At 74.7% G+C, this 115343-nt stretch carries 95 protein-coding genes and 3 pseudogenes (1 of these 98 running past the window's edge); 52 read left to right on the top strand and 46 right to left on the bottom strand.

Annotated elements, in window-relative coordinates; genetic code table 11:
* Nucleotides 1-1415: the 3' portion of a glycosyl hydrolase family 65 protein gene (locus ABZ719_RS16435; protein ID WP_366725856.1), read on the top strand. 928 nt of this gene lie to the left of the window's left edge; only the last 1415 of its 2343 coding nucleotides appear in the window; its start codon lies beyond the left edge, outside the window; its stop codon occupies nt 1413-1415.
* 24 nt (nt 1416-1439) lie between these two features.
* On the opposite strand, the gene ABZ719_RS16430 is transcribed toward ABZ719_RS16435, so the two are convergent.
* A complete protein-coding gene (locus tag ABZ719_RS16430; RefSeq protein ID WP_366725855.1) occupies nt 1440-2351 on the bottom strand; it encodes a M48 family metalloprotease in 912 nt (303 codons plus the stop codon).
* Nucleotides 2348-2731 carry a BlaI/MecI/CopY family transcriptional regulator gene (locus tag ABZ719_RS16425; protein ID WP_037851039.1) on the bottom strand — a complete coding sequence of 128 codons (384 nt, stop codon included), beginning with the start codon at nt 2729-2731 and terminating at the stop codon, nt 2348-2350. Before ABZ719_RS16425 ends, ABZ719_RS16430 begins: the two co-directional genes overlap by 4 nt.
* Before the next feature lie 274 nt (nt 2732-3005).
* Between ABZ719_RS16425 and ABZ719_RS16420 the strand changes: the two genes are divergently transcribed.
* Entirely contained in the window at nt 3006-4502 is a 1497-nt protein-coding gene (locus tag ABZ719_RS16420) for a hypothetical protein (protein ID WP_366725854.1), read from the top strand.
* A complete protein-coding gene (locus ABZ719_RS16415; RefSeq protein WP_366725853.1) occupies nt 4499-5446 on the top strand; it encodes a lysylphosphatidylglycerol synthase domain-containing protein in 948 nt (315 codons plus the stop codon). The genes ABZ719_RS16420 and ABZ719_RS16415 overlap by 4 nt, the downstream gene beginning before the upstream one ends.
* A gap of 124 nt (nt 5447-5570) precedes the next feature.
* Here the strand turns inward: ABZ719_RS16415 and ABZ719_RS16410 are convergent, their stop codons facing one another.
* From ABZ719_RS16410 to ABZ719_RS16400, 3 genes are read right to left on the bottom strand one after another with little or no spacing between them, the layout of a single operon-like run.
* Nucleotides 5571-6335, bottom strand: a complete 765-nt coding sequence (locus tag ABZ719_RS16410; protein WP_366725852.1) for a phosphatase PAP2 family protein — start codon at nt 6333-6335, stop codon at nt 5571-5573.
* The gene (locus ABZ719_RS16405) at nt 6332-6934 is read right to left on the bottom strand and encodes a phosphatase PAP2 family protein (protein ID WP_366725851.1); all 603 of its coding nucleotides are present in this window, start codon (nt 6932-6934) and stop codon (nt 6332-6334) included. Before ABZ719_RS16405 ends, ABZ719_RS16410 begins: the two co-directional genes overlap by 4 nt.
* Entirely contained in the window at nt 6931-7599 is a 669-nt protein-coding gene (locus tag ABZ719_RS16400; protein WP_366725850.1) for a DedA family protein, read from the bottom strand. Before ABZ719_RS16400 ends, ABZ719_RS16405 begins: the two co-directional genes overlap by 4 nt.
* A gap of 349 nt (nt 7600-7948) precedes the next feature.
* Here ABZ719_RS16400 and efeU point away from each other — a divergent pair, with 349 nt between their 5' ends.
* From efeU to ABZ719_RS16380, 4 genes are all read left to right on the top strand, one after another.
* Complete coding sequence (gene efeU, locus ABZ719_RS16395; RefSeq protein WP_366725849.1) at nt 7949-10453, top strand: iron uptake transporter permease EfeU; 2505 nt, start codon at nt 7949-7951, stop codon at nt 10451-10453.
* 77 nt (nt 10454-10530) lie between these two features.
* Complete coding sequence (gene efeB / locus ABZ719_RS16390; protein ID WP_366725895.1) at nt 10531-11811, top strand: iron uptake transporter deferrochelatase/peroxidase subunit; 1281 nt, start codon at nt 10531-10533, stop codon at nt 11809-11811.
* 260 nt (nt 11812-12071) lie between these two features.
* Complete coding sequence (locus ABZ719_RS16385) at nt 12072-13232, top strand: HoxN/HupN/NixA family nickel/cobalt transporter (RefSeq protein ID WP_366725848.1); 1161 nt, start codon at nt 12072-12074, stop codon at nt 13230-13232.
* A 120-nt stretch (nt 13233-13352) separates the two neighbouring features.
* Complete coding sequence (locus ABZ719_RS16380; RefSeq protein ID WP_366725847.1) at nt 13353-13841, top strand: DUF5709 domain-containing protein; 489 nt, start codon at nt 13353-13355, stop codon at nt 13839-13841.
* 256 nt (nt 13842-14097) lie between these two features.
* Here ABZ719_RS16380 and ABZ719_RS16375 read toward each other — a convergent pair whose 3' ends face one another.
* Nucleotides 14098-14322 (bottom strand): hypothetical protein, encoded by a 225-nt coding sequence (locus ABZ719_RS16375; RefSeq protein ID WP_366725846.1) that lies wholly within the window; start codon nt 14320-14322, stop codon nt 14098-14100.
* A gap of 298 nt (nt 14323-14620) precedes the next feature.
* On the opposite strand from ABZ719_RS16375, the gene ABZ719_RS16370 reads away from it, so the two are divergent.
* A complete protein-coding gene (locus ABZ719_RS16370) occupies nt 14621-16453 on the top strand; it encodes a glycoside hydrolase family 15 protein (RefSeq protein ID WP_366725845.1) in 1833 nt (610 codons plus the stop codon).
* Between the two features lie 35 nt (nt 16454-16488).
* On the opposite strand, the gene ABZ719_RS16365 is transcribed toward ABZ719_RS16370, so the two are convergent.
* The 9 genes from ABZ719_RS16365 to ABZ719_RS16325 form a co-directional block, all read right to left on the bottom strand.
* On the bottom strand, nt 16489-17334 hold the full coding sequence (locus ABZ719_RS16365; protein ID WP_366725844.1) for a chitosanase: 846 nt from the start codon (nt 17332-17334) through the stop codon (nt 16489-16491).
* A 184-nt stretch (nt 17335-17518) separates the two neighbouring features.
* The gene (locus tag ABZ719_RS16360) at nt 17519-20290 is read right to left on the bottom strand and encodes a SpoIIE family protein phosphatase (RefSeq protein ID WP_366725843.1); all 2772 of its coding nucleotides are present in this window, start codon (nt 20288-20290) and stop codon (nt 17519-17521) included.
* A 621-nt stretch (nt 20291-20911) separates the two neighbouring features.
* The gene (locus ABZ719_RS16355; RefSeq protein WP_366725842.1) at nt 20912-21604 is read right to left on the bottom strand and encodes a GAF and ANTAR domain-containing protein; all 693 of its coding nucleotides are present in this window, start codon (nt 21602-21604) and stop codon (nt 20912-20914) included.
* A gap of 187 nt (nt 21605-21791) precedes the next feature.
* Nucleotides 21792-22265, bottom strand: coding sequence for a hypothetical protein (locus tag ABZ719_RS16350; RefSeq protein ID WP_366725841.1), 474 nt, complete (start codon nt 22263-22265; stop codon nt 21792-21794).
* A gap of 689 nt (nt 22266-22954) precedes the next feature.
* Entirely contained in the window at nt 22955-24463 is a 1509-nt protein-coding gene (gene proP / locus ABZ719_RS16345; RefSeq protein ID WP_366725840.1) for a glycine betaine/L-proline transporter ProP, read from the bottom strand.
* Between the two features lie 212 nt (nt 24464-24675).
* Entirely contained in the window at nt 24676-25152 is a 477-nt protein-coding gene (locus ABZ719_RS16340) for a low molecular weight protein-tyrosine-phosphatase (protein WP_366725839.1), read from the bottom strand.
* Nucleotides 25153-25260: 108 nt separating this feature from the next.
* The gene (locus ABZ719_RS16335) at nt 25261-26019 is read right to left on the bottom strand and encodes a metallophosphoesterase (RefSeq protein WP_366725838.1); all 759 of its coding nucleotides are present in this window, start codon (nt 26017-26019) and stop codon (nt 25261-25263) included.
* Entirely contained in the window at nt 26016-26306 is a 291-nt protein-coding gene (locus ABZ719_RS16330) for a hypothetical protein (RefSeq protein ID WP_366725837.1), read from the bottom strand. Before ABZ719_RS16330 ends, ABZ719_RS16335 begins: the two co-directional genes overlap by 4 nt.
* Complete coding sequence (locus ABZ719_RS16325) at nt 26303-27088, bottom strand: hypothetical protein (protein ID WP_366725835.1); 786 nt, start codon at nt 27086-27088, stop codon at nt 26303-26305. The genes ABZ719_RS16330 and ABZ719_RS16325 overlap by 4 nt, the downstream gene beginning before the upstream one ends.
* Nucleotides 27089-27627: 539 nt before the next feature.
* Here ABZ719_RS16325 and ABZ719_RS16320 point away from each other — a divergent pair.
* Both ABZ719_RS16320 and ABZ719_RS16315 read left to right on the top strand, forming a co-directional pair.
* Nucleotides 27628-29907, top strand: a complete 2280-nt coding sequence (locus ABZ719_RS16320; RefSeq protein WP_366725834.1) for a catalase — start codon at nt 27628-27630, stop codon at nt 29905-29907.
* A gap of 170 nt (nt 29908-30077) precedes the next feature.
* The gene (locus tag ABZ719_RS16315) at nt 30078-30620 is read left to right on the top strand and encodes a hypothetical protein (protein WP_366725833.1); all 543 of its coding nucleotides are present in this window, start codon (nt 30078-30080) and stop codon (nt 30618-30620) included.
* A 133-nt stretch (nt 30621-30753) separates the two neighbouring features.
* Here the strand turns inward: ABZ719_RS16315 and ABZ719_RS16310 are convergent, their stop codons facing one another.
* Nucleotides 30754-32370, bottom strand: a complete 1617-nt coding sequence (locus ABZ719_RS16310; RefSeq protein WP_366725832.1) for a glycerol-3-phosphate dehydrogenase/oxidase — start codon at nt 32368-32370, stop codon at nt 30754-30756.
* Entirely contained in the window at nt 32367-32927 is a 561-nt protein-coding gene (locus tag ABZ719_RS16305) for a TetR/AcrR family transcriptional regulator (protein ID WP_366725894.1), read from the bottom strand. Before ABZ719_RS16305 ends, ABZ719_RS16310 begins: the two co-directional genes overlap by 4 nt.
* A 272-nt stretch (nt 32928-33199) precedes the next feature.
* Between ABZ719_RS16305 and ABZ719_RS16300 the strand changes: the two genes are divergently transcribed.
* Both ABZ719_RS16300 and ABZ719_RS16295 read left to right on the top strand, forming a co-directional pair.
* The gene (locus ABZ719_RS16300) at nt 33200-34819 is read left to right on the top strand and encodes an FAD-binding oxidoreductase (protein WP_366725831.1); all 1620 of its coding nucleotides are present in this window, start codon (nt 33200-33202) and stop codon (nt 34817-34819) included.
* A 307-nt stretch (nt 34820-35126) separates the two neighbouring features.
* Nucleotides 35127-36008 carry a YegS/Rv2252/BmrU family lipid kinase gene (locus ABZ719_RS16295; RefSeq protein ID WP_366725830.1) on the top strand — a complete coding sequence of 294 codons (882 nt, stop codon included), beginning with the start codon at nt 35127-35129 and terminating at the stop codon, nt 36006-36008.
* Between the two features lie 180 nt (nt 36009-36188).
* On the opposite strand, the gene ABZ719_RS16290 is transcribed toward ABZ719_RS16295, so the two are convergent.
* The gene (locus ABZ719_RS16290; RefSeq protein WP_366725829.1) at nt 36189-36575 is read right to left on the bottom strand and encodes a transglycosylase family protein; all 387 of its coding nucleotides are present in this window, start codon (nt 36573-36575) and stop codon (nt 36189-36191) included.
* 259 nt (nt 36576-36834) lie between these two features.
* Between ABZ719_RS16290 and ABZ719_RS16285 the strand changes: the two genes are divergently transcribed.
* The 7 genes from ABZ719_RS16285 to hypE are packed head-to-tail and all read left to right on the top strand — an operon-like array spanning nt 36835 to nt 44927.
* Nucleotides 36835-38544 carry a hydrogenase maturation protein gene (locus tag ABZ719_RS16285; protein ID WP_366725828.1) on the top strand — a complete coding sequence of 570 codons (1710 nt, stop codon included), beginning with the start codon at nt 36835-36837 and terminating at the stop codon, nt 38542-38544.
* Complete coding sequence (locus tag ABZ719_RS16280; RefSeq protein WP_366725827.1) at nt 38541-39188, top strand: hydrogenase maturation protease; 648 nt, start codon at nt 38541-38543, stop codon at nt 39186-39188. The genes ABZ719_RS16285 and ABZ719_RS16280 overlap by 4 nt, the downstream gene beginning before the upstream one ends.
* 22 nt (nt 39189-39210) lie before the next feature.
* Nucleotides 39211-40008 (top strand): hydrogenase nickel incorporation protein HypB, encoded by a 798-nt coding sequence (gene hypB, locus ABZ719_RS16275; protein WP_366725826.1) that lies wholly within the window; start codon nt 39211-39213, stop codon nt 40006-40008.
* Entirely contained in the window at nt 40005-42359 is a 2355-nt protein-coding gene (hypF, locus tag ABZ719_RS16270) for a carbamoyltransferase HypF (RefSeq protein WP_366725825.1), read from the top strand. The genes hypB and hypF overlap by 4 nt, the downstream gene beginning before the upstream one ends.
* Before the next feature lie 3 nt (nt 42360-42362).
* The gene (locus tag ABZ719_RS16265; protein WP_366725824.1) at nt 42363-42701 is read left to right on the top strand and encodes a HypC/HybG/HupF family hydrogenase formation chaperone; all 339 of its coding nucleotides are present in this window, start codon (nt 42363-42365) and stop codon (nt 42699-42701) included.
* The gene (gene hypD / locus ABZ719_RS16260) at nt 42698-43858 is read left to right on the top strand and encodes a hydrogenase formation protein HypD (RefSeq protein WP_366725823.1); all 1161 of its coding nucleotides are present in this window, start codon (nt 42698-42700) and stop codon (nt 43856-43858) included. The genes ABZ719_RS16265 and hypD overlap by 4 nt, the downstream gene beginning before the upstream one ends.
* Complete coding sequence (gene hypE, locus ABZ719_RS16255) at nt 43851-44927, top strand: hydrogenase expression/formation protein HypE (RefSeq protein ID WP_366725822.1); 1077 nt, start codon at nt 43851-43853, stop codon at nt 44925-44927. Before hypD ends, hypE begins: the two co-directional genes overlap by 8 nt.
* Before the next feature lie 78 nt (nt 44928-45005).
* On the opposite strand, the gene hypA is transcribed toward hypE, so the two are convergent.
* The 4 genes from hypA to ABZ719_RS16235 are packed head-to-tail and all read right to left on the bottom strand — an operon-like array spanning nt 45006 to nt 49303.
* Nucleotides 45006-45365, bottom strand: a complete 360-nt coding sequence (hypA, locus tag ABZ719_RS16250) for a hydrogenase maturation nickel metallochaperone HypA (protein WP_366725893.1) — start codon at nt 45363-45365, stop codon at nt 45006-45008.
* Between the two features lie 2 nt (nt 45366-45367).
* Nucleotides 45368-45955, bottom strand: coding sequence for a NifU family protein (locus ABZ719_RS16245; protein ID WP_366725821.1), 588 nt, complete (start codon nt 45953-45955; stop codon nt 45368-45370).
* Entirely contained in the window at nt 45948-47741 is a 1794-nt protein-coding gene (locus ABZ719_RS16240; protein WP_366725820.1) for a nickel-dependent hydrogenase large subunit, read from the bottom strand. The genes ABZ719_RS16245 and ABZ719_RS16240 overlap by 8 nt, the downstream gene beginning before the upstream one ends.
* Nucleotides 47738-49303 (bottom strand): hypothetical protein, encoded by a 1566-nt coding sequence (locus ABZ719_RS16235; protein WP_366725819.1) that lies wholly within the window; start codon nt 49301-49303, stop codon nt 47738-47740. Before ABZ719_RS16235 ends, ABZ719_RS16240 begins: the two co-directional genes overlap by 4 nt.
* A gap of 183 nt (nt 49304-49486) precedes the next feature.
* Here ABZ719_RS16235 and ABZ719_RS16230 point away from each other — a divergent pair, with 183 nt between their 5' ends.
* Both ABZ719_RS16230 and ABZ719_RS16225 read left to right on the top strand, forming a co-directional pair.
* Nucleotides 49487-49960, top strand: a complete 474-nt coding sequence (locus ABZ719_RS16230; RefSeq protein ID WP_366725817.1) for an MSMEG_6728 family protein — start codon at nt 49487-49489, stop codon at nt 49958-49960.
* A gap of 88 nt (nt 49961-50048) precedes the next feature.
* Nucleotides 50049-51086 carry a YhjD/YihY/BrkB family envelope integrity protein gene (locus ABZ719_RS16225; protein ID WP_366725816.1) on the top strand — a complete coding sequence of 346 codons (1038 nt, stop codon included), beginning with the start codon at nt 50049-50051 and terminating at the stop codon, nt 51084-51086.
* Here the strand turns inward: ABZ719_RS16225 and ABZ719_RS16220 are convergent.
* Nucleotides 51062-52459, bottom strand: a complete 1398-nt coding sequence (locus ABZ719_RS16220) for a GAF domain-containing SpoIIE family protein phosphatase (protein ID WP_366725815.1) — start codon at nt 52457-52459, stop codon at nt 51062-51064. The two genes, ABZ719_RS16225 and ABZ719_RS16220, sit on opposite strands and share 25 nt — an antisense overlap.
* A 254-nt stretch (nt 52460-52713) precedes the next feature.
* Here ABZ719_RS16220 and ABZ719_RS16215 point away from each other — a divergent pair.
* From ABZ719_RS16215 to ABZ719_RS16195, 5 genes and pseudogenes are all read left to right on the top strand, one after another.
* Nucleotides 52714-56377, top strand: a pseudogene (locus ABZ719_RS16215) (nitrate reductase subunit alpha).
* Entirely contained in the window at nt 56374-58011 is a 1638-nt protein-coding gene (gene narH / locus ABZ719_RS16210) for a nitrate reductase subunit beta (protein WP_366725814.1), read from the top strand. Before ABZ719_RS16215 ends, narH begins: the two are co-directional and overlap by 4 nt.
* Nucleotides 58008-58727, top strand: coding sequence for a nitrate reductase molybdenum cofactor assembly chaperone (narJ, locus tag ABZ719_RS16205; RefSeq protein WP_366725813.1), 720 nt, complete (start codon nt 58008-58010; stop codon nt 58725-58727). Before narH ends, narJ begins: the two co-directional genes overlap by 4 nt.
* Nucleotides 58724-59467 (top strand): respiratory nitrate reductase subunit gamma, encoded by a 744-nt coding sequence (gene narI, locus ABZ719_RS16200; RefSeq protein ID WP_366725812.1) that lies wholly within the window; start codon nt 58724-58726, stop codon nt 59465-59467. Before narJ ends, narI begins: the two co-directional genes overlap by 4 nt.
* Before the next feature lie 75 nt (nt 59468-59542).
* Nucleotides 59543-59875, top strand: a complete 333-nt coding sequence (locus ABZ719_RS16195) for a LuxR family transcriptional regulator (RefSeq protein WP_366725811.1) — start codon at nt 59543-59545, stop codon at nt 59873-59875.
* A 70-nt stretch (nt 59876-59945) separates the two neighbouring features.
* On the opposite strand, the gene ABZ719_RS16190 is transcribed toward ABZ719_RS16195, so the two are convergent.
* A complete protein-coding gene (locus tag ABZ719_RS16190) occupies nt 59946-61148 on the bottom strand; it encodes a chitinase (RefSeq protein WP_366725810.1) in 1203 nt (400 codons plus the stop codon).
* 172 nt (nt 61149-61320) lie between these two features.
* On the opposite strand from ABZ719_RS16190, the gene ABZ719_RS16185 reads away from it, so the two are divergent.
* The 3 genes from ABZ719_RS16185 to ABZ719_RS16175 all read left to right on the top strand — a co-directional run bounded on the left by ABZ719_RS16185 (nt 61321) and on the right by ABZ719_RS16175 (nt 64745).
* Complete coding sequence (locus tag ABZ719_RS16185; protein ID WP_366725809.1) at nt 61321-62457, top strand: NAD(+)/NADH kinase; 1137 nt, start codon at nt 61321-61323, stop codon at nt 62455-62457.
* Nucleotides 62458-62614: 157 nt separating this feature from the next.
* Nucleotides 62615-63118, top strand: a complete 504-nt coding sequence (locus ABZ719_RS16180) for an SRPBCC family protein (protein ID WP_366725808.1) — start codon at nt 62615-62617, stop codon at nt 63116-63118.
* Nucleotides 63111-64745 carry an NAD(P)/FAD-dependent oxidoreductase gene (locus tag ABZ719_RS16175; protein ID WP_366725807.1) on the top strand — a complete coding sequence of 545 codons (1635 nt, stop codon included), beginning with the start codon at nt 63111-63113 and terminating at the stop codon, nt 64743-64745. Before ABZ719_RS16180 ends, ABZ719_RS16175 begins: the two co-directional genes overlap by 8 nt.
* A 221-nt stretch (nt 64746-64966) precedes the next feature.
* Here ABZ719_RS16175 and ABZ719_RS16170 read toward each other — a convergent pair whose 3' ends face one another.
* The 3 genes from ABZ719_RS16170 to ABZ719_RS16160 form a co-directional block, all read right to left on the bottom strand.
* Complete coding sequence (locus ABZ719_RS16170) at nt 64967-66136, bottom strand: PP2C family protein-serine/threonine phosphatase (RefSeq protein WP_366725806.1); 1170 nt, start codon at nt 66134-66136, stop codon at nt 64967-64969.
* Between the two features lie 379 nt (nt 66137-66515).
* Nucleotides 66516-67430, bottom strand: coding sequence for a LysR family transcriptional regulator (locus tag ABZ719_RS16165; RefSeq protein WP_366725805.1), 915 nt, complete (start codon nt 67428-67430; stop codon nt 66516-66518).
* Nucleotides 67427-69226 (bottom strand): FUSC family protein, encoded by a 1800-nt coding sequence (locus ABZ719_RS16160; RefSeq protein WP_366725804.1) that lies wholly within the window; start codon nt 69224-69226, stop codon nt 67427-67429. The genes ABZ719_RS16165 and ABZ719_RS16160 overlap by 4 nt, the downstream gene beginning before the upstream one ends.
* Before the next feature lie 222 nt (nt 69227-69448).
* On the opposite strand from ABZ719_RS16160, the gene ABZ719_RS16155 reads away from it, so the two are divergent.
* The 7 genes from ABZ719_RS16155 to ABZ719_RS16125 all read left to right on the top strand — a co-directional run bounded on the left by ABZ719_RS16155 (nt 69449) and on the right by ABZ719_RS16125 (nt 75118).
* Complete coding sequence (locus tag ABZ719_RS16155; protein ID WP_366725803.1) at nt 69449-70009, top strand: quercetin 2,3-dioxygenase; 561 nt, start codon at nt 69449-69451, stop codon at nt 70007-70009.
* A gap of 5 nt (nt 70010-70014) precedes the next feature.
* Nucleotides 70015-70296, top strand: coding sequence for a DUF1427 family protein (locus ABZ719_RS16150; protein WP_366725802.1), 282 nt, complete (start codon nt 70015-70017; stop codon nt 70294-70296).
* A gap of 98 nt (nt 70297-70394) precedes the next feature.
* On the top strand, nt 70395-71375 hold the full coding sequence (locus ABZ719_RS16145; protein WP_366725892.1) for an amidohydrolase family protein: 981 nt from the start codon (nt 70395-70397) through the stop codon (nt 71373-71375).
* Nucleotides 71376-71394: 19 nt separating this feature from the next.
* Complete coding sequence (locus ABZ719_RS16140; RefSeq protein ID WP_366725801.1) at nt 71395-72381, top strand: alpha/beta hydrolase; 987 nt, start codon at nt 71395-71397, stop codon at nt 72379-72381.
* A 4-nt stretch (nt 72382-72385) separates the two neighbouring features.
* A complete protein-coding gene (locus ABZ719_RS16135; protein ID WP_366725800.1) occupies nt 72386-72829 on the top strand; it encodes a MarR family transcriptional regulator in 444 nt (147 codons plus the stop codon).
* Between the two features lie 167 nt (nt 72830-72996).
* Nucleotides 72997-74574 (top strand): hypothetical protein, encoded by a 1578-nt coding sequence (locus ABZ719_RS16130; protein WP_366725799.1) that lies wholly within the window; start codon nt 72997-72999, stop codon nt 74572-74574.
* A gap of 280 nt (nt 74575-74854) precedes the next feature.
* On the top strand, nt 74855-75118 hold the full coding sequence (locus ABZ719_RS16125) for a hypothetical protein (RefSeq protein WP_366725798.1): 264 nt from the start codon (nt 74855-74857) through the stop codon (nt 75116-75118).
* Here the strand turns inward: ABZ719_RS16125 and ABZ719_RS16120 are convergent.
* Nucleotides 75102-76115, bottom strand: coding sequence for a zinc-binding dehydrogenase (locus ABZ719_RS16120; protein WP_366725797.1), 1014 nt, complete (start codon nt 76113-76115; stop codon nt 75102-75104). The two genes, ABZ719_RS16125 and ABZ719_RS16120, sit on opposite strands and share 17 nt — an antisense overlap.
* Before the next feature lie 56 nt (nt 76116-76171).
* On the opposite strand from ABZ719_RS16120, the gene ABZ719_RS16115 reads away from it, so the two are divergent.
* A complete protein-coding gene (locus tag ABZ719_RS16115) occupies nt 76172-76432 on the top strand; it encodes a TetR-like C-terminal domain-containing protein (protein ID WP_366725796.1) in 261 nt (86 codons plus the stop codon).
* Nucleotides 76433-76669: 237 nt separating this feature from the next.
* Here the strand turns inward: ABZ719_RS16115 and mgrA are convergent, their stop codons facing one another.
* From mgrA to ABZ719_RS16075, 8 genes and pseudogenes are all read right to left on the bottom strand, one after another.
* On the bottom strand, nt 76670-77713 hold the full coding sequence (gene mgrA, locus ABZ719_RS16110) for an L-glyceraldehyde 3-phosphate reductase (protein ID WP_366725795.1): 1044 nt from the start codon (nt 77711-77713) through the stop codon (nt 76670-76672).
* 63 nt (nt 77714-77776) lie between these two features.
* Nucleotides 77777-79021, bottom strand: a complete 1245-nt coding sequence (locus ABZ719_RS16105; protein ID WP_366725794.1) for a cytochrome P450 — start codon at nt 79019-79021, stop codon at nt 77777-77779.
* Nucleotides 79018-80244 (bottom strand): annotated as a pseudogene (locus ABZ719_RS16100) (cytochrome P450). The gene ABZ719_RS16105 and the pseudogene ABZ719_RS16100 overlap by 4 nt, the downstream one beginning before the upstream one ends.
* On the bottom strand, nt 80241-80870 hold the full coding sequence (locus tag ABZ719_RS16095) for an ATP/GTP-binding protein (protein WP_366725793.1): 630 nt from the start codon (nt 80868-80870) through the stop codon (nt 80241-80243). Before ABZ719_RS16095 ends, ABZ719_RS16100 begins: the two are co-directional and overlap by 4 nt.
* Nucleotides 80851-81198 carry a DUF742 domain-containing protein gene (locus ABZ719_RS16090; protein WP_037855135.1) on the bottom strand — a complete coding sequence of 116 codons (348 nt, stop codon included), beginning with the start codon at nt 81196-81198 and terminating at the stop codon, nt 80851-80853. Before ABZ719_RS16090 ends, ABZ719_RS16095 begins: the two co-directional genes overlap by 20 nt.
* A complete protein-coding gene (locus ABZ719_RS16085; RefSeq protein ID WP_366725792.1) occupies nt 81195-81602 on the bottom strand; it encodes a roadblock/LC7 domain-containing protein in 408 nt (135 codons plus the stop codon). The genes ABZ719_RS16090 and ABZ719_RS16085 overlap by 4 nt, the downstream gene beginning before the upstream one ends.
* A complete protein-coding gene (locus ABZ719_RS16080; RefSeq protein WP_366725791.1) occupies nt 81599-83230 on the bottom strand; it encodes an ATP-binding protein in 1632 nt (543 codons plus the stop codon). Before ABZ719_RS16080 ends, ABZ719_RS16085 begins: the two co-directional genes overlap by 4 nt.
* A 460-nt stretch (nt 83231-83690) precedes the next feature.
* Nucleotides 83691-84875 (bottom strand): PP2C family protein-serine/threonine phosphatase, encoded by a 1185-nt coding sequence (locus tag ABZ719_RS16075; protein ID WP_366725790.1) that lies wholly within the window; start codon nt 84873-84875, stop codon nt 83691-83693.
* Between the two features lie 151 nt (nt 84876-85026).
* Between ABZ719_RS16075 and ABZ719_RS16070 the strand changes: the two genes are divergently transcribed.
* From ABZ719_RS16070 to ABZ719_RS16060, 3 genes are all read left to right on the top strand, one after another.
* The gene (locus ABZ719_RS16070) at nt 85027-86235 is read left to right on the top strand and encodes an EfeM/EfeO family lipoprotein (RefSeq protein WP_366725789.1); all 1209 of its coding nucleotides are present in this window, start codon (nt 85027-85029) and stop codon (nt 86233-86235) included.
* 206 nt (nt 86236-86441) lie between these two features.
* Nucleotides 86442-87665 carry an iron uptake transporter deferrochelatase/peroxidase subunit gene (gene efeB / locus ABZ719_RS16065; protein ID WP_366725891.1) on the top strand — a complete coding sequence of 408 codons (1224 nt, stop codon included), beginning with the start codon at nt 86442-86444 and terminating at the stop codon, nt 87663-87665.
* 174 nt (nt 87666-87839) lie between these two features.
* Nucleotides 87840-89687: an alkaline phosphatase family protein gene (locus ABZ719_RS16060; protein WP_366725788.1), complete on the top strand. Its 1848-nt coding sequence runs from the start codon at nt 87840-87842 to the stop codon at nt 89685-89687.
* 80 nt (nt 89688-89767) lie between these two features.
* Here ABZ719_RS16060 and ABZ719_RS16055 read toward each other — a convergent pair whose 3' ends face one another.
* Nucleotides 89768-91093, bottom strand: a complete 1326-nt coding sequence (locus ABZ719_RS16055) for a lipase family protein (protein WP_366725787.1) — start codon at nt 91091-91093, stop codon at nt 89768-89770.
* 199 nt (nt 91094-91292) lie between these two features.
* Nucleotides 91293-94073 (bottom strand): SpoIIE family protein phosphatase, encoded by a 2781-nt coding sequence (locus ABZ719_RS16050; protein ID WP_366725786.1) that lies wholly within the window; start codon nt 94071-94073, stop codon nt 91293-91295.
* 170 nt (nt 94074-94243) lie between these two features.
* Here ABZ719_RS16050 and rpmG point away from each other — a divergent pair, with 170 nt between their 5' ends.
* Nucleotides 94244-94408 carry a 50S ribosomal protein L33 gene (rpmG, locus tag ABZ719_RS16045; RefSeq protein WP_037855128.1) on the top strand — a complete coding sequence of 55 codons (165 nt, stop codon included), beginning with the start codon at nt 94244-94246 and terminating at the stop codon, nt 94406-94408.
* A gap of 70 nt (nt 94409-94478) precedes the next feature.
* Here the strand turns inward: rpmG and ABZ719_RS16040 are convergent, their stop codons facing one another.
* From ABZ719_RS16040 to ABZ719_RS16030, 3 genes are all read right to left on the bottom strand, one after another.
* Complete coding sequence (locus ABZ719_RS16040; protein ID WP_366725785.1) at nt 94479-97313, bottom strand: SpoIIE family protein phosphatase; 2835 nt, start codon at nt 97311-97313, stop codon at nt 94479-94481.
* A 94-nt stretch (nt 97314-97407) separates the two neighbouring features.
* Entirely contained in the window at nt 97408-97884 is a 477-nt protein-coding gene (locus ABZ719_RS16035) for a GNAT family N-acetyltransferase (RefSeq protein ID WP_366725784.1), read from the bottom strand.
* 129 nt (nt 97885-98013) lie between these two features.
* On the bottom strand, nt 98014-99459 hold the full coding sequence (locus tag ABZ719_RS16030; protein ID WP_366725783.1) for a glyceraldehyde-3-phosphate dehydrogenase: 1446 nt from the start codon (nt 99457-99459) through the stop codon (nt 98014-98016).
* Between the two features lie 248 nt (nt 99460-99707).
* Between ABZ719_RS16030 and ABZ719_RS16025 the strand changes: the two genes are divergently transcribed.
* Nucleotides 99708-100769: a helix-turn-helix domain-containing protein gene (locus ABZ719_RS16025; protein WP_366725782.1), complete on the top strand. Its 1062-nt coding sequence runs from the start codon at nt 99708-99710 to the stop codon at nt 100767-100769.
* Nucleotides 100770-101061: 292 nt separating this feature from the next.
* Here the strand turns inward: ABZ719_RS16025 and ABZ719_RS16020 are convergent, their stop codons facing one another.
* Entirely contained in the window at nt 101062-101547 is a 486-nt protein-coding gene (locus ABZ719_RS16020; RefSeq protein WP_366725781.1) for a phage holin family protein, read from the bottom strand.
* Between the two features lie 315 nt (nt 101548-101862).
* On the opposite strand from ABZ719_RS16020, the gene ABZ719_RS16015 reads away from it, so the two are divergent.
* From ABZ719_RS16015 to ABZ719_RS15975, 9 genes and pseudogenes are all read left to right on the top strand, one after another.
* Nucleotides 101863-102408, top strand: coding sequence for a hemerythrin domain-containing protein (locus ABZ719_RS16015; protein ID WP_366725780.1), 546 nt, complete (start codon nt 101863-101865; stop codon nt 102406-102408).
* A complete protein-coding gene (locus tag ABZ719_RS16010; protein ID WP_366725779.1) occupies nt 102405-103493 on the top strand; it encodes a hydrogenase expression protein HypE in 1089 nt (362 codons plus the stop codon). Before ABZ719_RS16015 ends, ABZ719_RS16010 begins: the two co-directional genes overlap by 4 nt.
* A 22-nt stretch (nt 103494-103515) precedes the next feature.
* Nucleotides 103516-104112: a DUF5947 family protein gene (locus ABZ719_RS16005; protein WP_366725890.1), complete on the top strand. Its 597-nt coding sequence runs from the start codon at nt 103516-103518 to the stop codon at nt 104110-104112.
* Between the two features lie 10 nt (nt 104113-104122).
* Nucleotides 104123-104329, top strand: a complete 207-nt coding sequence (locus tag ABZ719_RS16000) for a hypothetical protein (protein WP_366725778.1) — start codon at nt 104123-104125, stop codon at nt 104327-104329.
* Between the two features lie 79 nt (nt 104330-104408).
* Nucleotides 104409-104558 carry a hypothetical protein gene (locus tag ABZ719_RS15995; protein WP_366725777.1) on the top strand — a complete coding sequence of 50 codons (150 nt, stop codon included), beginning with the start codon at nt 104409-104411 and terminating at the stop codon, nt 104556-104558.
* 786 nt (nt 104559-105344) lie between these two features.
* Nucleotides 105345-106013: a DUF3566 domain-containing protein gene (locus ABZ719_RS15990; protein ID WP_366725776.1), complete on the top strand. Its 669-nt coding sequence runs from the start codon at nt 105345-105347 to the stop codon at nt 106011-106013.
* A 98-nt stretch (nt 106014-106111) separates the two neighbouring features.
* On the top strand, nt 106112-108163 hold the full coding sequence (locus tag ABZ719_RS15985) for an FAD-dependent oxidoreductase (RefSeq protein WP_366725775.1): 2052 nt from the start codon (nt 106112-106114) through the stop codon (nt 108161-108163).
* Nucleotides 108164-108439: 276 nt separating this feature from the next.
* Nucleotides 108440-109531 (top strand): hypothetical protein, encoded by a 1092-nt coding sequence (locus ABZ719_RS15980; protein WP_366725774.1) that lies wholly within the window; start codon nt 108440-108442, stop codon nt 109529-109531.
* A gap of 12 nt (nt 109532-109543) precedes the next feature.
* Nucleotides 109544-109843, top strand: a pseudogene (locus ABZ719_RS15975) (TlpA disulfide reductase family protein); the annotation flags it as partial.
* Between the two features lie 240 nt (nt 109844-110083).
* Here ABZ719_RS15975 and ABZ719_RS15970 read toward each other — a convergent pair.
* The 4 genes from ABZ719_RS15970 to ABZ719_RS15955 form a co-directional block, all read right to left on the bottom strand.
* Nucleotides 110084-111010, bottom strand: a complete 927-nt coding sequence (locus tag ABZ719_RS15970; RefSeq protein ID WP_366725773.1) for a DMT family transporter — start codon at nt 111008-111010, stop codon at nt 110084-110086.
* A gap of 279 nt (nt 111011-111289) precedes the next feature.
* Entirely contained in the window at nt 111290-112078 is a 789-nt protein-coding gene (locus ABZ719_RS15965; protein ID WP_366725889.1) for a ribonuclease BN, read from the bottom strand.
* A 93-nt stretch (nt 112079-112171) separates the two neighbouring features.
* Nucleotides 112172-112426, bottom strand: a complete 255-nt coding sequence (locus ABZ719_RS15960) for a DUF3040 domain-containing protein (RefSeq protein ID WP_366725772.1) — start codon at nt 112424-112426, stop codon at nt 112172-112174.
* A gap of 370 nt (nt 112427-112796) precedes the next feature.
* Nucleotides 112797-113357 (bottom strand): hemerythrin domain-containing protein, encoded by a 561-nt coding sequence (locus tag ABZ719_RS15955; RefSeq protein ID WP_366725771.1) that lies wholly within the window; start codon nt 113355-113357, stop codon nt 112797-112799.
* Nucleotides 113358-113610: 253 nt separating this feature from the next.
* On the opposite strand from ABZ719_RS15955, the gene ABZ719_RS15950 reads away from it, so the two are divergent.
* Nucleotides 113611-115254, top strand: coding sequence for a ubiquinol-cytochrome c reductase cytochrome b subunit (locus ABZ719_RS15950; protein WP_366725888.1), 1644 nt, complete (start codon nt 113611-113613; stop codon nt 115252-115254).
* Nucleotides 115255-115343 lie beyond the last annotated feature (89 nt).

Here is a 115343-nt window from a genome sequence, read left to right as displayed (position 1 = left end):
CCCGCGCCGACGTGGAGGTGGACGGCGACGAGGAGATCCAGCAGGCCGTCCGCTTCGCGCTGTTCCACGTGCTGCAGGCCGGGGCCCGCGCCGAGGAGCGGGCCATCCCGGCCAAGGGGCTGACCGGCTCGGGCTACGACGGGCACGCCTTCTGGGACACCGAGATGTTCGTGCTGCCCGTGCTGACCTACACCTCGCCGGACGCGGTCGCCGAGGCGCTGCGCTGGCGGCAGAACACCCTGCCCGCGGCCCGCGAGCGGGCGGCCCAGCTGGGACTCCGCGGTGCCGCGTTCCCCTGGCGGACCATCGAGGGCCAGGAGGGTTCGGCGTACTGGCCCGCCGGTACGGCCGCCTTCCACGTCAACGCCGACATCGCGCACGCGGTGGTGCGGTACGTGGCGGCCACCGGCGACGAGGACTTCGAACGCGACACCGGGATGGAACTGCTGGTGGAGACCGCCCGGCTGTGGCGTTCGCTCGGCCACCACGACCACCGCGGCACCTTCCACATCGACGGCGTCACCGGCCCCGACGAGTACAGCGCCGTCGCGGACGACAACACGTACACCAACCTGATGGCCCGTGCGAACCTGCTGGCCGCCGCCGACGCCGTCGAACGCCACCCCAAGGAGGCGGAACTGCTCGGCGCCGACGACGAGGAGAGCGCCGCCTGGCGGGACGCCGCCGAGGCCATGAACATCCCGTACAACGGCGAACTGCGCGTGCACGAGCAGCACGCGGGCTTCACCCGCTACCAGCGCTGGGACTTCGCCGGCACCCGGGCCGACCAGTACCCGCTGCTGCTGCACTTCCCCTACTTCGACCTGTACCGCAAGCAGGTGGTCAAACAGGCCGACCTGGTGCTGGCCATGTACACCTGCGGCGCCGAGTTCGACGAGGAGCACATCGCCCGCAACTTCGCCTACTACGAACCGCTGACCGTGCGGGACTCCTCGCTCTCGGCGTGCGTCCAGGCGGTCATCGCCGCGCAGGCGGGCCATCTGCGGCTGGCCTACGACTACGCGGCCGAGGCGGCCCTGATGGACCTGGAGGACCTGGAGCACAACACCCGCGACGGACTGCACATCGCCTCGCTGGCCGGTACCTGGATGGCGCTGGTGGCAGGCTTCGGCGGCACCCGCAGGTCCGGCGACACCCTGGCGTTCGCGCCGCGCATGCCGGAGAAGTTCAGCCGCCTGGCCTTCACCCTGCAGTTCCGCGGTCGGCGGCTGCGCGTGGAGATCACCCAGGAGAGCGCCACGTACACCCTGGCGTCCGGGCCCGCCCTGACGGTCGGTCACCACGGCGAGGAGGTCCGGCTGCGGCCCGGCACGCCCGAGGTCCGCCAGGTGCCGCCGCCGCGGCACCTGCCGGCCCCGGAGCAGCCCCCGCACCGCAGGCCGGGCGTGCGCTGATTCGGTCCGCTGCTCCCGCGGGGCTCAGGGGACCCGCAGGACGGCGACCGACAGGAGGCGGAGCAGGTCGCCGGTGGCGTCGGCGGCGCCCAGCACCGGGAGGACGCCGAGGGCGAGCACCGCGGCGGCCACCGGCCGCAGGGGCGGCGGCGGCGCCGACCGCAGGGCCGCGACCCGGCGGGTGACGGCACGGTCGGTGAGGGGCAGCGTGCCGGCCGGTCCGGGAGCGGGCCCGGTGGTGAGAGCCGCCCGGGCCAGCGCCCGCGCGGCCGCCGTGCGGTCGCCGACCGCCGCCGCGGCCCGCTCGTCCGCCCAGCGTTCGACGAGGAAGGCGACGGTGGGACGCACCCCGAACAGCAGCGGGTCGGCCGCTGCGGCCAGCGTCGCGGCGGTCACCACGAGCGCGTGCCGGTGGGTGAGGTGGGCGCGTTCGTGGGCGAGCAGCACCCGGCGCTCCTGCGGCCCCAGGGCGCCGAGCAGCGCGGCCGTGACCAGGATCCGCCCGGGGGAGCCGGGAACGGCGAACGCGCGCGGCACCGGCGAGGCGGCGACGATCAGTTCGGTGTCGCCCGGATGCGCCGCGCACAGCCGGCGCAGCGCCCGCCGGGTGCCGCGGACGGCGCGCACGGCCCGCCACAGCCGGTGGGCGACGGCCGCGAGGGCCACGGCGGCCGGCACCGCGACCGCCGCCGGCACCGGCACCGGCACCGGGAGCCGCCGGCCGCCTGCCGGGGCCGCGAGGAGGGCGGCGGGCGCGTCGCCGGCGAGGGTGAGGGCGAGCAGGGAGAGCGACCACACGGTGGCACAGGCCGTCACCACGGCGGCGGCCGTCAGCACGCGCGCGGCGAGCGCGGGCGCCACCCGGCGGCCGACGGCGGGACTGACCGCGGAGAGCAGCAGGGACAGCACGAGCGGGGTGTAGACGTCGATCCTCACGCAGCCCCTCCCGCGAGCAGCTCGCGCAGGGCCCGTTCCTCCTCGGCGCTCAGCCCGGTCACGAACTGCTGCAGCGCGGCGATCGGATCGGGGCCGCGGTCCAGCGCCTCGTGCATGGCCTGTGCGGTCAGCTCGGCGGCGTTCTTCGCGGGCCGGTAGGCGCCCCGCCGGCCGTCGACCTCACGCAGCACCAGGCCCTTGTCGTAGAGCCGCTTGAGGATGGTGTGCACGGTGTTGTAGGCCAGGTCGCCACCGAGTTCGAGCTGGATCTCGGCCGGTGTCAGCGGGCGCTCCGTGGACCACAGCGCGGCGAGGACCTCGCTCTCCAACTCGCCCGGACTGCGCCGTTCCGTCCTGCCGTGAGGCCCTCTGCCAGCCATGCCCTCAACCTTACAGCGCGTAGGGATGCCCCGTGTCCGGCGGTGTCCCGCCCGGCGGAACGCCCCGAGGCGGGGTAACTTGTCGGTGATCCGCCGCTCGTGCCCGCTCTCCCGTACCGGCCGCCGGCGCGTCCCTGCCGGTGGCGTCCCGTGTGTTCGCCGGATTTTCCGCGACGTTTTCCCCGCGGTTCCCCGGCGCCCTGCCCGAGTCCCGCACCGCTCCCGCACACTGTGAAGCCAGAAACCCTACAGTGCGTAGGGACGAGGGGTGGAGATGGCCGACCACACGCACGCCGTACCCGCCGGCATCCGGCGGCCCGCACCGGCGACCGGCCCCGGCGGGGCGGGCCGCCGCACCGGCGCCCTGCCGGTCGCGGCCGTGGCCGCCGCGTTCACCCTGGCACAAGTGCTCCTCGTCCACCCCGGCATGGGCCTCGGCTGGGACGAGACCGTCTACGTCAGCCAGGTCAGCCCGCACGCCCCCGCCGCCTTCTTCAGCGCCCCCCGCGCCCGCGGCGTCCCGCTCCTGGTCGCCCCCGTCGCCTCCTGGTCGTCCTCCACCGCGCTGCTGCGGATCTGCCTCGCCCTGCTGTCGGGCCTCGCGCTGTACCTGGCCCTGCGGGTGTGGCGCGGACTCTTCCCCGCCCGCGTCCTCGCCCTCGCGGGCGCCCTGTTCGCCTCCTTGTGGGTGACCCTCTTCTACGGGCCGCAGGCCATGCCCAACTACTGGGTGGCCGTCGGCGCGCTCGCCTGCGCGGGCTGCTTCGTGCGCGCCCGCGCGGACCCGCACGACCGCGCCGCCCACGCCGGACTGGCGGGCACCGCCGCCCTGATGGCTCTGATGCGCCCGATGGACGCGGTCTGGATCGCGCTGCCGCTGCTCGTCCTCGCCGTCCCCGGACGCCGCTGGAGACCGTGCGCCGCACTCGTGGGTGGTCTGGCCGCCGGCTGCGGCGAATGGGCCGCCGAGGCCTACGCCGGCCACGGCGGCCCGCTGCGGCGGCTCGCCGACGCCTCCGCCATCCAGGACGGCCTCGGCCTGCACTTCGCCGTCACCGACCAACTGCGCAGCCTGGGCGGGCGGACCCTGTGCCGCCCGTGCACCGGGGCGCTGCCCAGCCCCCTGGTCACCGCCTGGTGGTACGTCCTGCCCGCGCTCGCCCTGCTGGGTCTGCTCCTCGCCCGGCGCGCCCGGCGCTCCGGGCCCACCCGGACCGCGCTCGCCTGCGCCGCCGCGGCGGCCTTCCCGTACCTGTTCCTGATCGGCTACGCCGCCCCCCGCTTCCTCCTGCCCGCCTACGCCCTGCTCGCCCTCCCCGCCGCCGACGCCGCCCTCCACCTCGTCACCACGCCCCGGGGCACCTGGCGGCCGGCCGCCCTGGGCCTCGCCGTCCTCGCGCTCGCCGCGCACCTAGCGGTCCAGTACGCCGTCCTCGCCCACACCGTCGCCCGCACCACCGCCGACCGCCGCGCCTGGCACCGCACCGCCGGAGCGCTGCACGCCCTCGGGGTGCGCCCGCCCTGCCTGCTGACCGGTCAGGACGCCATCCCCGTCGCCTTCTACGCCGGCTGCGGCTCCGCCGCGACCGACGGCCACAACGCCAACTCCACCCGCGCCGCCATCGAGGAGACCGCACGACGGATCCCGGTCGCCACACTCACCCCGGCGGGCGGCGCCCCGCCCGCGTACGCCCGCGGCTGGCCGGCCCACCGACTCGGCGGCCTCCTCCTGTACGTCGCGCCGACGGCGCAGAAGGGCCCCGCCACATGACCTCACCGCTGCTCACCCGCCCCGCCGTCCTGCGCCGCCGTACCTGGTGGCACACCGGCGTCATGCTCGCGGTGCTGCTGTGCGCCGTGTACCTCGGGCAGCGGCACTGGCCCGTCCTCGAGTCCGGTGCCGACCGGCTCGCCGTCGCCGACCAGGGATGGCTGCTGGTGGGTGCGAGCGCCGCCCTGGCCACCTGGGGGTGCGCGGCTCTGGCACAGCAGGGGGCCGTGGCCGAACGGCTGCCCCGGGGCCGGCTGCTGGCCGCGCAGTTCGCCGCCTCGGCCGCCAACCACGTGCTGCCCGCGGGACTGGGCGCGGGGGCGGTCAACCTGCGGTTCCTGATGCGCTGCGGGCTGCCCGCCTCGCGCTCGGCGAGCGCCCTCGCGGTCAAGGCCGCGGCCGGTGCGCTGGCCCGCGCCGCGCTGATCACCGTGCTCGCCGCGGTCTGCCCCGGCGTCCTGCGGCTGCCGCACGTCCCGGTCACCGCGGTCGCCGGGGCCCTGGCCGCCGTCGTCCTGGTGACGGTGCTGCTGCGCGGCCCGCTCAGGTCCCGGTGCGCACGCGCCGTCACGACGCTGGGGACGGACATCCGGGCCGTGCACCGCCGGCCGCAGCGGGCCGCCGCCCTGTGGGGCGGCTCGCTCGCCTTCGCGGCGGCGCACTGCCTGGTCCTCGTCTCCGTCGTCCAGGCCGTCGGACTGCCCCTGCCGCCGGTGCGGGTGGCGCTCCTCTATCTCGCCGCCAGCAGTGCCGCCGCCCTGCTGCCCACGCCCGGCGGGCTCGGCTCCCTGGACGCGGCGCTCGCCTTCGCCCTGACCACCTCCGGCGCACCGGCCGCCACCGCGGCCTCCGCCGTCCTCGGCTACCGCCTGCTGACGGTCTGGCTGCCGCTGGTGCCGGGCCTGCTGGTGCTGGGCGTCCTGATCCGCCGCAGGGCGGTGTGAGACAGGGGGTGTGCACCACCGCCGGGCCCGCGCGGGGGCGGGCCGCAGCGGACGGGACGGGCCCGAGCGGGGCGGCCCGGAGCGGACGGGGGCGTTCCCGGGCAAAGGGGCGCTGTCCGGGGCGTCAGGCCGAGCGGGACCGTTCCGGCCGGCCGGGAGGGTCCTGGCCCGGCCCCGCGGGAGGGTCCTGGTCCGGCGACAGGGCGGTGTCCGCCGGGTCCGGGGCGTGCGTCGTCAGCGCGGTGACGAACCACGGGGGCAGCCACTTGACGGCCGCGCACAGGCACGCCCCGAACCAGCCCCCGGCGAACAGCCAGCCGCCGGCGACGTCGGTGAACCAGTGCACCCCGAGGTACACCCGGGTCAGTCCCACCAGCGCGCCCCAGCAGCCCGTCACCAGGCACAGCGCCGCCCGGCCGCGCGGAGCGCGCAGGACGACGGCGAGGATCACCACCGCGGCGGTCACCGCCGACGTGGTCGTGTGACCGGACGGGAACGACCAGCCCGTGGCGTGCGTCGCCCAGTCCTGCCGCGGCGGACGCGGGCGGGCGATCAGCTCCATCACCCCCTGGCGCGCCGCCTGCCCCAGGGCCAGGCAGGCCACGCACACGGCCGCCGCGGCCGTACGCTGCCGTGCCGTGCGGCCGAGGGCCGCCCCGGCCAGCGCGACCAGCAGGTACGGGACGGCACCCGTTCCCGTGGCGGTCAGCGCCCGGGCCGCGGCCACCGCCACCTCGGGTCGGTGGCCGGCCGACCAGGACAGCAGTGACCGGTCCACCCGCAGCGGAGCGCCGTGCCCGCCCACGACGACCAGGGCCACCACGGTGAAGGCGGCCCAGGCGCCCAGCGCCGTACTGCCCGCCAGGTCGGCCGTGTCCCGGCGCCTCATGAGACGAGCAGCGGGCGCAGCCGGGTCGCCGCGATCCGCCGGGCCAGGCCTTCGGGACTGCGCAGCACCACCCGCATCACCGCGAAGGACACCAGCGCGCCGGCGACGAGCCCCACCGCCACGTCGTGCGGGTAGTGCGCGCCGACCCAGACCCGGGAGGCCGCCATCGCCGCCGCGGCGACGACGGCGATCGCCCCGAGGCGCCGCGACACGAGGAAGAGGGCCACCGCCGCGGCGGCCGCGATCGCCGCGTGGTTGCTCGGGAAGGACCAGTCGGTGCGCGCCGGGCAGGCCTCCAGGGTCACCGCGTGCAGGGTCCGGCACGGCCGCACCTCGTGCACGGCCGCCTTCACCAGCGAGTTCACGAGGTAGGCGAGGACCACGGCCACCGGCACCGCCAGCGCGGTCACGGCCGCCGCCGCGTCCACCCGCCGCGCCCGCCACCAGCCCGCGAGCATCAGCGCGGCGAACACGGCCAGACCGTACGCCGACCACACCGACACCGTGTCGTCGAACCAGGCCGGGGAGCGGCGGGCCAGGTCCACCACGTCCGTGTAGAGGGACCCGTCGACCGACGCGCCCGACAGGGCGAGCATCATCCGCGTGCCTCCTTCGCCTTCGCGGCGCGCCGGGAGCGCAGCACCTCGGCGGCGAGCGGGATCAGCGACACGACCACGATGAGCGCGATCACCGGCAGCAGGTACTTGTCGACGTCCGGCACCGAGGAGCCGAGCGCGTACCCCGCCAGGGTCAGGCCCATGCTCCACACGAGGCCGCCCGCCACCTGCCAGAGGGTGAACGTCCGCACCGGCACGCCCAGCGCGCCCGCCATCGGATTGAGCACGGTCCGCACCACCGGCACGAAGCGGGCCAGCACGATCGCCTTGGCGAACCCGTACCGCTCCAGGAGTTCCTCGGCGCGCCGCGCGCCCTCGTGCAGGCGCTGCGAGCGGCTGCGGGCCAGCAGGGCGCCCCCGGCCTTGCGGCCCAGCAGGTATCCGCACTGGGACCCGGCGAGCGCGCCCACGGCGGCGGCGAGCAGCAGCGGCGCCAGCGACAGCCGCACCCCCCGGTCGGCCGAGCCCGTGCACAGCAGTCCCGCCGTGAACAGCAGTGAGTCGCCCGGCAGGAAGAAGCCGACGAGCAGTCCCGTCTCGGCGAACAGCACCACGCCGACGCCCAGCACGCCGAAGGCGGCCAGCAGCGACTGGGCGTCCAGCACATTGACCGCCAGCGGTGAGGACAGGAGCGAGGGTGTGATCATCGGCGCGGGTTCTTTCCGTCGGGGGAGGGCGGGGGACGCGCGAGACGACGGCCCGGAGTGACTACACCCCTGTAGACCGTCTACTGCACTGTAGACGAAAACGACTCGTGCGGTGTTCCCGTGATCGGCCCAACGGGTGAACCGAGGGGCGAATCGGTGCGGGCGGCGGCGCGGGCGGTGCCATCGGGACCGGCCCGTGCGCCGGACCGCTGTGGGTTTTGCCCGCGCATTGCCGCTTCGTGACCGATCGACTACACGCGTGTAGTCATGATGGGTGCCGAAGTAAGGCATGCCTTCTCTAAGTCGGTCCCAGTGAGGCCGGGGCGGTGTGCCGGGAGGGCCGCACGGCATGTGGGACGACGCGTTTCCGAGTTTCCTGATCGGACTGCGGGAAGGACTCGAAGGCGGGCTGATCGTCTCCATCCTGGTCGCGACCCTGGTCAGGGCGGGGGCCAGGTCCCGGCTGCCGCAGGTGTGGACCGGTGTCCTGGCGGCCGTCGCGCTGGCGCTCAGCTTCGGCGCGGTCCTCACCTTCACGGCGGCCTCCCTCTCGGCGACCGCGCAGGAGGCGTTCGGCGGGGCGCTCAGCGTGGTCGCCGTGGCGTTCGTCACCGCCATGGTCTTCTGGATGCGCCGCTCGGCCCGCAGTTTCTCCGGCGAGATCAAGCAGAAGGTGACCGGCGCGCTCGCCATGGGCGCGGGCATGCTGATCCTGACCTCCTTCCTCGCCGTGGGCCGCGAGGGACTGGAGACCGCCCTGTTCCTGTGGACCACCGCCCGCGCGGCCGGGGAGTCCGCGGGGCCGCTGGCCGGCGCCGGGACCGGGCTGGTCCTGGCGGCCGGGCTGTGCTGGGGCCTGTACCGGCGGGTCCTGAAGATCAACCTCACCAAGTTCTTCACCGCCACCGGAGCCGTGCTCATCGTGATCGCGGCGGGTGTGCTCGGCTACGGCCTGCGCGACCTCCAGGAAGGAGGCGTCCTGCCCGGGGGCACGTCCTACGCCGTCGACCTCGGCGGCAGCGTCGACGCCGGCTCCTGGTACAGCACCCTGGTCCAGGGTGTCCTCAACCTGACCCCGACGATGACGTGGGTCCAGGTCGTCGCCTACGCCGGCTACCTCGCCGTGGTGATGACCCTGTTCGTGCGCGGCGTCCGGGCAGGTGGCGGGAGCGCGGGTGCGGGCAACGCCGCGCCGGCCCCGCAGCCTGCCGCTGCGGCGGCCGCGGCAGGCGCGGCCGAGCCCGCTGCCCGGCCCGGCTCCGGAGCCCCGTCCGTGGCCGGTGCCCGGTCTGGGTCCGGAACCCCCTCCGAGGCCGGGACCCCGTCCGTGGCCGGGACCCCGTCCGGGTCCCCTGCCGCGCCGCCCGGCGGGTCCGGGTCCCGCCCGGAGCCGTCCGCCGATCCGGATCCGCGCCCGGAGCGGCCCGCCGAGCCGCTGACCTCGTCTGCCCGCTGCGCCGGCCCCAGCCTCGAGCCGGCGCCGCTGCCGGAGCCCGCCGCCGAGGCCGTGCCTCCGTCCGAGGCCGGCTCCGCACCTGCCCCCGGCTCCGCACCTGCCCCCGGCTCCGCACCTGCCCCCGGCTCCGCGCCTGCCCCCGCCCCGGTCCCCGAGCCCACGGCGGCCCCCGAGCCCACCCCCGGCGCCGACTCCACCCCCGGCGCCGACGCGCCCGGGGCGGGCGGTCGGCCCCGTCGCCGGCGTCCCGCCTGGGTCGTTCCCGTCGCCGTCGTGGCCGTGCCCGCCGTGGTGGCCGGGCTCGTCGTCGCCCTCGGCCGGTCCAAGCCCGCCGGTACGCAGACCGTCGCCGTCTCCGAGAAGGACTGCGGCAGGGGTTTCACCGCGCCCCGGACGGGCCGGCAGACCTTCCGGATGCACAACACCGGCTCGAAGACCTCCGAGGTCTACCTGATCGACCCGGCGAGCAACGCCGTCTACGGCGAGATCGAGGGCCTGGCCCCCGGGACCACCCGCGACCTGGTCGCCACCGTCGCGGGCGGCGACTACGCCTGGCGCTGTGTGCCCACCGGCGGCAAGGCGGTCACCTCCGAAACCGTGCGGGTGAGCGGCGGCGCCGGGGCCAAGGCGGTCGTCCCCGTCTCCGAGCAGGACCTGGCCGGACCGCTCGCGCGGTACCGGCAGTACGTCGGCAAAGGCCTGGCCGCCCTGGTCGCCCAGACCGCCAGGCTCGACGACGACATCCAGGGCGGTCACCTCGGCGCGGCCCGCGCCGACTGGCTCACCGCCCACCGCACCTACTCCTCCCTGGGCGCCGCCTACGGCACCTTCGAGGACTTCGACCAGAAGATCGACGGAAGGCCGGACGGACTCCCGGACGGCGTCGAGGACAAGGACTTCACCGGCTTCCACCGCATCGAGTACGGCCTGTGGCACGGGCAGGACGCGGGCCGGCTCGAGGCGCCGGCCCGGCAGCTCGCCGCCGACGCGGCCGGTCTGCGCAAGGCCTTCCCAGGCCAGCGGTTCGACCCGGGGGACCTGCCGCTGCGCGCCCACGAGATCCTGGAGAACACCCTCCAGTTCGAGCTGACCGGCGACGCCGACCAGGGCAGCGGCACCGAGCTGGCCACGGCCGAGGCCGACCTCGACGGCACCCGCGAGCTGCTCACCGTACTGAAACCGCTGCTGACCAGCCGCGCCCCGCACCTGCTGCCCGCCGTGGACGGCGACATCGCCCGGCTGCGCGCCCTGCTGGACGCGGGCCGCCACGGCACCGCCTGGACGCCGGTCGACCGGCTCGACGCGCGCACCCGGGCCCGCCTGGACGGCGCCACCGGACAGCTCCTGGAAGACCTCGCCCCCGTGCCGGATCTGCTGGAGATCAGGAAGTCCGCCTGATGTCCGCACCCCGCGCGGACCGCGCGGCGGCCCCCGTCCGCCCCGCCACCCCCGCCGACCCCGAAGGGAACCCCTCCATGCCGTCCGCCGCCACGCCCGCCCCCTCGGGCGGCTGCCCCGCCGGTCACGGCCGCCGGACCTTCGTCCGTACGGCCCTCGGGGCCGGGGCCGCGGGCGCGGTCCTGGCCGGCGGAGGACTCGCACTGAGCCGGGCCGGCACCGCCGAGGCGCACGCCGCCGACTCCTCGGAGCCGACGGAGATCCCCTTCCACGGTGTCCACCAGGCGGGCGTCGTCACCCCCGCCCAGGCCGCCGCGGCGTTCGTCTCCTTCGACGTCATCGCCGACGGCCGCCGGGAACTGGCCGACCTGCTGAGGACCCTCACCGAGCGGGCCCGTCTGCTCACCACCGGCGGCACCCCCGCCGACCTGGGTGTCGGCGCCCCGCCCTCCGACAGCGGCATCCTCGGTCCGGAGGTCCCCGCCGACGCCCTCACCGTCACCGTGGGTGTCGGCGCCTCCCTCTTCGACGACCGCTACGGCCTCGCCGGAGCCAGGCCGCGCCGGCTCACCCCGATGCGCACCTTCCCCAACGACCACCTCCGGGCCGCCGAGTGCCACGGGGACCTGTCCCTGCAGATCTGCGCGAACCGCCGGGACACCGTGCTGCACGCCCTGCGCGACATCGCCCGGCACACCCGCGGCGCCCTGCAGATCAAATGGCGCGTCGACGGTTTCCAGAACACCCCGCGCCCCACCGGCGCACAGCGCAACCTGCTCGGCTTCAAGGACGGTATCGCCAACCCGGACGTCACCTCCGCGCGGGAGACCGACCGCCTGATCTGGGTGGGCGCGGGCCAGGGCGAGCCCGCCTGGGCGACCGGGGGCAGCTACCAGGTCATCCGGATCATCCGCATGCTGGTGGAGTTCTGGGACCGGGTCTCCCTGACCGAGCAGGAGAAGATGTTCGGCCGCCGCAAGGACACCGGCGCCCCGCTGGACGGCGCCCGGGAGACCGACGTCCCCCAGTACGCCAAGGACCCGCACGGCACCGCGATCCCGCTGGACTCCCACATCCGGCTCGCCAACCCGCGCACCCCCGCCACCGACGCCTCCCGTCTGCTGCGCCGCGGCTACAACTACGACCGGGGCGTCGACAACGTCGGCAACCTCGACATGGGGCTCGTCTTCTGCTGCTACCAGCAGGACGTCGTCCGCCAGTTCGAGGCGACCCAGACCCGGCTGATCGACGAGCCGCTCGTCGACTACATCTCGCCGACCGGCGGCGGTTACTTCTTCGTCCTGCCCGGAGTGCGGGACTCCGCCGACTGGCTCGGCCGCGGCCTGCTGGCGGCCTGACCGGCCGGCCACGGCGCCTGTCCGCCCCGGCCGGCGGCCGCCCCGACCCGGCCGGCGGGCCTGACCGGCCCGCGCCCGGCCAGGGCGCCCGACCGGCCCGATCCTGCCGTGGCGCACCGCGGGCGGGGGTGCGGGGGACTTTCCCCTCCCATGGTCAAGACCCGTCACGGCCTTTACTGCACATGATTCGCAGATGGGTGAAGATGGCAAGAGGCCGCCGGGCGCGGCCTCGCGCACCCCCCACCGAAGGAAAGTCCCCCATGACGGCCGCCCCTGGTCCCACTCCTCTCCTCCCCGCCCCGGCCGAGGCCCGGCGCTCGGCCTGGCACCGCGTCCGCACCTCCATGACGCGGCAGGAGTGGACCAGGGTCGGCGCGATGGCCGCGTTCGTGCTCGCCCTGCACGTGATCGGCTGGTTCACCCTCGCCTGGATCGTGGCACCGGAGCACTACAGCATCGGCACCAGGTCCTTCGGCGTCGGCATCGGAGTGACCGCCTACACCCTGGGCATGCGGCACGCCTTCGACGCCGACCACATCGCGGCCATCGACAACACCACCCGCAAGCTGATGAACGAGGGGCAGCGGCCCCTGTCGGTCGGCTTCTGGTTCTCCCTCGGCCACTCCAGCATCGTCTTCGGCCTGGCGTTCCTGCTCTCCCTCGGCGTGAAGGCGCTGGCCGGTCCGGTCCGCGACGACAACTCGCAGCTGCACGACGTCACCGGCCTGATCGGCACGACCGTCTCCGGCACCTTCCTCTACGTCATCGCCGCCATCAACCTCGTCATCCTGGCCGGCATCTGGAAGGTGTTCCGGCAGATGCGCTCGGGCCGCTTCGACGAGGCCGCCCTGGAGGAGCAGCTGAACAACCGCGGCTTCATGAACCGCGTCCTGGGCCGGGTCATGAAGTCGGTCACCAAGCCCTGGCAGATGTACCCGCTGGGCCTGCTCTTCGGCCTCGGCTTCGACACGGCCACCGAGATCGCCCTGCTGGTCCTGGCCGGCTCCGGCGCCGCCTCCGGGCTGCCCTGGTACGCGATCCTGTGCCTGCCCGTGCTGTTCGCGGCCGGCATGTCGCTGCTGGACACGATCGACGGCTCGTTCATGAACTTCGCCTACGGCTGGGCGTTCTCCAAGCCCGTCCGCAAGGTCTACTACAACCTCACCGTCACCGGCCTGTCCGTGGCGGTCGCCCTGATCATCGGCACCGTCGAACTCCTCGGCCTGCTCGCCGGGAAGCTCGGTCTGCACGGCTTCTTCTGGGACTGGGTGGCGGGCCTCGACCTGAACGTCCTCGGGTTCGTGATCGTGGGCCTGTTCTTCGTCACCTGGGTGCTCGCCCTGGCGGTGTGGAAGCTCGGCCGGATCGAGGAGAAGTGGACGGCGGGTCTGGCCGCCTCCGCCGAAGCCGGGCGCGAGTGAGCACGGGCCGCCCGGCGCGCCCGTGACCGGGTGAATCCGCGGCCGGGGGGATTGGAGCGCCCGCGGCGGGAAACGCGGAGCACGACACCGCGACCGCAAGCCGCCGCGAGGGAGGCACCCGTGAGCACCGATCCGATGGCCGACGACGCCTACCAGCCCACCGGGAACAACGAGGAGCAGGAGGACGCCGCGCCGCTGGACATGCAGGACGCGATCGGCGAGCGAACCTACGACGACACCCTCGACGAGGGCTACTCACCGCCCGAGAAGCCGCTCGGCGTCGACAAGTACGGCACCACGGCCGCCGAACAGCACGAGGGCGAGAGCCTCGACCAGCGGCTGGCCCAGGAGCGGCCCGACACGGGCGAGCGGGAGGGCGACGGCACGGGCGACCTGCCCGGCGGCGAGGGCGAGCCGGTCGACCCCGAGGCGGGGGACGAGCGCGCCGGGCGCCTGGTCGCCCCGGACGAGGGCGCGCACGCCGACACCACCAAGGAGGAGGTCGCCTTCGACGCCGGCATCGACGGGGGAGCCGCGGGCGCCGAGGAGGCCGCCGTCCACGTCGTCGAGGACGACAGCACCCTGCCCGGCGAGGACACCGGGCGCTGACGGCACCGCCGCGCACGGCTTCAGTACCGCCGCGTACGGCTCCAGTACCGCTGTGGCAGACGGGTCCGCCCCGCCCTGCCGGGGTCCGTGCGGCTCCGCACCGGTTCTCCCCGGCTTCCCCCGGGCCCGCGGCCCTGCAATGGTCATCCCGGCCGGGCGGGCCCACGGACGCGCGGAAGGCCCGCAGCACGGACGGGGACCGCAGCCCACGGCTCCGGTCCCCGTCACGCCGACGGACCCCACGGTCCGCCCTCGGCTAGGGCAGCAGTTTGTCCAGGGCGGCAGGCCCCTCCGTCTCGATCTTGCGCTTGGCCCACTCCAGGTTGCGCGGGGTGATGTCACGGCCCGCGGCCAGCACGACGTCCTCGGGCGAGACGTCGGTGCCGGTACGGGCGTGGAGCACGCTGTCCGGCGTGCAACGGTTGCCTGGCGAACGGGATGCTTCGGGCGAACGGGATACGTCGGGCTCTGACGTCGACATGTGTCCTCCTCGGGTCCGGCCGGGTACCCGCCCGGGTCCGGACTGCGCCGCCCGTGCCGCGGGACCGGGACCTCCTCCTACGATTGCCCGCCGCGCCGCACCCTGCATCCGGAAGGGCCGCCGCACCGAGCGGGCCGGCCCCGGCCCGCTCCAGGAGTACCGGACCGTCCCGCCCGGAAACCTCCGTTCCACCGCCCCGCTCCGTAAGCTGGAAGGACCCGGGCGAGCCGCCGGGGCGGCAGACGCGGGGACCGCGCGGCACGCGGGGACCGCGCGACCCGACAGGGAGGCCGCAGCGATGACCGACAGCTCAGGCCCGCCGCCGGCGGGCGCACGCCGGTACGTGCCGATCGCCGACCACGGCCTGATCGGCGACCTGCGCACGGTCGCCCTGGTCGGCACCGACGGCACCATCGACTGGTACTGCTGCCCCGCCTTCGACGCCCCCAGCGTCTTCGCCGCCGTGCTGGACGCCGAGCGGGGCGGCTGCTTCGAACTCGCCGCGGCCCAGGGAGCCCGCACCAAGCAGTTCTACTTCCCCGACACCAATGTGCTGATCACCCGGTTCTTCACCGAGGACGGCGTCGGGGAGGTGCAGGACTTCATGCCGGTCTCGGGCGACCTGGGCGAGGCCGAACGGCACCGGCTGATCCGGCGCGTGGTGTGCGTGCGGGGCACCGTCCCGTTCCGCGTGCGCGTGGCCCCGCGCTTCGGCTACGGCGCCGACCCGCACACGGTGCGCACGCAGGGCTGTATGACCCTGTTCGAGTCCGCTCGCCTGGCCCTCGCCCTCACGGCCACCGTGCCGCTGGAGACCGACGGGCCCGACGTCCGGGCCGACTTCAAGCTCACCGAGGGCGAGTCCGCCGTCTTCGCCCTCGACCAGGTCGGCGGCGAGGTGGCCCCGCGCCGGTGCGCGCGGACCGAGGCGGAGGAGCAGTTCGCGGCCACCGTGGCGTACTGGCGGCGCTGGATCGCGCAGTCCCGCTACCGGGGCCGCTGGCGGGAGATGGTGCACCGCTCCGCCCTCACCCTCAAACTCCTCACCTACGCCCCCACCGGCGCCATCGTGGCCGCGCCCACCACCAGCCTGCCCGAGCGCGTCGGCGGCGAGCGCAACTGGGACTACCGCTACGTCTGGGTGCGCGACGCCGCCTTCGCCGTCTACGCCCTGCTGCGCCTCGGCTTCAGCGGCGAGGCCGCGGCCTTCATGCGGTTCGTCACCCGGCACATCAGTCCGGGCGACGGCAGGGCGACCGGCCCGCTGCAGATCATGTACGGCATCGACGGCCGCACCGACCTCCCCGAGCGTGAGCTGCCCCACCTGGAGGGGCACCAGGGTTCCGCCCCGGTCCGGGTCGGCAACGCCGCCGCCGACCAGCTCCAGCTCGACATCTACGGCGCCCTGATCGACTCCATCTACCTCTACGACAAGTGGGCCGAGCCGATCTCCAGTGCCCAGTGGGACGACGTGTGCGCGCTGGTCGACTGGGTCTGCGCGCACTGGGACCAGCCCGACGAGGGGGTGTGGGAGACCCGTGGCGGGCGCCGGGACTTCCTGTACTCGCGCCTGATGTGCTGGGTGGCCGTCGAACGCGCGATCCGGCTGGCCAACCGCCGCGGCCTGCCCGCCGACCTGGCCCGCTGGCAGCGCGGCCGGGACGCGATCTACCGCCGCATCATGGACCGCGGCTGGTCGCCGCGGCGGCAGGCGTTCGTCCAGTACGAGGGCGGCGACGTGCTGGACGCCGCCGTCCTGATGATGCCGCTCGCCAAGTTCATCGCCCCCACCGACCCCAAGTGGCTGGCCACCCTCGACGCGCTCACCGAGGACCTGGTCTCCGACTCCCTCGTCTACCGCTACGACCCGCGCAGCAGCCCCGACGGCGTGAGCGGCGACGAGGGCACCTTCTCGATCTGCTCCTTCTGGTACGTGGAGGCGCTGACCCGCGCCGGGCGCCTGGACGAGGCCCGCCTCGCCTTCGAGAAGATGCTCACCTACGCCAACCACCTGGGCCTGTACGCGGAGGAGATCGGCCGCACCGGCGAACAGCAGGGCAACTTCCCGCAGGCTTTCACCCACCTGTCCCTGATCAGCGCCGCCTACAACCTGGACCGTGCCCTCGGCTGACCCCGGGACGCGGCGGCCCGGGGTCAGCCCGGCGGTCAGCCGATGTGGTACGAGTCGCCGTACACCTTCCAGTCCAGCGGCGGCTTCAGGTCCAGGTTGCCCTTGCGCAGGAAGACCCGCTGCGCGGTGTCGACCCTGCTGGTGTCGCTGTGCGCCTCCTCCTGCTTCATGGCCCACACCCGCGCGTCCAGGAACGCGTTCAGGTACGCCACCTCGTCACCGCCCCGCGCCGGCGGCTGGGCGCTGCGCAGCGCCCGCTTGCGGATGCCGCGGAAGCTGGTCGGGTCGTCGCCGTCACCGTGCATGACGATGGCGTCGTAGTAGGCGAACTGGCCGAGCGCGCGCAGTCCGTCCGCCTTGCCCTGGGCGACCGCCGGGTCGAAGTACACCCGGTCCCGCTCGTCGTTCTGGGCCTGCTGGAAGGCGCTGTCCTTGGCCGCGGTGCGCCAGTCCTTGGGGAAGTCCGGGTCGAGCCCGGAGTGCGAGTCGCTGCCGTTGACCCTGCGCAGGGCGGGCAGGTACCTGGCGAGCACGTTGCCGGGCTTGCGGTCGGTGTAGAGCTGGACCAGGTCGAGCATGTCGCCGGTGCCGGAGCAGAAGCCGATGATGCCGGCGGTGTAGCCGCGGCCGTCACCGATGTCCTCGATGTACTTGTACTGCGCCTTCCAGTCGAGCGAGGAGTTCTCCGCGCTCGACACCAGTTTCATGGCGATCTCCTTCTTCGCCGGGTCGTCCAGGCCGGGCGCCGCGGCCGGGGCGGCCGTCGCCTGCGGGACGGCGCCGAGCAGCGGGACGGCGACCGCGCCGGCACCGAGGAGGGCGAGGACGGTACGGCGGGAGGCGCCGGCCGGGCGGGCCGTGCCGGGGTTCGGATGCACCATGGGCTCCAAGGGGGAGTGGGGGGTGGGGAGTTGGTCCGTGGGACCAACTGATAGGAAGGTTTCCTACCAGAGGCTCGAACAGGTGGGCACCCGTCGCGCACGAATTCGTAGGAACGAACGAGGAAACGAAGGGGGGAATGCACGAGGGGAGCCGGGAGGAAACAGGAGAGGGCGGACGCCGGGTTCAGGACAGGGACTGCTCCGCCCAGATGACCTTCCCGGTGGGCGTGTAGCGGGTGCCCCAGCGGTCCGCGAGCTGCGCGACCAGGAACAGACCCCGGCCCCCCTCGTCGGTGGAGGCCGCGTACCGCAGGTGCGGCGAGGTGCTGCTGCTGTCGAAGACCTCGCAGATCAGGGCGGTGTCGCGCAGCATCCGCACCCGGATGGGCGTGCTGCCGTACCGGATGGCGTTGGTCACCAGCTCACTGAGGATCAGCTCCGTGGTGAAGGCCGCCTCCTCCAGCCCCCACCGCGCCAGGCAGCGGCTCACCGAGGCCCGTACGTCGCCGACGGCCGCCGGGTCCGCGGGCACCTCCCACTCGGCGGTCCGGTCGGCGCCCAGCGCCCGCGTCCGCGCGACGAGCAGCGCGATGTCGTCGCCCGGCCGGAACGGCAGCCGCGAGTCCAGCACGGCGCGGCACGTCTCCTCGGGCGACGGGCCGGCCGAGGAGAGCGCGCCGCGCAGTTCCTCCAGGCCCACGTCGATGTCGAGCGCCCGGTCCTCGACGAGCCCGTCGGTGTACAGCACCAGACGGCTGCCCTCGGCGAGTTCCAGCTCGGCCGTCTCGAACGGCAGACCGCCCAGTCCGAGCGGGGGTCCGGCGGGCACGTCGGCGAACGTCACCTCGCCGCCGGGGGTGATCACGGCCGGCGGCGGATGTCCGGCGCGGGCGATCGCGCAGCGCCGGGAGACGGGATCGTAGACCGCGTAGAGGCAGGTCGCGCCGATCACGGGCGCGCCGGCACCGTCGGTGGCCCCGGTCCTCTCGTCCTGGTCGATCCGGTCGACCATCTCGTCCAGCAGCCCCAGCAGTTCGTCGGGCGGCAGGTCCAGGGCGGAGAAGTTGTGCACGGCCGTGCGCAGCCGGCCCATCGTGGCCGCCGCGTGCAGTCCGTGACCGACCACGTCCCCGACGACCAGCGCCACCCGCGCCCCCGACAGCGGCAGCACGTCGAACCAGTCCCCGCCCACCCCCGCCTGCGCGGGCAGGTAGCGGTAGGCGATCTCGAGGGCGCCCTGCTCGGGCAGGCTGCGCGGCAGCAGACTGCGCTGGAGGGTGACGGCCATGCCGTGCTCGCGCGTGTAGCGCCGGGCGTTGTCGATGGAGACCGCGGCGCGCGCCACCAGTTCCTCGGCCAGGGCCAGTTCCTCGGCGTCGAAGGGTTCGTCCTTCTGCGAGCGCCAGAAGTCGACGACACCGAGGATCACGTTGCCCGCCCGCACCGGGACGGTGATCAGCGAGTGGATGCCGTACCGGGCCACCTGGCCGGTGCCTTCCGCCTCCCGCGCCGGCCCGCCGGGGGCGGCCTCGACCCGCGGTTCGAGGACCGGCCGGCGGGCGCTGAGACTGCGCGCCTGCGGGGAGGACGCCACCAGGCGGATCTGCGAGCCCACCGGGAGCAGCGGCGCGTCGTCGCGGATGCCGCCGGCCGCCGCACGGCGCAGCGCGGCACCCTGTTCCGGCTCCTCGCCGCGCAGCACGGCGTCGTACAGGTCCACCGTGGCGAAGTCCGCGAAGCGCGGCACGGCCACCCGTACCAGTTCCTCCGCGGTCCGGGTCACGTCCAGGGTGGTGCCCACGCCCACCCCGGCGTCGTAGAGCAGGCTGAGGCGCTCGCGGGCCTCCTCCGCGCGTCCGGACAGCGAGCGCAGCTCCGTGGAGTCGCGCAGGGTGGCCACGCTGCCCGAGGGGCCGCCCTCCAGGTCGGTGGCCCGCTGGTTGATCGCCAGCAACCGGTCGCCGACCAGGTGCACCTCGTCGGTGGCGATCCGCCCGGAGGCGAGCAGCGCCGCCGTGCCCGGATCCAGCCCCAGGTCGAGCACCCGGCGGCCCTCGGCGTCCTCGGGCAGGCCGAGCAGGCGGTGCGCCTCGTCGTTGGCGAGGAGCAGCCGGCCGTCGTCGCCGACGATGATCACGCCCTCCCTCACCGAGTGGAGCACCGCGTCGTGGTGCTCGTACATCCGGGTCATCTCGCCCGGCCCCAGGCCGTGCGTCTGACGCAGCAGCCGCCTGCTGACCAGGGCGGTCCCCGCGGTCGCCAGGGCGAGGCCGACGGCGGCCGCGCCCAGCACGACGGGCAGCTGCCGGTCCGCGAGGCCCCCCGCGTTGCGCGTGGTGATGCCGGCCGCCACCAGCCCCACCACCGTGCCGTCCGGCGCCTTGACCGGTACCACCGCCTGCACCAGACGCCCGATGGTCCCGTTGATCTCCTCGACCACGGGTCTGCCGTGCACCGCGGGCGCGATGGTGCCCACGAACTTCTTGCCGATCCGGTTCGCCACGGGGTGGGTGTAGCGGATCCCGGCGGTGTTCATCACGACGATGAAGTCGACGTGCGCCGCCGCGCGGGCCGCCTCGGCGCGCGGTTGCAGCACGGCCGTCGGATCGGGCCCGGTGAGTGCCGCGGCGGTCCCCGGCGCGTTGGCGAACGACTCGGCGACCGCCAGCGACCGGTTGCGGGCCTCCTGGGTGCTGTCGTGCTGCACCTGCAGCACCAGGGCGACGACCGCGGCCAGGACCAGCAGCAGCACCACGACGACCTGGAGCACGAACACCTGTCCGGCGACGGTGCGGCCGCGCAGGGCGGCCCACCGCCGCGCGAACCAGCCGCCCGCGGCCCGGTCCCGCTCGGCGCGCTCACGCGCTCGACGAGCGGTACCGGGCGCCGGCTGAAGACGCTGACCGTCAGAACGGCGGGTCGACCGGGTACCGGCTCGACCCGGGAGTCGGACCATGTGCCATGTCTACACTGCCGGGCCCTTCGTGGCGAGGCCCGTCACACCTGTGCGCCGGGCCGGTTCACCGACGACGGCAGGGCCCCCTTCCCCGCGGCCGCACGCCCGCCGAGCGGCCACCGCCGCGGTCGCGGGAACCGCGTGGGGGGCGGGCGCAGGCGCGGGACGGTGCACGGCGAACACCGGGACGGTGCGTGTCCGCCATCCGGCCATCCGGCCATCCGGCCATCGGGCTTTCCGGTCATACGGGCGTCCGGGCGTCCGAGTGGGCGGCCGTCCGGCAGGGCGGCGCTGCCCGGCGGGGGAGTGCGGCCGTCGGCGTCCACCCGTGCGGCGGCTTCCGGCGGGACGCACGGCCGCCGTCCCGGTTCCACCGGTCCCGTCGGGGCCACCCACGGCATCCCTGCGCCGCTGCCGGGCGGTTCGTACGCGGGCTCCGGTGGCCCGCCCGTCCGCCGGACGCGGTCCGGGGGGTGGACGGCACGCCCGGGCCGCCCGGCCCGGCGCCGGTGAGCGTCGGCCCGGTGACGGACGCGCCGGCGACCGGTGCGAGGGCGGCGCGTCCGCCGGGGAGGCCGCGGGCCCCGGTACGGCCGTCCGGGTGGCGCGGCCGTACCGCCGTCAGGGCTTGTGGGGGCCCTGCCCGCGGATGTTCTGGGCGACGTCGCGGAGCTTGACGTTGTGGTGCTGGGAGATGCGGCGCAGCACCGCAAAGGCGTCCTCCTCGCTGAGCCGGTGCCGCTCGCGCAGGATGCCCATCGCCTCGCCGATCGCGTGCCGGGTCTCCAGGGCGTGTTCCAGCTGGTCGACGGTGCTGGCACCGGCTAGGGCGACGGCGGCGTGCGAGGCGAGCAGCCAGCCGGCCGTCTCGCTGTCCTGGGTGAAGGCGCCAGGACGGCTGGAGTAGCAGTCCAGCGCGCCGAAGTCCTGGTCGTCGGTGAACAGCAGGAAGCCCATCATGCTGCCGATGCCGAGGTCCCGGGCCCCCGGGGCGTACCGCGGCCACTCGGGCTGCGGCCGGGTCAGGTCGGTGATGCGGAACACCCGGTCGCCGTTCACCCGGCGGGCGGCGTCGAAACAGGGGCCCTCGCCCAGCTCGCCCTGGAGGCGGTCGGACTCCTCGACCATGCCGGCGGTCGCGGCCAGACTCACGGCGCGTCCCTTGCGCACGGCCAGGATCCCCGCGGCCTCGCACCCGTCGATGAGTTCCACCGCCGCGGACGCGATCTCCTCGAGCGTCGCCGCCGGGGACGGCTGGGCCAGCAGACGCCGGGCCAGATCGGCCATCTTCTCGGCGAAGTCGCGCCAGTCCATCCCGCACACCACCCTTCTTCCGGCCACGTGTGCCGCTCCGGGGGTGTCGTCGCCCGCGGACTGCGGTCCCCGCAGCGTACCCCCCGGCCGCCGTGGCACCGCGTAAGGCGATCATGGCATGCCGGTGCCCCGGCCGGGGGCCGGGGCACCGGGTGGACGGGTCAGGAACGGCGGACCGTGGCCGGGGTCAGGACCCCCAGGTGCCCTGGTTCACGGCGCAGCGCCAGCCGGAACCGCGCAGGGTGAACTTCAGCTTGTAGTCGCGGGTGTTGAGCAGGTGGGTGCGGACCTTGAAACCGAGGCTCGCCCTTCCCTTGAAGGTCCGGGTGGAGACGGACACGGTCTTCGACGTCCGGTGGCTGATCCGGCCGCCCGTGGCCGTCGCCGAGCCGAAGCGGAGGTTCCTGACGTCGGTGACGGTGAAGGTGACGTTCTTGTAGCTCCGGCTGGTCCTGCTCCTGATGCCGAAGTACAGGCCGCTGCCCGTCACCCAGCCGTGGTGGTCCACGTAGAACCGGGTCGGGTAGACGATGTCGAGCGGGCAGCCCGCGCTCTTCTGGGTGACGGTCGCCGCCGAGGCGGCACCGGCCAGTCCCCACTGGGCGGTGGTGAGGACGCCGGTGGCCACCAGGGCCGCGACGGCCGTGCGTGTGCGGTTCATTGCGGTGTTACCTCTTCCCCCTGCGGCCTTCGCGGGCCGGTACGACATGACCCGCGAAGCCCCGCCGAGGCGGCCCGCCGGTCAGTGACGCCGTATTTCCTAACACGGACGAGAGCCGCGAAAGCAACTACTGTGACGGCAGTGCTACTTATTGACCAAACCAGAACATTTACGGGGCAACCCGGACGGTGCCCGGGCGGTCGGGACGCGTGAGCCGTGAACGGACGGGCGGGTGAGCCGTGTGCGGTCGGGGGGTGTGAGCCGTGTGCGGTCGGGCGCGTGAGCCGTGAACGGAGGGGGCACCGGGCCGCAGGCGGACGGCGCGCGTGGGCGGCGGGCGCGAGAGGGCGAGGCGCGGCGGGCGCGGTGCGCAGGGCGGTGACGCGCCGGGACCGTGGGGCGCGAGCGGTCGGCGCGCCGGACCCGTGGGCCGCGGGTCGGCCAACCTCCTCCAGGTGTCGGCCACTTCTCCACCCGCCACCCCTGACACCCCCGCCGAGGTGGGCAGGAAGGGGTCGGCGGCCGGGCCGCTTCCGGTCCGGCCGGCCGTGACGCGTGAGAGTCTCACCCGCTCAAGAAGGAGCAGAGGCGGCCGAGTTGACACGCCAGACTCGGACGGTCTGTGCGCAGCGGTGCGAGGGCGGGCGTGCGGGCCCCGGTCCGCCGCCCTGCGGCGGTCGCGCGGTGGCTCAGAACTTCGGCGCGGGCGCCTGGCTCTCCACCATCCGTGCCGCTTCCTCAGCGGTCGCCACCGCGGGCGGGGAGCCCGCCAGCGGCCTGCGCGCGGTCTCCTTCATGCACGCCACGGAGACCACGCCGACCAGCGCGGCGGCCATGGCGTAGTAGGCGGGCATGAGTTCGCTGCCGGTGGCCGAGATCAGCGCGGTGATCACCAGCGGGGTCGTTCCGCCGAAGAGCGAGGTGGCCAGGTTGTACCCGATGGACAGGGAGCCGTAGCGCACCTCGGTCGGGAACAGGGCGGGCAGCGCCGCGGACATCGTCCCGAGCATGCACACCAGGGACAGTCCCAGCATCAGCATCCCCGCGGTCACCGCGACCGCACCGCCCTGGCCGACCAGCAGGAAGGCGGGCACGGACAGCAGCAGGAAGCCCAGCATGCCGGTCATCAGGACGGGCTTGCGGCCGATCCGGTCGGACAGCCTGCCGACCTGGTTGATCAGCAGCATCAGGACCACCATGGTGCCGATCAGGATCAGCAGGCCGTTCGTCTCGCTGTAGCCCAGTTCGTCGGACAGATAGGTGGGCATGTACGACAGGAGCATGTAGTCGGTGATGTTGTAGGCGCCGACCAGGCAGACGCACAGCACCAGGGACGGCCAGTACTGGCGGAAGATCTTCGCGATGTCCCCCTTGGCGGTCGTCTCCACCGCGGACGCCGCCTCGGACGCCCGGTGCACCGAGGCGTCCTCCAGCTTCTGGAAGGCGGGCGTCTCGTCCAGCCGCAGCCGCAGGTACAGACCGACCAGCCCGATGGGCCCGGCCACCAGGAACGGCACGCGCCACCCCCAGGACTCCATCCCGCCGCTGCCGAGGACGGTGGTCAGCACGGTCACCAGGCCCGCCGCGCCGACGTACCCGGCGAGCGTGCCCAGCTCCAGGAAGCTCCCGAAGAAGCCCCGGCGCCGGTCGGGCGCGTACTCGGCGATGAACGTGGAGGCACCGCCGTACTCACCGCCCGTGGAGAAGCCCTGCACCAGCCGGAAGAAGATCAGCAGGGCCGGCGCCCAGAAACCGATGGCGGTGTACGACGGGATGAGGCCGATCGCGAACGTCCCGATCGCCATCATGATCATCGTCATCGCCAGGACGGTCTTGCGGCCGATCTTGTCGCCCATCGGTCCGAACACCATGCCGCCGAGCGGACGCACCAGGAAGGACACGGCGAACGTCGCGAACGACGCCAGCAGCTCGACCGTGCCGTTCCCGGACGGGAAGAAGACGTGTCCGATGGTGACGGCCAGATAGCTGTAGATGCCGAAGTCGAACCACTCCATGGCGTTGCCCAGCGAGGCGGCCTTCACCGCGCGCCGTACGGCACGCTCGTCGGTGACGGTGATGTCGGTCCGCCGCAACGGCGGGTTCCTGCGGCGCTCAGCCGCGCGGAACAGCGTGCGGTGACGTCTGAAGGCACCCCGATCGGCCTCGTTCTCCCGAAGGCCGTCTCCGTTGCCCGCCATGAGGGCTCCTCTCTGCCGACGCACAGACATCCAGGACACCGCCTGCTCACACGTGGCGAGCGCAAACGGGCCGTCTGCACAGAGCGAGATTCGCCACGTCGGGGGAACCGGCACCCGGAGCGCCGGTCACCCTTCCTGGCGCGGGCCGCGGGGCGGGCCGGTCCGTCGGGCGGCGCCGTGCGTCGCGGCGGCGGCGCCGGCCGGCCGGGCGGTCACGGCGCCAGACGGTCCCGTACCCAGGCGAGCAGCCCCTCCATCGTGGCCTCGATCATGGCCAGCACGTCTTCGAAGCCCTCCGGGCCGCCGTAGTACGGGTCGGGGACGTCGAGGCACGTGCTCGCGTCCGCGCCCGCTTCCGGGTCGAACGAGCGGAGCATGCGGACCCGGGACGGGTCCTCGACGAGACGGCGCAGCGCCTTCTCGTGACCGCGGTCCATGGCCAGGAACAGGTCGGCGTCCAGATGCTCGGCCCCGACCTGCGCGGCCACGTGCTCCACGGGGTAGCCGTGCCGGACCAGCACGTCACCGGCCCGCTCGTCGATGGGCTCCCCGGCGTGCCAGGGGCCGATACCCGCACTGGTGACCCGCACCCGGCCGGCGAGCCCCGCCCGGCGCAGATGCTCGGCGAACACCAGGGCGGCGGACGGCGACCGGCAGATGTTCCCGCTGCAGACGAAACAGATGTGCACGGGCCCCAGGGTACGGAACGGGAGGCGCGGCCCCCGCCCGCCTGCGCGGGGGCCCGCACGCGCCAGCCCCCGGACTCCCGGTCGCCGCCCCGCTGCTCGAACCCACGGTCACCGCCCCGCTTCTTCTCCCGGCCCTCCGTCGTCGCCGTCGTGCAGGTGGTACACGTGGAACGCGCGCCCGATGACCGGTTGGGCGACGTTGCGCACGCGCACGCCGCCGCTCGTCATCCCGTTCTCCGTGCCGGCGTGCGCGTGTCCGTGCACGGCGAGGTCGGCGCCTGCCGTGTCGACGGCCTCGGCCAGCAGGTAACTGCCGAGGAACGGGTAGATCTCCAGGGGCTCACCCGCGAGCGTCTCCGGTACGGGGGAGTAGTGCGTGAGCGCGATGCGCGCGTCGCAGCCCTGCTCGCCCAGATCCTCCAGGCAGGCGCGCAGGCCCTCGGCGCAGCGGCGGCTGCACCGCACGAACTCCTTCATCAGCGGTTCGCCGAACTCGCCCGCGCTGCGGCCGAGGAAGCCGCCGCCGAAGCCCTTGGTCCCCGCGACGCCGACCCGTGCCGCGCCGCACCGGATGACGACCCCGCGCCCCTCCAGCACCTGCGCGCCCGCGTCCTCCAGGACGGCGGCGACCTCCTCGGGCCGTTCGTCGTGGTGGTCGTGGTTGCCGAGGACCGCCACGACCGGCACCCCCAGACCCTCGATCTCCCGCGCCACCACCCGTGCCTCCTCCGGTGTTCCGTGCCGGGTGAGGTCGCCCGCCAGCAGCAGGATGTCGGCGCACTCGGGCAGCGTCTCGAAGGCGGGCCGCAGGGTGCCCTGGGTCTCGGGGGCCATGTGGATGTCCCCGACCGCTGCGATCCGGATCATGCGAGGTCCTCCGCGTGGTCGGGGGAGGAGGCGTCGGTGACGACCACGTCGCAGTGGACGCGGTGGCCGGCGAGTTCGGCGCCGACGAGGCCGCAGATCTCGTCCCGGCAGTGCGCCGACGGGACCGTGCCGGTGAGCAGCACCGCCTCGCCGCGCACCTCGAGCCGCACCCCCAGCTCGCCCAGCGGGCCGCCGGCGATCCGCTCCCTGAGATGGGCCACGCGGTACTCCAGGTTGTCTCCGCAGGCAGGAGGACCGGATGCCCGCTCTCCGAGGTGGTGGTTCATGACGGCTCCTTCGGCGGGGCGATGACGTTCAGGCGTTCGAGGAGGAAGAAGAAGGAGGCCGGCATGGGGTCGTCGCCGCAGGCGCGCCGGACCCGGTCCCAGTCGACCTTCTCGCGCAGGGCGCGGGCGATGGGGAGCACGGCGCCGAAGTCGCAGTGGTGCTCGGAGAACGCGGCGATCAGGCTCCACAGCAGATCGGTCGGGGACAGGACGGGCATGCGCACGGAGTCGACCGACAGTTCCTCGGCGCGGCCCAGCATCTCCCGGGAGACGGGCTGGTGAGCGAGGACGAAGATGACGTCGATGTCCTGGTCGAAGCACTTGGCCTTGATGAGCCAGTCCTCCGGCGGCTCGTAGACCGTGAGGCCGCTCTCCCGCAGGGTGGCCGCCACCGCCCGGGCGTCGTCGGGCAGGACGCAGAAGTCGGCGTCGTGCTGCAGGTTCTCGCTGCCGCCGTGCGCGTACACCGCCACGCTGCCGGCCAGGGCGAAAGCGTGACCTTTCCGCTTGAGCAGGGCTCCGACCTGCTTGGTCGCCTCCAGGATCGCCTGGTTGCGGTCCCGGGGCAGTTGCTGCGGCTCCTGGGGCGGGTGCTCCCGCGGCGCCCGGGCGGTGCGGCCCCCTCCGGCCTGGGGCGCGGGGTCCTGCGGAGCCTGGGGTGTCAGGTCCTGTGCGGCCTGCGGCGCCGGGTGCGCCGGCCGCTCGGCCGCGTCCGCCGCCAGGCGAAGACCCGCCGGTCCGCCGCGCCGTGCGGGCGCCGTGCCCCCTCCGTCCCCTGCCATGCCCGCTCCCTCCGTCTTCGTCTCCGAACCGCCGGACCGTCTCGGCGCCGGACGGCCGGGCCGTCACCGGCGCACCGGACGGTTTCCGCTGTCCTGCGGCGCCGGGACGGGTACCCGCCGTGCCCGCGCCGACACGGCACGGCTCGGGTCCGGCCGCCGTGCGGCCCGGTCCCCCCTGCCGGGAGCCGGTCACCGCGACCGACGCGTTTTCCGCAGGGCTTGACCGGCGCGACCGGGGTACGTGGGGGTGACAGCCGGCCGGGGTGGCGGCGACCGCGGAGGGAAGGGGGAGGGGCGGCACGGCACCCGGGGGTTCACCCCGTCGTGGCGGGCCCCGGTGCGCCGCCCTCCGGGCCGTGAGAGATTGACAGGGCCGATGTCCGTAAAGGGCTGTTTGCCCACGTTTTTCGATCTCTCGGACCGAACGGCAGGACCGGTGGCAGCCGCAGGCGAGGGGCCCCTCGGGGCGACCGGCGATCGGACAGTGACGGCCGCCGCACACGCACGTGGGGGCGGCCAGGAGTGGAGGAACGGTACGCATGAGCGAGGCCAACCCCATCAAGCAGGCGGCCCACAAGGTGGCCGACGCGCTCCAGGGTGACGGCGCGGGACCGGAGGAGGGCATCCCGGGGAAGCCGGGTTCCGAGTCCCCCTCCGTCGCCGAGCCGACACAGCCGCGCGACCCGCTGCCGCCCAAGCCCGACCAGAGCGGACCGGACACCGTCTCGCCCACCGGGCAGCCGACCGGGGCGGACCGGGCCCGTATGGCGCAGAGCGGGAGCTACCTGACCACCGCGCAGGGGGCGCGGCTGTACGACACCGATCACTCGCTCAAGGCGGGGCCGCGCGGTCCCGTACTGCTGCAGGACCATCATCTGCGCGAGAAGGTGATGCACTTCGACCACGAGCGCATCCCGGAGCGCGTGGTCCACGCCCGCGGGGCCGCGGCGCACGGCGTCTTCACCAGCTACGGGACCGCGTCCTCGGTGACCAAGGCCGCCTTCCTCGCCAAGGACGTCGAGACCCCGGTCTTCGTACGGTTCTCCACGGTGCTCGGCTCGCGCGGATCCGCCGACACCGTGCGGGACACCCGCGGGTTCGCGACCAAGTTCTACACCAGCGAGGGCGTCTTCGACCTGGTCGGGAACAACATCCCGGTGTTCTTCATCCAGGACGCCATCAAGTTCCCCGACATCGTGCACGCCGCCAAGCCGCACCCCGACCGGGAGATCCCGCAGGCGCAGAGCGCCCACGACACGCACTGGGACTTCGTCACCCTGCACACCGAGGCCACCCACCACGTCCTGTGGAACATGTCGGACCGGGGCATCCCCCGCTCCTTCCGCATGATGGAGGGCTTCGGCATCCACACCTTCCGCCTGGTCGACGCCGAGGGCCGCACCACGCTGGTGAAGTGGCACTGGAAGCCGAAACTGGGCGTCCACTCGCTGGTGTGGGAGGAGGCCCAGATCGTGGGCGGCGTCGACCCCGACTTCCACCGGCGGGACCTGGCCGACGCCATCGAGGCCGGCGCCTACCCCGAGTGGGAGCTGGGCATCCAGACCTTCCCCGACACCCCCGAGCAGACCTTCGAGGGCATCGACCTGCTGGACCCGACGAACATCGTCCCCGAGGAACTCGCCCCCGTGCAGCCCGTCGGACGGCTCGTCCTCAACCGCAACCCGTCGAACTTCTTCGCCGAGACCGAGCAGGTCGCCTTCCACCCCGGCCACCTCGTGCCCGGCATCGACATCACCGACGACCCCCTGCTGTCCGGTCGGCTGTTCTCCTACCTGGACACCCAGATCACCCGGCTCGGCGGCCCCAACTTCGCGCAGATCCCGATCAACCGCCCGCACGCCCCCGTCAACGACATGCTGCGCGACGGCTTCCACCAGACGGCCGTGCACCGGGGCGTGGCCCCCTACCGGCCGAACTCCCTCGACGGCGGCTGCCCGTTCACCGCCGGGGCGGACGCGGGAGCGTTCGTCGAGGCTCCCGTGCGCATCCCGGAGGCGAAGAAGGTCCGGGAGGCCCCCGAGACGTTCGCGGACCACTTCAGCCAGCCCCGCCGGTTCTGGCTCAGCATGAGCCCCGTCGAGCGCGAGCACATCATCGGCGCCTACACCTTCGAACTGGGCAAGTGCTACGAGCAGGCCGTCAAGGAGCGGGGCCTTCAGGTGCTCGCCAACATCGACCCCGAGCTGTGCGCGGAGGTCGCCGCCGGGCTCGGCCTGCCCGCGCCGGAGGCGACCGTGCCGCTGGCCGACGTGCAGCCCAGCCCCGCGCTGTCCCAGGTCGGCCACACCTGGCCCACGGACGGCAGGGTGATCGGGATCGTCGCGGGTCCGGACGGCGACCTGGACGGCGTACGGGCCGTGCGGGAGGCCGTGCTCGCCGGCGGCATGGTGCCCCTCGTCGTCGCGCCCGTCGGCGGCACGCTCGGGGACGGCGCCGACCCGCTGTCCGTGCAGCGCACCTACGCCACCGCCCGGTCCGTGGAGTTCGACGCCGTGCTGGTGTCGGGTACGCCGGGCGTGGGCGCCGACGCCTTCGGCGCCCGGGACGCGAAGTCCGGCCTGGCCTCCCCGCGGCAGGCGAGCCACGACCCCCGCGTCAGCCTGCTGCTGTCCGAGGCGTTCCGGCACGGCAAGGCGATCGGCGCCTGGAAGGGAGCCGAGGCCGCGCTGGAGGCGGCGGGCGTCCCGACCGACGCGCCCGGCGTGGTCCTCGGGGACAGCGGCACCGCCACCCTGGAGCAGATCACCCGCCTCCTGGGCGCGCACCGCGTCTGGGAGCGGTTCCCCGCGGAAGCCTGACCCGCCCCCGTCCCGTCGCTCCGGACCTCCTCCGGGCCGCCCCGCCGCGGCGCTCGCGCTGTGGCCAAGGCCACGCCCCGGAGGAGGTCCGCGCCATAGGCGGGGCGCGGGCCGCGCACTACGGTTCCGGGTAGTCCCTGTGTCCGTGAACCAGTGCGAACGGCCCGGCAGTGCTCGAAGATCTCTCCCCCCTCATCGCGGCGACCGCCCAGTGGCTGACCGCCGCGTACCCGGCGTCCGGCGGCGCCCTGGCCTCCGCCCTGTGCGAGGTGCAGGCGCGCCAGGCGGTGGCGCTCGCGGCCTGGCTGCGCTACCCGACGCCGATGGACGCGGCGCTGGTCGGCCTGGCCGGTCCCGGCGGTTCCGCCCGGCTGGACTGGGTCGCCGGCGCGGACGGGGCCGGGGCCGGGGACCCCGACACGTACGCCTGGCGCACCTGGGTGGACGAGGTCGTGGCGAGCTGGGCGGCCTGCCTGCTCACCGATCCCGCCCTGGCCGGCCGCGCCGTGGCCGCGCTCACCGAGGACGCGCTCACCGACGACGGCCGTGCGCCGCACGCTCCGGTCGAGTTCCGGCGCCTGCTCACCCCCGACGAGCGGGACAGCTCGGCGGCGGCCCTGCTGCGCCACCCCGACCTCCTCGCCCCCGTGGCCGCCCTGCACCGCGCCCAGCTCCTGGTCCGTCTGGCACCGGACGGGACCCTGGCGGCCTGACCCTCCGCCGCGCCGCTGCCCCAGGGCGCGGGCGCCGCGCGGCCACCGCCGCCGCGACCCCCGCCGCCCCGGGCCCTCCCCGCGGCAGCCCCGCCCCGCCGCACCGGCCCGGTCCCGGTACCGGACCGCCGCCTCACCGCGATCCCAGCGCCTGGCCCATCGCGTTCCTGGCGGCGGGCAGCGCCGCTGCCCGGTCGGCCGGGACCAGGCCGATCCGCGTACGCCGGTCGAGCAGATCGCTCTCGTCGAGCGCCCCCTCGTGCCGTACGGCCCACACCAGCTCGGCGCGGGTGACGGGGTGCCCCTCCAGCACGGGTTCGCGCAGCTCCGGATCGGCGGCGCCGAGCGCGTGCACCGCCGGCGCCTCGGTGCCGTAGCGGCGGACCAGACGGCGGGGCGCCGGCAGCGCGGCCAGCGCGCGGGGCGAGGCGGCACCGACCAGGGGCAGCGCGGCCGTCGGGGAGGGCCCCGCGGCCAGGCCGCGGGTGCGCACGGCGGCGTCGACGGCGTCCTCGGCCATCCGGCGGTAGGTGGTGAGCTTGCCGCCGACCACGGTGACCACTCCCTCCGGCGAGGTGAGCACCGCGTGCCTGCGCGAGATGTCGGCGGTGCGGGAAGCCGCGCCGGACGGACCGCCGGACCCGGTGTCCAGGAGCGGTCGCAGGCCCGCGAAGGCGCCCACCACGTCCTCGCGGCGGACCGGCGTCTCCAGGGCGGACCCCAGGACGTCCAGCAGGAAGCCGATGTCCGTCTCGGGGACCTCGGGAACGTCCGGGATCCCACCGTCGACGGGTTCGTCGGTGAGTCCGACGTACACCCGGCCGTCCCCCTGGGGCAGCACGAGGACGAAACGGTTGGTCTCACCCGGCACGGGGATGTGCAGGCCGGCGGGCAGCGGCCCGAGACGGGCGGCGCGCAGCACGAGGTGGGTGCCGCGGGAGGGCCGGATCCGCACGCCGTCGACCAGACCGCCCGCCCACACGCCGGAGGCGTTGATCACCGAGCGGGCGCGGATCTCCCCCTCCTCCCCGGTGAGCCGGTCGCGTACCCGGGCGCCGGACGCGGTCAGTTCCAGGGCCCGTACACGCGTCAGGATCCGTGCTCCGTGTGCCGCGGCCGTCCGCGCGACGGCGGTGACCAGGCGGGCGTCGTCGCTGAGCCGTCCGTCCCAGGACAGCAGGCCGCCGCGCAGCCCGGCCCCGCGGAGCGCGGGGGCGAGGTGGCGGGTCTCCACGGCGGACGTCCGGCGCGGCGCGGGCAGGGTGGCGCGGGCGGTGCGCGCGGCCAGGCGCAGCCCGTCGCCCGCCCGGAAACCCGCCCAGGCCAGGGCCGCCTGGCGCCGGGAGACCAAGGGGGTCAGCGGGAGGACGAACGGCTGCGCGCCGACCAGATGGGGTGCGGTGCGTTCCATCAGCACCCCGCGTTCCACCGCGCTCTCGTGGGCGACGTCGAGCTGGGCGGAGGCCAGGTAGCGCAGGCCGCCGTGGACGAGCTTGGAACTCCAGCGGGAGGTGCCGAAGGCCAGGTCGTGGGCGTCGACCGCGGCCACGGACAGCCCGCGGGCCGCGGCGTCCAGGGCCACGCCGGCGCCGGTGGCGCCCAGCCCGACCACCAGGACGTCCACGGCGGGGCCGCCCACGGTCAGCGCCAGTTCGCGCGCCCGCCGGGCGGCGCTCAGCGACGAGCGGGCAGGGGAGCCGGACGGGCCGGCGCAATCCGCCGGGCCGGGACGGGAGGGGGCGGGGCTCATGGCGTCAGGGTCCTCTCCAGAAGGGTCCGCAGTTCCCCGAGGAACGCCTGCGCGGTCAGCTCGGGGTCGTCCTCGTCGGCCATCGTGCGCAGCGACAACGTGAAGGACTGGACGACCAGCAGCAGGGAGCGCGCCTGCCGCGCGGGATGGCCGGGGCGCACCGATCCGTCGGCGTGGCCCTCGCGCAGGGCCTCGGTGACCAGTTCGAGCAGGGCGTCCTGGCTGGCTCCCCGCCGGTCGAGGACGTAGGGGAGCAGCAGCTCGGGGTCCACGTCGACGATCTTCCGGAACAGGGGGTGCGCGCGGAAGGCCGCCACCCCCGCCACCAGACCGTCCACGATCAGGGCGCGGGTGGCCGTACCGGGCCGCCGCTCGGGCATCGCGCCGGTGGCCACGCCGATCCACTCCCGGGTCATCAGATCGCCCACCAGGGAACGGACGTCCGGCCAGCGCCGGTAGAGCGTCATCCGGGAGACGCCCGCCCGCCGGGCCACGTCCGTCAGGGTCGTACGGCGGACCCCCACGGCCAGGACGCAGTCGCGTACGGCGTCGAGCACGGGATCACCGGACGGCGAGGCGGAACCCGCCGCCCCGGCGCCCGCGGCACCGGGGCCCGCCCCGGCGCCCGCGCCCTTCCCGCCGTCCGCCGCGCGCGTGCCGTGTGCGCCGTCTCGGCTGGGCGCGCCGTCCGGGCCGTGCATGTCCTCCGTGCCGCTCGAGGCGTCCCCGCTGCTTTCGCTCCCGCTTCCGCGGTCCGGACCGTTGTGACGAATAGGCGTCATGTGTAACAGTGTAACGCCCCTTCGACGCGACCGGTGAGGAACGACCCATGGACATGCTGTGGAGCGGCTGGGGCGACCCGGCCGAGGCCGCACCGCTGCCCGCCCCCGTGACCGGGCTGCTGCGCGACCTGCTCGGGGTGAGGCCCGCCGGTGCCGCCCCGGTCGGCTGGGAAGAACTGCGCGTCCCCGAGTCCCCGCTGACCGCCGCCGCCCGCCGGGCCCTGGAGGAGGCGGTCGGCGGCGAGCAGCACGTCCGGACCGACGCCGGCGCACGCATCCGCCACACCCGCGGCAAGTCCACCCCCGACCTGCTCCGCATCCGGGGCGGCGACCTCACCGACCTGCCCGCGGCCGTGGTGCTCCCCGCCGGCCACGACGAGGTGCTCGCCGTGCTGCGTGCCTGCGCCGCCCATGACGTGGCCCTCGTGCCGTTCGGCGGCGGCACGTCCGTCGTCGGCGGCCTCGCTCCCGAGCACCGGGCGTCCGGCCGGCGACCCTTCGTCGCCCTCGACCTGCGCCGCATGGACCGGCTGCTCGCCCTCGACCCGGTCTCGCGGACCGCCACCCTCCAGCCCGGCCTGCGCGCCCCGCACGCCGAAGCGCTGCTCGCCGGACACGGCTTCACCCTCGGTCACTTCCCGCAGTCCTACGAGTGGGCCACCATCGGCGGGTTCGCCGCCGCCCGCTCCAGCGGCCAGGCGTCCGCGGGCTACGGCCGCTTCGACGAGATGGTGCTCGGCCTCACCCTCGCCACTCCCGAAGGCACCCTGGAGGCGGGCCGGGCCCCGCGCTCGGCCGCCGGTCCCGACCTTCGCCAGCTCGTCCTCGGTTCCGAGGGGGCGTTCGGCGTGATCACGGCGGTGACCGTCCGGCTGCGCCCGCTGCCGCGGACCCGCGTCTACGAGGGGTGGCGGTTCGCCTCGTTCGAGGAGGGCACGGAGGCGGTGCGCCGGCTCGCCCAGGACGGGCCGCTGCCGACCGTGCTGCGCCTGTCCGACGAGACGGAGACCCTGATCGGACTGGCCCAGCCCGACGCCATCGGCGCCTCGCTCGCCGACGGGTCCGCCGGCTGCCAGGCGATCACCGGCTACGAGGGCACCGCCGAGGACGTCGCCCACCGCAGGGAACGGGCCGCGGCCGTCCTGCGGGCGTGCGGCGGAACCCCCCTCGGCGAGGAACCCGGCGAACGCTGGGCCCGCGGCCGCTACTCGGCCCCGTACCTGCGGGACGCGCTCCTGGACGTGGGCGCGTTCGCCGAGACCCTGGAGACCGCCGCCTTCTGGTCGCGCGTGCCCGGCCTGTACGCCGCCGTCCGCGACGCGCTCACCGCCACCCTCACCGAGGCGGGCACTCCACCGCTCGTCATGTGCCACATCTCGCACGTCTACGAGAACGGCGCCTCCCTGTACTTCACCGTGGTCAGCGCGCAGGGCGAGGATCCCGTGGCGCACTGGGCGCCCGCCAAGCGCGCCGCGAGCGAGGCGGTCCTCGCCGCGGGCGGCACCATCAGCCACCACCACGGCGTGGGGACCGACCACCGCGACGCCTACGTCCGGGAGGCCGGACCGCTCGGCGTCGAGGCGCTGCGGGCGGTCAAGCGGCGCCTGGATCCCGCCGGTCTGCTCAACCCCGGCGTGCTGCTGCCCCCGGACCCGGCCGGCGGCTGACACCCGGCACGGCCGGGCACAGGGCGGCCTCCGCCGGACAGCGGCCGCTGTGCGGCGAGCAGGGGGCGGCGCACGGCGCTGTGCCGCCCGCCCGTCCGAGACCCGCGCACTCGCCCTCGTCCTCCCGGACGTGCGGTCGGCAACCGGCGACCAGCCTTCCCCGACGTCCCCGTCCGCCGGCCGCCCGGCACCCCGCTCCCGGCCCTCTGCTCCCCGCCTCGCGCCATCACCCCCGCCCCCTCCTCACCCCGTCCTCCGCCCCGCCCCTGACTCCCTTCACGTCCTCACTCCGCCCGGAGGCCCACCGATGCGTCAGTTCACCGCCATCGTCAACCCGACCGCGGGCGGAGCCTCCGGCGCCGCCGCGCTGCTGCAGGTGGGCAGGGAGCTGAGGGAGGCGGGCGCCGGGCTGGAGACCGAGTACAGCCGCAGCCTCGACCACGCCCGAGAGCTGGCCCGGCGGGCCGGGGAGTGCGGCCGGGTGGTGCTCGCGGTCGGCGGCGACGGCATCGCGGGCGGCGTCGGCGGCGCCCTCAGCGGCACCGGCACCCTCTTCGGCCTGGTGCCGGCCGGCCGCGGCAACGACTTCGCCCGGGCCCTCGGCCTGCCCGCCGAGCCCGCAGCCCTGGCACGCGTGCTGCTCCACCACGCCCCGCGCCGTGTCGACACCATCGAGGTGGAGTCGGCGGTCCACCCCGGCACCGTCGTCCTCGGCAGCGTGTACGCGGGCGTCGACGCGCTCGCCAACCGGCACGCCAACCGGGCCCGGCTGCTTCGGGGTGCCGCCTCGTACTACACCGGCGGGCTGCGGGCCGTCGCCACCTGGCGCACCGCGGCCTACCGCGTCACCGTCGACGGCGAGGAGCACGTCCACCGCGGCTACACCGTGGTGGCCGCCAACTCGGCCTACTACGGCTCCGGCCGGATGATCGCGCCCGCCGCCCGCGTCGACGACGGCCTGCTCGACGTGGTGCTGATCCGCGCCGCCCCGCGCCGGCTGTTCTTCACGCTCATGAACGAGCTGAAGTCGGGCGGCCACGTCCGCCGGCCCGAGGTGCGGATCCTGCGCGGCAGGGAGGTCCGGGTCGAGGCCGACCGCGACATCCCCTACGGCGCCGACGGCGAGGTCGACGCGGTGCTGCCGGTCACGGCCCGCGTCCTGCCGGGCGCCCTCGCCGTGCTGTGCTGACCGCCTCCGCCGTCGCCTCCCGGCCCGCCGACCGGGCCGACCGCTCCGGAACGGCCGGCCGCCCAGGCCGACCCCGGCCCCGTCGGGGCCGCCCCCCACCGGCCCACCGCACCTCCGTGAACACCCGCTGGACGACCCTCGCCGCCCAGCAGGCGCACCATCCCTTCTGACGGTCCGACGTCAGGCGCAGGCCCAGGCCTGCATCCCCTGGAGGGCGGCGAGCCGTCTGGCCACCGCGATCTGTTCCCGGCGGGTGGCCAGGTCGGCCCGGGGCGCGTACTGCAGTCCGCCGGCCGCGATCCAGCTGGACTGGGCGAACTGCAGTCCGCCGTAGTAGCCGTTGCCGGTGTTCGCCTGCCAGTTGCCCCCGGACTCGCACGCGGCGATGGCGTCCCAGTCGGCGGTGAAGGCGCCGGCCGGCGCCGCCGTGGCCGCGGGGCCGCCGGCCAGAGCGGCTGTCGTCGCCGCGGCCACCAGTGCTCCGCGCAGGGTGAGAAGACGAGGGTGACGAACGGCGGCCCGGTCACATCGGACGGGGGCCCTGTCGATGTTCTGCTGCCAGATCATGTGCAGACTGTTACATCAGATAAGCAGAAAGTATTGCAGCGCCACGCCGGGACGAGCCGGGGTCCCTTCGCCGTCCCGCACCGGCGGTCCGGATCCGGATGGCGCACTCCCGCGCACGAGGTCCGGTGCGCCCCCGCGTCCGCGGTCCGGGTGCGCTTCCGTGCCCGCGGTCCGGATGGAGCACGCGGGGGGCCAGGGCGGGGCGAAACGCCGTCACGGTCCTTCCCGGCGGCCGGCGAAACGGACACCATGCCATGTCATGGACATTTTGCTCGTGGCGAGCGCGTTCAACAGCCTGACCCAACGCGTCTACGCCGAACTCACCGACCACGGACACCGCGTGGACGCCGTCCTCGCCTCGCACGGTCCCGACGCGGTCCGCGCCGCGGTGACGCGCGCCCGCCCGGACCTGATCATCGCGCCGATGCTCAAGACGGCGCTGCCCGAAGACCTGTGGCGCGAGCACACCTGCCTCATCGTGCACCCCGGACCCGAGGGGGACCGCGGCCCGTCCTCCCTGGACTGGGCCATCGCCGAACAGGCCCCGCACTGGGGCGTCACGGTCCTGCGGGCCGAGGCCGCCATGGACGCCGGTGACATCTGGGCGTCGGTGCCGTTCAGGACGGAGCAGGTGGGCAAGAGCGACCTGTACCGCAACGAGGCCTCCGACGCGGCGGTGGCCGCCGTCCTGCTGGCCGTGCGCCGCTTCGAGGAGGGCTCCTTCAAACCGCGGCCGCAGAGCGACCCGGAGGTGCGCGTGGTGTGGCGCGACGCCCTGCGCCAGACCCGGCGGCGCATCGACTGGGCCGCGGACAGCACCGCCACCGTGCTGCGCAAGCTCCGCGGCGCCGACTCCCAGCCCGGTGTGCTCGACGAGATCCTCGGCCGTGAGGTCTTCCTGCACGGCGGTCACCCCGAGGACCGGCTGCGCGGACGCCCCGGCGACCTGCTCGCCACCCGCGCCGGAGCGGTGTGCCGGGCCACCTCGGACGGCGCCGTGTGGATCCCGGAACTCAGGCCCCGCAAGAACTCCGGCGACCCCGCGCCCTTCAAACGGCCGGCCGCCTCGGTGCTCGGCCCCGACGCGCCGCGGGAGGACCCCGCTCCCCTCGAACTGCCCGCCGGCCGCCGCACCTGGACCGACATCCGCTACCGGCAGCACGGCGACACCGGCTTCCTGACCTTCTCCTTCCCCGGCGGGGCCATGAGCACCGACCACTGCCGCCGGCTGCTCGCCGCCTACCGCCACGCCCTCACCCGCCCCACCTCCGTGCTGGTCCTCGGCGGCGCCCGCGACTTCTTCTCCAACGGCATCCACCTGAACGTCATCGAGGCGGCCCCCGACCCGGCCGCCGAGTCCTGGACCAACCTCAACGCCATGAACGACCTGGTCGAGGCGGTGCTGCGGACCACCGACCGGCTGGTGGTGGCCGCGCTCGGCGGCAACGCCGCCGCCGGCGGCGTCATGCTCGCGCTCGCCGCCGACGAGGTGTGGTGCCGCACCGGCACCGTCCTGAACCCGCACTACCGGCGGATGGGCCTGTACGGCTCGGAGTACTGGACGTACAGCCTGCCGCGCCGGGCCGGCTCGCGGGCCGCCGAGCGGCTCACCACCGACGCCCTGCCGGTCAGCGCCGCCACCGCGCACCGGCTGGGCCTGGTGGACCGTCTGGTGCCCGCCCCGGCCGCCGGGTTCGCCGCCGAGGTGGACCGCCTCGCGGCCGGACTCTCCCGTGCCCCCGGACTCGGCCGGCGGATCGAGGCCAAGGCGGCCACGCGCGCACGCGACGAGGCGGCACGGCCGCTGGCGGACCACCGCAGCGCCGAACTCGCCCGCATGCACGCCATCTTCTTCGACCCCCGCGCCCCCTACCACGCGCTGCGCTCGGCGTTCGTCCGCAAGGTGCCCTCCGGCACCGCCCGCCCCCTGGCCCCGGCCGCCGACCCGCTCACCGGGAGCCCCCGGTGACGGCGCCGCCCCCGGCCCGGCTGCTGGTCGCGGGCGTCGGCAACATCTTCCTCGCCGACGACGCCTTCGGCCCCGAGGTGCTGAAGGCCCTGGCCGCCCGGCCGCTGCCCGCCGGCGTCCGGGCCCGGGACTTCGGCATCCGCGGCCTGGACCTCGCCTACGAACTCCTGGACGGCTACGCCGCCGCCGTCCTCGTCGACGCCGCCCCGCGCGGGCACCGGCCCGGCACCCTCTCCCTCGTCGAAGCCGACCTGCCCGACCCGGCCGGCCCGGCCGCCGCCCCGCCCGAGGCCCACGGCATGGACCCGGCCAGGGTGCTGGCCCTGGCCGCCCGGCTGGCCGACGGGCCGCTTCCCCGCGTCCTCGTGCTCGCCTGCGAACCCGCCGTCCGGCCCACCGGCGACGAGGACGTCATGCCCGGACTCAGCGACCCGGTGCGCCGGGCGGTCGGCCACGCGGTGGACGCCCTGCGCACCCTCCTCCCCGCCCTGCTCACGGACCCCGCCGCCCCCGCAGGCGCCCTCCCGTTGAGCCGCCCGGACCAATCCGGGGTCCCGCGCACGGCCGCGCTGCCGTACGGCGCGGCCGGCTGCGTCCACGATCGGTCAGGCGCCGCTCGTCCCGCACGAGCGGCACCCTCCTGAACCGACCGTGAGGAGAAGTGCCATGTGCCGGTCCCTCGACGTCGAGCAGGCCGTCCTCGCCAAGAACGACCGTCTGGCCCGGGACCTGCGCGACGACCTCGTCCGGCGAAGCGTGGGCGTCGTGAACCTCCTGTCCAGTCCCGGCAGCGGCAAGACGGAACTCCTCGGACGGGTGCTGGCCCGCGCCGTCGCCCTGGACATCCCGGTCGCCGCGCTGACCGCGGACCTCGCGACCGAGAACGACGCCCGCCGCCTCGCCCGTTCCGGGGCGCCCGTGCGCCAGGTGCTGACCGACGGCCTGTGCCACCTCGAAGCCCGCCAGCTGCGCACCCGGCTGGCGGGCTGGCTGCCCGCGGACACCGCGCTGCTGTTCGTCGAGAACGTCGGCAACCTCGTCTGCCCGGCCTCCTACGACCTCGGGGAGACCCTGCGGATCGTGCTGATGGCGGTGACCGAGGGCGAGGACAAGCCACTGAAGTACCCCACCGCCTTCGGCTCCGCCCACCTCGTCGTCCTCACCAAGACGGACCTGGCCGAACCCGCCGGCTTCGACGAAGGGGCCTTCCGCGCCCACGTGCAGCGGGTCAACCCCGGGGTGGAGATCGTCCGCACCTGCGCACGCACCGGCGACGGCGTCGACACCGTCCTGGAACGCGCGCTCGCCGTCCGCCACGAGGCCCCGCCGCACCACCCGCCCCTCGCCCCGCGCCCCCACAGCCACGACCACGACCACGGACCGCACGAGCACGCTCCCGCCGGCGCCGCCGGCCCCACCGCCGGGCATGCCGGCCCCCACCCGGCGACCACCCCCGCCCCGTGACCGCCACCGGCGCCGTACGCCGCCGCCTCACCGTGCGCGGCACGGTCCAGGGCGTCGGCTTCCGGCCCTACGTGCACCGCCTCGCCGCCGACCTGGCCCTGGCCGGATTCGTGAGCAACACCGCGGACGGCGTGCTGATCGAGGTCGAGGGACCGGCGGACGGCGTCACCCGGTTCTGCGACCGGCTGGCCGCACAGCCCCCGCCGCTGGCCGCCGTGACCGGCATCGGACACGAGGACCTCCCCGCCACCGGCGCCGCCCGCCCCTTCACCATCCGTCCCACCGAGCAGCGCGCGGGCCGCACCCAGCTCCCGCCCGACACCGCGACCTGCGCCGACTGCCTGCGCGAGCTGGCCGACCCGGCCGACCGCCGGCACCGGCACCCGTTCATCACCTGCACCCACTGCGGCCCCCGCTTCACCGTCGCCACCGCGATGCCCTACGACCGCGCGGCCACCACCATGGCCGGCTTCCCGCTGTGCCCGGCCTGCGCGCGGGAGTACGCCGACCCCGCCGACCGGCGCTTCCACGCCCAGCCCGTCGCCTGCCCCGACTGCGGGCCCCGGCTGACCCTGGTGCCCGCCGACGGCAGCGGCCCGCGCCCGGCCCGGGACGCCGAGGCCCTGGCGGGCGCCCGGGCGCTGCTCGCCGCCGGACGGATCGTCGCCGTCAAGGGCGTCGGCGGCTACCACCTGGCCTGCGACGCCACCGACGCGCACGCCGTCGCCACCCTGCGCGCCCGCAAGGAACGCGGCGGCAAGGCGTTCGCCGTGATGTGCGCGGACCTGACCACCGCGGAGAGGATCGCCGCCCCCACCGACCGCGAACGCGCGGCCCTGACCGGCCCGCGCCGCCCCATCGTCCTGCTGCGCCGGTGCGCGCGCCCCGACGGCCTCCGCCTCGCCGAGGCGGTGTGCCCCGGCAGCCCGCACATCGGCGTGATGCTGCCCTACACCCCCCTGCACTCGCTGCTGTTCGGTCTGCCGGGCGACCCGCCCGGCCCCCGGGTGCTGGTGATGACCAGCGGGAACCGCTCCGGCGAACCCATCGTCACGGACGACGGGGAGGCCCTGACCCGGCTGGCCGGACTGGCCGACGCCTGGCTCACTAACGACCGGCCCGTCGCCTCCCCGTGCGACGACTCGCTGCTGCGGGTCCGCCCCGACGGCACCGAGCAGGTGCTGCGCCGCTCCCGCGGCTACGTTCCCCGCCCGCTGCGGCTCCCCGTCCCCGTGCGCCCCGTGCTCGCGGTCGGCGGCGACCTGAAGAACGCCCTGTGTGTCGGCGACGGCGAGCAGGCCTGGTTCGGCCCGCACATCGGCGACATGGGCGACCTGACCACCCTGCACGCCGCCCGGCGGGCGGAGCGGCACCTGCTGAACCTCACCGGCGTGGCGCCCGCGCTCGTCGCCGCCGACCGGCACCCCGGCTACCACTCGGTCCGCTGGGCCCGGCAGCGCGCCGCCGGGCTGCGCGCGGGTGGGCCGGTGCTCGTCCAGCACCACCACGCGCACATCGCCTCCGCGATGGCCGAACACGGCCTGGACGGGACGACACCCGTGATCGGCGTGGCCTTCGACGGCACCGGCCACGGCGACGACGGCACCGTCTGGGGCGGTGAGTTCCTGCTCGCCGACTACGCGGGCCACCGCCGCTTCGCCCACCTGACCCCCGCACCGCTGCCCGGCGGCGACGCGGGCGTGGCCAACCCGTGCCGCCTGGCGCTGGCCCGGCTGTGGGCGGCGGGACTGCCCTGGGAGCCCGGCCTGCCCAGCGTCACCGCCTGCACGGACGTGGAACGCGCCGTGCTGCGCAGGCAGCTGGAACGCGGCCTGGCCTGTGTGCCCACCTCCAGCATGGGACGCCTCTTCGACGCCGTCTCGTCCCTGGCGGGCATCTGCCACCGGGCGGCGTACGAGGCGCAGGCCGCCCTGGAACTGGAGGCGGCGGCCACCGAGGCCCGGGAGACGGAGACCGCGGCGTACCCCTTCGGGCTGACCGCCGGACCGGGACCCGTGGGCTGCGATCCGGCACCGATGCTGGAGGCCCTCCTCGCCGACCGGCGGCGCGGCACCCCGGCGCCGGTGCTGGCGGCACGTTTCCACCGGGGGGTGGCGCGGGCCGTCGCCCGGATCTGCCGGCGTGCCCGCCGGGCCACCGGCCTGACCACCGTCGTCCTCAGCGGCGGCGTCTTCGCCAACGGGCTGCTGGAGGAGGAGTGCACCGCGCTGCTGGCCGGCGACGGCTTCACCGTCCTGCGGCACGGCGAGGTCCCCCCGAACGACGGCGGCCTGGCCCTCGGCCAGCTCATGGTCGCCGGGCGGCTCACCCACAGCGACGAGACGGAGTGACCCATGTGCTTGGCAGTGCCCGGCAAGGTCGTGTCCATCGACCACCGCGCCGACCCGCTCACCGGACTGGTGGACTTCGGCGGGGTGAGCAAACAGGTGTGTCTGGAGTACCTGCCCGACCTGCGGGTGGGGGAGTACGTGATCGTTCACGTCGGGTTCGCCCTGCAACGGCTGGACGAGGCGTCGGCCCGCGCGTCGCTGGAACTGTTCGAACAACTGGGCCTGCTGGAGGAGGAGTTCGGCGACGCCTGGGAGCAGGCGGCGCGGCAGGCCGGACGCGCGGCCCCGCCCGCCTGGGCGGCCCCGGCGGCGCGCGAGGAGAACGGGAGCGAGGCCCCATGAAGTACATCGACGAGTTCAACGACCCGGCCCTGGCGCGGCGGCTGCTGGACGAGATCCGGGCGACGGTCACCCGGCCCTGGGCGCTGATGGAGGTCTGCGGCGGCCAGACCCACTCCATCATCCGGCACGGCATCGACCAGCTGCTGCCCGAGGAGGTGGAGCTGATCCACGGGCCGGGCTGTCCGGTGTGCGTGACCCCGCTGGAGGTCATCGACAAGGCACTGGAGATCGCCGCCCGCCCCGAGGTGATCTTCTGCTCCTTCGGGGACATGCTGCGGGTGCCGGGCACCGGCCGTGACCTGTTCCGCGTCAAGGGCGAGGGCGGTGACGTCCGGGTGGTGTACTCGCCGCTCGACGCGCTCCGGCTGGCCCGGCAGCACCCGGACCGGCAGGTGGTGTTCTTCGCCATCGGCTTCGAGACGACCGCGCCCGCCAACGCCATGGCCGTGCACCAGGCCCGCCGTCTCGGTCTGGACAACTTCAGCCTGCTCGTCTCCCACGTCCGGGTCCCCCCGGCCATCGACGCGATCATGACGGCCCCGGCCTGCCGGGTGCAGGGCTTCCTCGCCGCCGGGCACGTGTGCAGCGTCATGGGCACCGACGAGTACCCGGAGCTGGCCGCACGGCACCGCGTCCCGATCGTCGTCACCGGTTTCGAACCCCTCGACATCCTGGAGGGCATTCGCCGCACCGTGCGCCAGCTGGAGCGCGGCGAGCACCGGGTGGACAACGCCTATCCGCGCGCGGTGCGCGAGAGCGGCAACCCGGCCGCCCTGCGGATGCTCCAGGAGGTCTTCGAGGTCGCCGACCGCTCCTGGCGCGGCATCGGCCGCATCCCCGCCAGCGGCTGGCGGCTGTCCGAGGCCTACCGCGCCTACGACGCCGAGCACCGTTTCGACGTCACCGGCATCCGCACCGAGGAGCCCGCCGTGTGCCGCGCGGGCGAGGTCCTGCAAGGCCTGATCAAGCCCACCGAGTGTGCCGCGTTCGGCAAGGAGTGCACCCCGCGCACCCCGCTGGGCGCCACCATGGTCTCCAGCGAGGGCGCCTGCGCGGCCTACTACCTGTACCGCCGGATGAACGGCCCCACCCCCCAGGGACCGCCCACCCCCCAGGGACCGCCCGCCCCGCAGGAGGAGTTGAACACCGTTGGCTGACCTCGCGAGCCCGGACGCGGCCGTCGACCCCGCGAACTGGACCTGCCCCGCCCCGCTGCGCGACCAGCCGGTCGTGGTGATGGGTCACGGCGGGGGCGGCGCCCTGTCCGCGGAACTGATCCAGGACGTCTTCGCCCCGGCCTACGGCAACCCCACCCTCGCCGCCATGGGCGACTCCGCGGTCCTGAACCTCGGCGGTGCGCGCCTGGCGTTCTCCACCGACTCCTACGTGGTGCGTCCGCTGTTCTTCCCCGGCGGCAGCCTCGGCGACCTGGCCGTCAACGGCACCGTCAACGACCTGGCGATGAGCGGGGCCCGCCCCGCCTTCCTGTCCGCGGCGTTCGTCCTGGAGGAGGGCGTCGAGCTGGCCGTCGTCGACCGGATCGCCCGCGCCATGGGCGCGGCGGCCGAGACGGCCGGCGTCACCATCGCCACCGGAGACACCAAGGTGGTGGAGGCCGGGCACGGCGACGGCGTGTACGTCACCACCGCCGGTGTCGGGCTCGTCCCCGAGGGCGTGGACATCCGGCCGCAGCGTGCCAGACCGGGCGACGCGGTCCTGGTCAGCGGCCCGATCGGCCTGCACGGCGTGGCGATCATGAGCGTCCGGGAGGGCCTGGAGTTCGGCGTCGAGATCGCCAGCGACACCGCGCCCCTGGCCGACCTGGTCGCCACCATGCTCGCCGTCACCCCGGACCTGCACGTACTGCGCGACCCGACCCGCGGCGGACTCGCCGCCTCCCTCAACGAGATCGCCCGCGCCTCCGGCACCGGGGTCCGGCTCCACGAGCGGTCCCTGCCCGTCCCCGAGGCGGTCGCCAACGCCTGCGGATTCCTGGGCCTGGACCCGCTGTACGTGGCCAACGAGGGCAGGCTCGTCGCCTTCGTGCCGGCCGCCGAGGCCGAGGCGGTCCTGGCGGCGATGCGCGCCCACCCGCAGGGCACCGGCGCCGCGCTCGTCGGGGAGTGCGTCGCCGAACACCCCGGCATGGTGGTCGTCTCCACCGGTCTCGGCGGGACCCGGGTCGTCGACCTGCCGCTGGGGGAGCAACTGCCCCGCATCTGCTGACCCGTCCGGACGGCACGGCGGCCCGCCGGTGCACCGCGCACCCGCGGGCCGCCGCTGCGTCCGCGACCGGCCTGCCCGTCAGGTGGCCGCTCGCGGCGCCGTCTCGATCGCGGTGATGGCCAGTTCCCGTCCGCTGCGCAGGTCCTGCGAGGGCCGGTCGCAGCGCGGGCACCAGAAGAACGGCGGGACGCCCACCGCGAACTCGGCCGCGCACGGACCGCAGTACGCCCGCGCGGGCACCTGCTCGACGACGAGCCGGGCGCCGGACAGCGCGGTGCCCGCCCGCACCACCTCGAACGCGAAGTCCAGGGCGTCGGGCACCACTCCGGACAGCTCACCCACCCGCACGGTCACCGCCGAGACGGTGTCCGCGCCCTCGGCCAGGGCGAGTTCCCCGGCCCGTTCCACCAGCGCGGCGGCGATCGACACCTCGTGCACCGTCACCTCCGGGAGGCCGGGCGGGCCAGGGCGTCCAGCGGGACGAACGCGGGAGCCGCCCGCCGTCCGGACGGTTCCGGCAGCCGCTCCACCCCCGCCAGTTCGGGGGCGGCGGCGAGCACCGCCTCACGGACCGCCTCCACGAGACCGGAGGCCGCGGCGCCGCAACCGGCACCGCACCCGCCGCCGCCCTCGCTCACCCGCACCCGGGCCACCCGTCCCTCCAGCCCCACCCACTCCACGTCGCCGCCGCGCTCGCGCACGGCCGGCCGCAGCCGCTCCACGGCGCGCGCGGCCCGGCGCTCGGCGGGCTCGGGGTGGATGCCGTGCAGCACCAGCAGATGCCCCACCAGCTCGTCCTCGGTCACAGCGGCCCGCCCGTCCGGCTCGCCGCCCGCGTGTTCGAGCAGCCGGGCCAGCGCCTCGCCGTAGACCTCGCTCAGCAGCCGCACCGCCTCCAGCGCGCGCCCTGCCGTCGGGCCCGGCGCGGACTCCAGCTCGGCGAGCAGCCCGTCGATGCGGGCCAGCCGCGCCTCGGCGCCGGCGTCCGTGAGCCGGGCCGCGGGGGACTGCTCCGCCGCCTCAGCCATGGGAGGCTCCGTAGGTGGGGCTGTGCAGGGTGGTGAGCGTCCTGCCGTTGCCGGTGTACATGTGGACGCCGCACGGCAGGCAGGGGTCGAAGCTGCGGACGGTGCGCATGATGTCGACGCCCTTGAAGTCGTCGGGGCCGTTCTCCTCGAAGACCGGCTGCCCCTGGACGGCGTCCTCGTAGGGCCCGGGTGTGCCGTAGTGGTCGCGGGGGCTGGCGTTCCACGGGGTGGGCGGGTACGGGTGGTAGTTGGCGATCTTCCGGTCCTTGACGACGAGGTGGTGGGAGAGGACCCCGCGGACCGCCTCGTGGAATCCGCAGCCGATCGCCTCGTCGGGCACCTCGAAGTTCTCGAAGACCTTCGTCTCGCCGGCGCGCACCAGCGCCATCGCCTCGTCGAGGAACTGGAAGGCCATGGCGGCGGCGTAGGCGATGAAGTAGGGGCGGGCCCGGTCGCGTTCGAGGGTGTTGGACCACTTGGGGATGTGCCATTCGAGCGTCGACTCGGGCAGGGTGTCGCCCCTGGGCAGGGTGATGCGGACGCTGTGGCCGGTGGCCTTGACGTAGGGGGTGTCGACCAGGCCGTTGAGGGCGGTGGACCACAGCCGGGCCAGCGGGCCGCCGCCGGTGTCCAGGGCCAGGTGGTCGCCGCTGCTCCGGTCGTACCAGCGGGGGCTCATGACCCAGCTGTAGTTGCCGTCGAAGTCGCGTTTCTGCGGGACGGGGACGGTGGTCTGGTTCCACGGATGGCGCATGTCGACCGGGTTGCCCAGCGGGTCGTGGGTGACGAAGGGCGCTTCGCCGGTCCAGTCCTCGTAGTAGGAGGAGCCCAGCAGGATCCGCAGGCCGAGGTTGATGTCGACGAGGTCGCTGGTCACCAGCCGGCCGTCGACGATGATGCCGGGGGTGACGTACATCGCCCGGCCCCAGGTGTTCATGGTCTCGTAGCGGTAGTCGCACACGCCGGGGTTCTGGAAGGCGCCCCAGCAGCCGAGCAGGACGCGCCGGCGGCCGACCTCCTCGTAGCCGGGCAGCGCCTCGTAGAAGAAGTCGAAGACGTCGTCGTTCATGGCGACGGCCTGTTTGACGAAGTCGACGACGTGCAGGAGCCGGGAGAGGTAGTCGGTGAAGGCGGTCGGGGAGGGCACCGTGCCGACACCGCCGGGGTAGAGGGTGGAGGGGTGCACGTGCCGGCCCTCCATCAGGCAGAACATCTCCCGCGTCACCCGCGAGACCTTCAGCGCCTCCTTGTACACCTCGCCCTCGAACGGGTTGAAGGCGCGCATGATGTCGGCGATGGTGCGGTAGCCGTGGATGTCGCCGCGGGGCGCCTGGGTGCGTTCCGCGCGGGCCAGGACGGACGGGTTGGTGGCCTTGACCATGGCCTCGCAGAAGTCCACGAAGACCAGGTTGTCCTGGAAGATCGTGTGGTCGAACATGTACTCGGCGGCTTCGCCGAGGTTGGTGATGTGCTCGGCCAGCGGCGGCGGTTTGACGCCGTACGCCATCTGCTGGGCGTAGTTGGAGCACGTGGTGTGGTTGTCGCCGCAGATGCCGCAGATGCGCGAGGTGATGAACCCGGCGTCCCGCGGGTCCTTGCCCTTCATGAACACCGAGTACCCGCGGAACAGCGACGAGGTGGAACGGCAGTCCACCACCTCCCTGTTCGCGAAGTCGATCTTGGTGTAGATGCCCAGGTTGCCGATGATCCGGGTGATCGGGTCCCAGGACATGTCCACGATCTGAGCGGGTCTGCGCCCCGCCCCGTGCGCCTCGGTCGCCGTCATGTCAGTGAACCTCGTTCCTCGTCGTCCGCGAGACGCGGCTCGACCTCGTCGGGGCGGAAGTAGTGGAAGCGGCCGTACCAGGTGTGCAGTTCGGCCGCCGGGTCGTCGTCCACGGTGACGGCGAGGTGCATGCTGCCGTCCACGTCGTGGAAGAGCGCGGCGACGCGGGCGGCGCGTCCCGCGAGGAACATGTCCTGCGCGTCGGCGCCGCGGCGTGGACGGAGCCGCACCCGGCTGCCGGCGCCCACCCGCACCCCGTCGACCAGCACGGTGTCCGTCGCCGGCGACAGGCCGTCGTCGCCGCCCTCCCGCCACCACACGGGCCGCCCGGCACCGGGCCGCCGAGCGCCGCCGGCGGCCCCCGGCCCGCCGGACGTGCCGCCCGGTGCGGGCTCCTGCGGGGGTGCGGCCGTGACCGCGCGCTCCGCGGCGGGGGCCAGGGAGCGGATGGCGCCGTGGAGACGGGAGAAGACCTCCGGGGGCATGGTGTCGACCCGGTCGAGGATCTCCGCCGCGCGCGGATCCGTGGCGCGCGCCTCGGCCTTCTCCGCGTCCGTCAGCAGCATCGTGCGCAGCGTGAGGATCTCGTCGATCTCCGCGGCGTCGTGCAGGTCACCCGGACTCTCGGGCGCCACCCGCGGCCGGTCGGGGAGGATGATGGGGGCGGAGAGCATCATCTCCCCGACGCCCTCGGGGCGGTCGCCGGCCGGCTCCGCGCCGCCGAGGACGGGGAAGGTGAACGCGTTGCGGCAGGCGCCCGCGAGGTCCGCCAGTTCCTCGGGCGGGTCGATCAGCGACACGAACTCGACCCCCGTCCCGCCGATGAGCGTGTGGGTGGCGACGAGCGCGCGGCGCAGCACCTCCTCCCGCGGCGCCTTCGGGTCCGGGTCCGCTCCGGTGTTCTCGGTGCGCACCCGCAGCCGGACCAGTCCGGGCCCGGCCCGCCGCGCCGTGATCGTGGTGCGGGCCCGCACCTCCTCGCACCGGCCCACCACCCGGCCGGCCCGCCCGGGCAGCGGCTCGGTCTCCGTACCGGCCGGCGCGCCCACCGGGGCGGTGAACCCGTCGCCGCCGAGCAGGCCGGCCGGCGCGACGGTGAGGTCCCTCTCGCGCGGTACCGCCTCGTCGAAGGTCAGGTGCACCGCGCCGTCGTCCGTGCGCAGCGAGGCGACGGGGCGGTGCCGGCCGTCCGCTTCCGCCGCCTCCACCTGCTTGTGCCGCACCTGGAGGTAGCGCAGGCGCACCCGCAGTACGGCGTCCGGCCGCCGGATGCGCAGCAGGCACTCCGTCTGCTGGTACCAGGAGTCGGCGGAGCCGGACGGTCCGGCCGTGACGGGCCCGTCGCGTTCCGCCCGGCCGCGGGGCAGCAGCACCCCGAACTGCCAGCGGACCCGGTTCTTGGGGGAGGAGCGGCGGTAGGGGTAGAGCAGGTAGCCCTCGTACAGGACGGCGTCGGCCACCGCGCTCAGCCGCGCGAAACCGCCCCCGTCGGGGCCGGAGCCCGGGGCATCACCGGCGGCACCGGGGTGGGCGGCGCCGTCCTCGGCCACGGCATCGGGCATCCGGCCTCCTGGGGTCGTGTGTGCCGCATCTCTTCCACCACCCGCACCCGCCTCACCCGCTGTCCGCCCCTGCGGCTCACCGCGTTGCGCCGTCCGGCGGAACCCGCCCCCCGCCGGCCGGCGGCACAGGGCAGACTGCCGGGGCGAGGAGGAGCCCCACGACCACCAGCCGCGGACGGTGCCATGCAGACCTTCCTGCCCTACCCCGTCTTCGCCGAGTCGGCGCGGGTGCTCGACCGCCGCAGACTGGGCAAGCAGCGGGTCGAGGCGCTGCAGGTGCTGCGCGGACTGACCGTCCCCGGCTACGGCTGGCGCCGGCATCCGGCGGTGCGCATGTGGGCCGGCTACGAGGAAGCCCTGGTGCGCTACGGACTGGACGTGTGCCGCGTCTGGCGCGAGTACGGCCACCAGGACAGCTGCGCCGCCTCCCTCGTCGCCGATCTCGCCGCCCACCGTCCGGGCCTGCGGGTGCGCGAGCAGCAGGAGCTGGCCGCGGCCGGTGAGCTGCCGCCCTGGCTGGGCGACGAGGCCCTGCACCGCAGCCACCGCTCGGCCCTGGTGCGCAAGGACCCGGACCACTACGCGGACCTGTTCCCGGGGGTGCCGGACGACCTGCCGTACGTCTGGCCGGCCTCGGACCGGGAGGCCGCGCCGTAGCCCTCCCGCATGGAACGCCCTGGCCAGGGCACTTGGACCGGGCGGCGTACGCGGCAGCGGAGCTGCGGCCGACCGTGTGGGAGAGCGCATGGGAGTGCTGGCCCGGGTGGACTCCTACCAGCGACGGCACCGCTGGGCGGGGCTGCCGCTGGCCGTGGTCTACAAGTTCTACGACGACCAGGCGGCGTACCTGGCCGCCCTGCTGACGTACTACGGCTTCCTCGCGCTCTTCCCGCTGCTGCTCTTCCTCGTCGCGGTGCTCAGCGCCGTCCTCAGCAGCAGCCCCCACCTGCAGCACGCGGTACTGAACTCGGCCCTCGGCGAGTTCCCCGTGATCGGGGACCAGATCGCCCACAACATCCACTCGTTCCAGGGCAACGTGCTCGCCGTCGCGGTGGGTGTGGCCGGCAGTGTCTACGGGGCGCTGAACGTCGCCCAGGCCACGCAGCACGCGCTGAACAAGATCTTCGCCGTGCCCCGGCACGCCCGGCCCGACCCGTTCCGCTCACGTCTGAAGGGCCTGAAGTTCCTGTCGCTGCTCGCGCTCGGCCTGTGTGTCACCACCGCACTGTCCACCGCCGAGGAGTGGGCGTCGGGCCTGTTCGGCGCCCGGCTGGCCGTCGGGGTCCGGGTGGCCGCCGACGTGCTGGCCGTCCTCCTGTACGCGGCGCTGCTGGTCGCCAGCTACCGGCTGCTGACCCGGCGCCGGCTGCCCCTGCGCGTGCTGGGCGGTCCGGCGCTGGGCGCGGGGTGCGCCTGGCAGGGACTGCTGTGGGTCGGCACCTACTACGTCGGCCACGTGCTGCGGGGCGCCACGGCGACGTACGGTCTGTTCGGCATCGTGCTCGGCCTGCTCGCCTGGATCTACCTGGGCTCGCTGGTCTACGTCCTGACCGCCGAGGTCGGCGCCGTGCGGTGCATGCGGCTGTGGCCCCGCAGCCTGCTCAGCCCGTTCACCGACCGCGTCCACCTCAGCGCGGGCGACCAGCGGGCCTACCGGTCCTACGCGACGACCGAGTCCTTCAAGGGGTTCGAGAAGATCACCGTCCACTTCGACCCGCCCCCGCACGCGCGCGCCGACGACGACCCGGGACCGGGGGATCACGACCCGGGCTGCCCCTCCTGAGCCGGGCCGCGGCCCCCTTCCGGCGCCGCGGGCACCCGCACCGCGAGCAGGGCCACGTCGTCGTCGTACGCGTCCTGCCGGGTGATCAGCGCGTCGCACAGCGCGTGCAGCGGGGCGGTGGCGAGGGCGGCCGCCCGTGCGGCCAGCTGCCGCAGACCGGCGTCGATGTCCTGGCCGCGGCGTTCGATCAGACCGTCGGTGAACAGCAGCAGGGTGCTCGCCCAGGGCAGGGCCACGCTGTGGTCGGGACGCGGCAGCGCGGGATCGACGCCGACCGGGATGCCGTGCTGCTCGGGGGCCAGCACGTCGACGGTGCCGTCGGCGGTGACCAGCAGGGGCGGCGGATGCCCGGCGTTGGTCCAGCGCACCGTGTAGCCGGTGCCCGGCTCGTGCTCGATGCGGGCCGCGACCAGGGTGGCCGCCGTCGGCTCGCCGTACATGGCCAGAGCCCGGTCGAGCCTGTCGACGACCAGGCCGGGCGGTCCGCAGCGGTCGAAGGCCAGGGCACGCAGCATGTTGCGGATCTGCCCCATCAGCGGCGCCGCCTCCACGTCGTGACCGGTGACGTCGCCGACGACGACGAACACCGCGCCGTCCGGCAGCAGTGTGGCGTCGTACCAGTCGCCGCCGAGCCGGGGCAGTTCGGAGGCCGGTTCGTAGCGCGCCTCGACACGCAGCGGCGCGAGATCGGGCAGGACGGGCAGCATCCGGCGCTGGAACTGTTCGGTGGCCCCCTTGAGGCGTTCGTACAGCCGGGCGTTCTCGATGCTGACGCCCGCGGCGCTGGCCAGCGCGGTCAGCAGCGCCTCGTCGTCGTCACGGAACGGCGTCCCGTCCTCCTTGTCGGCGAGGTACAGGTTGCCGTACACCGTGCCGCGCACCGTCAGGGGCACGCCCAGGAGGGTGCGCATCACCGGGTGGCCCTCGGGGAAACCGACCGAGCGGGGGTCGGCCGCCACGTCGTCCACGCGCAGCGGCCTGCGGTCCGCGATCAGGCTGCCCAGCAGCCCGTGGCTCTGCGGGAGCCCGGACTCGGCCTTGAGCTGCTCGGCGTCCACGCCCGCGGTGATCAGGTCGGTGAAGTCGCCGTCCTCGCCGAGCACCCCGAGGGCCCCGTAGCGGGCGGCGACGAGGTCGGTGCCCGCGTCCACGATGTGCTGGAGCAGGGCCCTGGTGTCCATGTCCGCGCTCATGGCCACCACCGCGTCCAGCAGCCGGCGCAGCCTGCCCTGTCCGCGGGCCAGCCGGCGCACCTGCGCCCTCAGCTCCTCGAAGGACCCCGGCCCGGCCCGGCGGCCGATCTCCTCCAGCGCGGCGGCCACCTGCCCGGCCGTCTCGTCCGCGGGCTCCCACAGCCATGGATCGTCGGACATGCCAGGCACCTCCCGCCAAGAACCGGAGCCCCGTTCGTTCCCCCCTCGGCGCCCCGCACGATCACCTTACGCCGCCGCCCGGAAGGCGGCTTTTGGGATGATTCGCGCGATTGGCCGCTTGTCGCCGCGCCGGTGACGGCCAAGACTGGCGATGGCCGGACCCCGACCCGCACGGGCCGCGTCCGGCCGGGTCCTGACGCGAGAGAGGCGAGAGTGTGAGCACCGACCGCCCGGGTGAGGCCCTCGAACGTCTGATGCGCTCGGCGCAGTACTTCTTCCCCGGCGAGCAGTCGTCCGACCGGCGGGTCCTCTACCGCGACGGGGGCCGTGCGGCCGACGAGTTCTACCGGGAGCGGTGGCGGCACGACCGGGAGGTGCGCTCCACCCACGGCGTGAACTGCACGGGGTCCTGCTCGTGGCGGGTGTTCGTCAAGGACGGCATCATCACCTGGGAGACACAGGCCACCGACTACCCCTCGGTGGGCCCCGACTCGCCCGAGTACGAGCCGCGCGGCTGCCCGCGGGGCGCCTCCTTCTCCTGGTACACCTACTCGCCCACCCGCATCCGCCACCCGTACGTGCGCGGCCCGCTCCTGGACCTGTGGCGGCAGGCCCGCGCCCGCACCGCCGACCCGGTCGCCGCCTGGGAGTGGCTCACCTGCGATCCCGGGCGCCGCGCGGCGTACAAACGGGCCCGCGGCAAGGGCGGCTTCGTGCGCTGCACCTGGCAGGAGGCCGTCGAACTGGTCGCGGCGGCGCAGGTGCACACCGTCAAGCGGTACGGCCCGGACCGCATCGTCGGCTTCTCGCCGATCCCGGCCATGTCGATGGCCTCCTACGCGGCGGGCACCCGCTACCTGTCGATGATCGGCGGGACCATCTCCTCCTTCTACGACTGGTACGCCGACCTGCCGATGGCCTCGCCGCAGGTGTTCGGCGACCAGACCGACGTACCGGAGTCCGGCGACTGGTGGAACGCCGGGTACCTGATCGTGTGGGGCACCAACCTGCCGATCACCCGCACACCGGACGCGCACTTCATGACCGAGGCGCGCTACCGGGGACAGAAGGTCGTCGTGGTCTCGCCCGACTACGGCGACCACACCAAGTTCGCCGACGACTGGCTCGCCGCGGCCCCCGGCACCGACGGGGCGCTCGCCATGGCCATGGGGCACGTCATCCTCACCGAGTTCTACCGCGACCGGCAGGTGCCCCGCTTCACCGAGTACGCCAAGACCTACACCGACCTGCCGTTCCTGGTCCGGCTGCGGGAGCGCGACGGGGCGCCCGGCGCCCACGTCCCCGACAAGTTCCTCACCGCCGCGGACCTGCCCGGGGCGGACGAGGAGGAGGCGGCCGCGTTCAAGACCGTCCTCCTGGACGCCCGCACCGGCGAGCCGGTCGTGCCGAACGGATCACTGGGCTTCCGCTGGACCGTCCCCGAGGACGGCCCCCGCTGGAACCTGCGGCTCGACGGCACCGACCCGCTGCTGTCCCTGCACGGAAGACCCGGCGGCGAGGCGGTGGCGGTGGACCTGCCGCGCTTCGACGCCGGGCCGGGGGAGTCCGGGGGAGTGCTGCGGCGCGGCGTGCCGGCGACCCGGATCGGCGGCCACCTCGTCACCACCGTCTTCGACCTCGTCATGGCCCAGTACGCGGTGGCCCGCGAGGGCCTGCCCGGCCAGTGGCCCACCGGATACGACGACGCGAGCGTGCCCTGCACCCCCGCCTGGCAGGAGGCCGTGACCTCGGTGCCCGCGGCGGCGGCGGCGCGGGTGGCCCGGGAGTTCGCCCGCAACGCCGAGCGCACCGGCGGCCGGTCCATGATCGCGATGGGCGCGGGCACCAACCACTGGTTCCACTCCGACCAGATCTACCGCTCCTTCCTCTCCCTGGTGATGCTGACCGGCTGCCAGGGCGTCAACGGCGGCGGCTGGGCGCACTACGTCGGCCAGGAGAAGGTCCGCCCGCTCACCGGCTGGTTCCACCTCGCCTTTCGGGCTGGACTGGCAGCGGCCCACCCGGCACATGGTGGGCACCCCGCTGTTCTGGCTGGCCACCGACCAGTGGCGCTACGAGGCCTTCTCCGCGGACGTGCTCACCAGCCCGCTCGGGCAGGGCCGGCTCGCCGGCCGGACGCTGCCGGACTGCAACGCGCTCGCCGCCCGGCTGGGCTGGATGCCCTCCCACCCGGCGTTCGACCGCAACCCGCTCGACCTGTGCGACGAGGCCGAGCGGGCCGGCAAGGAGGTCGCCGACCACATCGTCGGCGAACTGCGGGCCGGGCGGCTGCGGTTCGCCGCCGAGGACCCGGACGACCCGGCCAACTTCCCCCGGGTGCTGCTCATCTGGCGCGCGAACCTGTTCGCGTCGTCGATGAAGGGCCACGAGTACATGCTGCGCCACCTGCTCGGCACCGACGACGCGGTGACCGCCCCCGAGACCCCGCCCGCTCTGCGCCCCAAGGACGTCACCTGGCGCGAGCAGGCGCCGGTGGGCAAGCTCGACCTGTCGGTGGCCGTCGACTTCCGGATGACCAGCACCTGCCTGTTCTCCGACGTCGTCCTGCCGGCGGCCACCTGGTACGAGAAGTACGACCTGTCCTCCACCGACATGCACCCCTTCGTGCACGCCTTCAACCCGGCGATCGCACCGCCCTGGCAGACCCGCAGCGACTTCGACATCTTCCATACGATGGCCGCCGAGTTCTCCCGGCTGGCCGCCACCCACCTCGGCGTGCGCCGGGACGTCATCGCGGCCCCGCTCGCCCACGACACCCCGGACGAACTGGCCCAGCCGCACGGCCGGGTGCTCGACTGGAGGGCCGGCGAGTGCGCGCCCGTGCCCGGCCGCACCATGCCCAAGCTGACCGTCGTCGAGCGCGACTACACCAAGGTCGCCGAGAAGATGGCCGCCGTGGGGCCGCTCATCGACACCCTCGGCACCTCCACCAAGGGCCTCACCTGGAGACCCGGGCAGGAGATCGCCTACCTGCGCGCCCGCAACGGCACGGTCCGCGGCGGAGTCGCCGACGGGCGGCCCTCCATCGCCCGCGACGACCAGTTCTGCGAGGCCGTCCTGGCACTGTCCGGCACCACCAACGGGCGGGTGGCCGTGCAGTCGCTGCACGCGCTGGAGGAACGCACCGGCGTCCCCCTCGCCGACCTGGCCGAGGAACGCTCCGGCGACCGCATCACCTTCGAGGACACCCGCGTCCAGCCGCGCGCGGTCATCACCTCCGCGGAGTGGTCCGGCACCGAGTCCGGCGGGCGCCGCTACTCGCCCTTCACCGTCAACGTCGAACGCCTCAAACCCTGGCACACCCTCACCGGCCGCCAGCACTTCTTCCTCGACCACGACTGGATGGCCGAGTTCGGCGAGCAACTACCCGTGTACCGGCCCCCGTTGAACATGCTCGCCCATGTCGGCGACCCCCGCCGGGACGTGCGGGGGCACCCCGAACTCGTGGTGCGCTACCTCACCCCGCACTCGAAGTGGTCCATCCACTCCGAGTACCAGGAGAACCTGCACATGCTCACGCTGTTCCGCGGCGGCCCGGTGATCTGGATGAGCCCGCTGGACGCGGAGCGGATCGGCGCCGCCGACAACGACTGGATCGAGGCGTACAACCGCAACGGCGTGGTCGCCTGCCGCGCCGTGGTCACCCACCGCATGCCCGAGGGAACCGTCTTCATGTACCACACCATCGACCGCCACCTGAACGTGCCGCGCACCGAGACCTCGGGGCTGCACGGCGGCGGCGACAACTCCCTCACCCGCCTGGTGATCAAACCCACCCATCTGATCGGCGGCTACGCCCAGTTCAGCTACGGCTTCAACTACATCGGTCCCACCGGGAACCAGCGGGACGAGATCACCGTGATCCGCCGGCGCGCCCAGGAGGTCGACTTCCGATGAAGGTGATGGCCCAGGTCGCGATGGTGATGAACCTCGACAAGTGCATCGGCTGCCACACCTGCTCGGTGACCTGCAAACAGACCTGGACCAACCGGCCGGGCTCCGAGTACATCTGGTTCAACAACGTCGAGACCAAGCCCGGCGCCGGCTACCCGCGCCGCTACGAGGACCAGGAGAAGTGGAAGGGCGGCTGGACCCTGAACCGCCGCGGCCGGCTGACGCTCAGGTCCGGCGGCCGGGTGCGCAAGCTGCTCAGCCTCTTCTACAACCCCGAACTGCCCTCGCTCGACGACTTCTACGAGCCGTGGACGTACGACTACCGCAGCCTGACCACCGCGCCGCTGTCCGACAGCTTCACCAGCGCCCGTCCCAAGTCCCAGCTCACCGGCCGGGACATGCGGCCCGTGCACGGCCCGAACTGGGACGACGACCTGGCCGGCGCCGGTGAGTACGCAGCCGCCGACCCGAACCTGGAAGGGCTCGCCGAACGGGTGCGGATGGAGTTCGAGCACACGTTCATGTTCTACCTGCCGCGCATCTGCGAACACTGCCTCAACCCGTCCTGCGTCGCCTCCTGCCCGTCGGGCGCGATGTACAAGCGCGAGGAGGACGGCATCGTCCTCGTCGACCAGGACCGCTGCCGCGGCTGGCGGTTCTGCGTCTCCGGCTGCCCCTACAAGAAGGTCTACTTCAACCACCGCACCGGCAAGGCCGAGAAGTGCACCTTCTGCTACCCGCGCATCGAGGCCGGGCAGCCCACCGTCTGCTCCGAGACCTGCGTCGGCCGGCTGCGCCACCTGGGAGTGATGCTCTACGACGCCGACGCCGTCCTCGACGCCGCCTCCGTCAAGGACGACAAGGACCTCTACGAGGCCCAGCTGTCGGTCTTCCTCGACCCGCACGAGCCGTGGGTGCGGGAGGCCGCCGAACGCGACGGCGTCGCCCGCGACTGGATCCAGGCCGCCCAGCGCTCGCCGGTGTACGCCCTGATCAAACGGCACCGGGTCGCGCTGCCGCTGCATCCGGAGTACCGCACCCTGCCGATGGTGTGGTACGTCCCCCCGCTCTCCCCGGTCGCCGACGCCGTGCACGCCACCGGCTACCACGACGACGACCCCGACCGGATCTTCGCCGCCATCGAGGCGCTGCGCATCCCCGTCGAGTACCTCGCGAACCTCTTCACCGCCGGGGACACCGCCGTCGTCGAGGGCGTGCTGCGCACACTCACCACCATGCGCGCCCACATGCGGGCCAGACAGCTGGGCGACCCCGCCCCGCGCGACCTGCTCGACCGCGTCGGTGCGAGCGCCGACGACATCGAGGACCTGTACCGGCTGCTCGCCGTCGCCAAGTACGAGGAGCGCTACGTCGTCCCCAAGGCGCACGCCGAGGGATCGGGCGCGCTGATGGCCCAGCACTGCTCCCTGGACCGCCCGGGCGGCGGGAGCGACCGGGGGGCGCGCGAGGACGACGTGCTCGGCCCGGTGCCGCCGCCCCCGCTGCCCGGTCTCACGGCACCGGGCGGCGGCAGCCAGTTCCACGACAGCGACGGACAGGTGCGCTTCAACCTCCTCGGCTGGAACGGCGACGGCCCGGCACCCGGACTCTTCGGCGCCCCGGGGGACGCCTCGTGAGCCCGCGCCTCGCCCCGCGCCGCACCCCCCGGCGGGCCGCCGACACCCCGGTGGTGCACCGCGTCGCCGCCGTCCTGCTGCGCTACCCGGACCCCGCCGCGCTCGCCTGCCTCGACGACGTCACCGAGGCCCTGCCCGCCGTCACCGACGCCACCGACCGGGCCCGGCTGGCCGCCGTCGCGGCGCACCTGCGCGCCCTGACACCGACCGAGGCCGCCCAGCGCTACGTCGCCACCTTCGACCACACCCGCCGCCGCTCCCTGCACCTGACCTACTACCGGCACGGCGACACCCGCGCGCGGGGCATGGCGCTGCTCGCCCTCAAGCACACCTACCGGCAGGCCGGCCAGGAGCCCCCCGAGGACGAACTGCCGGACTTCCTGCCGCTCGTGCTGGAGTTCGCCGCGCTCGCCCCCGAGCCCGGACACCGCGTCCTCGTGCAGTGCCGGGCCGGGCTCGAACTGCTCCGCCGGGCGCTCGCGGAACGGCGCGACCCGTACACGCCCGTCCTGGAGACGGTGTGCGGGCGACTGCCCCCGCCGGACCGCCGCGAGCGGGAGACCTGGCGGCGGCTGGCCGCCGACGGGCCGCCCGCGGAACAGGTCGGGCTCGATCCCTTCGCCCCGCCCGAGTACATGGCCGGCGCCTCCGCCCCCGCGCCGCACCCGGGGCCCGTGCCCACGTCCGTCGCCGCCCCGACCGGAGAGAGCCGATGAACTCCTGGGACCTGTGGTGGTGGGTCATCCTGCCCTACCTCGCGCTCGTCACCTTCGTCGTCGGCCACGTGTGGCGCTGGCGCTACGACCAGTTCGGCTGGACCAGCCGCTCCACGCAGCTCCAGGAGCGGCGCCTGCTCAAGTGGGGCGGACCGCTCTTCCACTACGGCACGTTCGCGGCCATCGCCGGACACGTCCTCGGCATCCTCGTGCCGGAGTCCTTCACCCGGTGGCTCGGCGTCCCGGAGAACACCTACCGCTGGTTCTCCACCATCGGCGGCACCGTCGCCGCGCTCGCGGTGATCGCCGGGGTCGCACTCCTGGCCTTCCGGCGCACCACCGTGCCCCGGGTGCGCGCCTCCACCAGCCCGGTCGACTGGCTGGCGCTGGTCCTGCTGGCGATCGTGATCGTGCTGGGCGTCATCCCGACGATGGGCGTCAACCTCTTCGGCGCAGGCTACGACTACCGGCAGAGCGTGGCGCTGTGGTTCCGCGGCCTGTTCGCCGGGAACCCCGACGTCGCGGCCATCGCGCACGCGCCGCTGATCTACCGGGTCCACGCGACCGCGGCCTGGGCCATCCTCGCGGTGTGGCCCTTCACCCGGCTCGTGCACGCCTGGAGCGTCCCGCTGTGGTATCTGTGGCGTCCCTACGTCCTCTACCGGCGCCGGGTGCCCGCCCACCCCGCCGAGCCGGGCACCGGCGGCCGCCGCTGGCGCCGTATCGGGGTCCGCTACTGAGGCCCGGCCGCCGCGGCCCGGCGCGGCGGCCCCCTCCGCCCCGTCCGCATCCACCGTCCCGCTGAGGAGCGAGCCATGCAGAAGATCTCCCTCGACGCCCGCGCCCGTGAGCACCTGGAACGGGCGGGGGCCTCCTCCAACGGCCGCAGCGCGGAGACCGTCTACGGCGGCCACGAGCACGTGCTGCGGCAGACCCTCATCACCCTGCGCGCCGGAACCGCCCTGACCGAGCACGAGAACCCCGGCGAGGCGACCGTGCTGGTGCTGCGCGGACGGGTCCGGCTGCGCAGCGGCGACGCCTCCTGGGACGGCATGGCCGGGGACCTGCTCATCGTGCCCGGGGCACGGCACGCTCTGGAGGCCCTCGAGGACGCCGCGGCGCTGCTGACGGTCGCCAAGCGGCCCTGACCGCACGGCGACGGCCGGCCGCGGCGGGAGAACACCCGCGCCGCGGCCGGCCGTCGCCGCTCTCAGGGCGTCAGCAGGCGCCCTCGTCCTGCCACGGTCCCCACTGGGAGGCCCCGGGCGTCTCGTTCTGCGTCCACCACTTGGCCTTCCAGTTGTGCTTGCCGTAGGAGACCTCGCTGCCTCCGGTGTACGCGGTGCCCGCGTCCCAGGCCGTCCTGCAGCCGGTGCCCGGCGGGGGTGTGGTGGGAGGCGTGGTGGGCGGGGTCGCCCCGGCGAACTTCACCGAGTACTTGGCGAAGTCCCAGGAGTTCTGCGGCACGCTGGAACAGGTGCCGGAGGTCCGGCCGCCGTTGTCGGGCGGCGAGCACTGCCGGTCGCGGTTGAGCGACCAGAAGGTGAAGCGGTCCATGTTGTGGGCGGTGGCGAAGTCCAGCACGGTCTGGAAGTCGCTCTGCGGGAACATCTCGCCCGTGTCGCTGCGGCCGTTCATGCCGGAGAAGCCCTCGTGGGCGTAGGCGGTCGCCTCGTTCCAGCCGAACGTGGACTGGAGCACCTGGTTGAACTTGGCCAGCGCGGCGGTCTGCGAGGCCGCGCCGTTGAAGCCGCCGTCGAAGGGCATGATGGAGAAGTTGTTCGGGGTGAACCCCTGGGACTTGGCCTCCAGCAGCATCTGCTTGCCGAACCAGCCGGTGCCGTCCGCCGTCCCGGCGGTGGTGACGGAGACGTACAGCCCCGGGTTGTTCTGCTGGAGGATCTTCGCCGCGCCGATCTCGTTCCTGATGGCGGCCGTGTTCTCGTACTCCGGCTCCTCCAGGTCGAAGTCGATGGCGTGCAGCCCGTACTTGGTGATGACCTGCTGGTACGCCGCGGCCGTGGCCGCCGGGTCCGAGCAGGCCTGCCCGAGCTTGGTGCCGCCGTATCCGCCGATGGAGACCGAGACGTCGCCGCCCTTGGCACGGATGCCGTCGATCACGGACTTCACGGCCGTGTCCGAGGAGACCGGGGCCGTGCCGTCCCAGGTGGGTGAGCAGCCACCGCCGTTGGGGGCGAGGACGAAGGCGAGCTGGAAGGCCTTCAGACCGGTGGCGTCCATGATGGCGCCCGCGTCCGGCGGGTCGTTGTCCAGCGGCATGAGGTAAGGGGCCGCGGCGTACCAGCGGTTGCCGAGCGCGCTCGGCGCGCCCGAGGCGTTGCCGGCGACCAGGGCGGTGGTGCCGAGGGCGGCGAGCCCGACGGCGGCGGTCGCGCCCAGACATGCGCGAAGACGTCTCACTGCGTGCCTCCAGGGGAGGGGAGGTGGTGGGGGAGCGGCCCCAGCTTCCTGACGCTGTTGCGAGCACGTCAATGGATTGGTCTGGACCAGACGATTCTTTGGACTAGACCATAAGATTCCTTTACCTGCGCCCAGTGCTGGCCGCCCCGCTCCGGGGGAACCCGGCCGAGCTGTGACAGTGCATCGCATCGGCCTGGTCGTGCACGGCGGGCGGCCCGAGGCCGTCGCCGCCCAGCGGATCGTGCACGCATGGTGCGAGGAGCGCGCCGTACGCTGCACCGACATCGACGTGTGGCACGACGGCGGCCGGCGCAGCGCCGGCGAGGAGGTGGAGGCCGCGGGCGACCCCGACCTCATCGTCACCCTGGGCGGCGACGGCACCTTCCTGCGCGGCGCCCGGCTCGCCGCCGAACACGACGCCCTGGTCCTGGGCGTCGACCTCGGCCGGGTCGGCTTCCTCACCGAGGTGCCCGCCGCGTTCGTGCGCTCCGCGCTGGACGCCGTTCTCGACGGCCGGCTGACCGTCGAGAACCGGCTGCTGCTCACCCTGCGCGCCTCCCGCCGCCTGGAGGTGCCCGCGGGCATCGAGGAGCTGATGCGCTACGGCCGCCGCCCGCTGCTCCCGCCGCCCCGGGTGCGCACCGACTGCGAGGCCGGTGACGACTGGGGCATCGCCCTGAACGTCACCGCGCTCAACGACATCGTCGTGGAGAAGCTCGCCCGGGACCGGCAGGTGTCCGTCGGCGTCTACATCGCCGGCCGGCTCCTGGCGTCGTACTCCGCCGACGCCCTGCTCGTCGCCACCCCGACCGGGTCGACCGCCTACAGCTTCGCCGCCGGCGGTCCCGTCGTCTCCCCGCGCGCGGACGCCCTGGTCTTCACCCCGGTCGCCCCGCACATGGCGTTCAACCGCTCGGTCGTGGCCGCGCCGGACGAACCCGTCGCGCTGCGCGTGCTGGAACGGTCCGGGCAGGCGGCCGTCAGCATCGACGGGCAGCTGCGGGGCGTGCTCGACCCGGGGGACTGGATCGGCGTCTACGCGGCCCCGCGCCGGCTGCGGGCCGTACGCCTGGGGCCCATGGACTTCTACGGCCGGCTGCGCGAGCGCATGAACCTCACCGACGCCCCGGCGGCCGTGGCCGACGGCACCCCCGCACCGCTGTGGCCCGTGACGACCCCGCCCCCCGGAGACCTCACCCACCTCGCACTGCCCCCCGCCCCCGGCGCACCCGGCGCCCCCTGCCCCCCGCCGGGGCCCGGCGAGGACGAAGCGCTCGCGGGTGAGCCGGACGGGCACGAGCGGCGGTAGCCGGCCGGCCCCGAGCCCACCCGGCCCGGGCCCCGGACCGGCCCGGGCCGCGGCGCGCTCCCGGGCCGGCGCACGCGGCGAGAGACCCTCGGTTGGCCCGGGCCGCAGGGGGCACTCGGTCGGCCGACCGCACCACAGCCGATCCCCGGAGGCACGCGTGGCCGTACGTCACCGTCTGATCAGGACCAGTCCGCGGACCGTGTGGGCCCTCCTCGCCGACGGCACCCGCTACGCCGAGTGGGTCGTGGGCACCGAGCGCTCGCAGCCGGTGCGCGGACGGTGGCCGCAGCTCGGCTCCGCCCTGGAGTACCAGGTCCGCCTCGGACCGCTGCGCCTGACCAACCAGACCATCGTGCGCAACTGCGAAGAGGGCGCGCTCCTCGAACTCGAGGCGCACGCGGGCTTCCTGGGCACCGCGCGCATCGCCATCGAACTGCGCCCCTGGGGCGAGCACTGCCTGGTGATCGTGGACGAACACCCCCTCCAGGGCGCGGGCGGTGTGGTGCACAACGTGGGCGTCGAGTCGTTGATCCAGATCCGTCACCGCGCCATGCTCGCCCGCCTGGCCAAGGTGTGCGAGGCCGACGGCGCGCACGAGGCGCGGGAGCGGGCCGCACGGCACCCCGTCGGTCCGTCCGGACCCGGAGGCGGCCATGGCTGACGCCGTGGTGATCGGGGCCGGCCCCAACGGTCTGGTGGCCGCGAACCTGCTGGCCGACGCGGGCTGGGGCGTGGAGGTCCTGGAGGAGCAGCCCGAGCCGGGCGGGGGCGTACGGCACGACCGGGGCGTTCATCCCCACTTCGTCCACGACCTCTTCAGCTCCTTCTACCCGCTGGCCGCAGCCTCGCCCGTGCTGGCCCGGCTCCGGCTCCAGGACCACGGCCTGACCTGGAGCCACGCCCCGCACGTCCTGGCCCACCCGCTCACCGACGGCCGGTGCGCCGTCCTGGACCGGAGCATCGACACCACCGCCGCCTCCCTCGACGCGTTCGCCGACGGCGACGGGGAGGCCTGGCGGGGCCTGCACGAGATCTGGCGGCGGCTGGGACCCGACCTGATGGACGCCCTGTTCGCGCCGTTCCCGCCGGTCAGGGCCGGGGCCCGGCTGGCCGCCCGGCTGCGCGGCGCGGGCGGACTGCGACTGGCCCGCACCATGCTGCTGCCGGTACGCCGGATGGGGGAGGAGGAGTTCCGCGGCGAGGGCGGCCGGCTGCTCCTGGCCGGCAACGCGCTGCACGCGGACCTCGCCCCGGAATCCGCCGGCAGCGGCGGGTTCGGCTGGCTGATGTCCATGCTCGGGCAGAGCAACGGCTTCCCCGTCCCGGTCGGCGGGGCCGGCGCCCTGACCCAGGCCCTGACCCGGCGGCTGCGCGCGCACGGCGGCACGCTGCGCTGCGGCGAGCGGGTCGACCACGTCGTGGTGCGCGGCGGACGCGCCGTCGCCGTACGCACCGCGGGCGGTGCCACGGTGCCCGCGGACCGCGCCGTGCTCGCCGACGTGTCCGTGCCCGCCCTGTACGGCGGGCTCGTCGATGCCCGGCACCTGCCCGCGCAGCTCCTCGCCGACCTGCGGCGCTTCCAGTGGGACTTCGCCACCTTCAAGGTGGACTGGGCCCTGGACGGGCCGGTGCCCTGGCGGGCCGGGCAGGCCGCGGGGGCGGGCACCGTCCACCTGGCCGACGGATTCGACGAACTCACCCGGTTCGCCGCCCAGATCGCCATGCGCCAGGTCCCCGACCGGCCGTTCGCGCTGTTCGGCCAGATGACGACCGCGGACCCCACCCGCTCACCGCGCGGCACCGAGTCCGCCTGGGCGTACACGCACGTCCCCCGGGAGATCACCGGGGACGCGGCCGAGGAGGGCCTGACGGGCACCTGGGACACCCGGGAGCAGGAGATCATGGCCGACCGGATGGAACGGCAGGTCGAACGGTTCGCGCCCGGCTTCCGCGCGAAGGTCCGCGCCCGCCGGATCCTCGCCCCGCCCACGCTCCAGGCGCTCGACAGCAACCTCGATACCGGTTCCATCAACGGCGGCACCACCGCCCTCCACCAGCAGCTCGTGTTCCGCCCGGTCCCCGGCACGGGTCGCCCGGAGACACCCGTGGCGGGTCTCTACCTCGCCTCCGCGGGAGCCCATCCCGGCGGCGGTGTCCATGGCGCGCCGGGCGCCAACGCGGCCCGCGCCGCCCTGCGCCGCCGGCTGCCGCCGGGACTGTTCCGGGCCCAGCGGGCGCTGGCGCACCGGGACCGGGCGGGCCACCGCACGGCACCGGAGTCCGGCTGACCGCTGGGCGGCACCGGCCTCCGGCTGCCGGGAGGCGGCGGGAACGGGCGGCCCGGGAGGGGCGTGCCGCGGCCCGGCTCCGGTCGGGCCGTCCGGACCGGGCAGCGCAGGAGGAGCGGCCGGGCGCCGGACAGGCGTCCCGCGGGCCGGACAGCTCAGGAGGGGCGGGCGGGCGCCGGACAGGCGTGCGTCCCGTGGGCCGGCCCGGTGGGCGGTGCGGGTCAGGAACGGGAGTCGCCGGGCAGGCGGTACGCGGCGAGCGCGGCGATGTCGTCGTCGAGGTTTCCTCCGCTGTAGGCGAGCAGGTCCTCGTGCAGGCGGTCGAGGAGTTCCCGGGGCGCGAGGCCGACCCAGGGGCCGACCCGCTCGGCAAGCGGGTAGAAGGCCCCGCCGGGATCCCGGGTCTCGGTGACGCCGTCGGTGTAGAGCAGCAGCTGGTCGCCGGGCCTGAACGGCTCCACGTCCTGGTGGTAGCCGTCACCGATCAGCACCCCCAGGTTGATGGGCGGGGACGGGTCGGTCGCGTGCAGTTCGGCCACCCCGCCCTCCTTGATGATCAGCGGGGGCGGATGACCGCAGTTGACGATGCGGATGACCGGCTCGTGGTCGGGGATCTCCGCGAACACCGCGGTGACGAAGCGTTCCGCCGCCTCACCGCCGGGCAACTGCGCGGCGTGGCGGCTCATGCTCCGCTCCATGCGGCGGGCGACGCCGGTCAGGTCCGTCTCGTCGTGGGCGGCCTCACGGAAGGCGCCCAGCATGGTCGCCGCCGTCTCGACGGCCACCAGCCCCTTGCCGCGGACGTCGCCCACCAGCAGCCGGACCCCGAACGCCGTCGGCACCACCTCGTACAGGTCGCCGCCGATGCGTGCCTCCGCCGCCGCGGACAGGTAGAGGGTCTCCACGGCGACCTGGCCGAGCCGGCGGGGGACCGGGCGCAGTAACACCCGCTGCGCGGTCTCCGCCACCGTGCGCACCGTGGCCAGCGTGCGTTCACGGCGGGTGCGGTGCACCGCGAGGATCGTCCCCAGCACACCGACCAGCGAGGTGCAGACGTAGTTGGCGACGTAATGGCGGTCCCACAGGTAGCCCACGGACCGGCCGGCGCAGCACGGGGTGCCCGCCAGCACGCCTTCGAACACGATGGCGAAAACGGTGACGACGGCCACCGCCCAGGGCCCGTAGGAGTAGGCCGCGACGAGTGGCAGCGCGATGAGCAGGAAACTCACCGGCCAGTCCACCGGAGTGACCGGTTCGATGGCCAGGACGACCGCGAGGTAGCCGACCGGCAGCCAGCGCAGCCAGGGCGGCGGCGCGGGCAGGCGGGGCCGCTCGCCTCCCGCGCGCGCCGTGCGGGAGGCGCAGTGCCCGCCGCGGAGCGGCCGCCTCACCGTTCGCTCCCGCACAGCCCGGCCGCCGGGCGGCAGCCCGCGCAAGCACCGGACGCGCGCACGCGGGCGCGCGCGAACGTGTGGGCCGTCCGGGGGAGGCGGTCCACGCGCCATGACTCGGGCGGCCTGTTCACAGGAACTCCCGACGGGCTCGGCCGGACCACCAGCGCGCCGGGCGGCCCCGCCCGGTCCGGCCCCTTGCTCCGGGCATGGGCATGTCCGCCGCAGGGGCGGAGGCGGGGGCGGGGGCACGGACCGCGGCCGCGGGGGCGACCGGGGTGCGGACGGCGGCCGCGGCACGGACCGGGGTGCCGGCGGCGGCCGCCCCGACGCGACGGCCGGCCGGGTGGGGCGGCCGGCGCCGGGCCACGGGACGCCCTCACTTTTCCGTGCCGGCCGCGACGGCCGTCGACCGCAGCGCGTGGTCGAGGAAGCGCCGCGCCACCGGCGGCAGGGTGCGGCCGGTGAGCCGGGCGATGCCGATGTCACGGGCGCCGTGCACATCGGTGATCTCCAGGTACCGGATGGGGAAGTCCGGTGTCGCCGCCGCGTCCGGCGACGAAGGGATCAGGGACACGCCGAGGCCGGCCGCGACCAGCCCGCGCAGGGTGTGCACCTCCTCGCCCTCGAAGCCGGCCCGCGGGGCGAAACCCGCCTGACGGCACAGGGACTCGGTGACGCTGCGCAGCCCGTAGCCCGGTTTGAGCAGGATGAAGGGCTCCTCGGCGACCTCGGCAAGCCGGACCCGGCCGCGCCGGGCGAGGCGGTGCCCGGTGGGTACGGCCAGCCAGAGCGGCTCGACCAGCAGCCGCCGCCAGGTGATCAGCGGATGTTCCGGGTCCCCGCTGGTGATCACCAGGTCCGCGGTGCCGGCCAGGAGGTGCTGCACCAGGCCGTTCTCCTCGTGCTGGTGCAGTTCGAAACGGACCTGCGGGAGCGCCTCGCGGAACCCGGTGACGAGCCGGGGCACCAGCCAGGTGCCCAGCGTGTGCAGGAAGGCCAGCGACACCACGCCCGCCTCCGGGTCGACGGCCTCGGCCACCGCCCGCCGCCCGCGGTCGCAGGCGTCGAGGGCGGTGTCGACGTACTCCTTGAACACGCGCCCGGCCGGGGTCGGCCGCAGTACCCGGCCGACCCGCTGGAGCAGTTCCGCGCCCACCTCGTCCTCCAGCCGGTGCAGTGCCCGCGACAGGGCGGGCTGGGTGACACGGGCGTCGGCGGCGGCCTCCGTCACCGTGAGGCCCTCGGCCACCGCCTGGAACGCACGCAGCACCTGGAGATCCATCGTGCTCATCCTCCCATCGCACCCGCCACTGTGCAGCGAGGAGCACGGAGGGCGGAGGCGGCCGTCGCGGAACCGAGGCTGCGCGCGCTGACGGCGTCGCAGAGCCGCTCCGCCTCGGTCACGGCGTCCTCCAGGCCGGGAAGGCCGGCCGGGGCGGCCGGCCCGCGGCCGGGCCGTCCCGGCTCGAGCCGGGCGTGGGCGAGCGCCCGCCGGGCCTCGGCGAGCCGGTGGTAGGCGCCGCGGCGCAGCGCGTGCCGCTGGGCGGGTGCGGCGCCGGGGGCCAGATCCGCGTACCGGCGGGCGGCGGCCAGGGCGGCCTCGGTCCGGGCCAGGGCACGGCCCCGCGCGGAGTCCGGCCACAGCGCAAAGTGCGCGACGAGGACGACGGCCGCGGCCAGGGCGGTGTCGAGGATGCGGGCCGAGTACAGCGCCCGGTGGTCGCCGAGCAGGTCGACCAGGACGAGGACGACGGCGGTCAGAGCGGTCGTGGCGAGCGCGTAGTGGTGGCGTACTCCGACGGCCATGAGCGCGCCGAAGGCGGCCACGGCGCCGATGAGGACGTAGGTGTCGCTCGTCAGCAGCGTCACCGCGCCGATGGCGGCCACCCCGGCGACCGTTCCCGCGCAGCGGTGCAGCGCCCGGCGCAGCACGGGCCCGAAGTCGGGCTTGTACACGAAGGCCACCGTCATCGGCAGCCAGTATCCGCGCGGACCGTGCAGCAGCCCCGCGCACAGCTGGGCGACGAGCACGCACGCGGTGAGCAGCACGGCGTAGCGCACCTGGGCCGCCCGGCCGTGCCAGGGCTGCGCCGGGAGACGTGCCGCCGTCCCCTCCGCGCGGGCCGGCGGCTCGGTCTGCGCGCACAGGCCGGCGAGCGCCCGAAGTCCCGGCGAGTCCGGCCCGCCGTCCCCTCCGCACGCCGGGGCGGTGACCGGGGCCGGGACCGCGTCGGGACCCGGGGCGGGTACGGGGGCCGAACCCGGTGCGCGGGGCGCCGTCCTTCCGGCCGGCGGCAGCAGCCGGGCGGCCGTCGCCTGCGGCACCTGTACGGCCCAGTGCGGCAGCGGACGCCCCTCCCAGACCAGGGCCGAGGTCACCTCGCCGAGCCGCAGCGCCGTGTCGAAGGCGGTGCGCAGCGCGCTCAGCTCCGTACCGGGACGGACGCGGCCGGTCAGGTGGCGGCCCATCACCCGGTGGGCGTCGTCGAGGGCGGAGGTCAGCCGCCTGCGCGCGGCCTCGGCCCCGGGGGAACCCGCCGCCTCCAGTGCCTCGGCGGCGGCCCCGTACACGGCGCGGACGGCCGCCCGCTCGATGGCGTGCCGCCGCCACAGCCAGGGTGCCGTGGACAGGACGGCCACGAGGCCGACCCCGGTGAGCAGCGCGAGCGGGGCCTGCCACCAGGGGCCTGGCACCGGGATGCCGCCGCCCACGGTCGCACCGAGCAGGAGGTGCAGCCCGGCCACGGAGGCGAGCGGCCCGCGGAGGCTGACGGCGCCCGCGAGCAGGGCGACGGCGACCAGGCAGACGGTGACGGCGCCCGGCCGGCCGCTGCGCAGCGCGAGTTCACCGGCGAGCAGTCCGAGGGCGGCGGCCGCGCCCGTGCAGGCCAGCCGCCGGACCCGCAGCCGGTAGGGGTCCTCGCCGTCCTGGCTCACTCCCCACAGCGCACCGATGGCCGCGAGGACCGCGGGAACCACGTGCCCGGAGGCCACTCCGGCGAGCAGCGGCAGGGCGAGCGCGACGGCTCCCCGGGCTGCCGCCGAGACGGGCAGCGGGGTGAGCGGGACGCGGCGCGACGCCTTCATGGACCGATCGACTCCTTGCGGGCAGGGGGCAGATGTCTTGTCCTCCAGGGTCGATCACGGAGGACACATGCGTCCAATGCCTGAAGATTCAGGAAATCATGCGTCCGGCTCATGCGAGGGGGGTCAGGAGGAGAGCCGCGCGAGGGGTGGCGCCGTCGGCTATGTCAGGTAGCCTGACATGGCTGGCCGAGGCGGCCGGCCCACCCGGAAGGCAGGTGTCGCATGACCATTGAGTACGCCACGGAGTACCGGACCCGCTCCTTCATCCCGCCCGAGCCGGGCAAGCCGTATGTCATCGAGAAGGGCATGGGCGACCGGGCCCACCTGTTCGGGGATCTGGTCACGGTCTACGCGGGCGGCGAGCAGACGGAGAACACGTTCAACTTCTTCACCTGCGAGGGACCGAAGGGAGACATCATCCCGGCCCACTCGCACCCCGGCACCTACGAGGTCTTCTTCGTCACCCAGGGGGCGGTCCGGCTGTTCGTCGAGGACCTGGAGGGCGAACAGCAGGAGAAGCTGCTCACCTCCGGCGACTTCGGTTTCGTCCCGAAGAACTGCCCGCACGCCTACCGCATGGAGCGGCACCACACCCAGATCGTCGGCGTCGCCGCCGGGCCGGGCGGGACCTTCGAGCGGTTCTTCGAGAACCTGGGCACGCCCACCGACGGGCTCACGCTCCCCGCCCGGCCGTTCGTCCCCGCGCCGGAGAAGTTCGCCACCGTGCCCCAGCGGTACGACGTGACCTTCCTGCCCGACCACGAGTGGCGCACCGGGAGCTGACCGCCGTGCCCTACGTCAAGGCCCTGCCGGCCGGAGTCCTGGTCGGGGCGGCGTACACGGCGGTCCGCGTGAAGTCGCCCGCACCGCCCCTGCTCGGCCTGACCGGGCTGTCCGGCATCGTCCTGGGCGAGCGGGCCACCTGCGCGGCCCGCGCCCGGCTGCGCGCCCGGCGCGCCACGCCGGCCCCGGCCTCCGCCGCCCACCGTCCCCCGGCCGCACCGGAACAGGACGGCACCCCATGGGGACCGTTCCCGAGGAACACGAGGACCGCATCCGATGAGGAGTGACCCCCCTGCACGCTGACCGCCCCGGCACCCCCGCCGAACACCCCGGCACATCCACGGACCGTCCCCGCACACCCGCCGAACACCCCGGCCCGCTTCCCCTGAGCCCGCCGGGGGGCGCCGCCGGCCGCCCCGGGCTCGTCGACGTCCACGCTCATTTCGTCACCGGCTCCTACATCCGCCAGGCACGGGCGGCCGGTCACGAACGGCCCGACGGCGTGCCCGCCTGGCCCCACTGGTCGGCCGCCGCCCACCTGGAGCTGATGGACCGCAGCGGCATCGACACCGCCGTGCTGTCCGTCTCCTCGCCCGGCGTCTTCTTCGGCGACCCGGCGGCCGCCCGCGCACTGGCCCGCGAGGTCAACGAGGACGGCGCCCGGATCGTCCGCGACCACCCGGGGCGCTTCGGCCTGTTCGCCTCCCTGCCGCTGCCCGACACCGACGGCGCCCTCACCGAGATCGCGTACGCCTTCGACGTACTGGACGCGGACGGAGTGGTCCTGGAGACCAACGCCCACGGCGTCTACCTCGGCGATCCGCGCCTGGAGCCGGTCTTCGCGGAACTGGGCCGGCGCCGGGCCGTGGTCTTCCTCCACCCCACCTCGCCGGTCTGCTGGCAGCAGTCCGCGCTCGGCCGCCCCCGCCCCATGGTGGAGTTCGTCTTCGACACCGCCCGCACCGTCACCGACCTGCTCTTCGCGGGCACCCTGGAACGCCACCCCGGTCTCCGGGTCGTCGTCCCGCACTGCGGTGGCGCGCTGCCCGTCCTGGCCGACCGGATCAACGGGTTCATGCGGCTGTTCACGCCCGGCGACGAAGCACCGCCGGACGCCGTCGCGCAACTGCGCCGCCTGTACTACGACCTGGCGGGGCCCGCCTTCCCCCGGCAGGCGCGGGCCCTGCTGGGCCTCGCCGACCCCGGCCGGCTGCTGTACGGCAGCGACTACTGCTGGACCCCGGCCGCCGCCGCCGAGGCCCACGCCGCGTCCTTCGACACCGAGCCCGCCCCCGTGGACGGCACCACCTGGCGGACCCTGACCACGTCCAACGCGCGGACCCTGCTGCCGCGCCTGGCCCGCTGACCCAGGAGCACCACGCCCCATGCCCGACCCCGGACAGCCCACCACGCCCCCCGGCCCGCCCCGCCCGGTCGCGCCCGCCGGCCCGCCGTCCCGGCCGCCCTCCTGCGGCCGGCCCGTCTTCCCGCCGGAACTGCTCGCGCCGCCGGGCCCGGCCCGCCTGCCGCTGCCCGTGGCCGCCCGCCCCGGCCAGGGGGTGCGGCTGCTGCGCGGCGCCGTCTACGCCGTGCCCGACGGCAGCCGCCCGCTGGAGGCGGACCTGTGGCTGCCCGAAGCGGCCGCCGGTCCCGTACCCGTCGTCGTCTTCGTGCACGGCGGCGCCTGGCGCACCGGCCTGCGCGACGACCTCGGGCCCCGGTTCCGGCACTGGTCGCCCGGCCCGTTCGCCCGGCTGGTCCGGGCCGGGTTCGCCGTGGTCTGCCCCGACTACCGGCTCAGCGGCGAAGCCGTCCACCCCGCGCAACGGGACGACCTGCACACCCTCCTCGGCTGGCTGCACGGCCGGGCCGCCGACCTCGGCCTGGACACCGGCCGCACGGTGCTGTGGGGGGAGTCCGCCGGCGGCCACCTCGCCGCACTGGCCGCCCTCACCGCGCCCGGGGGCACCGCCACCGTCCGCGGCTGCGCCGTCTGGTACGCGCCCTCCGACCTCACCCGCATCTTCGAGGACCGGGCACAGGGGCCCGGCGGAGCGTCCGACCCCACCACCTTCGAGGCCCTGCTGATCGGCGAGGCGCCCGCCGCCGCACCCGCGCGGGCCCGGGACGCCGGCCCCGTCGCCCATGTCACCCCCGGCGCACCGCCGTTCCTCGTGCTGCACGGCACCGACGACACCGTCGTGCCCCGGGCCCAGGGCGAACGGCTCACGGCCGCCCTGCGCCGGGCGGGGGTACCGGTGGACTTCCGGCCGGTGCCGGGCGCCGACCACCTGTGGGTGGGCCTGGACGACGCCGGGGTGGAGCGGTGCTTCACCACCACGCTGGACTTCGCCGCGCGGTGCGTACGCTGAACCCATGAGTCATCGCGGTGCCAACCTGCCCCACCTGTTCTCCGAGGCCAGACGCTGGTTCGAGGACGCGCTCCTGGCGAGCCTGGAGGCCGCGGGGGAGCAGCCGGTCACGACGGCCCAGGCGTCCGTCTTCGCGATGCTCGACAGCGAGGGCACCACGGTGTCCGAACTCGCCCGCCGCATGGGCGTGACCCGGCAGACGGCGCACCAGGCGGCGCACGGGCTCATCGGCATGGGACTGCTCGAACAGGTCCCCGACCCGCGCTCCGCGCGCCGCCGGCTGATCCGCAGGACGGCCGAGGGGCAGCGCGTGCACGAGCGGGCCCAGGCCACCATCGACGTCGTCGAGTCGGTGCTCGCCGAACGCATCGGCGCCGCGGGGGTGCGCTCGCTGTGGCAGGGGCTGACCGCGGACTGGGGCGAACCCCCTCTGGTGGCGGCACCCTGACCGGCCCGCGGAGCGGGGCGACCCCCCTCCGGCGGAGGCACCCTGACCGGTCGTCCCGAGCCCCCGGCCGAGCCGCCGAGGGCCCAACTCCCTGTCCGTTTCCTGTGAGTTGGCCGTACACTCTCACATCGCCGACATGCGGGACGAGAGTGACGGGGGGAGCCGACATGTCCGGGGACGTTCCGGGCGCGGCCGACGCGTTCGCGGTACCACCGATGCCGCCGGGACCGCCGGCCGTACCGCCCGCCGAGCCGGACGCCGTGCGCGCGCTGGCGGTGGCACTGCTCAACCTCACCGGCCTCGGCCTGGGTTACGTGCTGCTGCGCCGCTGGATGCCGGCGGTGGGGTGCTGGGCCGCGACCGCCGTCCTGCTGGCGGTGGCACTCCCCGCCGACCCCGACGGGATGCCGTCCGCCGTGCTCGCCGGCTACGCCGTGCTCCTCGGGATCGCGGCCGCGCACGGCGCGGTCGCGGGACTGCGCACGCGGCTGTCCTGGCCCGGCCGGCCGGCCCTGGCGGCGGTCCTGGGCCTGGTGCTGCTGGCCGTGCCGGCGGGGGGCGCGGTGCTGTACGACAGGGCACGCGACGAGGCCACCGAGCGGATGCTCCTGGACCGCCTCCAAGGGGCGGACGACCTCGTCCGGGCCCGCGCGGACCAGCCGTTCGACACCGCGCGGCCCGGCTTCAGCGAGGCGCTGGGCGTCTACGCCGGCCTCGGCCGCGACCACCCGGGTTCCCGCGCGGCCCGTCGCCTGCCGGACCGGATGGCGGCCTACTACCGCACGGTCGGCGCGGCCTACGCGCAGCGCAAGTACTGCGAGGCCGTCGAACCGCTGAAGTACCTGCGGACGGTCCCCGACCGCATGCCGAAGCAGACCCTGGGCGCCCTCGCCACCTGGCCGGACGCACGGCTGGCCGACGCGCTGTACGCCTGCGGGTCCAACGAGCTGACGGGCGGCCAGGACGGCTGGACCGGGCACTTCGGTGAACTGCTCACCACCTTCCCGGACTCCGAGCAGGCCGCCCAGGCCGAGCCGGCCGTCAGGTCCACCGTGGACCGCGCGGCCAGGGACGTCCACGGTGACGAACCCTGTGCCGCGGTGCGCCGTCTGCGCGGCCTCGGCACGCAGATCCGCGGGATCGCGGCCACCGCGCCGGCCGTCGCCGACGCCCTGGTCTCCGACGCCGGGCGGGCCGGGCGCGGCGCCGACTCGGGCGCCTACGCCTGCGGCGTGCAGCAGTACCGGGACGGCGACTTCGCCGCGGCCCGCAGCAGCATGAACGACTTCGTCCGCGACCACCCCCACGACCGGAACCGGGAGAGGGCGCGCAGGATCGCCATAGCGGCGGAGATCGCGCAGACCGTCCCCGCCGCCGGGAAGCGCCTGCCGACGACGGACTCCGGCGGCAGCATCCAGGTGACGATCAAGAACGACAGTCCGGACGACATCGAGGTCCTGTACACGGGTCCGGTCACCGGCAGCGTCACGATCAAGGGCTGCGGCAGCTGCTCCGCGTACAGTTTCGGTGCCACCCTGCCCCTCGGCGGGTTCCACCCGTGCAGCGACAGCGGCAAGGACTACCCGCAGCGCACCGTCTCGCTGCCGCCCGGGACGACGTACTTCCTGCACAAGCCGCGGGGCGGCAGTGCGTCGTCCCCCGGCTCGGACACGGCCGAGCTGCGGTCCGGCTACATCTACACCGAGTGCGCCTACACCAAGCGGGGGTTCGGCGCAGGCCAGTGATCCGTGAGCCTGGCCACGCGCAGCGGCCGCACGCGGTGGGTGCGGCCGCCCCGGGGGCGGGGGCGGCGCGGCCGGGTGTGCCGCGGCGGCCCGCCGCCGGGGCGCCACGCGCGGAGGCGGCCCCGGCCGGCCGCGGCGCCGGTCCGCCGGTCCGTCACCCTCGTGCCGGGATGTCCCTCTTCCGTGGGAGCCGGGCGGGACACGCCGGCGCGGCGATCACCGCGTCTGCCAGCCTCCCTGTGCCGGGCGCAACGGCCCGGCCGACAGCAGGAGGTGGCGTTTGTCCGGTCATGTCGGGCGTATCGGCGGGCGGCAGGTGGTGGCCGTACTGGCACTGGGAGGCGGCCTGCTGCTCGGGCCGGTCCTGCCGGCCCAGGCGGGCGCGGGGGGCGCCGCCGGGGCGGGTGACGCGGGAGCCGCGCCCGCTCCCCGGGGACCCGCGCCCGCCGTCCCGGCCGACGCCCACGGCCTGACGCCGGTCCTGCCGCCCGCGCTCGGCAGGCCGGGCGGCCCCGCCGGGCGGACCGTCAGGGGCGCAGGATGAGACGCACCGGGTTGCCCTCCTTCTTCTCCAGCATCTCGACCGCGCGCGCGGCCTCGGCCAGCGGGAGCACGCCGCTGACGGACGCGGAGAAGTCCAGCCGGCCGCCCTGGACCAGGCGCAGCAGCTGCGGGAGGGCCACCGGCATGTCGGACCCGTAGTGGCCGAGGATCCGCTGCTGGAGATAGCTGAAGCGGGTGCCGTCGCCGACGCTGAGCGGCTTGTCGGTCAGGCCGACCAGGACGAGCCGTCCCCGGGGCGCCAGTACGGACAGGGCCTGCTCGCGCACGGCGGGGACACCGGCGAAGTCGAAGGCCGCCGCGACGCCCGCCCCGCCGGTGGCCGCGCGGATCCGGGCGCGCAGTTCGGGGTCGGCCGCGTCCAGCGCGAGGTCGGCCCCGGCGGCCAGGGCGCGCTCCCTGGCGACGGGGTTGGGGTCGACCGCGACGACCGGGTACGCGCCCACGGCGCGCAGCAACTGCACCGCGTGCACCCCGAGACCGCCCACGCCCCACACGCCGACCGCCTCGGCCGGGCGTACCGCACCGGTGACGGTGATCGCCCCCCACGGCGTGGACACGGCGTCGGGGATGATCGCGCCCTGCTCGAAGGGGATGGTGCCGGGCAGCGGCGTCAGCGCGTCGGCCGAGGACAGCGCGTACTCGGCCCAGCCGCCGTCGTAGTCCACTCCCCGGGTGCAGGTGACGCCGTCGCGCGTCTCCCCGGCGTACAGCACGACCCGCTCACCGGTCGTCCACCGGGTCACCCCCGCGCCGGTCCCCGCGATCGTGCCCGCCACCTCGTGGCCCAGGGTCACGGTGTCGCCCCGCAGGAGCAGCGGGCTGAGCGTGCCGTCGATCAGGTGCACGTCGGACAGGCACACCCCGGCCGCCTCCACCTTCACCAGCACCTCGCCCGGGCCGGGCTCGGGGCGGGGCACCTCCTCGAGCCGCAGGGTGCGGCTCGGCACGTGCAGACGGGCGGCGAGCATCCGGTCCATGGGCGGTGACCTCCTCGGTACGGGCGACCGGCATTCCTATCGCAGGTCACCTTGCATTGCAACGCGCAGCCGTCATGGTCCGGAGCGGCGTCGCGAGGGGGGAACCGGCCGCCGGGACCGACCCGGGCCTGCTCGTCGAGGCCGTCAGCGGGCCGCTGTTCACACGCGTGCTGCTCAGCGGCGCCCCGCTGGACGCCGCGTACGTGGGCCGGCTGGTCGCCCTCGCCCTGGGCGGCGCGCGGCCCCGGCCGCGGCCGGCACCGGGGCGCCGGCCGGCGGCGTCCGCGCGTCCGGGTGAACCGGGGCGCGCCCCGTGAGGCGGCGCCGGCCGGTCTCGGCTACCGTTGGGACCGGCGGACAAAAGGGGCGCCGGCTCCCGTTTTGTTCGCAGCTCTGAGACGAGCAGGCCGCCGGAACGCGCAACTCCCGGCGCCCGTCCGTGCGTTGGTGGTCCAAGGAAAGACACCCCGCTTCCCGCGGGGAGATGCAGGTGCAAGGCCTGCCCAACGCTCCTGGGAGAAGGCCCCCGCCCCGGCGGGGGCCTTCGCCGTGCTTCAGGAAAGCGTGCCGGTGCGGGCCTCGCGCCACAGGTCCACGCCGCCGTCGGTGGCGTACTCGTCGATCTCCGCCAGCTCCTCGTCGCTGAAGTCCATGTTCTCCAGCGCGGCCACGTTCTGCTCCAGCTGGCCGACCCGCGAGGCGCCGATGACCAGGGAGGTGACCCGCTCGTCGCGCAGCGCCCAGGCGAGCGCCATCTGGGCGAGGCTCTGCCCGCGGCGCGCCGCGAGGCCGTTGAGGGCGCGCAGCCGGCGCAGCATGTCCTCCGACAGCCATGCCGCGTCGAACGACGTGCCCCGCGCGGCCCGCGAGTCCTCGGGGACGCCGTCGAGGTAGCGGCCGGTCAGCAGCCCCTGGGCCAGGGCGGTGAAGCCGATGACCCCGAAGCCCTCCTCCCGGGCGGCGTCCAGCAGGCCCTCCGTCTCGATCCAGCGGTTCACCATGCTGTACGACGGCTGGTGGATGAGGAGCGGGGTGCCCAGCTCGCGCAGGATCGCGGCGGCCTGCCGGGTGCGCTCGGCGTCGTAGGAGGAGATGCCCACGTACAGGGCCTTGCCCTGGCGGACGGCGGTGTCCAGGGCGCCCATCGTCTCCTCCAGCGGCGTGCTCGCGTCCAGCCGGTGGGAGTAGAAGATGTCGACGTACTCCAGGCCCGTCCGCTTCAGCGACTGGTCCAGCGAGGCGAGCAGGTACTTGCGGGAGCCGCCGCCCTGCCCGTAGGGGCCCGGCCACATGTCCCAGCCGGCCTTGGTGGAGACCACCAGCTCGTCCCGGTAGGGCGCGAGGTCCTGCCGCATCAGGCGGCCGAAGTTGGTCTCGGCCGCACCGTAGGGCGGCCCGTAGTTGTTCGCCAGGTCGTGGTGGGTGATACCGAGGTCGAAGGCGCGCAGGGCGATCTCGCGCTGCGTCTCGAACGGCCGGTCGTCACCGAAGTTGTGCCAGTAGCCGAGGGACAGGACGGGCAGGTCGAGCCCCGAGCGTCCGGTGCGCCGGTAACGCATCGTGCCGTTGTAGCGCTCGGGGTCCGCGACATGGGTCATCGGGTGTTTCTCCGGGTGGTGCGGTGACGTGCGTCCCGCCGGGGCCGGCGGGACGCCCCCACCCTACGAGCCCAGCCGGACCGGCAGCTCGAACAGGTCGTTCTGGGTCACCACCGGCTTGTTGCGCAGCTCGGACGCCGGCACCGCCAGCTCCAGGCGCGGGAAACGGGCGTACAGCGCGGGCAGCGCGACACCGGCCTCCAGACGGGAGAGCGCCGCACCGGGGCAGACGTGCGGGCCGTGGCCGAAGGAGATGTGGCGCGTGGCGGACTCGCGGGTGATGTCGAAGTCGCCGGCGCTCGGCCCGTGCGCCTGCTCGTCGCGGCCTATCGCGCCGTAGGAGACGATCAGCGCGTCCCCGGCGGGGATCACCTTGTCGCCGACCGGCACGTCCTCGGTCGCGAACCGGATCAGGACGTGCGAGGTGGGCGTCGAGTAGCGCAGGGTCTCCTCGATCACCGCCGACCAGCCGGCCCGGCCCGACAGCACCAGCGCGCGCTGTCCGGGATGCGTGGAGAGGTTGACCACCGCGTTGACGATGAGCGAGATGGTCGTCTCGTGACCGGCCGCCACCATCAGCTGGAGGGTGGAGACGATCTCCTCGTCGGTGAGGCGGTCGCCGTCCTCGGACGCCAGGATCAGGGCGCTGGTGAGGTCGTCGCCCGGCGCCGCACGCTTGGCGGCCACCGTCTCGCCCATCAGGCGCGCCAGTTCGGTCAGCGTCGCGACGACCTCGTCGGGCGGGGTCTGCGTGGAGAAGAACTTCTCGAAGAGCACCTTCAGCCGGGGCAGCAGGGCCGTCTCGATGCCCATCAGGTCAGCGACGACGTACATCGGCAGCGGGTGGGCGAAGGCGGCCTTCAGGTCGACCGTCCCGCCGTCCGCGGGCAGTTCGTCGAGCAGGTCCTGGGTGAGCTTCTCGATGCGCTCGCGCATCCGCTCCACCCGCCGCGGGGTGAGCGCCTGCGCCACCAGCGTGCGCAGCCGGCGGTGCTCGGCGCCGTCCACGGTGAGCATCGAACGGCCCGGGTTGGCCAGGCCGATCAGCGGCCAGTCGGCGGGGATCTCCCCTCGCCGCCAGGCGCCCCACACCTCGATGTCCTTCACCAGACGCGGGTCGGTGAGCAGGGCCCTGGCCTCGGCGTGGCGGGTGACGGCCCACACCGGGACACCGCCGGGGAGTTCGACGGCGGCCAGCGGACCGGCGGCGCGCAGCCGGGCGCTCTCCCCGTCCAGGTCGGTGACGAAGGGGTCGAGGGCGATGCGCGTGCTGTCGGTGCCTGTCGCTTCTTCGGTGCCGGTCGTCATCTTGACGTGCCTCCCAGGGCAGGGGTCGGAGTGAACCGCACGGGCAACTCGGTCAGCCCCCGCAACCAGGGCGAGGGACGACGGGTGAGGGATGCGGCGGGCACCGTCAGGTCGATGTCCGGCAGCCGGTCCAGCACCACCTCGATGCCCGTCCGCGCGATCACCTCGGCGACCTCCTGCGCGGGGAACGGGCAGCGGTGCTCGCCGTGGCCGAAGGAGAAGTGGGCGTTGTTGCCGCCGGTGAGCTCCGAACCGTGGGTGCGCACCTGGGGATCGGAGTTGGCGCCCTGCAGACCGAGCAGCAGCAGGTCGCCGGCGCGGACCCGGCGCCCGCCGAGCTGGGTGTCGCGGGTGGCCCAGCGCCCGGCCACGTTCTGCGTGGGCGTGTCCTCCCACAGCACCTCGTTCATCGCCTCGGCGACGCTGTTGCGCCCGCCGAACAGGGAGGCGGCGAACCGCTCGTCGGTCAGCATCAGACGCAGCGAGTTGCCGATCCAGTCGGCGGTCGGCTGGTGACCGGCCGCCATCATCACCATCAGGTCCTGCGCGACCTCCTCCTCGCTGAACCCGCCGGTGTCGGCGAGCATCCGCGAGGCCACGTCATCGGCGGGCCGCTCCCGCCGCTCGGCGAGCAGGGCGGCCATGGAACGGGCCAGGTGCGTCTGGCCCGCGATCGCCCGCTCCCGCCCGTCGATCATGTCGTTCAGCGCGGTGACGAGGGCCGGGCCCTCCTCGTCGGGGAACCCGTAGAGGCGGGCCAGGACCCGGACGGGCAGCAGCATCGCGTAGTCGGCGATCAGATCGGCGACGCCCTCGGCGCACACCGCGTCGATCAGCTCGTCGGCGAACCGCTCGCAGTGGCGGCGCAGTTCGGAGGGCTCGACGGCCTCCAGCGCGTTGCTGATCATCGCGGCGCGCTCGCGGTGGCGCTCACCGACCGTGTAGAGGATCGAGGGCTGCTTGCGGCCGATCATGGGCAGCAGCGGCCAGTCGGCGGGGATGTTCTCCCACTAATTCCACAGGTCGGAGTCCCGGCTGAACAGCACCGGGTCACCGGTCACCTGGTGCAGTTCGCGGTAGCCCAGCACCAGCCAGGCCGGGACGTCCCCGTCGAGCAGCACCGGTGTCACGGCGCCGTGGTCGCGCCGCATCTCCCGGTACAGGACGGCGGGTTCGGTCTGGAACCGGGGGCCGCTGAGCGGGACGGCGTCGGGGGTCGTCACACGAACTCCTGTCGGGGCAGGGCCGCCGGCCCGGCGGCCTGTCCGGCGTAGTGGTCCTTGAGGTGCTGCACGAGGGTGATCAGCACCTGCTTGCTGGACTCCCGGGAGCGGGCGTCGCAGTCCACCAGCGGCACCTGCGGATCCAGGTCGAGCGCGTCGCGGATCTCGGCGTGCGGGTGGGCGGGCCCGCCGAAGTCGTTGCAGGCCACGATGAACGGGGTGCCGTGGTGCTCCAGCCGGTCGATGGCGTACCAGGAGTCGCCGATCCGGCGGGTGTCGACGAGCACCACCGCACCCAGCGTCCCGGAGAACAGCCGGTCCCACAGGAACCAGAACCGCTCCTGCCCGGGCGCGCCGAACAGGTACAGCACGTTGTGCGCGTCCAGTGTGATGCGGCCGAAGTCGAAGGCGACGGTCGTGGCGGTCTTGCCGCGCACCCCGCTGACGTCGTCGATCGCCTCGCCCGCCTGCGTCATGGTCTCCTCGGTGTTGAGGGGACGTATCTCGCTGACCGAGCGGACCAGGGTGGTCTTGCCGACGCCGAAACCGCCCACGACCACGATCTTCAGACCGTTGTCGGCGGAGGCACCCAACGGGGTGCGGGCGTCAGAGGTTGCGGAGTCCAACGAGCACCTGCTCCAGGATGTCGGGGTCGTAAACGGCGGCCTTGCGCGGATGGCGGGCACTGACGCGGCCCGCGGCCAGCAGGTCGCACAGCAGCACCTTGGTGATGCTCACGGGCAGCCGCAGTTCGGCGGCGATCTCCACCACGGCCGTGGGGGACTCGGCCAGCCGCAGGATCGCGGCGTGCTCCGACTGCATCCCCGGCGCCGGCTGCGACTCCGCCACGACCAGGGTGACCAGGTCGAAGGGGTTGTCGGGGCCGGAGCTGGTGCGCCCGCCGGTGATGGTGTACAGGCGGTCCGGGGCGTCGTCCCTGCCGGGCCTGCTCATGACGTGCGGGGCCGGGCGGTCAGGTACTCGCCGAGCTGCTCCACCAGCTCGCTCATGTTGTGCCCGACGAGTCCGGCGTCGGCGTCCTCGGTGGTGACGACCGCCAGATGAGCGCCCTCACCGGCCTCCACGATGAACAGCACACCGCCGTAGAACTCGGTCATCGCCGAGCGCACGCCCCCGCTGCCGTCACCGAACTCGGCGGACGCGCCGTGGGAGAGCGACTGGATGCCGGCGGCGATCGCCGCGAGCTGGTCGGCCTGGTCGACCGTCAGCTCGGGAGTGCGGCACAGCTTCAGCCCGTCGCGGGACAGCACGAGCGCGTGCCGCGCGCCCGGGGTCCGCTCCAACAGGCCCTCCAGGAGCCAGGTGAGCTGGTCGTCGGCGGTGGTCTGGCCGGTCATGAAGTGGGGTCGCCTTCCGGGTGCGCGGTGGGGTGGGACGGGGAGCCGGCCGGTGCGGCCGGGGCGTCGGCGTCGCCCTGGGCGGACGACGGCCCGGTGGTCGGGTCGGGCGGCGTGGCGGCGGCCGCCGCGCCGGTGTTCGCGCGCACGGCCTGCCGGAAGCTGCTGAAGCGGGCGACGCGGGCCTTGGCGTCCTCGGCGGCGGGCGCGGGCCGCGGGGCCGGGGCGCCGGACGCCGAGCGGGCCCGCTCGGCCTCGGCCAGGGTGCGGCCCCTGCGCCGCTTGGGCAGTCCCGCGACGGGCCGCTCGGCCGTCTCGCCGTCCGTGCCGTCGGGCACGCTCTCGTGCACGGGCGCGGGGCCGCCGGAACCGCCGGCGGGCGCGGCGGCCCGGGTTCCGGCGGGCAGCGCCCGCCGGCCGTCCTGGACGGTGTCCCCGGTGTCCTCGCGGGTGTCCAGCGCCGGGGGGCCCGCGGGCCGCGCGGAGGAGGCGACGGGGCTGGTGAGAATCTCCTGGGGGACGAGCATCAGCACCCCCGTGCCGCCCCGCGCGGACGGCCGGAAGGACACCTTGAGGCCGTACTTGCGGGCCAGACGGCCCACGACGGCGAGCCCGAGCCGGGTGCCGGTGAGGCCGCCCAGCTCCGAGACGTCGCCCGAGACGGCCTGCTCGGCACGGCGCAGCTGGATCTCGCCCATCACCAGGCCGCTGTCCTCCACGGAGAGGATGACCCCGGCGGGCACCTCCTCGACGTAGACGTGCACCTCGGACGTCGGCGGGGAGAAGTTGGCGGCGTTGTCGAGGAGTTCGGCGAGCGCGTGCATCACACCCTCGGCGGCGTGCCCCGCGACCGCGGTCTCGCTCGTCGCGTGGACCCGCACCCGGCGGTAGGCGCTGATGCGGCCCAGCGCGCCGCGCAGGATCGACTCCATCGCGATGGGCCGCGCCCAGCGGCGCCCCGAACGGGCACCGGTGAGCACGGCGACCGAGTCGGCGAGACGGCCGGCCTGCGCCGTACGGTGGTCCAGGTGGAGCAGGTCGGCGAGGACCTCCTCGTCCGAGTGGCGCTCCTCCATGGCCCGCAGGTCGGCGAGCATGGCGGTGGTCAGCGCCTGCATGCGGCCGGCCGCGTTGGAGGTCGCGGAGATCGCCGCGTCCCGGGCCCGGCCGGCCCGCTCCAGCTCGCCGCGCAGCCGGGCGTTCTCCTGCTGGAGGCGGTCGGCCTCCCGCGCGGCGGCGTCTTCGAGCCGGGCCCGTTCGTGCGCGAAGGACTGCGCGAACTCGGCGCGCTGGCGGGCCAGTTCGTCGACGAGGTGCTGCCGTTCGCGCTGCGCCTCCTCCACCACCCGGTAGCGCTCCTGGGCCAGGCGCTCGACGTCCTGGGTCGCGGTGTGCAGCCGGCGCCGGGCGATCCGCGCGGTCTGCGCAGCGCGTACGGCCAGGAACACGGCGACCACCAGGACGACGGCCGCCGCGCCCGCCCCCCAGGCGAGCGGGGTGCGTACCGAGGCGGGCGCCGCCGAGACCGCTCCCGCGACCGCGGCGACGGACACGACGGCGGTGAGCGCGGGAAGGGGGAGGAGCTTGCGGACGGTGGGTCGCTCGCCGTGAGGCGTGGGCGCGGTCATCAATCGGGTCCTCGGGCGGCCGCCGCTCGGTCGAGAGCGGCCCTCGGTCGGGTCCTTGGGCAGGGCCTGGCTGGTGGCAGGTGACACGTGAGGTCAACTGTCGGTCACTATACGAGCTTTGGTGATCATATTGGAAAGGGCCGGTTCGATCGCCTGCACGAGCGGGCAGTTCTGCCGGACCAGGAGACGGTCCGGCGGGGCCACCGCGCCCGGTCCGTTCCTCTGGGCCCGGCTCCGGTGCGTCACGTCCGCCGGGCTCCGGTGCGTCACGGTTGCCGGCTCCGGCCATGCAAGACGCCCGCCCGGCTCGGAACGCCCGCCCGGCTCGGAACGCCCGCGCCGGCTCGGGCGGATGTCCGCTCCGGCCCGTGAGAACGCCCGCTGGACTCCCGAGGGTGCCGGCTCAGGTCCGCCCGGCTCAGGCGCGTGCGGCGGGTGCGCCGGTTCCGGTCCGCCGGGGTCAGGCGCGTGCGGCGGGTGCGCCGTCCGGGCAGGCGCCGCGCAGGGCGCGGGCGACGCGGGAGCCGGCAGGCGCGGACGGCACCCGGCGGACCGCCACCAGGGCGACGTCGTCACCGAGGCGCCCGCCGGTGTGCGCGAGCAGATCGCGCCGGAGGTGGTCGAGCAGCACGCCGGGGGCGCAGCCGGCCCACCGCGAGGTGCGTTCCGCCAGCGGGTAGAAGACGCCGTTGCGGTCGCGCGCCTCGATGACGCCGTCGGTGTACAGCAGCAGGGTGTCGCCGGCACCGAAGGGCAGCTCGTCGACGGTGGAGCCGTCGGCGTCGGTCAGCCCGACCCCGAGCGGGGGAGCGGGATCGAGGTCCGCGACGCCGACGTGCCCCTCGTCCCGCCCGAGCAGCAGCGGCGCCACATGGCCGCAACTGGTCATCCGCACGACCGGTTCGTCGTCGGGGACCTCCAGCAGCAGCGCGGTCACGAAGCGTTCCCCGGACTCCTCCTCCGGTTCGAAGTCGGTGAGGTACCGGATGACGCTGCGCTCCAGGGACGCGGCGAGCGAGGGGAGGGCGGTGTCGTGGTGGGCGGCCTCACGGAACGCTCCGAGCACCAGGGCCGCCTCCCCGACCGCGGGCAGGCCCTTGCCGCGCACGTCACCGATGAGCAGCCGGGCGCCCCGCCCGGTCCGGGCGGCGGCGTACAGATCGCCCCCGATCGACGCCTCGTCCTCCGCGGCCAGGTACAGGCAGGCCAGTTCCAAGGACCCCAGCCGGTCCGGGAGCGGCCACAGCAGGACGCGCTGCGCGGCCTCGGCGACCGAACGGACCTGCGCCAGTTCGCGGCGGCGCCGGTCGCGGACCACGGACAGCGCCACGATCAGCGCGGACAGCACCACCAGCGAGATCACCTGCACGATCACGTTCCGCGACAGGAGCGTGTGGGTGTGCCAGCCGATGAACGCCTGCGCCGCCACCGACAGCGCCCCCACGCACCCCGTCGTCCACGGCCCCTCGGCCCACGCGGTGATCGCGGGAGCGATCACCAGGAGCGGCCCGAGGTGGATGTCGGTGGGGGTCACGATGTCGGACACGGTGATGAGGAGGACGAGCACGGCCGCGACGAGCAGCAGCACATGTCCCGGCTGCCCCGGCTGCCCGCGACCGCTGAAGCCTCCTCGCCCGGCACTCACGCCTCCACAGTGCACCGCGGCGACACGCCCGCGCACCTCGGGAAACCCGCGGGTACCGGTTTTCCCGGCCGTCTGCCAGGGTGGTGGCCGTCGTCCGGCATGATGCGGTCCCGGACGCGATCACGCGGGGTTCGACCTGGGGAGGACCGGAATGCGGGTGCCCGGCTCGGGCGTACGACGGCTCAGGCCGGTCGCCGCGATCGGGACGGCGCTGCTGCTGGCACTGGTGCTCGGGGTCGCCGGGGTGCTGGCGTTCACTCGGGCGTCCGGCCGCACGGGCGCCGCGGCCGGCACGGTGGCGCACACCGCCGTCGAGGTGTCGGCCGGCCGCTGCGGACGGGGCTGGGACGAGCCGGTGCCCGGCCTGCGCGTCTTCGACCTCCACAACGTCTCCGACCGGGCCGTCGAGGTCTACCTGGAGGATCCGGGCACCCACGCCGTGTACGGGGAGGTCGAGGGCATCGGCCCCGGCACCACCCGGCCCCTGACCGTCCGCGTCGGCAAGGGCGCGTACGTGTTCCGGTGCGTGCCCGAGGACGCCGACGCGGTGACCGGACCGACGGTCCGGGTCGGCCGCGGGGCCCGCGGCCCGGCCGCGGCGGCGGTCACCCAGCACGACCTGATCCCCCCGGCGATCGACTACCAGAAGTGGGTGGCGGGCGGGCTGGACGAAGCGGTGCGGCTGACCGGCCGGCTGCGGGACGCCATCGACGGCGGCGACCTCGGCGGGGCCCGTACGGCCTGGCTGCCGGCGCACCTGCAGTACGAGCGGCTCGGAGCGGCCTACGACGCCTTCGGCGACGCCGACGCCCGGATCAACGGCACCGACGCCGGACTGCCCGGCGGCGTCCACGACCCGTCCTTCACCGGCTTCCACCGGATCGAGTACGGGCTGTGGCACGGCGAGCGCGCGCGGACCCTGCGGGCCCCGGCGGCTGCCCTGGTACGGGCGCTCACCGCGCTGCGCGACACCTGGTCCCAGGCCCGCATGGACCCCGCCCAGCTCGGCCTGCGGGCGCACGAGATCCTGGAGAACACCGTCCAGTTCGAGCTGACCGGCCGCACCGACTACGGCAGCGGCACCAGCCTCGCCACCGCCCGCGCCAACCTCGACGGCACCCGCGCCGTCCTGTCCCGGCTGCGCCCGCTGCTCGCCACCCGCTACGCCGCTCTGCCGGAGCTGGACCGCGTGACGGAACGCGCCCGGACCCTCCTCGACGGCCTGCGGCACGGGGAGCGGTGGACGCCTCTGGACCGGCTGAGCCGCACGCAGCGGGAGCGGACCGACGCCGTGCTGGGTGACCTGGTGGAGCGGCTGGCCTCCGTGGCCACACTCTGCGACCCCCGGAGGACGTCGTGAGCCCGGCCGGACACCCGGGAGGCGAGCGGGTGCCACGGGGGCGGGCGGAGCAGGCGCGGGGACGGGACGGGAGCGAGGAGGCACGGGTGGTGTCCGAGAGACGGGGCGAGGACGAGCGGGACAGGGACGGGAGGGCCGCACCGGCTCGCGAGGCGGCCGGCCGCGGTCCCGCGGTGCCGGCCGGGCCTGCGGCCGCCCGGGGCGGTGTGGCCCGGCGGCGGTTTTTGCGGGGAGCGGCCCTGGCCGGCGCCGGACTCGCCTCCGGGGGCGCGGCGGCGTCCGGCACCGGCGCGGACCTCGCCGCCGGGCCGGCCGGGCCCGCGTTGCCCGCCGTCGTCCCCTTCCACGGCCCGCACCAGCAGTCGGTGCTCGCCGCCCCCCGCCGCACCACCGTCTTCGTGGCCTTCGACGTCACCGCCGCCGGCCGCGGGGAGCTGACCGACCTCCTGCGCACCCTGACCGGCCGCGCCCGCTTCCTGGCCTGTGGCGGTACGCCCGAGCCGGCCGGCATCACCGGGCCGCCCGCCGACTCCGGGATCCTGGGCGGCCGGCTGCCCTCCGGTGCGCTGGGCGTGACCGTCGGCGTCGGTGCCGCGCTCTTCGACGACCGTTTCGGCCTGAGCGCCCTGCGCCCCCGCCGGCTCACGGCCATGCCGTCCTTCCCCGACGACGACCTCAGACCCGACTGGTGCCACGGCGACCTCAGCCTGCACCTGCACGCCGACGACCCGGACACCGTCCTGCACGCGCTGCGGGACATCGCCCGGCACACCCGCGGCGGCCTCCAGGTGCGCTGGCGGCTGGACGGCTTCTCCTCACCGCCCCGCCCGGCCGGCACCCCGCGCAACCTGATGGGCTTCAAGGACGGCACGGCCAACCCGGACGCGGGTGACGTCCGGGAGATGGACCGCCTGGTCTGGGTGGGCAGGGGCGGCGGTGAACCGGCCTGGGCGACCGGAGGCAGTTACCAGGTGGTCCGGCTGATCCGGATGCTGGTGGAGTTCTGGGACCGGGTCTCCCTCACCGAGCAGGAGCGCATGTTCGGCCGGGCCCGGGAGTCCGGCGCGCCCCTGGACGGCGACCTCGAGCACGACACACCGCACTACGCCGACGACCCCAAGGGCGACGTCATCCCGCTGGACGCGCACATCCGCCGCGCCAACCCGCGCACGGCCGCCACCGAGGACCAGCGCATCCTGCGCCGCGCCTACAACTACGACCGCGGCATGGACACCAACGGCAACCTCGACATGGGCCTGCTCTTCTGCTGCTACCAGCAGGACCTCGCCCGCCAGTTCGAGACCGTGCAGAAGCGCCTGGAGGGCGAGCCGCTCACCGACTACATCAAGCCGTTCGGCGGCGGGTACTTCTTCGCCCTGCCCGGCGTCCGTGACGCGCAGGACTGGTACGGACGTGCACTCCTGAGCTGATCCCTGATCGATTAGGCGTGATTTGCTCCCCCGTTCGGTCAATACACGGTCAAGAATTGACTCGGATTGCCTGACCCGGTGTTCATCCGGGCGTCATCATGGCCCCTCCGCCGGGCCGGCGGCGCGTCCCGGCCCGTAGACCGCAGCACGATCCTGCCCGGAAGGTGGACCCACATGGCCAGCAGGGGAAGACGAGCAACGACGCGGAGGCTGGGGGCGCTGGCCGGCGCCGCGGCGCTCACCGTCCTGGGCGCGGCCGCCCCCGGCTGGGCCGCCGGGCACGGCGGGCACGGCGGGCCCGGAGCGACCGCGACCCCCATCGAGCACGTCGTCGTCCTCTTCGACGAGAACATCTCCTTCGACCACTACTTCGCCACCTACCCGAAGGCCGCCAACACCGACGGCACGAAGTTCACCGCGTCGAGGAAGACCCCGAAGGACATCGACACCCTGGCGCACGCCGGGCTGCTGGAGAACAACCCCAACCAGTACGCCCCCAAGCGGCTCACCCCGCAGCAGGCCGTGACCTGCGACCAGAACCACTCCTACGGGCCCGAGCAGTACGCCTACAACGGCGGCAGGGCCGACCAGTTCGTGCAGAACACCGAGGTCGGCAAGTGCAGCGGCGGCCTGTTCGGCGAGCCGGGCCTGGTCATGGACTACTACGACGGCAACACCGTCACCGCCATGTGGAACTACGCCCAGCACTACGCCCTGAGCGACCGCTCCTTCGGCTCGAACTACGGCCCCTCCACACCCGGCGCCATCAACCTGGTCTCCGGCCAGACGCACGGCATCATCTCCGTCGACCCGGCCTCCGGCACCGAGAACCCGAAGCAGACGTCCACGCCCGACCCGTACACCGTCAAGTCGCCCGACGCGAACGGCGTCGGCACGATGATCAACGACCCGGACCCCGCCTTCGACGACTGCTCCGGCAAGAACCACACCAGCCGCAACGCGCTCGCGGTGATGAAGGGCCGCAACATCGGCGACCTCCTCAACCGGCGGCACGTCAGCTGGGGCTGGTTCCAGGGCGGCTTCCGGCCCACCACCGCGTGGAGCGGCGAGCAGGGCGAGTACGCCAGGTGCGAGACGGCGCACGCCAACGTCGGCGGCGCCCAGGTCGTCGACTACAGCCCGCACCACAACCCGTTCGCGTACTACAGGTCGACGGCCAACCCGCACCACCTGCCGCCCAGGGACGTCGCCGAGATCGGCCACGACGGGCGCGCCAACCACAACTACGACCTGACCGACTTCTCCGCCGCGCTGAAGGCGGGCAGGCTCCCGGCCGTCAGCTTCGTCAAGGCCCCCTCCTACCAGGACGGCCACGCCGGGTACTCGGACCCCATCGACGAACAGCACTTCCTGGTCGACCAGATCAACGCCGTCCAGAGTTCGCCGCAGTGGAAGTCCACCGCGATCGTCATCGCCTACGACGACTCCGACGGCTGGTACGACCACGCCTACGCCCAGGTGCGCAACGGCTCGACGGACACCTCGGTCGGCTCCAACGGCAAGGCCACCGACAGCCCCGCCTGCCAGGCCGGCCCCAAGGCGGCCGGCGGCTACCAGGACCGGTGCGGCCCCGGCACGCGCCAGCCGCTGCTGGTCATCTCCCCGTACAGCACGGTCAACAAGGTCGACCACACCCAGACCGACCAGGCGTCGATCATCCGCTTCATCGAGGACAACTGGCACACCGGGCGCATCGGTGACCACTCCTTCGACGCGACCGCGGGCCCGCTGACCGGCATGTTCGACTTCCGTCACCCCAACCGCAAACAGGTGCTGCTGAACCGCGACGGCTCGGTCAGGTCGGTCGGACCGATCCGCTCCGTGGCGCCCGTGAAGACGTCCATCACCCCCGGCCCGGCCTTCGAGAGCGCGGCCGCGACCACCGACACCGGCCCCTCCTCCACGGTGCTGGCGGTGGGCGTCGGCGCGGGCGCGCTGCTGGCGGCCGGTGCCACGGGCACGTACCTCACCTGGCGCCGCAGGAGCCGCGGCGCCCTGTGACCCGCGCGCGGTGCCCGCACGGGCCGGGCCGCCCCGTCGAGACGACGGGGCGGCCCGGCCCGTCGCGAGTGCGGGGCCGGTCAGGGCTGTACGGGCAGCGTGAGGCAGTTGGACGGGGCCGGCTTGCCGGACAGGCGGTCGGTGAGCCAGGAGACCGCGGTGCCCTGGTCGGCGAGCAGCGGCCCGAAGTGGTTGAGCAGGGGGCTGACGACGTCCGGCAGGACGACCGGCGCGTAGCTGACGTCGGCGCCCTTGCGGCACCAGTCGACGGCGAGCTGCCGTGCCTGGCCGTGCGGCACGAGGTCGTCGCTGACGCCGGTGGCCACCCGCACCGGCCCGGCCGGCTTCAGCCTGCCGATGCGCTGGGTGTCGAGGAAGGCCTTGAGCGTGGGATCGGCGCCGATGATGTCGCTCAGGGACTGCCCGTCGGTGGTCCACTTGCTGCTCCTGGCGTAGCCGTAGCGCAGGATCGCGTCGCCCACGCACATGGTCGACAGATCGGCCAGGGCGGCCTTCCCGGCGGCGTTGAGGTGGGCCTCGGCGATCGGGCGCAGCTCCGGGTCGGTCTGCAGGAAGCCGTTGAGCGACCAGCCGAGGGCGCCGGCCAGTTCACTGCCGTCGATGCCCTCGGTGACCTCGGTCAGGTCGGCGGGCGGTGCGCCGGCGTAGGTGCCGGCGAGCGGGACGTCGGGGGCGTAGGAGGGCTGCAGTTCGGCGGCGGCCGCGGTCGCTCCGCCGCCCTGGCTGTAACCGAAGAGCCCCACGCGTGAGGCGGCGGTGACCGAGGCCCCATGGACGGTGCGGGCGGCGCGGGCGGCGTCGAGGACGGCGTGGGCGCCGTCGACGCGGTTGACGTAGGTGTGCAGCCGGTCCGTGGCGCCCAGGCCGACGTAGTCGGTGACGACGACCGCGGTGCCCTGGGCGAGCAGCCGGTAGACGGACAGGTCCTCGTAGCCGACCGACACGGTCTGGCCGTTGAGGGACAGGGGGTGTTCCAGGCCGAGCGAGGCCGCGCACTGGTCGCCCTGGCCCATCGTGCCCGGCGCGACGACGACCAGCGGGCGCGCCCCGGCGCCCGTCCAGCGTGCCGTGGGCTCGATGTAGGCACCGGTCACGGCGACGGGCGCGCCGTTCGCGTCGGTCGACTTGTACATCAGGCGGGTGGCCCGGCCCGGCAGCGGGCCGTGCAGGCTGGGCAGGCTCAGGGCGAGCGGCAGCGGTTCGCTGCGGACGAGGGTGCCGTCGGCGGCGGGCAGCTGGGCGGGCGGGTCGTAGAACTCGGGGATCGTGACGCCGCGGGAGACCACGGGGGCGGAGCCGGTGGCCGCGGCGGCCGGAAGCGCCTGGACGCCGAGGCACGAGGCGGCGGCGAGGGCCACGGCGAGCAGCCGTCTGGACGCGGGCATGGGGAACCTCCTGGGGTGAGGCCGGGCACGCGGGCGGAGAACAGTGAACGTGACCGTACCCACCCGCTGTTACCGCCGGTAGCGGGCGACAGGTTACGGTTCAGTAACTTGACTCGGCGTCTAATAGCGCGCCGCCGGGGTCACCGCGCGTCAGCCGGTGCCGCTCTGAGGACCCCGTCCCGCCCGCAGGGCCCCGCCCTCACCAGGCCATCTGGTCCAGCAGCATGGACGCGTCCGGCTGCCGGGCGCCGCCGAGGCTCTGCTCCGCCCAGATCACCTTGCCGTTCGCCACGTAGCGCGTGCCCCACCGGTCCGCGAACTGCGAGACCAGGAACAGGCCCCGGCCCCCCTCGTCGGTCGTGGCCGCGCGGCGCAGCCGCGGAGAGGTGTTGCTGCCGTCCGACACCTCGCAGACCAGGGTGGAGCCCAGCAGGATCCTGACCCGCACCGGGGGAGCGCCGTAGCGGATCGCGTTGGTGAGCAGCTCACTGAGGATCAGCTCGGTGGCGAAGGCGGACTCCTCCAGCTCCCACTCCGACAGCCGCCGGCTCACCCGGGTCCGCACCCGGGAGACCGCGCTGACGTCGAACGGCACGTCCCACACCGCGACCCGGGACGGGTCGAGCAGCCGGGTGCGGGCCACCAGCAGGGCCACGTCGTCGCTCGGGTGCTCCGGCAGCATGGTCTCCATCAGGGCCCGGCAGGTGTCCTCCGGTGTCTGGTCCGGGTGGGCGACCGCCGTGGCGAGCATCGCCAGCCCCTCGTCGATGTCGCGCCGCCGGTCCTCGACCAGGCCGTCGGTGAACAGGACGAGGCGGCTGCCCTCCGGCAGGACCAGCTCGCCCGTCTCGAACGGGTGGCCGCCCACCCCCAGGGGCGGCGACAGCGGCAGGTCGGGGAAGACCACCCGGCCCACGGGGTCCACCACGGCCGGCGTGACATGACCGGCGCGCGAGAAGGTGCAGTGCCCGCCGACCGGATCGTAGATCACGTACAGGCAGGTGGCCCCGGTGACCAGGGAACCCTCGCCGCCCGCCCCCTCCGCCGGGGTGTCGAGCCGGGCCACCATCTCGTCGAGGTGGCCGAGCAGTTCGTCCGGAGGCAGGTCGAGCGAGGAGAAGTTGAGCACCGCCGTCCGCAGCCGCCCCATGGTCACCGCCGCGTGCAGCCCGTGGCCCACCACGTCGCCGACCACGAGCGCCGTCCGGAACCCCGGCAGGGGTATGACGTCGAACCAGTCGCCGCCCACCCCCGACTGCGCCGGCCGGTAGCGCCAGGCCACCTCCAGCGCGTCCTGCTCCGGCAGGTCCCGGGGCAGCAGACTGCGCTGCAGGGTGACCGCCATCGCATGCTCGCGCGAGTACCTGCGGGCGTTGTCGATCGCGACCGCCGCCCGGGCCCCCAGCTCCTCCGCGACGGCGACGTCCTCCTCCTCGAACCGCGGCGAGCCGGCGCCCCGCCAGAAGTTGACCATGCCCAGCACCACTCCGCGTGCCCTCAGCGGCACGGCGATCAGCGAGTGGATGCCCGCGGCCAGCACCTGGCGGGCGCCCTGCGGGTCCTGGGCCCGCCAGTCCTCGGCGGCCCGCAGATCCGGCACCCGTACGGCCTTGCCCCGCCGAAGCGCCGCCACCATCGGCGTGTCGGCCACCACGAACCGGATCAGATCCCCCACCGGCTGCAGGGGGTTGCGCGATCCGCGCAGCGCCGTGCGGCGCATCCGGTGCATGGCACCGGTGGGCTCCTCGCCGTGCAGCACGGCCTCCAGGAGTTCCACGGTGACCACGTCCGCCAGCCGGTCCACCGCCACCTGGGCCAGTTCGTCCGCGGTGCGCCGCACGTCCAGCGTCGTGCCGATGCGCACCCCCGCCTCGTACAGCAGGGTCAGGCGCTCCCGCGCCACCTCCGCGCGCCCCGAAAGGGCCCGCAGTTCCGTGGTGTCGCGGAAACTGGCCACCAGACCCGGCGCGTCCGCGTACGGTGCGGTGCGCCGGGTGTTGACGGCCAGGAGCCGGTCGCCGGCCGGGCACACCTCGTCGGAGACGACCTCGCCCGCCACCAGCACCCGGGTCAGCTCCGGGGCGAGCCCCAGCTGTGTCACGTGCCGCTGGTCGGCGTCCGCCGGCAGGTCCAGCAGGCGGCGCGCCTCGTCGTTGGCCAGCAGGAGCCGGCCGTCGGCGCCGACGATGAGCACGCCCTCGCGCACGGCGTGCAGCACCGCGTCGTGGTGCTCGTACATCCGGGTCATCTCGGCCGGGCCGAGACCGTGCGTCTGCCGGCGCAGCCGCCTGCTGACCAGGGCGGTGCCCGCCGTGGCGAGCGCGAGGGCCAGCGCGGCCGAGCCCAGCACCATGGGCACCTGCTGGTCCAGCAGGTGCCCCAGGTTCACGACCTGGATGCCGGCCGTGACCACGCCCACCACCCGGCGGCTCGCGTCCATCACCGGCACCACGGCGCGCACGGCGTCGGCCGGCTTGCCGCGGAAGGTGTCGGTGAAGGTCTCCCCGGCGATGGCCCGGCTGACGTCGGTGGCCTTGGTGCCGATGAGGCGCGGCTGTGTGTCGGCGAGCCGCACCCCGTGGACGTCGATCACGGAGATGAAGTCGATGCCGGCGCCCGCCTGCGCCTGCATGACCGGAGTCTGGAGCAGTTTCGTCGGGTCCGGCGCCTTGAAGGCGAGGGCGGTGCCGGGGGCGTGCGCGAAGGCCTCGGCCGCGGCCAGGGAGCGCTTGCGGGCGTCGTTCTCACCGTCGTAGCGCCCCTGCAGGACCAGGGCGGTGGCCGCCGCCGCGACCAGCACCAGGACCACGATGACCTGGAGCAGCAGCACCTGTCCGGCCAGTGTGCCGGGTCCCCAGGGCACCGGCGCGCGCCGCCCGGGGGAGCGGCGCGGTCCCGGGCGGCGGGAGGGATCAGCGGACCGCCGGCCGCCCTGCGGCGCTGCCGCCTTCGACCGGGACCGGCGGGAACGTCCGATCATGCTCCCAGTTCTAGCACTGCGCTCACCCGGCGGGCGACCGGTATGTCGGTTTCCCTCGGGTTCTGGTGCCCCGCCCGACCGGGAATGCGGCCGGTGCCCGCGCTGTTGACGCACGCGGCTGGCATGTCTGGATCAATCCGGGGATGCGGCCGAAAGGAGGAACACCACCCATGGCACGCACCACCGTGCGCCCCGTCGTCCGGCTGAAGTCCACCGCCGGAACCGGCGTCACCTACGTCACCCGCAAGAACCGCCTCAACGACCCCGACCGGCTCGTCCTGCGCAAGTACGACCCGGTGGCCGCCCGGCACGTCCTGTTCCGCGAGGAACGCTGAACGCGCCGGCCGCGGCAGGCGCACTCCGCCGCGGCCGGCGGGTGACCGCACCGCCCCGGCGGCGGTGCGGTCACCCGCCCGGGCGGGACAGCTGCTGCTCCGCCCAGATCGTCTTGCCGCAGCCCGAGTAACGGGTACCCCAGCGCTGGGCGACCTGGGCGACCAGGAAGAGGCCGCGCCCGCCCTCGTCCGTGCTGCGCGCCCGCTTCAGATGCGGCGAGGTGCTGGCGCCGTCGGAGATCTCACAGATCAGCGTCCGCTCGTGGATCAGGCGCAGGCCGATCGGACCGCAGGCGTGCCGGATGGCGTTGGTGAGCAGCTCGCTGACGATCAGCTCGGTGCTGAAGGCCGCCTCGCCCAGGCCCCAGCGGGCCAGCTGCCCGGCCACGTCGCCGCGCGCCACACCCACGGCGGCCGGGTCCGGGGGCACCTCCCAGTAGGCCACCCGGTCGGAGCTGAGCACATGGGTCCGGGCGATCAGGAACGCCACGTCGTCGCGCGGGCGGTCCGGCAGCAGCGTGCGGACCATGACGTCGCAGATCTCCTCCAGCGGCCGGTCCGGATGGGCCAGCGTGAAGCACAGCCGCTCCATGCCCACGTCGACGTCCCGGTCCGACGCCTCGATCAGGCCGTCCGTGTAGAGGGCGATGACACTGCCCTCCTCCACCGGCACCTCCGCGTACTCGAACGGCAGCCCGCCCAGCCCGAGCGGCGGCCCCGCCGGGATGTCCGGGAACTCCACCGGCTCGTTCAGGTGCGCGATCGCCGGACTGGGATGGCCGGCCCGGGCCACGGCGATCTTGCGGGCGATGGGGTCGTACACGGCGTACACACAGGTCGCCCCGATCACCGCAGGGCCCTCGTCGGCGGCCTCCGCCTCGTCGGACAGCCGCACGACGAGGTCGTCGAGACGCGCCAGCAGTTCGTCGGGGGCCAGGTCCAGATCGGCCAGCGTCTGGACGGCGGCCCGCAGCCGGCCCATGCTGGCCGCGGCGTGCAGCCCGTGGCCGACCACGTCGCCCACCACCAGCGCCACCCTGGCACCGGAGAGCGGGATCACGTCGTACCAGTCACCGCCCACGCCCGACTCCGCGTCGGCGGGCAGATACCGGTGGGCCACCTCGACGGCGCTGTGCGCGGGCAGGGCAGGCGGCAGCAGGCTGGTCTGGAGGGTGAGCGCCGCCCGGTGCTCCTGGGCGTAGCGCCGGGCGTTGTCGACGCACACGGCGGCCCGCGCCACCAGCTCCGTCACCAGGAGCACGTCGTCCTCGTCGAAGGGGTCGGGGTTCTTCCACCGCATCAGCGTGACGACGCCCATGGTCACGCCGCGCGCCCGCAGCGGCACGACCAGGTGGGTGTGCACGCCGAGCCGGATCAGCCGGTGCCAGCGCGCGGGGTCGTCGGCGACCCAGGACGTCGCGAGGCCGACCGCGGCCACCCGTACCGGTTCGCCGGTGGCCAGGCACCGCCGCTGGGGCGAGCTGGCCGGGTACCGGGTGGGGTCGCCCACCCCGACGACGCGGTCCGGCTCGTCCTCCTGGACCGACCGGTGGGCCGACCGGCGCAGCGTGGCCGCACCGCGCTCCGGCCACGCGGCCGGCATCTGCCGCGCCCGGACGACGTCGAGGAGGTCCACGGTGACGAAGTCGGCGATCTGCGGGACGACGACCTCCGTCAGCTCCCGTACGGTCCGGTCGAGGTCCAGCGTGGTCCCGATGTGCTCACCGGCGGCGTTGAGCAGCGCGAGCCGCCGGCGCGAGGGGTCCTGGCCGGTGAGGTCCAGCGCGGCGTAACAGATGCCGAGGGTCCGGCCGGAGGCGTCCTTCAGCGGGAAGAAGGCACGCAGCCGGGCGCGGCCCGGCCGGGGCGGCCCCGGTGCGCCGGGACGGGCCGGCACGGGTTCCAGGGTGATGCGGAAGCGGCCGGAGAGCAGGGCCTGCCGGGCCTGCCGGCTCACCACCGGTGACGCCTTGGCCGCGCGGGGGCGGAGGCGTACGCCGGGGGCGGCACCGTGTCCGTCCCCGGGACCGGTGGGCGGGGGAGCCGGGCCCGTGCGGGCGGTGTCGGTGGGGGCCGGGTCCGTGGGGGCCGTGTCCGGCTGGGCCGGGTCCGTGCGGGTGGTGCCGGGGGAGGACGGGCCTGCGGGTGCCGTGTCCGGGACCGTGTCCGCGGGGGGTGTGCTGGTGCTCGCGCGTGGGGGGTCCTCGCGTGCGGGGGCCGCGCGCCCGGGGGGCGGGTTCGGGCGCGCCGGGTCCGGGAGGGCAGCCTTCACGGGGGCTGTGTCCGGTGGGTCCGTGGTCGCTGGAGCCGGGTCCGTGGGCACCGGGTGGGCGGGGAGTGTCTCCGTGGGAGCCGCGCCCGTGGAGGGGGCGGGGCCGGGGGCGGCCTTCGCCGGGCGGCACCCGGGCCGGGCCGGCGGGCCCTCCTCCATGGCGGCCAGCGCGGCGTTGACCCACCGGTAGCGCATCCCCGTGTCCAGGACCGCGACGCCGAACGGCGACTGCTCCAGCAGCCCGCGCGCCACCGTGGCGTACAGCTCCCGCCGGCGCAGGTCCACCGCGTCCCACCCGGCGACGAGCCACTCGGGCGCCCCGTTCGGGGCGGTCAGCGGGGACACCCGGACGACCAGCCGGACGGTGTGGCCGTCGCCGTGGCGCAGGGGCACCACACCCTGCCAGCCCCGGCGGACCCGGCGCAGCCCGGACACCACCGCGGCGGCGTCGCCCCGCGCGAACAGGCCCCCCGCGGACCGCCCCAGCACCTCGGCGGCCGGACGGCCGAGCAGTTCCTGGGCGCCGCGGCTCCAGCGGACGATCAGCCCTTCGGCGTCGACGACCGCCACGGCCGTGGACGTGATGTCGAGCGGATCGCGCGGAAAGGCACGGTCGGCACCGCTGACGCCCATGCTGTCATCCCCATCCACGGGCAGGACCCCACGGGCACATTTTCGCATCGGGCGCCCTGTCGCGCCGCCCGGGACGACCGCGCCGGCGGGCCCGCTACCGCGGCCGGCCCAGCGCGGCCAGCGCGTCGTCCGTCAGCCGGTACACCGTCCACTCGTCCTGCGGCCGGGCGCCCAGGGACTCGTAGAAGTCGATCGACGGACGGTTCCAGTTCAGGACCGACCACTCCAGGCGCTCGTAACCGCGGGCGACGCAGATGCGGGCCAGTTCGGTCAGCAGGGCCTTGCCGTGCCCGCCGCCGCGGGCCTGCGGCCGTACGTACAGGTCCTCCAGGTAGATGCCGTGCACGCCGCGCCAGGTGGAGAAGTTGAGGAACCACAGCGCGAAGCCCACGATCTCGCCGTCCGTGTCCTCGGCGACGTGCGCATAGGCCGCGGGGCGTTCCCCGAACAGGGCCTCGGCGAGCTGCTCCGGCGTGGCCCGCGCCTCGTCGAGCGCCTTCTCGTACTCGGCCAGATCGCGGATCAGGGCGTGGATGACGGGCACGTCGGCGAGGGTCGCGGCACGGATCATGGCCGCAGTCTCACACACCGCCCGCGCCGCGTGCCGGGCGGGTGCCCACCGCCGGTACCGGGACGGCCCGGCACCCCCAGCAGGTGTGCGAGGAGGTGCCGGGCCGCCCGGTGGAGCGGGTGGCACCGGTCAGAGGGCGGGCGCCGGGAAGGTCGGGTACTCGACCCCGGAGACGTGCTGGACGACCCGGATGACCTGGCAGGAGTAGCCGAACTCGTTGTCGTACCACAGGTAGAGGATGGCGTTGTCGCCCTCGACCTTGGTGGCGCCCGCGTCGAGGATCGAGGCGTGCCGCGAGCCGATGAAGTCGCTGGAGACCGCGTCGGGCGCGCTGATGAAGTCGATCTGCCGCCTGAGCGGGGAGGTGAGGGAGACCTCGCGGAGGTGGTCGAGGACCTCCGCGCGGCTGGTCTCGCGCCGCAGCCGCAGGTTGAGGATCGCGATGGAGACGTCCGGCACCGGCACCCGGATCGAACTGCCGGTGATCCGCGCCTTCAGGTCGGGCAGCGCCTTGGCCACGGCGGAGGCGGCACCGGTCTCGGTGATGACCATGTTGAGCGGCGCGCTGCGGCCGCGGCGCTCGGACTTGTGGTAATTGTCCAGCAGGTTCTGGTCGTTGGTGAAGGAGTGGACGGTCTCCACGTGACCGCTGTGGACGCCGAACTCGTCGTCCATCGCCTTCAGCGGCGGGACGATGGCGTTCGTCGTGCACGAGGCGCAGGACAGGATCCGCTCGTCCGGCTTGAGGGTGTCGTGGTTGACGCCGTGCACGATGTTGGGGACGTCGCCCTTGCCCGGCGCGGTCAGGACGACCTTCTCGATCCCGGGACGCAGGTGCTTCGACAGGCCCGCGCGGTCGCGCCACTTGCCCGTGTTGTCGATGAGGATGGCGTCCTTGATGCCGTACGCCGTGTAGTCCACCGACGAGGGGTCGTCGGCGTAGATCACCTTGATCGCGTTGCCGTTGGCGAGGATCGTGCTGTTCGCGTCGTCGACCGTGATGGTGCCCTGGAACTGGCCGTGGATGGAGTCACGGCGCAGCAGCGAGGCACGCTTGACGATGTCCTGCTCACCGCCGCCGCGGACGACGATCGCGCGCAGCCTGAGCCCGTTGCCCGAGCCCGCCTTCTCGATGAGCAGCCGGGCGACGAGGCGGCCGATGCGGCCGAAGCCGTAGAGGACGACATCGCGTCCCGCGCGGCGCTCGGCCTTGCCCGCGCCGGTCGCGCCCGCGACCGCCTCGGCCGTGAACTCGGCCACGGACAGGCCCCGGTCGTCGGCCTTGTACGTCGCCGCCAGCATGCCGATGTCGATCTGCGAGGGGCCGAGGTCCAGCGCGGTGAGGGCCTCGAGGAAGGGCAGCGTCTCGGTGACCGACAGCTCCTCGCCGGCGATCTGCCGGGCGAACCGATGGGTCTTGAGGATGCTCACCACCGACTTGTTCACCAGGGAGCGGCTGTGCAGCAGGACGTTCACGTCCCGCTCCCGGTGCAGCTTCCCGATCATCGGGATCATCGACTCCGCGATCTCCTCGCGGTGCTTCCAGTTGGTGAACGAGTCGTCGTTGACAGTCACAGGTTTCTCTTTCGAGCTAGGCAGCGCTCATATGCTAACCCGACGGAGATCCCGCCCTTCAGGGGGTGCCAGGCGGCGTCCGTGCGGCCCGCGACCGGGGCGGGAGGGCGCGGCGGGAGGGGCCGGGCCCGGCCACGGGAGGCGGCGGCGGCGGGGTTTGGCACTCCTGTTCGTCGTGGGTTAGAAAACGTCAGCGGCCGATCGAGGCTGCCGGTCAAGGCTGTCCGATCAAGGCTGGGGAGGGGTCCGTGACACGGCCAGAGCTGCCCGACGCGTATCTGAGGGACTACACCCGGATCCTGGCCGACGTGTGCGTCACCGGCCGCCGCCTCACCCGCGACGAACTGGAGCTGCTGCGGGCCCAGGGCGAGCGGGCGGCGGAGGCCGGGCACGGCCTGCGCCGGCTCGTCCACCGGCACCTGGCCGAGACCCGCGCGGTCTCCGCCACCTTGCAGGCCGCCGGCGTGGACCGGGTCCTGGCCGCCGTCGAACAGGCCATGGACGCCTTCGCCGAGGGCCATGAACGCGCCCAGAAACTCGCCATGCGCCAGGAGGAGGCGGCACGCCGCGAGTTCATCGACGACCTGCTCTACGGCCGCAGCGACCTCGGCCGGCTCGCGGAACGCGCCGAACGCTACGGACTGCTCTTCTCCCGCGCCCACGCGGTCGCGGTCGCCCAGGGCACCGAGCCCGTCGACGACACGCACCCGGCCACCCGGCAGGTGGAGACCTCGCTGCTGGCCCGGTTCGGTGAACGCCGGGTGCTGCTCACCACCAAGGACGGCCGGATCGTCTGCGTCGCCCCGGGCGACCAGGACGACGTCCTGGCGTTCTTCGCCAAGCACGCCTACGCGGCCACGGACGGCGGCAGGGTCGCCATCGGACGTCCGCACCCCGGCGCCGGGGGAGTGGTCCACTCCTACGAGGAGGCCCTCAACGCCCTCGACCTCGCCCACCGCCTCGAACTGCGGGAACCGGTGCTGCGGGCGGCGGACCTCCTCGTCTACCCCGTCCTCACCCGCGACCGGCAGGCCATGGCCGACCTGGTCCGCGACACGCTCGGCCCGCTCCGCGCCTCCCGCGGCGGTGCCCAGCCCCTGCTGGACACCCTCACCGCGTACTTCGACGCGGGCTGCACGGCCGCCGAGGCGGCGCGCCGCCTCAGCCTCAGCGTCCGCGCCTTCACCTACCGGCTGGAACGCATCCACAAACTGACCGGCGCCGACCCGGCCGACCCCGTGCACCGCTACACGCTGCAGACCGCGGTGATCGGCGCCCGCCTCCTCGGCTGGCCGGAACGGGAGGTCTGAGGCGGCCGGCGCGCGCCGGTACGGGCGGTGGAGGTACGGCGCGCCGGTGGGGCGGTGGGGGGTGCGGCGTACGGGCGGTGCGCTCCGGCGCGGTCTGGTACGGGCGGTGCGGGTGCGGCACGCGCCGGTACCGGCAGTGCGGGGTGCGCCGGTGCCGGCGGTGCGGTTCCGGAAAGGCGGGTGCGAGGCGCTTCGGGGCGCTGGGGGGGGGCGGCTCAGGCGCAGGGAGCGCGCGGGCCCTCACCAGGTGTGGCGGGCCGGCGCGGCCCGGGCGCGGGGGCGTACTCGCGGTTCAGGCACCGGGATCGGGAGCCTCGGGCCCGGGCGTCGGATCCGGGCCGGAGGCCGGATCGGTGCCGGCCGACGGTCCGGTGCCCCCGGTCGCCGTCGTGGAGCGCCGGTCGCCGGCGTCCTTCTCCAGCGCCTCGGCGGCCGCACGGGCGGCCGCGTTCACCCGGTTGCGGGCCGCCAGCGCCAGAGCGGCGGCGCCGGACCCGTAGACGCCGGCGAGCAGGGCGGCGGCCCTGCCCCGCGGCATGACCGCGGCCAGGCTCCGCAGCACGGCCTCGTGCGCCGACCACAACGCCAGCAGCCCGCACAGGCCGGAACCGGCGGCCAGCGCACCGCCCGCCCCGAACGCGCGCAGACCGGCCATCAGGTCGTCCCGCACGGCCCTGACCTCGTCCCGCGCGAGTTCCGCGGCGTCCTGGCCGAGCCGGGCCGCGGCGTCACCCATCCGGCCCGCGCCCGACGGGGCGCCCTCACCCGGTGATCCCATGTCCGCGTCTCCTGTCCGTTCCGTCCGAGGCCCGCGTTCCCTCACGCGTCTCCTGCCCTGGTCGAGGTGTGCGGGTGCCACCGCACAGGGCGGGGAAACACCTGGGCCACCGGGTCGCGCCGCCGGGGCGGGCGGCGGCCGCGCGTGCCGCGGCACACGGGAGCGCCCACGCAGAACGCGCGGTCAGCGGCGACCTGTGTGAGCCTGGGGCAGGGACGGACCGTCCCGCGTGCTCCGGGCGGCGTCCGCCCAGGCTCCCGAGCCCGAGCCCGCCCGCCCTGCCGCGGATCGCCGCCCCGGACGAGGAAAGATGCGATGGACGCGATCGAGCTGCTGCAGCACGACCACCGGATGGTCGAGCAACTGTTCCGCGACTACCACGCCGCGGCCTCCCCGGCCCAGCGCAGGGGCGTGATCGAGCTGACGGTCCGCGAACTGTCCAAGCACGCCGCGCTCGAGGAGATGATGGTCTACCCGCTCGCCAGGAAGGCGCTGCCCGACGGCGCGCGCCGGGCCGACGAGCACCTGGGCGAGGACATGGCCGTCAAGAAGCTGCTGCTGGCCCTGGACAGGCTGCCCGCCGACGACCCGCGCGAGAGCGACCTCATGGCCCGGCTCGGACGGGAGGCCGAGGCCCACGTACGCGCGCAGGAGACGGAGCTGATGCCCGCGCTGCGCGAACACGTCGCCCATCGCGACCTGGACGAACTCGGCCGGCTGCTCGACCAGGCCAAGCGGGGCGCCCCGACCCGGCCGCACCCGCACGCGCCCGACCGGCCCCCGGCCCTGACGGCGGTGGCTCCGGTGGCCGCCGCCTACGACCGGATCCGTGACCGTCTCCAGGGGAGGCCGAGCACATGACCGCCGAGAGCGGAATCACCCGCACAGGACAGACACCGCAAGACGCCGGTGAGCGGCACGGCTTCGACGAGATCCACATCCTCTGGATCTCCGAGGGCATGAGCTGCGACGGCGACACCGTCTCCATGACGGCGTCGGGCCAGCCCGCGATCGAGGACATCGTGCTCGGACTCGTCCCCGGACTGCCCAAGGTGCACCTGTACAACAAGGTGCTCTCGCCGAGCCTGGGCGGCGAGGACTTCCTCGCCCCCTTCCGCGCCGCCGCCCGGGGCGAACTGACCCCGTTCATCCTCGTCATCGAGGGCTCGGTCCCCAACCAGAACATCATCGAGGGCGACGGCTACTGGACCTCCTTCGGCAACGACCCGGAGACCGGCGAACCGCTCACCCTCAACTGGTGGATCGACCGGCTCGCGCCCCGGGCCTGGGCCGTCGTCGCGGCCGGCACCTGCGCCACGTACGGCGGCATCCACGCGATGGCCGGCAACCCGACCGGTGCCATGGGCCTCGCGGACTACCTCGGCTGGGACTTCAGGTCGCAGGGCGCCCTGCCCATCGTGAACGTCCCCGGCTGCCCGATCCAGCCCGAGAACTTCATGGAGACCCTGACCTGGGTGCTCCAGCACGCCGCGGGTTCCGCCCCGCCCCCGCCGCTCGACCACATGCTGCGCCCGCAGTGGCTGTTCGGGAAGACGGTGCACGAGGGCTGCGACCGGGCCGCCTACTACGAGCAGGCCGACTTCGCCAAGGACTACAACTCGCCCAAGTGCCAGGTGAAGGTGGGCTGCTGGGGGCCGGTGGTCAACTGCAACGTGCCCAAGCGCGGCTGGATGGGCGGCGTGGGCGGCTGCCCCAACGTCGGCGGCATCTGCATCGGCTGCACGATGCCCGGATTCCCCGACGCCTTCATGCCCTTCATGGACGAGCCCACGGGCGGCAGCCTGTCCGCCGTCCTCATCAGACCGTACGGCGCGTTCATCCGGCGGATGCGCGGCATCACCAGCATGGCCGTCAACAAGGAACCGAGATGGCGGCACAACGAAGACCGCCTGACCAGCGGCTACGACCCCTACTGGCGTGCGTGAGCACGGAACGGGAGCCAAGGACATGACCGGTGCGCTGGCGCGCCTGATCCGCGGTGCCGCCGACGCGCGCGCGGGGACCGCCGAACGCTGCGACCTGTGCGGCGAGCAGGTGCCCGGGGACCACCGGCACCTGCTCGACACGGGCGGGGGCGGCGGCGAGGACCTGCTGTGCGCCTGCCGGGCCTGCTCGCTTCTCTTCGTCGACGACGGGGCGGCCGGCGGGCGCTACCGGCCGGTTCCGACCCGGCGCCTGCGGCTGCCCCCGGTGGACACCGCGGCGCTCGGGGCACCGGTCGGTCTGGCGTTCTTCGTGGTGGGCCGGGACGGCACCCCCGCCGGACACTGGCCCAGCCCCGCCGGCGCCACCCGGTGGGAGACCGATCCCGGCGCCTGGCGCCGGCTGGCCGAGGAGTGCCCGGCGCTGGCGACGCTGGAACCCGGCGTCGAGGCCCTGCTCGTCCACACGGCGCGCGGCGCCCGGCACCACTGGATCGTGCCCGTCGACGACTGTTTCCGCCTCGTCGCCGTGGTACGCCGGGAATGGCGCGGCCTGTCCGGGGGCGACCGGGTGTGGGGCGCCGTCGACGACTTCTTCGCGCAGCTGACCGAGCGACGGTGAGGAGCGGACCATGGGCAGGATCAGGGTCGGCAGGCCCGACGTGAGGCCCGACACCCCGGGCCACGTCACCGGCTTGCACGAGGGCAACAAGGGCCCTTACGAGCGTCAGCCGGGCCATCACAAGGACGGAACGTCCGACGCCCGCCGGTCCACCGGCATCCACTGGAAGAAGCACAACGCGATCCTGAAGATCATGCCCAACATCTCGCCCGGATGACCGCGGGGCGCGCGGGAGGCGCGGGCGCGGTAGGCGGGCGGGACCGGAAGGGCCGGGCGGCGCAGGGAAGGGAGCAGGGATGACAGGCAGGCAGGTACTGGCGGCGGAGGCGGGGGTGCTCGGCGCACTCTTGCTGGCGCTGCTGGTCCGGGAGATGCCCGGGATCGTCCGCGAGGTGCGGATCTGGCGGATGGTCGGTCTCCGCCCGGGCTCCCGGCAACCGCGCTGACCCCTGTCGGCGGGTGAGGTGCTGGTCCTGGACCCGCCGCCGGGGGGAGCGGTCCGTCCCGGTCAGGCACCGCCCGCCGCCCCCCGGTGGGCAGCGGGCCGCCGCCCGGCTCGCCCGGCTGCTCCTGCGCCCGTACCGGGCGGGACCGGGCCCATTGACCGGGCAGCGGACGTTCCTGCTGCCTGCACCGCACGGGGCGAACGTCGGGCTGGAACGGGGCGAACGTCGGGCTGGAACGGGGCGGACGTCGGGCTGGAACGGGGCGGACGTCGGGCCTGGGCCGCACCGTCGTCCTCGAAGCGGTCACCAGCAACCCGGCAGGCGGAAGCCGGACCGTCGTGCCCGGCTTCGGTCCCGGGGCGGACCGGTACCCGAACCTGCGCCGACGGCCGTAGACCTGGAGACAGGCCGGCAACCGCCGCCCCCGCGTGACCGCGCGTTTCCTGCGCCGCAGGAGGGCGGCGACATCAGGGCGCGCTACAGCCCCCCGGCACCCCCGGCCGGGCCGCCGTCCGTGCGCGTACATGGGCCTGCGAATGGACGGCGGCGAGGCCGCCTGTCGCCGGGTGGGCGAGTCGATCCCCTTGGTCCGACCCGAAGCGGCCCCCGGTCCGGAGCGCCGAGGCCGTTGGGGTGAACCGCGCGTGCGGGGCGCCGCCGCCGCGCTTAGCGTCGGAACCGCACGGATCCCACGCTCCAGCCCCGCCCGCGCCCGTTCGCCGGCACGGCGTGGGGCGGGCATCGCCGGGTGCCGTGCCGTGACGCGACCCCGCGGAGGAGACGGACATGGGCCGAGGCCCCAGGCGCACCGACGCCGACGCCGACATAACCACCGGGACCGGCACAGGGACCAGTGCCGGGACCGGGACCGGCTCCGGCACAGAGAACGGTGGCGGCGGCGCCGAGACCCGCGCGATCGCGGACGCCGACACCGCCAAGGACGCCCGCAAGGACACCGGTCCGGACACGGCCACCGGCGAGGGCGGCACGGACGCGCCCGCCGGCACGGACGCGCCCGCCGGTACGGACGCGCCCGCCGGCACGGGCGCAGAGGTCCGGCCGGCGGCCGAGGGCCTTCCGTGGCCCCCGCACCTCCGGGACGCGCGGATGCGCATGGACACCGCCGAACCCTGGACGCTGATGGTGTCGAGCTTCCTGCTCTCCGTCGGACTGGTCCTGTGCGCGGCCGTCACGATGCCCCCGGTGTGGATCCTGTTGCGGCTGCTGGGCCAGGACCCCTGGCCGCCCGCGAGCTGGCTGGCGGTGTGCGCCGTCGGCACCGTCGTGCTGGTCACCGCGTTCACGACGCTGTGCACCTTCCTCTACAACGTGGTGGCGCGCTGCGCGGGCGGGCTCGAGGTGACCCTGGACGAGGAACCGCGAGAGCCAAACCGGCTCGCGCCGGCCGCCGGGCGCGCCCCGGGGGCGTACGGAAGCGCGCACCCTCTCGAATGAGCCGCGCGCGAGGGCGAGTCGGCCGGCGCGCTCGCTCGTTCGGGTGACCGGTGATCATCTCCGCTCGGGGGACCCCGGCGGTGCCCTATCCAGGACGTATGCCTGAACTCCGCACCGCAGCCAGCCGACCCCCGTTGTCCCGGCGGCGGTTCACGACCGCAGCCGGGACGGCCGCCGGCGCCGGCGCCCTCGGCCTGGGCGCCGCCGAAGCCGCCACCGCGGCACCTCCCGCAGAGCCCGCCGTACCCGCCGCACCGCCCGTCCCGGGACAGGCCCCCTCGGCGCCCCGCTCCACCGCCGACTGGGACACCTGTCTCGCCGTCGCCCGCGCGCTGCTCGTCGTCGACGCCCAGGACAAGCCCCTCGTACCCGGGTACGAGAAGATCCTCGGCTCCGGACTGCCCCGCACCGGCACCAAAGCCGCCAAGAAGATCCTGGTCGTGGGCGCCGGGCCGGCCGGGCTCGTCGCCGCCTGGCTGCTCAAGCGCGCCGGACACCACGTGACGTTGCTGGAGGCCAACGGCAACCGCGTCGGCGGGCGCATCAAGACCTTCCGCACCGGAGGCCATGAGCACGCCGCGCAGCCGTTCGCCGATCCGCGGCAGTACGCGGAGGCCGGCGCGATGCGCATCCCCGGCAGCCACCCCCTGGTGATGCACCTGATCGACCGGCTCGGCCTCAAGAAGCGCCCGTTCCACCTCATCGACGTCGACGCCTCCGGCAAGCCGGTCAACCACGCCTGGCTGCACGTCAACGGCATCCGCGTGCGCCGCTCCGACTACGCGAAATCCCCGCGCCGCGTCAACCAGTCCTTCGGCGTGCCGCGCAAGTACTGGGACACGCCCTCCTCGAAGATCCTCGCCGGCGCCCTCGACCCCGTACGCGACGAGTTCAGCACGGTCGGACCGGACGGCAGGCGGGTCGACAAACCCATGCCCGAGCGGGTCCGGGGCTGGGCGCGGGTCGTCCAGCGCTACGGCGACTGGTCCATGTACCGGTTCCTGACCGAGCAGGCCGGCTTCGACGAGCACACCATCGATCTGATCGGCACCCTGGAGAACCTGACCTCACGGCTGCCGCTGTCCTTCATCCACAGCTTCATCAGCCAGTCCCTGATCAGCCCCGACACCGCCTTCTGGGAGCTGACCGGCGGCACGGCGACGCTCCCGGACGCGCTGCTGCGCCAGGTGTCCGACGTGCTGCGCCGCGACCGGCGCGCGACCCGCATCGAGTACTGGGACGCCGGCCGGCAGCGGGAGGCCGGTGCCGACGACATCTCGCACGTACGCCGGGACGGCCCCCACGTGTGGATCGACACCGTCTCGGAAGGCCGCGACGGCAAGGTCGTGCGCGAGCAGTTCACCGGCGACCTGGCCGTCGTCACCGTGCCGTTCTCCGGGCTGCGGCAGGTGCAGATCAGCCCCCTGATGTCGTACGGCAAACGCCGTGCCGTCGCCGAACTGCACTACGACAGCGCGACCAAGGTGCTCCTGGAGTTCAGCCGCCGCTGGTGGGAGATGACCGAGGCCGAGTGGAAGCGCGAACTCGACGCCGTCCGCCCGGGCCTCCACGACGACTACCGGCGCGGGAAGGCCCCCGCCGACGGCAGCCTGCTCGGGGCGCACCCCTCGGTGCCGCGCGGCCACATCAGCCCGGCACAGCGCGCCCACTACGCCGCCACCCGCTGGGCCGGCCGCGACCAGCCGGAGGCCGCGCGCATCACCGGTGGCGGATCCGTCTCCGACAACTCCAACCGCTTCATGATCAACCCCTCGCACCCGGTGCCCGGCAGCAAGGGCGGAGTCGTCCTGGCCTCCTACAGCTGGGCCGACGACGCCTCCCGCTGGGACTCCTTCGAGGACGAGGCCCGCTACCCGTACGCCCTGCGCGGACTGCAGCAGGTGTACGGGCAGCGGATCGAGGTGTTCTACACCGGGGCCGGCCGCACCCAGAGCTGGCTGCGCGACCCGTACGCGTACGGCGAGGCGTCCGTACTGCTGCCCGGCCAGCACACCGAACTGCTCGGACACATCCGCGCCCCCGAGGGACCGCTGCACTTCGCCGGGGACCACACCTCGGTGAAGCCGTCCTGGATCGAGGGCGCCGTCGAGTCCGGGGTACGCGCCGCACTGGAGGCCCACCTGGCCTAGACCCTGTCGTCGGATTCCCGCACGCCGGCAGGGCCGCCCGCCGGGCGGCGACGGGAATGTGACGACAGGACCCGGGCGTCTGTCCGGCGTGTCGGGACGCAGGGAACCCACGGCACCCGACCGGCCCGGCCCCCGCGTCCGGGGGTGCGATCCGCCGGACAGGCTCCGAGCCCCGCCGAGGAACGCAACACCCCGGGTGGGCCGTCCGGACGGCCCACCCGGCCCCGTCAGGGCGGACCCTGTTTGAACCCGTCTCCATCCGTGCACCCCTCAGACATGGAGGACCGCGACCGGCCGGAGCAGGGGCCCGCCTGCTCCGTCGACCTCTCCCATCGCGTACGGGCCCACCGCCCCGTCGGCAAGGGCCCCGAGGCGGTCGTCGTCGACCCCGACCGGCGCCGCGTCCACGTGGCGTGCTCCCGCAGCAACGCGGTCGTCGCCCTGGACCTGGACGGGGACCGGACCGGTCCCGTCTGGCGGGCCGAGGTCGGACGGGAGCCGATCCCGATCGTGCTGGACCGGCCGACCGGGCGGATCTTCTCGGCGGACGCGCGCTCCGACACGGTGACCGTGCTCGACGCCGCGACCGGCGACCGTCTCGCGCAGCTCCCGGTCGGCGCCTACCCCGCCGGGCTGGGCCACCATCCGGGGCTGCGCCGGGTCTACTCCGGCGACACCGCCGACGGCACGGTCACCGCGATCGACGCCGACCGCCTGGAAGTGGTCGGGACCGTGCCCGCGGAACTCGGCGCGGGCAGCATCGCCGTCGACACCGAGCGGGACCGGGGTTACTGCGCCAACTTCATGACGGGCTCCGTGACCGTCTTCGACGCGGCCTCGCTGCGGCCGCTGGAGCGGATCGCCGTGCGCGAGGGCCCCTGCAAGGCGGTGGTCCACCCGGCCGCCGGCCACCTCTACGTGGCCAGCTCCCTGCACGGCACGGTCACCCGGATCTCGCTCGGCACCGGCGCCGTCCTCGACGAGATGGCCGTGGAGCGGGCCCCCGTCGGCATGTGCGTGGACGCGGCGCGGGAGCGGCTCTACGTCTGCAACCGGGGCGCGGGCACGGTGAGTGTCCTGAACACCGCGACCGGCCGGGAGACGCACCGCATCACCGTGGGCAACGCCCCCGGCGACTGCGCCCTGGACCCGGTCTCCGGCGCCCTGCTGGTGTCCAACGCGGGCAGCGGCACCCTCAGCTTCGTGGACCGCCCCTGGCTGCCCGGCCCCGCACAGCCCGCGGTGCACCCGCTGGTGGGCCGGCCGCTGCCCGCCTTCGAACTGCCCGACCTGCGCGGCGGCCGGATCCGTACGTCGCGGGAGTGGGCCGAACGCAAGTACGTGATCAACTTCTTCGCCAGCTGGTGAGGCCCGTGCAATGCGGAGGCGCCGGTCCTGGAGGAGCTGCGCCGCCGTACGGCCCGGTCCGGGCTGGACGTCGTCATGATCAACATCTGGGAGAACACCGATCCCCGGCAGGAGGCCGCGAACTTCGCCGCCGTCTGGGACATCGGTGCCACGGTGCTCCTGGACGGCACCGGTGAGTACGCCGCCCGTCTGGGGATCCGCGGGGTGCCCACCAACGTGCTCGTCGACGGCCGCGGTGTCGTCCGCGCGGTCGGCGGCACCACCCCCGCCGAACTGCACGCCGCGGTCGAGGCCCTGCTGGCGCAGGAGTGAATCCGCCGAGCCGGGCCGGGCGGCCGGGCGTGGCCTGACGGCCTGCGTCCGGGCGGAGGCGTGACGTCGGCGGCCGCCCGGCGGTGCGACGGGCGGTGGCCGAACCGCGGCGGCCCGGCGGCCCGGTGGGGGTGGCACGGCGGGGCGGGGACAGGGAGGCCGAGGAGCCGGGAGCCGGCGAGGCGGCGAGGCGGGGACAGGGAGGCCGAGGAGCGAGCGGGCAGGGCCGCGGCGGTCGGGTCAGGTCCGCTGGGAGGCGGACCGCTGGGCGTCGGGACCGGACCCGTCCCGCTCGTCCGGTGTGGTGTCCCAGCCGCCGTCGGTGGCCGTGGCGCGGGCCAGCCCCACGCTGCCCGCCCCGATGAGGGCGACCCCGATCGCCTCGGGCACCACCCGCACCCCGAGCCCGATGTACTCCTGGAACAGCACCCAGCCCAGCGCCACGCTGGTCAGCGCGTCACCGAGGGTGAGCGCGGGCTGGGACGCGGTCAGGCTCCCGGCGCGGAACGCGCTCTGCAGCAGCAGGAAACTGAGCGCGCCGACCACGAGGGTCGCGTACGGGGGCCACTGCGTCAGGACCGCGCCCACGCCCTGCCCGAGCCGCCCCATGACCTCCTTGAGCAGCGCCGCCGTCGCGGCGAACGACACGGCGGACGCCAGCCCCAGCAGAGCGGCCCGCGCCGCACCCCGCACCAGCCGGGAGACGGCCACGACGGCGGCCACCACACCGAGCACCACCGCGCCCACCAGGAGCCACAGGCGCGGCTCGGCGGTGGTCCGGCCCTCGGAGGGCGAGGCCGCGCCGAGGAAGAGGGAGAGCCCCACGGCGAGCGCGGCGAACGCCAGCCAGGTCCGCCGGTCGGGCAGCCGGCGGAAGACGACGCTGCCGACGGCCAGCGTGAACAGCAGTTCGCTGGCCAGCAGCGGCTGGACCAGTGACAGACTGCCGACGGCCAGTGCCGCCGCCTGCAGCACGGTGGACAGCGCCAGCAGTCCGGCACCGGCGAGCCAGTACGGCCGCCGCAGCACCCGCACCAGCCAGCGCACCGCCTGCCGCACCCCCGAACCGCTCGCGGACTCGTCCGTCGCGGCCCGCCGCTGCAGTACCGAGGCCGAGGCGTTGGACAGCGCCGCGAACAGGGCCAGCACGATCGTCAGAGCGCTCACCGGCACCCGCCCGGCTCCGTCGGCAGCCCGTCGGCCGGGCGGTGCCCGGGCGCGCACCGGAGCGGACCGGCGCGGCCGGCCCGCGCGGCGCCGCCCGGGCACGGCGCGGCGAGGGAGCGGGACCGGGCAGGGGCGTAGGACACGGCGACCGACCTCGGCTGCGACGGGAACACCGGGGCGGCGCAGCCGGGCTGCGCCGCCCCGCGGTTCGGACGGGCTGGGCGGACACGGAGTATCCCGGCGCCCGCGTCACCAAACGTGCCCGCGGCCCGGCCTCTCTCACTTCCGGTGCCGCGTCCAGTGGTGCTCGCAGAACCAGCGGCCGAACATCGCGCCGCCGTAGACGACGAAACCGACCCCGGTCAGCCATGACTCCACGACGAGGACGATGCCGACGGTGCCGTAGCTGATCGCGTTGTCGACGATGAGCGGGGTGAAGACCAGGTAGGAGAAGACGCGCAGACCGCCCAGGCCGATCATGGTCGCCACGGCGCCCGGCAGCAGCGTCCGCCAGCGGAGCTGGCCGCCCAGCAGGAAGTGCTGGCCCCACCAGAAGAACAGCGCCCCCGTGGTCGCGGACACCGCGATCCGCGGCAGCCCGTGGAACTGGTGCCCGTTGAGCACCTCCTGGTACAGGTACGCGGTCAGCACCCCCAGCCAGGTGATCTGCCGCCACACCCGGTGCCACGGCCCCGGCGGCAGGCCCCAGATCCGTTCGTAGCCGTTCTGGACACTGCCCGCGAAGGAGACGCCGAACACGGCGAGCAGGATGCCGCCCCAGACGCTCGTGGTGCCGATCACCTTGACCGGCGGGGTGATGATGTCGGTGAGCACGCGGGCGGAGCGGCCGGACAGCCCCATGCCGTCGACCAGCCACGAGGCGAAGCCGCCCTCGCCCAGCGGATCGGCGGCGGCCACGACGATGAGCAGGGGCGCCAGGGTGACGAGGGAGAGGGTGGCGAACCCCATGGCCCGGTGCATCAGCTCGAGGTCGCGGCCGCGCCGGACCAGGGCGTAGGCGCCGAGCCGGTGCTCCAGGCCGAGCACCGCCTGCCGGACCCGCGGCACGTGGCGCTTCACGACCGCCACTCTGCACGCGCGCACGCCCGGCCGCAACGCGCGGACGGCCGCCCGGCGGCGCCCTCACCGGTCACCGCGCCGCTAACCGGGCCCCTGGGGTTGTTCCCGGACCACCTGCGGAGGTCTGGGATGTTCGTCGGCGGTGCCGGCGGCGAGCGCGGTCGTCAGGGCCAGCAGCGTCATGACGACGGCGGCGAGCAGGTACACGTGCCGCCGGCCCGGGGCTCTCGGCCGGGGGGCGGTGATCTGCTCGAACGTCTCGAGCTTCGACGCCAGGAGCGGGTCCTGTGCCACCAGCTGTTTCTCTATCCGCGCGAGTTCGCGGTCGACGTTCACGGGCGGACTCCTTCGGATCCGGCACTGCGGCGGGATACGGCGGTGACCTCCGGCGTACCGCGCGGCCCCCCACCCGGCGGAGCGCGAAGAGACGACCCGGCCCCCCTGGGGGAGGGGCACTGCGGTCCGTAGCTCCGCAGTACCCCTCCCGGCGTCCGCCGACGCGCGGATCGACCACGTCCTTCCTCGGGCAGGCAGGCCCCCGCCGGGCGGGGCATCGCCCGCGGCCGCGCCCCCGGCACGGCCCTCCCGCACACGCCCCGCCGGGCGGGGCGTCGCCCCGCGGCCGTGCCCCCGCGACGGCCCTCCCGCACACGCCCCGCCGGGCGGGCGCAGGCCGTGCCGGCCCGGTCCCGCCCGGCGGGGCGTCTCACCGGCGTCCGCGGCGGGTGGTCAGGTCGCGGAGACGGTCCCAGGGGCCCCACACCTGGGCGGTGAGCTTGACCAGGGGAGCCGAGTCCGGGGTGGTGGAGCGGGGGCGGGTGGGGGCGGACGCCGCGGTGGCCCGGGCCCTGTCCCCGAGGTCCCGCAGCGCCTCGGCGGGGCACAGGGCCTGCAGGCGGGGGAAAAGCCGCTGCTCCTGCCCGACGATGTGCTCCGTCGCCCGCGTGACCACCGCGAGCAGCAGCCGCCCGGACTCCTCGCGGGCCGGCCCCGCGGCCTCCAGGGACACCAGCAGCTCCTCCAGCTCCTGGTGCGCGGCCAGCTCGCGCTCCGCCCACCGGTCTCCGTCCGGCAGGTACCTCCGCACCGCCGGGTACAGATGGGCCTTCTCCACGACCGAGTGGCGGACCAGCTCGGCACAGACCTGCTCCACCAGGGCCGACCGCTCGCCGGTGCCCGGGCGGACGGACCGGATGCGGTCGAAGAGGTCCTGGATCCGCTGGTGGTCCCGCGTCAGCTCGTCGACGATGCCGCTGCGACTGTCCACTCCTGCTCCTCGCTGAGCCGCCGGGCCGCGCGACGCCCCGCCGGGACCGGTGCGTGGCGACCGGGCCCGCGGGGTCCGCCGTGTGGCAATGGGGGTGTTCCCGGCACGCCTGCGCGACGCGTCCGGACCGCACACCCAAGATTGAAGCACCTGGCAGCCGGGCGTCCCCGGCCCGCCGCGCCACCGGGGCCGCCCGGCGGACGCCGGAGACCACACGTGACACGTGACGACGCGTAAGGAGCGTGATGCGGGCGTGCTGATGCGGCGGCGCAGGGAGCGGGTGGAGGCGAGGGCGCGGCAGGCCGCGTTCCAGGCGTACGTGGTCGCGGACCGCAGAGCGCCGGTCTCGGAACTGGCCGGGCAGGTGCTGCGCAAGGCCTTCCCCGACCACTGGAGCTTCCTGCTGGGCGAGATCGCCCTGTACAGCTTCGCGGTGCTGGTGCTCACCGGGAGCTTCCTGACGCTCTTCTTCGATCCCAGCCTGGCCGAGGTGCGCTACCACGGGCAGTACGCCCCGCTGCGGGGCGTGCTGGTCTCCAAGGCGTACGAGACCACCCTCGACCTGAGTTTCGGGGTGCGCGGGGGGCTTCTGATGCGCCAGATGCACCACTGGGCCGCGCTGGTGTTCGTGTCGGCCATCGGGGTGCACATGCTCAGGATCTTCTTCACGGGCGCCTTCCGCAGACCGCGGGAGATCAACTGGTTCGTCGGTGTGACCCTGTTCCTGCTGTCCCTCCTGGAGGGCTTCTGCGGCTACTCCCTCCCCGACGACCTGCTGTCCGGCACCGGGCTGCGCACCGCCAACTCCATCGTGCAGTCGATCCCGGTGGTCGGCACCTACCTCGCGTTCTTCGCCTGGGGCGGCCCCTTCCCGGGGCAGGCGATCATCCGGCGGCTGTACATCGTGCACGTCCTGTTCGTGCCCGGTCTGCTGATCGCCCTGATCACCCTCCACCTCTTCATGGTCGTGTACCTGAAACACACCCAGTGGTCGGAGCCGGGCAAGACCAACCGCAACGTGGTCGGGCAGCCCATGTTCCCCTCCTTCATCGGGAAGTCGGCCGGCCTGTCGCTGATGGTCTTCGGCGTGCTCGCCGTGATGGGGGGCATCGCGCAGATCAACCCGATCTGGAACTTCGGCCCCTACATCCCCGACCAGGTGTCCACCGACGCCCAGCCGGACTGGTACGTCGGGTTCCTGGAGGGGGCGCTGCGGCTGATGCCCGGCGTGGAGTGGAACGTCGCCGGCCACACCTTCATGTGGAACGTCCTGCTGCCCGCGGTGGTGCTTCCGGCGCTGCTGTTCCTCGTGCTCTACAGCTATCCGTTCTTCGAACGCTGGATCACCGCCGACCTGGTGGAGCACCACCTGTGCGACCGTCCGCGTGACCGGCCCGTGCGCACCGCACTCGGCGTCGCCGCGGTCGTCTGGTACGCCGTCCTGCTGCTGGCCGGGGGCAACGACGTGCTCGCGGTCACCTTCAGGGTCTCCGTCAACGGCCTCACCTGGATCTTCCGGGTGGCGTTCTTCCTGGCGCCCGTCCTCGCCTACCTGATCACCAGGCGGGTCTGCCTGGCGCTGCAACGGCACGAACGGCATCTGCTCCAGGAGGGCGAGGAGACGGGCGTGGTGTACCAGGACCTGCCGGGGGGCATGTCGGAGAGCCACGAGGGCATCGACCCGCAGCACCGCTACAAGCTCCTGGTCAGGGAGATCCCGCTGCCGCTGAAGCACCCGGGTCCCGGAGCCCCGCTGCGCCACCGCCTGCGGGCCTCGCTCAGCGCCTGGTACTACGGGGAGCGCGTGGACATGCCCACCACGGCGGAGGAACGCCTCCAGATCGGCGGGCGCACGGCCGATCCGGTGGCGGGCGGCGCCGGTTCCTCCGGCGAGTGACAGCGCGCCGTGGGGGGGCCGGGGGGCGGGGGGCGCCCGCCGGGGGGGGCGGGGGCCCCCCGGGGGGGGCGGGGCGGGGGGGGGGGGAA

Origin of the sequence: Streptomyces sp. NPDC006743, assembly GCF_040703815.1 — a bacterium.
GTDB lineage: Bacteria > Actinomycetota > Actinomycetes > Streptomycetales > Streptomycetaceae > Streptomyces.
Note: the sequence above shows the minus strand (reverse complement) of the source record. Positions and strands in the feature narration are given on the sequence as shown.

Coding starts and splice junctions, on each gene's coding strand:
- ABZ719_RS16225 (WP_366725816.1), top strand. CDS start 50,049: ATGGGAGTGCTGGCCCGGGTGGACTCCTACCAGCGACGGCACCGCTGG.
- ABZ719_RS16010 (WP_366725779.1), top strand. CDS start 102,405: ATGACCGCCGAGAGCGGAATCACCCGCACAGGACAGACACCGCAAGAC.
- narH (WP_366725814.1), top strand. CDS start 56,374: ATGAAGGTGATGGCCCAGGTCGCGATGGTGATGAACCTCGACAAGTGC.
- ABZ719_RS16330 (WP_366725837.1), bottom strand. CDS start 26,306: ATGAACCACCACCTCGGAGAGCGGGCATCCGGTCCTCCTGCCTGCGGA.
- ABZ719_RS16290 (WP_366725829.1), bottom strand. CDS start 36,575: ATGATCTGGCAGCAGAACATCGACAGGGCCCCCGTCCGATGTGACCGG.
- ABZ719_RS16365 (WP_366725844.1), bottom strand. CDS start 17,334: ATGGTGCATCCGAACCCCGGCACGGCCCGCCCGGCCGGCGCCTCCCGC.
- ABZ719_RS16000 (WP_366725778.1), top strand. CDS start 104,123: ATGGGCAGGATCAGGGTCGGCAGGCCCGACGTGAGGCCCGACACCCCG.
- ABZ719_RS16235 (WP_366725819.1), bottom strand. CDS start 49,303: ATGCCCGATGCCGTGGCCGAGGACGGCGCCGCCCACCCCGGTGCCGCC.
- ABZ719_RS16425 (WP_037851039.1), bottom strand. CDS start 2,731: ATGGCTGGCAGAGGGCCTCACGGCAGGACGGAACGGCGCAGTCCGGGC.
- ABZ719_RS16385 (WP_366725848.1), top strand. CDS start 12,072: ATGACGGCCGCCCCTGGTCCCACTCCTCTCCTCCCCGCCCCGGCCGAG.
- ABZ719_RS16325 (WP_366725835.1), bottom strand. CDS start 27,088: ATGGCAGGGGACGGAGGGGGCACGGCGCCCGCACGGCGCGGCGGACCG.
- ABZ719_RS15995 (WP_366725777.1), top strand. CDS start 104,409: ATGACAGGCAGGCAGGTACTGGCGGCGGAGGCGGGGGTGCTCGGCGCA.
- ABZ719_RS16050 (WP_366725786.1), bottom strand. CDS start 94,073: ATGATCGGACGTTCCCGCCGGTCCCGGTCGAAGGCGGCAGCGCCGCAG.
- ABZ719_RS16310 (WP_366725832.1), bottom strand. CDS start 32,370: ATGAGCCCCGCCCCCTCCCGTCCCGGCCCGGCGGATTGCGCCGGCCCG.
- ABZ719_RS16120 (WP_366725797.1), bottom strand. CDS start 76,115: ATGGACCGGATGCTCGCCGCCCGTCTGCACGTGCCGAGCCGCACCCTG.
- ABZ719_RS16245 (WP_366725821.1), bottom strand. CDS start 45,955: ATGGCTGAGGCGGCGGAGCAGTCCCCCGCGGCCCGGCTCACGGACGCC.
- ABZ719_RS16375 (WP_366725846.1), bottom strand. CDS start 14,322: ATGTCGACGTCAGAGCCCGACGTATCCCGTTCGCCCGAAGCATCCCGT.
- ABZ719_RS16070 (WP_366725789.1), top strand. CDS start 85,027: ATGCGGGTGCCCGGCTCGGGCGTACGACGGCTCAGGCCGGTCGCCGCG.
- ABZ719_RS16320 (WP_366725834.1), top strand. CDS start 27,628: ATGAGCGAGGCCAACCCCATCAAGCAGGCGGCCCACAAGGTGGCCGAC.
- narI (WP_366725812.1), top strand. CDS start 58,724: ATGAACTCCTGGGACCTGTGGTGGTGGGTCATCCTGCCCTACCTCGCG.
- ABZ719_RS16055 (WP_366725787.1), bottom strand. CDS start 91,093: ATGCCCGCGTCCAGACGGCTGCTCGCCGTGGCCCTCGCCGCCGCCTCG.
- rpmG (WP_037855128.1), top strand. CDS start 94,244: ATGGCACGCACCACCGTGCGCCCCGTCGTCCGGCTGAAGTCCACCGCC.
- ABZ719_RS16175 (WP_366725807.1), top strand. CDS start 63,111: ATGGCTGACGCCGTGGTGATCGGGGCCGGCCCCAACGGTCTGGTGGCC.
- ABZ719_RS16240 (WP_366725820.1), bottom strand. CDS start 47,741: ATGACGGCGACCGAGGCGCACGGGGCGGGGCGCAGACCCGCTCAGATC.
- ABZ719_RS15990 (WP_366725776.1), top strand. CDS start 105,345: ATGGGCCGAGGCCCCAGGCGCACCGACGCCGACGCCGACATAACCACC.
- ABZ719_RS16370 (WP_366725845.1), top strand. CDS start 14,621: ATGACCGACAGCTCAGGCCCGCCGCCGGCGGGCGCACGCCGGTACGTG.
- ABZ719_RS16400 (WP_366725850.1), bottom strand. CDS start 7,599: ATGATCACACCCTCGCTCCTGTCCTCACCGCTGGCGGTCAATGTGCTG.
- ABZ719_RS16295 (WP_366725830.1), top strand. CDS start 35,127: ATGCGTCAGTTCACCGCCATCGTCAACCCGACCGCGGGCGGAGCCTCC.
- ABZ719_RS16220 (WP_366725815.1), bottom strand. CDS start 52,459: ATGTCCGACGATCCATGGCTGTGGGAGCCCGCGGACGAGACGGCCGGG.
- efeB (WP_366725895.1), top strand. CDS start 10,531: ATGCCGTCCGCCGCCACGCCCGCCCCCTCGGGCGGCTGCCCCGCCGGT.
- ABZ719_RS16355 (WP_366725842.1), bottom strand. CDS start 21,604: ATGGACTGGCGCGACTTCGCCGAGAAGATGGCCGATCTGGCCCGGCGT.
- ABZ719_RS16020 (WP_366725781.1), bottom strand. CDS start 101,547: ATGGGATCACCGGGTGAGGGCGCCCCGTCGGGCGCGGGCCGGATGGGT.
- ABZ719_RS16015 (WP_366725780.1), top strand. CDS start 101,863: ATGGACGCGATCGAGCTGCTGCAGCACGACCACCGGATGGTCGAGCAA.
- ABZ719_RS16080 (WP_366725791.1), bottom strand. CDS start 83,230: ATGACCGCGCCCACGCCTCACGGCGAGCGACCCACCGTCCGCAAGCTC.
- ABZ719_RS16335 (WP_366725838.1), bottom strand. CDS start 26,019: ATGATCCGGATCGCAGCGGTCGGGGACATCCACATGGCCCCCGAGACC.
- ABZ719_RS16410 (WP_366725852.1), bottom strand. CDS start 6,335: ATGAGGCGCCGGGACACGGCCGACCTGGCGGGCAGTACGGCGCTGGGC.
- ABZ719_RS16090 (WP_037855135.1), bottom strand. CDS start 81,198: ATGAGCAGGCCCGGCAGGGACGACGCCCCGGACCGCCTGTACACCATC.
- ABZ719_RS16155 (WP_366725803.1), top strand. CDS start 69,449: ATGACCATTGAGTACGCCACGGAGTACCGGACCCGCTCCTTCATCCCG.
- mgrA (WP_366725795.1), bottom strand. CDS start 77,713: ATGACCCATGTCGCGGACCCCGAGCGCTACAACGGCACGATGCGTTAC.
- ABZ719_RS16230 (WP_366725817.1), top strand. CDS start 49,487: ATGCAGACCTTCCTGCCCTACCCCGTCTTCGCCGAGTCGGCGCGGGTG.
- ABZ719_RS16350 (WP_366725841.1), bottom strand. CDS start 22,265: ATGAACCGCACACGCACGGCCGTCGCGGCCCTGGTGGCCACCGGCGTC.
- ABZ719_RS15985 (WP_366725775.1), top strand. CDS start 106,112: ATGCCTGAACTCCGCACCGCAGCCAGCCGACCCCCGTTGTCCCGGCGG.
- ABZ719_RS16005 (WP_366725890.1), top strand. CDS start 103,516: ATGACCGGTGCGCTGGCGCGCCTGATCCGCGGTGCCGCCGACGCGCGC.
- ABZ719_RS16035 (WP_366725784.1), bottom strand. CDS start 97,884: ATGATCCGTGCCGCGACCCTCGCCGACGTGCCCGTCATCCACGCCCTG.
- ABZ719_RS16105 (WP_366725794.1), bottom strand. CDS start 79,021: ATGACGACCGGCACCGAAGAAGCGACAGGCACCGACAGCACGCGCATC.
- ABZ719_RS16135 (WP_366725800.1), top strand. CDS start 72,386: ATGAGTCATCGCGGTGCCAACCTGCCCCACCTGTTCTCCGAGGCCAGA.
- ABZ719_RS16285 (WP_366725828.1), top strand. CDS start 36,835: ATGGACATTTTGCTCGTGGCGAGCGCGTTCAACAGCCTGACCCAACGC.
- ABZ719_RS16415 (WP_366725853.1), top strand. CDS start 4,499: ATGACCTCACCGCTGCTCACCCGCCCCGCCGTCCTGCGCCGCCGTACC.
- ABZ719_RS16265 (WP_366725824.1), top strand. CDS start 42,363: ATGTGCTTGGCAGTGCCCGGCAAGGTCGTGTCCATCGACCACCGCGCC.
- ABZ719_RS16195 (WP_366725811.1), top strand. CDS start 59,543: ATGCAGAAGATCTCCCTCGACGCCCGCGCCCGTGAGCACCTGGAACGG.
- ABZ719_RS16300 (WP_366725831.1), top strand. CDS start 33,200: ATGGACATGCTGTGGAGCGGCTGGGGCGACCCGGCCGAGGCCGCACCG.
- hypB (WP_366725826.1), top strand. CDS start 39,211: ATGTGCCGGTCCCTCGACGTCGAGCAGGCCGTCCTCGCCAAGAACGAC.
- ABZ719_RS16040 (WP_366725785.1), bottom strand. CDS start 97,313: ATGGGCGTCAGCGGTGCCGACCGTGCCTTTCCGCGCGATCCGCTCGAC.
- ABZ719_RS16420 (WP_366725854.1), top strand. CDS start 3,006: ATGGCCGACCACACGCACGCCGTACCCGCCGGCATCCGGCGGCCCGCA.
- ABZ719_RS16130 (WP_366725799.1), top strand. CDS start 72,997: ATGTCCGGGGACGTTCCGGGCGCGGCCGACGCGTTCGCGGTACCACCG.
- ABZ719_RS16140 (WP_366725801.1), top strand. CDS start 71,395: ATGCCCGACCCCGGACAGCCCACCACGCCCCCCGGCCCGCCCCGCCCG.
- ABZ719_RS16405 (WP_366725851.1), bottom strand. CDS start 6,934: ATGATGCTCGCCCTGTCGGGCGCGTCGGTCGACGGGTCCCTCTACACG.
- efeU (WP_366725849.1), top strand. CDS start 7,949: ATGTGGGACGACGCGTTTCCGAGTTTCCTGATCGGACTGCGGGAAGGA.
- hypD (WP_366725823.1), top strand. CDS start 42,698: ATGAAGTACATCGACGAGTTCAACGACCCGGCCCTGGCGCGGCGGCTG.
- ABZ719_RS16085 (WP_366725792.1), bottom strand. CDS start 81,602: ATGACCGGCCAGACCACCGCCGACGACCAGCTCACCTGGCTCCTGGAG.
- ABZ719_RS16165 (WP_366725805.1), bottom strand. CDS start 67,430: ATGAGCACGATGGATCTCCAGGTGCTGCGTGCGTTCCAGGCGGTGGCC.
- ABZ719_RS16060 (WP_366725788.1), top strand. CDS start 87,840: ATGGCCAGCAGGGGAAGACGAGCAACGACGCGGAGGCTGGGGGCGCTG.
- ABZ719_RS15980 (WP_366725774.1), top strand. CDS start 108,440: ATGGAGGACCGCGACCGGCCGGAGCAGGGGCCCGCCTGCTCCGTCGAC.
- ABZ719_RS16360 (WP_366725843.1), bottom strand. CDS start 20,290: ATGGTCCGACTCCCGGGTCGAGCCGGTACCCGGTCGACCCGCCGTTCT.
- proP (WP_366725840.1), bottom strand. CDS start 24,463: ATGGCGGGCAACGGAGACGGCCTTCGGGAGAACGAGGCCGATCGGGGT.
- ABZ719_RS16160 (WP_366725804.1), bottom strand. CDS start 69,226: ATGAAGGCGTCGCGCCGCGTCCCGCTCACCCCGCTGCCCGTCTCGGCG.